Genomic DNA, 112495 nt, shown 5'->3' on the forward strand with positions numbered 1-112495 from the left:
TGATCGTTCAGGCAGCAGCGCCGCACACAAGGCGAGGCAACCGCCTCAGAGCTCGTCGAACTCGATGTGCTCACCGGCCTGCTCCAGGGTTACGCGAGCCAGCAGTTCGCCCAGCGGCTCGTCGCTGGTGTCACAGATCCACAGCCCCTCATTCTCGTCGTAGTCGAAGTGGAAGCCGCCCGAGCGCGCCGCGACCCAGAGCTGGCGCAGCGGCTCCTGGCGACTGAGGATCAACTGGCTGCCGTTGTCGAAGCGTACGGTCAGCACGCCCGCCGAGTTTTCCAGATCGATGTCCAGCCCGCTTTCATCGAAGATGTCCTCGACGGCTTCCTGCACGCTATCGAGCAGGTCGTGGAATCGGGCTTCAGTCAAACTCATACACACCTCGGCAAACGGATCGCTGATTATCGAGCCGGGCAGACCCGGCGAATGGCGCAAGGATAACCCGGACACGGACAAAGGGCGCGCCACGGGCTGAATATTGCCACGCAACGCCCGTCTGGCGGGACGTGCGTGCATAGGCAAGGCGGCGGGGCGTGGGTATACTCCGGGCCATTCTCGATTTTGTAAGGAAGTCATCATGAAGCGCCTGCTGCTGCCCTTCATCGCGCTAGCCGTCCTCAGCGTCTCCCTCGCCGGCTGTGGCCAGAAAGGCCCGCTGTACCACCCGGACGATGAAAAGACCTCGGAAAAACGCGACAGAGACGTCTTCCTCTAAGGGGGTTCCATGCAAGCCTTTACCCACCGCGACGGCCAGCTGTTCGCGGAAGGCGTGGCGCTGTCCGCCATTGCCGAGCGCTTCGGTACGCCTACCTACGTGTATTCCCGCGCCCACATCGAGGCCCAGTACCGCGCCTATGCCGATGCCCTGGCCGGCATGCCGCACCTGGTGTGCTTCGCCGTCAAGGCCAACTCCAACCTCGGCGTGCTCAACGTCCTGGCGCGCCTTGGCGCCGGCTTCGATATCGTTTCCCGTGGCGAACTGGAGCGCGCCCTGGCTGCCGGCGGCGACGCCAGCAGGATCGTCTTCTCCGGCGTCGGCAAGACCCGCGACGACATGCGCCGTGCCCTGGAGGTCGGCGTGCACTGCTTCAACGTCGAATCCACCGACGAACTGGAACGCCTGCAGAGCGTCGCCGCCGAACTGGGCAAGGTCGCCGCGATCTCCCTGCGCGTGAACCCGGACGTCGATGCCGGCACCCACCCGTACATTTCCACCGGTCTCAAGGAAAACAAGTTCGGTATCGCCATCGCCGATGCGCCGGCGGTCTACGCCCGTGCCGCCGGATTGCCCAACCTGCGGATCGTCGGTGTTGATTGCCATATCGGTTCGCAACTGACCAGCCTGCCACCGTTCCTCGATGCCCTGGATCGCCTGCTGGCGCTGGTGGACAAGCTGGCCACAGCGGGCATCACCATCCGCCACCTCGACCTCGGCGGTGGCCTGGGCGTGCAGTACCGCGACGAGCAGCCACCGCTGGCCGGCGACTACATCGCCGCCGTGCGTGAGCGCATCAAAGGCCGCGACCTGGCCCTGGTGTTCGAGCCGGGCCGCTCCATCGTCGCCAACGCTGGAGTGCTGCTGACTCGCGTGGAATACCTCAAGCACACCGAACACAAGGATTTCGCCATCGTCGACGCGGCGATGAACGACCTGATCCGCCCGGCGCTGTACCAGGCCTGGATGGACGTCACCCCGGTCCGGCCACGTGACGGCCAGGCTCGCAACTACGACCTGGTCGGGCCGATCTGCGAGACCGGCGACTTCCTCGCCAAGAACCGCGAACTGGTGCTCGCCGAAGGCGACCTGCTGGCCGTGCGCTCCGCCGGCGCCTATGGTTTCGTCATGAGCTCGAACTACAACACCCGTGGCCGCGCCGCCGAAATCCTGGTCGATGGCGACCAGGCCCACGAAGTGCGCCGCCGCGAAACCCTGGAAGAACTCTACGCTGGCGAAAGCCTGCTGCCGACGTGAGGGCGCGATCATGCTATTGCGCTTCACCAAGATGCACGGCATCGGCAATGACTTCATGGTCCTCGACCTGATCAGCCAGCACGCGCATATCCAGCCCAAGCACGCCAAGGCGTGGGGTGATCGCAACACGGGCGTCGGCTTCGACCAGTTGCTGCTGGTCGAGGCGCCGAGCAGCCCGGACGTCGACTTCCGCTACCGCATCTTCAACGCCGACGGTTCGGAAGTGGAGCAATGCGGCAACGGCGCGCGCTGCTTCGCCCGTTTCGTGGTGGACAAGCGCCTGACCGTGAAGAAGAAGATCCGCGTGGAAACCAAGAGCGGCGTGATCGAGCTGAACCTGCGCGCCGACGGCCAGGTCACGGTGGACATGGGCGCGCCACGCCTGGTGCCGGCGGACATTCCGTTCCAGGCCGACCGCGAAGCCCTGAGCTATCAGGTCGAGGTCGATGGGCAGACGCTCGAACTGGCGGCAGTCTCCATGGGCAACCCACACGCCGTGCTGCGCGTCGAGGATGCCGATAGCGCGCCGGTGCATGAGCTCGGCCCGAAAATGGAACACCACCCGCGCTTTCCCAACCGGGTCAACGTCGGCTTCCTGCAAGTCCAGGATCGCCATCACGGGCGCCTGCGCGTCTGGGAGCGCGGTGCCGGGGAAACCCAGGCCTGCGGCACCGGCGCCTGCGCCGCCGCGGTCGCGGCCATCCGTCACGGCTGGATGGATTCGCCCGTGCAACTCGAACTGCCAGGCGGCAAGCTGACCATCGAGTGGGCAGGCCCGGGCCAGCCCGTTATGATGACCGGCCCCGCCGTTCGCGTGTACGAAGGACAAGTCCGGCTATGACCGATACGTCGCCCCCGCTCGATGCCGAAGCCGTCGCCGCCTACCTGCGCCAGCACCCGGAGTTCTTCGTCGACCACGACGAGCTGATCACCGAGTTGCGCATCCCTCATCAGCCCGGGGCCGCGGTGTCGCTGGTCGAGCGCCAGGTCAGGCTGTTGCGCGAGCGTAATCTGGAGCTGCGCCAGCGCCTGACCCATCTGATGGAAGTGGCCCGCGACAATGACCGGCTGTTCGAGAAGACGCGCCGCCTGATCCTCGCCATGCTCGATGCGGGCAGCCTGGAGGAAGTGGTCAGCGTGGTCGAAGACAGCCTGCGCCATGAATTCAAGGTGCCCTTCGTCAGCCTCGTGCTGTTCAGCGAAGAGGCCAATGGCGTCGGCCGTAGCGTAGCGGCCGGCGAGGCGCACAAGGTCATCGGCGGGCTGCTCGCCGATGGCAAGACCACCTGCGGCGCGCTACGCCCGCGCGAACTGGAGTTCCTGTTCAACGAGGCCGAGAGCGGCCAGGTCGGTTCTGCCGCCGTGGTTTCGCTCAGCCACCAGGGCCTGCACGGCATCCTCGCCATCGGCAGCCCCGACCCACAGCACTACAAGAGTTCGCTCGGCACCCTGTTCCTCGGCTACGTAGCCGATGTACTGTCACGGGTACTCGCACGCCTCGCCGCACAGCGCTCGCCTCAGTAACCGCCTGGGCAGCGCCTGATGCTCCGAGGCATTCACCTGGAGCCTGGAGGGGACAGCCATCCGTCTTGCAACCGATCTGGATGCCTATCTCGAACACCTGCGCAGCGAACGCCAGGTGTCGACACATACCCTCGACGGCTACCGGCGCGATCTGGGCAAGCTCGTAGGGCTGTGCGAGAAGGCCGGCATCGAATCCTGGAAGAATCTCGACGTACGCAGCCTGCGCAGCTTCATCGCCCGCCTGCATGCCCAGGGCCTGTCCAGTCGTTCCCTGGCGCGCCTGTTATCGGCGACGCGCGGCCTCTACCAATACCTGCACCGCGAAGGCGTCTGTCGCCACGATCCAGCCAACGGCCTGCGCCCGCCAAAGGGTGAACGGCGACTGCCGCGCACGCTGGATGCCGACCGCGCTCAACAGTTGCTCGATGGCGCCCAGGACGACGACTTCATCGCCCGCCGCGACCAGGCTTTGCTGGAGCTGTTCTATTCCTCGGGGCTGCGCCTGTCCGAACTGGTCGGCCTGAACCTCGATGGCCTGGACTTGCACGACGGCCTGGTCCGGGTGCTCGGCAAAGGCAACAAGACCCGCGAACTGCCGGTCGGCAGCAAGGCTCGCGCAGCATTGGAGCAGTGGCTGCCATTGCGCGCCCTGAGCAATCCGGCGGACGGCGCGCTGTTCGTCAGCCAGCAGGGCCGCCGCCTGTCACCGCGCGCCGTGCAACTGCGCGTGCGCCAGGCCGGTGTGCGCGAACTCGGCCAACACCTGCACCCACACATGTTGCGCCACAGCTTCGCCAGCCACCTGCTGGAATCGTCGCAGGACCTGCGCGCCGTGCAGGAGCTGCTCGGCCATGCCGACATCGCCACCACGCAGATCTACACCCACCTGGATTTCCAGCACCTGGCGACGGTCTATGACCAGGCCCATCCACGCGCCAAACGCAGCAAGGGAGACGCGTCATGAGCCTGCGCCTGATCACCTTCGACCTCGACGACACCCTGTGGGATAACAAACCGGTCATCGCCGGCGCCGAGACGGCCATGCGCGACTGGCTGGCCGAGCATGCGCCGCGCCTGGCCGAGTTGCCGGTCGAGCATCTGTGGGAGGTTCGCGCCGCCGTGCTCGCCGACGATCCCGGCCTGCGCCACCGGCTGAGCGAGCTGCGCCGCCGAACCCTGCGCCATGCGCTGAATGGCGTGGGCTATTCGCCCGAACAGGCCGCCGAAATGGCCGAGGGCGCATTCCAGACCATGCTGCACGCCCGCCATCGCATCACCTTCTTCAACGACACCGTACCGACCCTGGAACGCCTCGCGCTGCACTACACCCTGGGCGTGATCACCAACGGCAACGCCGACGTGCGCCGCCTGGGCCTGGCCGACTACTTTCGCTTCGCCCTGTCCGCCGAGGAGCTGGGCGTCGGCAAGCCCGACCCGCATCCGTTCCAGCGCGCCCTGCATGAAGCGGGCGTGGAGGCGTCCCAGGCGGTCCACATCGGCGACCACCCCGGCGATGACATCGCCGGGGCCCAGGCCGCTGGCCTGCGGGCCATCTGGTTCAACCCGTTGCGCCAGGAATGGCAGGGCGAACGGCATCCCGATGCACAAATCACCAGTCTTTCCGAACTGCCCGCCGTGCTGGAGCGCTGGTAACAATTCAGGCCCTGACACTTGCTGGATAGTTGTATCGAGGCAGGAGCGGACGTAGGGTGGACAACGCTCTTTTTGTCCACCATTAGCAGAGCGGTGGACAAGCTTCGCGTTGTCCACCCTACGAGGGTCTGCAATTACCTCGAAGCAGCCGTTCAAATCGCCCCCCTTCCAGGCCGCCTCACTTGAATGCATCGCCCCAAAAGAAAAACCCGCCGGATAGGCGGGCTCTTCATCGCAGCAGCTAATCGTCAGATAGGACGACTGCCGTATTTGCTGTCTGGCTTCTTGGGCGGATCAGCAACTACGTTGGGCTCGACTTCCTGCACCTTGCCACCGCGCGCCAGGAAGTCTTCCATGGCCTTGGCCAGGGCGTCACGCTCCTTCTGCTTGGCTTCGATGCTGGGTATCTCTTCGGGCTCGACGGCGGCCTTTTTCTTGCCTGGCTTGCCACTGGAAGACTCGCCGGCGTCGCCGCCATCGTCATCCTCCGCTACATCGCCATCAGCGGCAGACAGCTCCTCGCCGTCATCCTCGTCACCCGCTTCCAGTTCGTCCTGTTCCAGTTCTTCGTCACTCATGCTCAACCTCATACCATGCGCAAAGCAGGTTAGTTATAGACCAGCGGCGCGTATTGCAAGGCGCTACCGGGAAAAATCCGCTTCATTCATCGAGCTTTTTCACCATGGAGCGTCGCGATCAGTCGACGCGCGCCGCCATGATCCCGGTGCTCACCGAGATAGATTCCCTGCCACGTCCCCAACTCCAGCTTTCCAGCCCTCACAGGCAGGCTCAACTGGCAGCCGAGCAGGCTGGACTTGAAGTGCGCCGGCAGGTCGTCCGGCCCTTCATCGTCATGCTCGTAACCGGTTTCGTCCTGCGGCACCAAGCGGTTGAAGAACCGCTCGAAGTCACGCCGCACCGCACCATCGGCATTCTCGTTGATGGTCAGCGAGGCCGACGTGTGCTGCAGCCAGAGGTGCAGCACACCCACTTGATAATCGCGAAGCTCGGGTAGCGCAGCGACGATCTCATCATCGACAAGATGGAATCCGCGAGCCCTCGAACGCAGGGTGATGGTCCGTTGCAGCCACATGGTCGCCACCGGCTCTATCCGATTTTGGGGCGCATTCTAGCGCGCTCGGCAAAAAAGCAAAGGGTCAAAGAACAGGGTCCTGGCTGTCACCGAAAAGATACAAAAACGCCCGGCAGAAGCCGGGCGTTTTTCATTGCACGAGCGGTTACAGGTTGTAGCCGCGCTCGTTGTGTTCCGCAAGGTCGAGACCAACGGCCTCGGCTTCTTCGTTGACCCGCAGGCCCATCACGATATCCAGCACCTTGAGGATGATGAAGGTGACGATGGCGGTGTAGATCACGGTGAAGGCGACGCCCTTGAACTGGATGAACACTTGCTCGGCGATGTTTTCCACGGTGCCGAAGCCACCCATTGCCGGAGCGGCGAACACACCGGTCAGCAGGGCGCCGACGATACCGCCGATACCGTGTACGCCGAAGGCGTCCAGGGAATCGTCGTAGCCCAGCTTGCGCTTGAGGCTGGTGGCGCAGAAGAAGCAGATCACGCCAGCGGCCAGGCCAATCACCAGGGCGCCCATCGGGCCGACGGTGCCAGCGGCCGGAGTGATGGCGACCAGGCCGGCAACCACGCCGGAGGCGATGCCCAGGGCGCTCGGCTTACCGTGGGTGACCCACTCGGCGAACATCCAGGCCAGGGCGGCGGCGGCGGTGGCGATCTGGGTAACCAGCATGGCCATGCCAGCGGTGCCGTTGGCGGCTGCCGCGGAACCGGCGTTGAAGCCGAACCAGCCGATCCACAGCATGGCGGCACCGACCAGGGTGTAGCCCAGGTTGTGCGGCGCCATCGGCGTGGTCGGGTAACCCTTGCGCTTGCCCAGCACGATGCAGGCGATCAGGCCAGCGACACCGGCGTTGATGTGCACCACGGTGCCGCCCGCGAAGTCCAGTACGCCCCAGTCCCACATCAGGCCGCCGTTACCGGACCAGACCATGTGCGCGATCGGTGCATAGACCAGGGTGAACCACAAGCCCATGAAGATCAGCATGGCGGAGAACTTCATGCGCTCGGCGAACGCGCCGACGATCAGCGCCGGGGTAATGATCGCGAAGGTCATCTGGAAGGTGACGAACACCGGCTCGGGGAAGGCCGCGGTCAGGCTCTCCGGGGTGATGCCGGCGAGGAACGCCTTCGACAGGCCACCGACGAAGGAGTTGAAGTTGACCACGCCCTGTTCCATACCGGTGGTATCGAAGGCCAGGCTGTAGCCGTAGAGCGTCCAGAGGATGCTCATCAGGCCGGTGATGGCGAAGCACTGCATCATCACCGAAAGGATGTTCTTGGAACGCACCATGCCGCCGTAGAACAGCGCCAGGCCGGGGATGGTCATGAACAGGACCAGCGCGGTGGCGGTCAGCATCCACGCGGTATCGCCGGAGTTGAGGGTAACCTCGTCAGCCATGGCCAGGCCGGGGGTAACGAGGGACAAGAGGGCTCCTAGCCCTGCGAGCTTACGCAGAGTCATGTGTTTTCTCCTGGGGCGGGTTGGGTTCGGAGGCTTAAACTGCGTCGGTGCCGGTTTCGCCGGTACGGATGCGGATCGCCTGTTCCAGGTTGACTACGAAGATCTTGCCGTCACCGATCTTGCCGGTGTTGGCGGCCTTGGTGATCGCTTCGATGACCCGGTCCAGCTGGTCGTCGGCGATGGCGACGTCGATCTTCACCTTGGGCAGAAAATCGACCACGTACTCCGCGCCGCGATACAGCTCGGTGTGGCCCTTCTGCCGGCCGAAGCCCTTGACCTCGGTGACGGTGATGCCCTGCACGCCGATTTCCGACAGCGACTCGCGCACGTCGTCCAGCTTGAACGGCTTGATGATGGCAGTGACTAGCTTCATGAAACTCTCTCCCGTATTGGTGACTTGCCCCAGGAAAAACGAACCCGACTCAAGTCTAAGCGCAGTACCTGGCTTTGTAACGCGTCGGCCGCCGTGAATCCGGCAGGCCGACATGAGCAACCGCACATGCCGAGGTTCTCCCCAACCTCGGCCCGCGCACCGGAACTGCATCGGTGCACGTGTTGCTGGCAACTAAGCAGAAACCTTGCCAGCTCTGACAAATGCCCATTTTTCAGCCCATTAGCCACCCGTCCAGGTGTTCGCCGAGCATGCCGGCGACAATCGCGCACAATCTTGGTGCGCCACGTTCACCCCGAATGATCGAAAACCGTGCGCACACCACGGCAACGCGCAAAAGCCGGCATGCTAGACTGCCCGCCGTTTGCCACCGGAACCTCGCCATGCTGCCGCCCAAAGCCCTTCTCGATGTCCTCTCCAGCCAAGCATCCCGCCTATTCAGCAGTGAGGGCAGTACCCCACGCAGCGAAGTCGAGGCGCAGTTGAAGGTGCTGCTGCAGGGCGCCTTCAACAAACTCGACCTGGTCAGTCGCGAGGAATTCGACAGCCAGATGGTCGTGCTGGCGCGCACCCGCGCGCGCCTGGAGGCGCTCGAGGCCAAGGTCGCCGAACTGGAAGCCAAGCAGAACCCGCCCGCCGACTGAATTCATTCGAGAGGGTGCAACAACGTCGCGTGAGAACCGGGCGAGCCTGGCTTCACGCGTACCGTGATCAAAGGAGTGATCATGTCCCTAGCTATCGTCCACAGCCGCGCCCAGGTGGGCGTGGAAGCGCCTGCCGTGACCGTCGAGGCGCACCTGGCCAACGGCCTGCCAAGCATGGCCCTGGTCGGCCTGCCGGAAACCGCCGTCAAGGAAAGCAAGGATCGCGTGCGCAGCGCGATTCTCAACGCCGGCTTCGAGTTTCCGACTCGACGCATCACCCTCAACCTGGCACCGGCCGACCTGCCCAAGGATGGTGGCCGCTTCGACCTGGCCATAGCCCTCGGTGTGCTTGCAGCCAGCGGACAGGTCCCGGCCGATAGCCTCGACACCCTCGAATGCCTCGGCGAACTGGCCTTGTCCGGCAGCGTGCGCCCGGTACAGGGCGTGCTGCCGGCAGCCCTCGCCGCGCGTGCCTGCGGGCGCACCCTGATCGTCCCCAAGGCCAACGCCGAAGAGGCCTGCCTGGCCTCAGGCCTGGAGGTGCTGGCAATCGACCACCTGCTGGAAATCGCCGCCCATCTCAACGGGCATGCGCCACTGGCGCCCTACCAGGCCAGCGGCCTGTTGCGCGAGCCACGCCCCTACCCGGATCTTCGCGAGGTGCAAGGCCAACTGGCGGCCAAGCGCGCCCTGCTGATCGCCGCCAGCGGCTCGCACAATCTGCTGTTCACAGGCCCGCCCGGCACCGGCAAGACCCTGTTGGCCAGCCGCCTGCCAGGGCTGCTGCCGGCCCTCGACGAGCAGGAGGCCCTGGAGGTCGCGGCGATCCAGTCGGTGGCCAGCCACACACCGCTGAGCAGTTGGCCGCAAAGGCCTTTTCGTCAACCGCACCACAGCGCATCCGGGCCAGCGCTGGTCGGCGGCGGTAGCCGTCCGCAACCTGGCGAGATCACCCTAGCCCATCAGGGCGTGCTGTTTCTCGATGAATTGCCGGAGTTCGACCGCAAGGTGCTGGAAGTCCTGCGCGAGCCCCTGGAGTCAGGCACCATCGTGATCGCCCGGGCGCGGGACAAAGTGCGTTTTCCCGCGCGCTTCCAACTGGTCGCGGCGATGAACCCGTGTCCGTGCGGGTATCTTGGCGATCCGGGTGGGCGCTGCCGTTGCAGCAGCGAGCAGGTACAGCGTTATCGCGCCAAGCTGTCCGGGCCGTTGCTGGACCGCATCGACCTGCACCTGACCGTCGCCCGCGAAAGCACCGTGCTCAATGCACCGGTGGAAGCCGGACAGGACAGCGCCAGCGTCGCGGCCCAGGTGGCCGAGGCGCGCACCGTGCAGATGCGCCGCCAGGGCTGTGCCAATGCCTTTCTCGACCTGACCGGCCTACGCCAGCACTGCGCCCTGGCCGAGCCGGACAGGCTCTGGCTGGAACAGGCCTGCGAACGCCTCAACCTGTCGCTGCGCGCGGCGCATCGGCTGCTCAAGGTGGCCCGTACCCTCGCCGATCTGGAACAGGCGAACGGCATCTCCCGCGCGCATCTGGCCGAAGCGCTGCAGTATCGACCGGGGATGGCTTGATAGCCGGCAAACAAGCGGCCTAGAGCCAGAGGCGGCAGCGGCAGCGGCAGCGGCAGCGGTTCGCAGCGTGGAGCATCCGTCATTCCCGCGAAGGCGGGAATCCAATTGTTTAGAGTCTTTTGGATTCCCGCCTTCGCGGGAATGACGGTGGACCGGAGTCGCCCTTGCTGCCTTGCCGTCGCGATCAGGCCGGCGCTTTCTCCGACCAGGTTTCGCTGGTGGTCGCTTCCATCGCTTCCTGGATCGCGCGCTTGCGTTTCTCTTCCGCACGGCGCGAGAAGTACCAGGCGAAGAAGGTGAAGATCGACACCACCAGCAGGATCAGGCTGGCCACCGCGTTGATCTCCGGCTTCACGCCCAGGCGCACGGCGGAGAACACTTCCATCGGCAGCGTGGTCGAACCCGGCCCGGAGACGAAGCTGGCCAGCACCAGGTCGTCCAGCGACAGGGCGAAGGACATCATGCCGCCCGCCGCCAGCGACGGCGCGATCATCGGGATGGTGATCAGGAAGAACACCTTCCACGGCCGCGCGCCGAGGTCCATGGCCGCCTCTTCGATGGACAGGTCCAGCTCGCGCAGGCGCGCCGAGACCACGATCGCCACGTAGGACGAGCAGAAGGTGGTGTGGGCGATCCAGATGGTGACGATGCCACGTTCCTGGGGCCAGCCGATCAACTGGGCCATGGCCACGAACAGCAGCAGCAGCGACAGGCCGGTGATCACCTCGGGCATGACCAGCGGTGCGGTGACCAGGCCACCGAACATGGTGCGCCCGCGAAAGCGCGGGATGCGCGTCAACACGAAGGCGGCCATGGTGCCCAGCGCCACCGCGGCCACCGCGGTGTAGCAGGCGATTTCCAGGGAACGCAGCACCGAGCCGATCAACTGGCGGTTGTCGAGCAGACCGACATACCACTTCACCGACCAGCCGCCCCAGACCGTCACCAGCTTGGAGGCGTTGAACGAGTAGATGACCAGGATGAACATCGGGGCGTAGATGAACAGCAACCCGAGCCACAGCATCACGGTGGAAAAGCGCAAGTTTTTCATGCCTTGCCCTCCAGTTCCTTGGCTTGGTTCTTGTTGAACAGGATGATCGGCACGATCAGGATCGCCAGCATCACCACCGCCAGGGCGGACGCCACCGGCCAGTCGCGGTTGTTGAAGAACTCCTGCCACAGCACCTTGCCGATCATCAGCGTCTCCGGCCCGCCAAGCAGTTCGGGGATGACGAACTCGCCGACCACCGGGATGAACACCAGCATGCTGCCGGCGATGATGCCGTTCTTCGACAGCGGCACGGTGATCTTCCAGAAGTTGTTGAGGTTGCTCGAGCCCAGGTCGGACGCCGCCTCCAGCAAGCTGTTGTCGTGCTTCACTAGGTTGGCGAACAGCGGCAGGATCATGAACGGCAGGTACGAATAGACGATGCCGATGTACACCGCCAGGTTGGTGTTGAGAATCTGCAACGGCGCATCGATCAGGCCGATCTGCTGCAGGAAGCCATTGAGCAGGCCGTTGTTACTGAGAATGCCCATCCACGCATAGACGCGGATCAGGATCGCGGTCCAGGTCGGCATCATGATCAGCAGCAGCAAGGTGGTCTGCGCTTCCTTGCTCGCGCGGGCCATAGCATAGGCCATCGGATAGCCGATCAGCAGGCACAGCACGGTACTGATGAGGGCGATCTTCAGCGAACCCAGGTAAGCCGACAGGTACAGTTCGTCTTCGCTGAGAAAGGTGTAGTTGCCGAAGTTGAGGACGATCTGCAGCTTCTGCTCGGCGTAGTTGTAGATTTCCGTGTAGGGCGGAATGGCCACGTCGGCTTCGGCGAAGCTGATCTTCATGACGATGAAGAACGGCAGCAGGAAGAACAGGAACAGCCACAGGAACGGCGCGCTGACCACCGCGGCACGGCCAGGACGCAACGCGCTGAAGCGGCTGAACAGCAGGGTCACCACGGCGTAGACGATGAGGATCAGCGCCACCACCGCGATGAACTCGCAGATCTGGTTGATCGACAGCCCCAGGGCGGCCCAGAAGCTCTGTGCGCCGATCAGGTTGTAGAGGGTCAGCACGACGAGGGCGAGCAACAGCGCGCCGACGACTTGCACGCCCTTGTCGCGGGCTTGAGCGAGGACTTTGTTCATGACTGCAGTACCACGCCGCTGTCGTCTTCCCAGTACACCACCACCTGGTCGTCCCAGGTCGGCCGCTTGCCACGCCGTTCGGCGTTGGCGATGAAGGCCTGGACGATCTGCCCGGAGCTGAGCTTGACGTGGTACACCGAGTGGCCGCCGAGGTAGGCGATGTCGTGCACGCTGCCGCGCGACCAGTTGTACTCGGGATGCTCGTGATCGGCCGGCAGCTCGCTGGCCATCAGCAGTTTTTCCGGGCGCAGGGCGTAGGTAACCTGGGTTTCCTGGGCGCGGGTGCTGATGCCGTGGCCGATGTAGATCGGCTTGTCCAGTTGCGCGCAGTTGATCACCGCGTGGTCGGCGTCGTCGGTGACGATCTGCCCCTCGAACATGTTCACGCTGCCGATGAACTCGCAGACCAGGCGGCTGGCCGGGGTCTCGTAGATGTCCACCGGCGAGCCGATCTGGGCGATCCAGCCCAGGTGCATGATGGCGATGCGCTGGGCCATGGTCATGGCCTCTTCCTGGTCGTGGGTGACCATCACGCAGGTCACGCCGACGCGCTCGATGATTTCCACCAGCTCAAGCTGCATCTGCGAGCGCAGCTTCTTGTCCAGCGCGCCCATCGGTTCGTCGAGCAACAGCAGCTTCGGACGCTTGGCCAGCGAACGGGCCAGGGCCACGCGCTGACGCTGGCCGCCGGACAACTGGTGCGGCTTGCGCTTGGCGTACTGGCTCATGTGCACCAGCTTGAGCATCTCGGCCACGCGCTCGTCGATCTCGTCCTGGGGCAGCTTGTCCTGCTTGAGACCGAAGGCGATGTTCTGCGCCACGGTCATGTGCGGGAACAGGGCGTAGGACTGGAACATCATGTTGATAGGCCGCTCGTAGGGCGGCATATCGGTAATGTCCACGCCATCGAGGAGGATGCGCCCCTCGGTCGGCTTCTCGAAGCCGGCGAGCATGCGCAGCAGGGTCGACTTGCCGGAGCCGGAGCCACCGAGCAGGGCGAAGATCTCGCCCTTGTTGATGGTCAGCGAGACATCGTCGACGGCCACGGTTTCGTCGAACTTCTTCGTCACGCGGTCGATTTTTACCAGCACCTCTTTCGGTTGCTGGCTGCCCTCGAGGGCTTTTTTGTAGGCGCTGGAGGCGACGGCCATTTAATCAAACTCCCGAAAATATCAATCGTGTCCGGCCATGCGGCCGGGCAGTGGAACTCATTTACCCGTTTTGACCTTGGTCCAGCTGCGGGTCATCAGCCGCAGGATCTTCGGCGGCAGCTCGGCACTGACATAAAGTTTGTCCAGCACCGCCTGCCCTGGGTAGACCGATGGATCGTTGCGTACGTCCTGGTCCATCAATGCGCTGGCCTCGAGATTGGGGTTGGCGTAGCCGACATAGTCGCTGACCTTGGCGATTACCGCCGGATCGAGCAGGTAGTTGATGAAGGCGTGGGCCTCCTTGACGTTACCGGCATCGACTGGCACGGCCAGCATGTCGAACCACAGGTTGGCGCCTTCCTTGGGAATCGCGTAGGCGATTTCGACGCCCTTTCCGGCCTCCTCGGCACGCGCCTTGGCCTGGAAAACATCGCCGGAATAGCCGAAGGCCACGCAGATGTCGCCATTGGCCAGGTCGGAGATGTACTTCGAGGAGTGGAAATAGGTCACGTAGGGCCGCACCGCCAGCAGCTTGGCCTCGGCCTTCTTGTAGTCCTCGAGGTTGGTGCTGTCCGGGTTCAGGCCCAGGTAGTTGAGCATCGCCGGGAACACTTCGTCCGGCGAATCCATGAACGACACACCGCAACTGGTGAGCTTCTTGATGTTCTCCGGTTCGAACAGGATTGCCCAGGAATCGATCTTGTCGACGCCCAGCGCGGCCTTGACCTTCTCGACGTTGTAGCCGATGCCGTTGGTGCCCCACAGGTAGGGCACCGCGTACTGATTGCCCGGGTCATTGACCTCGAGTTGCCTGAGCAGCGCCGGGTCGAGGTTCTTCCAGTTCGGCAACTGAGCCTTGTCCAGTTTCTGGAAGGCGCCCGCCTTGATCTGCTTGCCAAGGAAATGGTTGGACGGCACCACCACGTCAAAGCCGGTGTGCCCGGCCAGCAACTTGCCCTCGAGGGTTTCGTTGGAGTCGAAGACGTCATAGACCGGCTTGATCCCCGTGGCCTTCTGGAAATCGGCCAGGGTGGTTTCGCCGATGTAGTCCGACCAGTTGTAAATATGCACCGAGGGCTCGGCCTGGGCTGCAGCGGCGACGCCCAACGTCAGCGCTGCACAGAACAGGGTATTGCGTACGTCGATCTTCACAGGTCACCTCTTGTCATCATGGCCGGCCGCCGGTCTGGCGGTACGAGCATTGGCAATTTGAAGGTACATGCCTTATCCAGCCGTCCGCTCACGCGCCTGGAAAGCGCAGGCGTGGCGAAGGTAGCAATCGGGATAAGGCATGTGCCCTCCTGGCGAGTCTCCGGCGGGAGCACCCGCCGGAGGGTGTCGCTGCTTACTTGCCGGACTTGATCTTGGTCCAGCTGCGGGTCATGGTCCGCTGCACGTTCGCCGGCAGGTCCGGGAAGGCGTACAGTTTTTCCAGGGTTTCCTTGGTCGGGTAGACGCCCGGGTCGGTACGGATCGCCTCGTTCACCAGCGGGGTCGCGGCGGCGTTGCCGTTGGGGAACTGAACTTCGTTGGTGATTTCCGCCATGATTTCCGGCTTCATCAGGAAGTTCATGAAGGCGTAGGCCCCTGCCGGGTTCTCGGCGTCGGCCGGGATCGCGACCATGTCGAAGAAGGTACCGGCGCCTTCCTTCGGAATGTTGTAGCCGACCTTGATCTTGCCGCCGGCCTCTTCGGCACGCGACTTGGCCTGGTACACGTCGCCCGAGTAGCCGACCGCTACGCAGATGTTGCCGTTGGCCAGGTCACCGATGTACTTCGAGGAGTGGAAGTAGGTGATATACGGACGGATCTTGAGGAACAGCGCCTCGGCTTCCTTCAGCTCCTTGGCATCCTGGCTGGTCGGGTTGTAGCCCAGGTACTTGAGGGCGATCGGCAGGATTTCGGTCGGCGAATCGAGGAAGGAAACGCCGCAGCCTTTCAGCTTCTCGATGTTCTCCGGCTTGAACAGCAGGTCCCAGGAGTCGATTGGCGCGCCGTCGCCCAATGCGGCCTTGACCTTGTCCGGGTTGTAGCCGATGCCGATCGAGCCCCACATGTAGGGGAACGCGTACTGGTTGCCCGGGTCGCTGACTTCGACGGTCTTCAGCAGGTCGGTGTCGAGGTTCTTCCAGTTCGGCAGCTTGGACTTGTCCAGCGGCTGGTAGACCTTGGCCTTGATCTGCTTGGCCAGGAAGTTGTTCGAGGGCACGACGATGTCGTAGCCGGATTTGCCGGCCAGCAGCTTGGCCTCCAGGGTCTCGTTGGAATCGAAGACGTCGTAGACGACCTTGATTCCGGTTTCCTTGGTGAACTTGTCGACCGTGTCCGGAGCGATGTAGTCCGACCAGTTGTAGACGTGCAACACCTTGTCGTCGGCCTGGGCCATACCGGCAACGGCGCCCGCCAGGGTCATGGCGAGCAGCGTCTTACCGAAGGTCTTGATCATGCGGGTTAGCTCCCTTGTCGTTTGAAGTATCCGGGCTGGCGTCGCCTGGGCGACGCACCTCCCGGTGAGCCTGGCCAACGCACGGGGCGAAGTCTGGCAAGGTATGGCACGCCGCTCAAGCTGTCGCGCCATCGCCTTTGGCATCGCCGCCATGCCGATAACGCGGCGACTTACGCCAGTACGTCCCGAGCGGTGAGATCCAGGCACTTGCGTGCCTTGTCGACCAACTCGTCGATTTCACTTTCGCTGATCACCAGCGGTGGCGCGATGATCATGGTGTCGCCCACGGCGCGCATGATCAGCCCGTTGTCGAAGCAATGGCCGCGGCAGATCATGCCCACGCCCAGGTCGCTCGGAAAACGCTCGCGGGTCTGCTTGTTCTTCGCCAGTTCGATGGCGCCCAGCATGCCGACTCCACGGACCTCGCCCACCAGCGGATGATCCGCCAGTTCACGCAAACGCTTCTGCAAATACGGTGCCGTTTCGCTTTTTACCCGCTCGACGATTTTTTCCTCGCGCAGGATGCGCAGGTTCTCCAGGCCGACCGCTGCCGCCACCGGATGGCCCGAATACGTGAAACCGTGGTTGAAGTCGCCGCCGTCGTTGATCACCTGGAACACCTTGTCGCTGACGATCAGGCCGCCCATGGGCACGTAGCCCGAGGTCAGGCCCTTGGCGATGGTCATCAGGTCCGGCGCGTTGCCGTACAGATCGCTGCCGAACCACTCGCCGGTACGGCCGAAACCGCAAATCACTTCGTCGGCGACGAACAGGATGTCGTACTTGGCGAGAATCTCGCGGATACGCGGCCAGTACGTGTCTGGCGGGATGATCACGCCACCGGCGCCCTGGATCGGCTCGGCGATGAACGCGGCGACCTTGTCCTCGCCGACGTCGAGAATCTTCTTCTCCAGCTGGTCGGCGGCCCAGATGCCGAACTCATCCGGGCTCATGTCGCCACCCTCGCCGTACCAGTAGGGCTGTGCGATGTGCTCGATGCCGGGGATCGGCAGGTCGCCCTGTTCGTGCATGTACCTCATGCCGCCCAGGCTGGCGCCGGCCACGGTGGAACCGTGGTAGCCATTGAGGCGGCTGATGATCACCTTCTTCTGCGGCTGGCCCTTGAGCGCCCAATAATGGCGCACCAGGCGCAGCATGGTGTCGTTGCCCTCGGAGCCGGAGCCGGTGAAGAACACATGGTTCATGCCGGCCGGCGCCACGTCGGCGATGGCCTTGGCCAGCTCCAGCACCGGCGGGTGGGCGGTCTGGAAGAAGGTGTTGTAGAACGGCAACTCGCGCATCTGCTTCGCCGCGGCCTCGACCAGTTCCTCGCGGCCATAACCGACCGCCACGCACCACAGGCCGGCCATGCCATCGAGGATCTTGTTGCCCTCGCTGTCCCACAGGTACACGCCATCGGCCCTGGTCACGATGCGCGGGCCTTTCTCGTGCAACTGCTGGTAATCGCTGAACGGCGCAAGATGGTGTTCGCGGCTCAAGGCCTGCCATTCGCGGGTTTTGGCGTTGTTCGACATCACTTTTCTCCATTGCGTCGCAGCGCCGGACGAGTCCCGGCCGGCGCCACGCGGGTCAAACGGACAACAACAGGAATTCGCGCTCCCAGGAGCTGATCACCCGCTTGTAGTTTTCGTGCTCGGCGCGCTTCACCGCGACGTAGCCGCGAATGAATTTCTCGCCCAGGTACTTCTCGGCATCGCGGCAGGCCTCCATGCGCTCCAGTGCGCTCTCGATGGTCACCGGCAGGCGCAGGTTGCGGCGCTCGTAGCCCCGACCCTTGACCGGCGCGCCCGGCTTGACCTCGTCGACCATGCCCATGTAGCCGCACAGCAGGGTCGCAGCCAGGACCAGATACGGGTTGGCGTCGGCACCGGCCAGGCGGTTCTCCACCCGGCGGTTCTGCGGCGTCGCCTCAGGCACGCGCAGGCCCACGGTACGGTTCTCCTCGCCCCACTCGACGTTCACCGGCGCCGAGGTATCCGGCAGGAAGCGGCGGAACGAGTTGACGTTGGGGGCGAACAGCGGCAGCAGTTCGGGGATGTATTTCTGCAGGCCACCGATGTAGTGCAGGAACAGCTCGCTCATGCTGCCATCTTCGTTGGAGAAGATGTTCTTGCCGGTCTTGATGTCGATCACGCTCTGGTGGATGTGCATGGCGCTGCCCGGCTCGTCGGTGATCGGCTTGGCCATGAAGGTCGCCGCCACGTCGTGCTTGAGCGAAGCCTCGCGCATGGTGCGCTTGAACACCAGGATCTGGTCGGCCAGGTGCAGCGCGTCGCCGTGACGGAAGTTGATCTCCATCTGCGCCGGGCCTTCCTCGTGGATCAGCGTGTCGAGGTCCAGGCCCTGCAGTTCGCACCAGTCGTACATGTCTTCGAACAACGGATCGAATTCGTTGGCAGCGTCGATGGAGAACGACTGGCGACCGGTTTCCGGGCGCCCGGAGCGGCCGACCGGCGCCTCCAGCGGGAAGTCCGGGTCGCTGTTGCGCTTGGTCAGGTAGAACTCCATCTCGGGGGCGACGATGGCCTGCCAGCCGTGGTCGGCGTACATCTTCAGGACTTTCTTGAGGATGTTGCGCGGCGACAGCTCGATGGGGTTGCCCTGCTTGTCGAAGGTGTCGTGGATCACCATCGCGGTCGGCTCGACGGCCCAGGGCACGACGAATACGGCGTTCTCGTCCGGGCGGCAGAACATGTCGATGTCCGCCTCGTCCAGCAGTTCGTAATAGATGTCGTCCTCGACGTAGTCGCCGGTCACGGTCTGCAACAGCACGCTTTCCGGCAGGCGCATGCCTTTCTCGTCGAGAAACTTGTTGGTCGGCGAGATCTTGCCGCGAGCGATACCGGTCAGGTCGCTGATCAGGCATTCGACTTCGGTGATCTTGCGTTCTTTCAGCCAACTGGTCAGTTGGTCGAGCTTGTTAGCCATAAAGACCTCAGGGTTGTAGAGCCATCGCTCAACGTTGCCCCGCCCGCTTCCTGCACGCCTCGCCGAAGGCACGGAAGATGGCGAGATAATTCGGGTTGTCACGCACTTGCCATTCGGGATGCCACTGTACGCCAAGGGCGAAGGCCGGCGCCTGCTCGACCGAGAACGCCTCGATCAGGCCATCGGGCGCCAGCGCTTCGACACGCAAGCCCGGGGCCAGGTGCTGGACGCCCTGGCCGTGGATCGAGTTGACCGCGAACTCGCCCGGCAAGCCGAGCCCGGCCAGCACGCCGCCTGGCTGCACCCGCATGGAGTGGGCGGGGCCGTATTGGACCTCCAGCGGCTGATCCTGGGGCTCGCGATGATCGAGCATGCCTTCGACCTCGTGAACCTTCTGGTGCAGGCTGCCACCGAAGGCCACGTTCATCTCCTGGAAACCACGGCAGATACCGAGCACCGGCACGCCCGCCTCGACCGCCTTGCGGATCAATGGCAGGGTGGTACGGTCGCGTTCAGGATCATGAGGCGTGCCAGGTTCGCTGGCGGGCCCGCTATAGTGATGGGGTTCGACATTGGACGGCGAACCGGTGAACAGCAGGCCGTCAAGATTTTCCAACAGGCTCGACGGGTCGATCAGGTCACCCAGCGCCGGGATCACCAGCGGCATGCCTGCCGCCGCAACGACCACCGCGCGAAGGTACTTGTCGCCCACGATATGGTAGGGATGCAGACCGATCTGCTTGGTGCAGGCGGTAACGCCGATCAACGGCATGCGCGACATGAATCACCCGTTTTATAGCTGTTATGAAAGGTGAACCCGAGATTAGCCTTGTTCATTTTTTTAGACAATAGCACTGTAAAAAATTGAACACGGCCGAATTCGTCACTGATAGTAAACTGGCAAAAACAGTGTGGCAGTGCCCATAAATGCCGCAAAAATGGCTTCAAAGCCCCATCATGGGGCAAAAACAGGAGCTATTGACAGCGTATGGGCTTTCGGATTGACTCACGATCATGCTCTTGGATGATTGAAATTTTTAACAACAAAGGTGTTGCATCATGTCGGTACCCCCGCGTGCCGTTCAGCTTAACGAAGCGAACGCGTTCCTTAAGGAACATCCTGAGGTCCTGTTCGTCGACCTTCTCATTGCAGACATGAATGGCGTGGTGCGCGGCAAACGCATCGAACGCAACAGCCTGCATAAAGTGTATGAAAAAGGCATCAACCTGCCCGCCTCGCTCTTCGCCCTGGACATCAACGGCTCCACCGTGGAAAGCACCGGCCTCGGCCTGGACATCGGCGACGCCGACCGCATCTGCTTCCCCATTCCCAATACCCTGAGCAACGAACCCTGGCAGAAGCGCCCCACCGCGCAATTGCTGATGACCATGCACGAGCTCGACGGCAAGCCGTTCTTCGCCGACCCGCGCGAAGTGCTGCGCCAGGTGGTGGCCAGGTTCGACGAGATGAACCTGCGCATCTGCGCCGCCTTCGAGCTGGAGTTCTACCTGATCGACCAGGAAAACGTGAACGGCCGGCCGCAACCGCCACGCTCGCCGATCTCTGGCAAGCGCCCGCAGTCGACCCAGGTCTACCTGATCGACGACCTCGACGAATACGTCGATTGCCTGCAAGACATGCTCGAAGCCGCCAAGGAGCAAGGCATTCCCGCCGACGCCATCGTCAAGGAAAGCGCCCCGGCGCAGTTCGAGGTCAACCTGCACCACGTCGAAGACGCTCTGAAAGCCTGCGACTACGCCGTGCTGCTCAAGCGCCTGATCAAGAACATCGCCTACGACCACGAGATGGACTCGACCTTCATGGCCAAGCCCTATCCCGGCCAGGCTGGCAACGGCCTGCACGTGCACATCTCGCTGCTCGACAAAACCACCGGCCGCAACATCTTCAGTGCCGATGATCCCCAGGAGAACGCCGCATTGCGCCACGCGATCGGCGGTGTCCTGGAGACCATGCCCGCGTCGATGGCGTTCCTCTGCCCGAACGTCAACTCCTACCGCCGCTTCGGCGCCCAGTTCTACGTGCCGAACGCGCCGAGCTGGGGCCTGGACAACCGTACCGTGGCCGTTCGCGTACCGACTGGCAGCGCCGACTCGGTGCGTATCGAACACCGCGTGGCCGGTGCCGATGCCAACCCGTACCTGATGATGGCGGCGATCCTGGCCGGCATTCACCACGGCCTGACCAACCAGATCGAGCCCGGCGTGCCGATCGAGGGCAACTCCTACGAGCAGCTCGAGCAAAGCCTGCCGAACAACCTGCGCGACGCCCTGCGCGAGCTGGACGACAGCGAAGTGCTGAACAAGTACATCAGCCCGGACTACATCGATATATTCGTGGCCTGCAAAGAGAGCGAGCTGGAGGAGTTCGAACACTCCATCTCCGACCTTGAATACAACTGGTACCTGCATACCGTTTGATTGCCGGTAACCTTCGATGAACAACGCTGGAGGCTGGAAAGCCGAACGTTCGCGCGTTCAGCCGTCCAGCCTCCAGCGCTGTTTTCGAATACCGCCCGCCCTCGACACCCTGAGGAAAACCCCATGCCCACCCTGACCAGCACCCCGCGCGCCGACGGTTTCCACATGCCTGCCGAATGGGCAGCCCACAGCCAGACCTGGATGGTCTGGCCCGAGCGCCCGGACAACTGGCGCCTCGGCGGCAAGCCCGCGCAACAGGCCTTCGCCACGGTGGCCAGGGCCATCGCCGAGTTCGAGCCGGTGACCGTCTGCGTCTCGGCGAGCCAGTACGAAAATGCCCGCGCGCGCCTGGATCATCCGGCCATCCGCCTGGTGGAAGTCAGCACCGATGACGCCTGGGTACGTGACACCGGCCCGACCTTCGTCATCGACGACGCGGGCGAGGTGCGCGGCGTGGACTGGAGCTTCAACGCCTGGGGCGGTTTCGATGGCGGCCTCTATGCGCCGTGGAACCGTGACGACCAGGTGGCGAGCAAGATCCTCGAAATCGAACGCTGCGCGCGCTATCGCACCGAAGGTTTCGTGCTGGAAGGCGGCTCGTTCCACGTCGATGGCGAAGGCACCCTGATCACCACCGAGGAGTGCCTGCTCAATCGCAACCGCAACCCGCACCTGTCGCGCGAAGAGATCGAGAATGTGCTGCGCGAACACCTGGCCATCGACACGGTGATCTGGCTGCCGGACGGCCTGTACAACGATGAGACCAATGGCCATGTGGATAACTTCTGCTGCTATGTGCGCCCTGGCGAGGTACTGCTGGCCTGGACCGACGATCGGAACGATCCGAACTATCCACGCTGCCAGGCCGCCATGAAGGTGCTGGCGAACGCCCGCGACGCCAAGGGTCGGCAACTGACCGTGCACAAGATCCCGATCCCGGGGCCACTGCACGCCAGCGCCGAAGAATGCGCCGGTGTCGATATCGTCGCCGGCAGCCAGGAGCGTGACCCCGAGGTGCGCCTGGCCGGCTCCTACGTCAACTTCCTGATCGTCAACGGCGGCATCGTCGCGCCCCGCTTCGACGACCCGCGGGACGACGAAGCGCTGGCCATCCTGCAGCGGACCTTCCCCGCTCATCGCGTGGTGATGGTGCCCGGCCGGGAAATCCTCCTCGGCGGCGGCAACATCCACTGCATCACCCAGCAGCAACCGGCGCCACGCTGAACGATCTATGAGGCATGCGCGCCTACGGAACCCTCTCCAGCAGCGCCAATGCCTCGGCCGCCTCATCGAGCTGCTGCTCGTTGAACACCATCACGCCCTCGCGCCGCAGCAGCGCGGCCGTCACGCCTTCGCCAGCGACCAGGGTGCCGCTGAAACTGCCGTCGTAGGTACGCTGGTTACCGCACGACGGGCTGCGCGACTTGAGCACGGCGATACGCACGTCATGCTCGCGGGCCAGGCCCAGGGCGATCCGCGCGCCGGCGACGAATTCGGCGGTGACGTCCTCGTCGAGGTTGTTCACCACCAGGCGCCGCCCATCGAGCACCTGCTGGCCCTGGCCACCGGGAATCTCGGCCGGCGCTCGCGGCGTCGGCAAGCCTCCGGCGACTTCCGGGCAGACCGGCACGATGCGCCCTTCCAGTTGCCAGCGTTGCAGGTGATCGAAGGGCCCGTGGCAACCGCCGTCGTAGCGCACCGGCTGGCCGAGCAGGCAGCGACTGACCAGGATCCTGTGCATGTTCAGCGACGACGGAACCAGCCGGTCAACGACAGGCGGTCGCGGCTCGCCGGCAAGACCTCGTGGGGCATCTCCGCCGACATGAACAGCGCCAGGCTGCCGGCCTGGGGCGGCACGTCGAACGGTTCGCCGCCATCGGGATAGAGACGCAGGGCGCCGCCCTCTTCAGGCGCCCAATCCTGGTTGAGATAGAACACCGCCGAGACGGTACGCCGGTCATCGTCGCGGAAACGGTCCAGGTGGCGGCTGTAGAACGCACCCGGCGGATAGAAGGCGAAGTGGCACTCGTAATCGGCCAGGCCGATGAACAGCGCCCTGTTGAGGGCTTCGCGCAGGGCATCCATCACCGCCAGGTACCGGTCGCAGGCCGGATGCTCGCCGTTTTCCAGCCACTGGATGCGGTCGCTGCGCACATTCTCGCGCACCGCCTGGCCACCGCCGCGCCCCACCGAGGCAGGCGCCAGCGCACCGAGTCGCGCGCGCTTGCGGCACTCATCGGCGAGTTGCAGGGTCAGAGCCTCTGGCAGGCAGCGTTCCTGCCAGGACCAGCCACGCGTGGCGAGGTCATCGATGATCCGTGGCAGGTTCAGGTTGTTCAGGTCGTCGTGCATGCCGCGATTCTACCAGTGCCGTCGCTGCCCTCGACAAGCGCGATGGCGCCCCGGAAAATGCCAAGGGTCTGTTGCCGTTTCGACACGGCCGCGACGGCAACAGACCCCAGGCCCAACAGGAGTTATCCATGCGTGTCGTGTTCGCTTTCCTGATGCTGCTGTGCAGCGCCCTGCCCGCCCTTGCCGACGATCATGATCGCCTTTACCAGGCCGCTGGCTGGCCCGAGCAGCGCAGCCATTTCAGCGATGCCCTGAGCGCCGCCCAGCAGCGCTACAGCAAAAGCCTGCCACCCGCCGTGTACCAGGCGCTGGTCGACAACAGCAACCGCCGCTTCGCGCCGCGCGCCGTGGAGCAACGCGCCCAGGCCATGCTGCGGACTCAGTTGCCGAATCCCACGGCCGCCCTGCAATTCTTCCAGTCGCCGCTGGGCCGCAAGATCGTCGCGGCGGAAGTGCTCGCCACCCGTAGCGACCAGTTGGCCAAGAATTCCAAGGGCCTGCCCCAGGTCGAGGCCAGCGCGACCCGCCGCCTGCTGGTGCGCCACCTCGCCGAGGCCCTGCCGATCCAGGAAGGCGCCACCGAAGTGAGCATGGCCCTGGCCGGCGTCGCCGCCGACAGCCTGAGCCAGATGGTGCCCGGCCTGCTTGGCGGCGGCCAGGCCCAGGCGCTGCTCAACACCCAGCGCGAACAACTGCGCCAGCAGATCGGCAACGACCTCGACAACACCCTGCTGCACGTTTACCGCGAATTGTCGGATATCGACCTCGACGAATTCGTCACCTTCGCCCAGTCGCCCGATGGCCAGGCCTATTACCAGGCCGCCCTGGCCGCGATCCGCGCCGGGCTGGCCGCCGATGGAGCCGGTAGTGGCGCGACCTCGGCGAGCAATGGCTACTGATTGTCGCGGGGGAGCGTGATCGGCGCCGTCAGCGCTCCAGCCGCTCGCCCAGGAACTCGAAATACTGCCGGCGCAACGCCACATCTTCGTTGACCAGGTGATGCCGCGCGGTCGGCATCTGCAGGATTTCCGGCCGGTCGAACTTGCTTTGCAGCACCCGCAGGTTGTGCCGCCACTCCACGGTCATGTCCGCCTCGCCCTGCACGATCAACGGCCGCAAGGCACTGCGCGGCGCCTTCTCGATGCGCGGAATCCAGCGTGCCAGGGCACCGACCCAGGCCGTCGGCAACTGGCGCGGCTGCAGGGGGTCGCGGTTCTGCACGAAGTCGAGGAACTCCAGGTCGGTGGAGTTCTCGGTGAAACGTCGCGCAATCGACGACTTGAACGGGCGCAGCAGGTGATAGGTCACCCGCGAACGGCCCCAGGCCCGTGGCCTGACCAGCGGCGAGAGCAGCACGATGCGGCCCATTTCCTCGCGCGGCTCGCCATTGAGCAGGTGGTCGACGAGGATGCCCGCGCCGGTGCTCTGCCCCGCCAGGTGCCACGGGCGCGGCAGATCGAGGGCCGCCGCCTGGGCGAACAACCCGTCGAGCGTCGCCTGGTAACGAGAAAAATCGTCGATGCTCGCCCGTGGCCCGTCGGACAGGCCATGACCCGGCAGATCACAGCCGATCACCGCGAAATTCATCGCCAACGCCCAGTCGACCAAGTGCCGGTACAAGCCCATGTGATCGTAATAGCCATGCAGCATCACCAGGGTCGCGCGCGGACGTTCGGGCGTCCACAGTTGCACGGCGATACGCAGGCCATCGAGATCGAAACCACCCAATCGAGTACGCACCCCCTGCCGTTGTGCATCCAGGTCGAGGCCATAGTGGCGCTGGTAGGCCTGGCTGTCCGCGCAGGGCACGGCAACGGCATCCAGGGGGCACAGGCACTGGCGCAGGCGGTCCGGCTGAAAGGGTTCGAGGGTTGGGCTGGAGATGATCGTCATCGAATTGACCGGAAGCAAAGGTGCGGTCGTTCGATATTCTGCTGCGCAGCGCGGCATGGCAAGCTACGACTCCGTATACCTGCCGGACCGGTCATGCTCGCGCCACGCCAGAAAAACCTGCTGTTCGTCTGCCTCGCCCTGCTCTGGGTCGCGATCATGCTGGCGGCCTTCTGGTGGTTCGAGATGCGCTATATCCGCCCGTTCGATGGGCGTACCCAGTTGTTTTCCGGGCAGACGCTGAGATTGCCGCCTGATCTGGCAGGTCAGGACACGATCCGCGTCGTGCATTTCTGGGACCCTGGCTGCCCCTGCAATGTCGGTAACCAACAGCACCTGGCGCAATTGCTCGAACGCTTCGCGCCACGCGGCGTACAGTTCTACGCCCTGCGCAAGGCCGGCAGCCACGGCCAGTTGCCGCAGAACCTGGCCGGACTTCAAAACATCGACGAGTTGCCCGGCAGCCAGGACCTGCCTGCCAGCCCCGCAGTGGCGATCTGGGGACGCGACGGCCAGCTCGCCTATTTCGGCCCCTACAGCGAGGGCGCGCTGTGCAGCTCGGACAACAGCTTCATCGAGCCCATCCTCGAAGCGTTGGTCGACGGCCGCCCGGTCAAGGCGGACAGCACCCTGGCGGTGGGCTGCTTCTGCGACTGGCCGGCAAGCGGCCAAGAAAGCCATTGACCGTAACGCCCGCGAGATTTGCGGGACTGACGACGTTCTCGACTCATAAACGCAGTTGCGTTTCCCCGAGTATCTCGCCGCACGAACCGAAGCGGCGCTCGGTGATGTCACAAGAACGGCCCGAAACAAGCAGCACCGTGCTGGCCCGCGTGCCATAGCGCTCACTGCGGATGAACGGACTGGAGAGCAGGCGCTCCCACTCCAAGCCGATGCCGGTGTCGGGCAACTCGGCGTCGGGGGCGCGGCGCTCGTCGGCCAACAGGTCGAGCAAGGCCTCGGGGCGCGGATCGCCCAGGCGCTCTGCCAGCCCGGCGCGCGTGCGCAGCAGCTTGGGCCAGGGCGAATCGAGGCTGGCGTTGGACAAACCATACAGCCCTTCGCTCAACGCGCGCGGGCGCCCCTCGGCGGAGTTGAGGAACCAGAGCTGCTCGCGACTGCCGAGCAGCAGGTTGTAGCCGCTGTAGTCACGCCTGCGCGCAGCGACCTCGTGCAAGTAACGCTCTGCCGAGAGATCGCCGGCCAGGAAGCCGACCGGCAGTTCGCCACGGGATCGCTCTCCCTGCGCCAGGCCAGGATCACGAATGTTGGTCAGCGCGGCAAAGCGCCCATCGGCGCTCACACCCAGCCAGGTACCACCCGCCTGCAGGTCGCGCCCGGCGAACAGCCCAGGCGTTTCGGTCCACTCGGCCAGCGCCAGGGAGGGACGGGCATGGAACTCATCGCGATTGGCCGCCAGCACCAGCGGCAAGGCCTGGCCAGGGCGCCAGGCGAAAACGATCAGGCACATAAAACCTCGGGCAGGAGCGCATGCTGAAGGACGCAGGCTACAACAACGCAGGCTCCACGACTGCCACAACCTGTACGGCGGGCGGCTGCTTGGCTACCATGCCGCTTCGATTTTCGAGGCTTGCCGATGGAATATCTGCTGTACATGGTCCTTGGCGCCTGCGCGGGTATCCTCGCCGGGCTGTTCGGCGTCGGCGGCGGATTGATCATCGTGCCAGTGCTGGTCTACAGCTTCGCCGCCCACGGTTTCTCGCCGGAGGTACTGACCCAACTGGCGGTCGGCACCTCGCTGGCGACCATCATCTTCACCTCGATCAACGCCATCCGCGAGCACCATCGCCGTGGCGCGGTGAACTGGCAGGTGTTTGCCTGGATGTCGCTGGGCATCCTGTTCGGCTGCGGCGTCGGAGCACTGACCGCGGCGCGGATCCACGGCGAAATCCTGCAGAAGATCATCGGTGTGTTCGCCATCCTCGTCGCCATCCAGATGGCTCTGGACCTCAAGCCCAAGGCCAGCCACGGCCTGCCCGGCAAACCGGGACTGGCCGCTGCCGGCGGGGTGATCGGCTGGGCCTCGGCGATCTTCGGCATTGGTGGCGGCTCGCTGACCGTGCCCTTCCTGTCCTGGCGCAGCCTGCCGATGCAGCAGGCGGTGGCGACCTCATCGGCTTGTGGCCTGCCCATCGCCATTTCTGGCGCACTCTCGTTCATCTGGGTCGGCTGGGGCGACACCCGCCTACCCGAATGGAGTTTAGGTTTCGTCTACCTGCCGGCCCTGGTGGGAATCGCGCTGACCAGCGTGTTCTTCTCCCGGTTCGGCGCACGCCTGGCCCATCGTTTGCCGCCACGCGTGCTCAAACGCCTGTTCGCCGTGCTGCTGGCCGGCGTGGGCACCAGCTTTCTCATTTAAGAATCAGCGCCTGGCGCGCGGACATGCCTGCAGGAGTCACCATGCTGCCCTACCCCAACATCGACCCCGTCGCCCTCGACCTCGGGCCACTGAAGATCCACTGGTACGGCCTGATGTACCTGGTCGGCATCGGCGGCGCCTGGCTGCTCGCCTCGCGCCGCCTGGCCAGCTTCGAGCCGAGCTGGACCCGCGAGAAACTTTCCGATCTGGTGTTCTGGACCGCCATGGGCGTGATCCTCGGCGGCCGCCTGGGCTACGTGCTGTTCTATGACCTGCCGGTGTACCTGGCCAATCCCCTGCTGATCTTCGAAGTCTGGAAAGGCGGCATGTCGTTCCACGGCGGGCTGATCGGCGTGATGCTCGCCACCTGGCTGTTCGGCAAGCGCAACAACAAAAGCTTCTTCGAGCTGATGGACTTCATCGCGCCGCTGGTGCCGATCGGCCTCGGTGCCGGGCGCATCGGCAACTTCATCAACGCCGAGCTGTGGGGCAAGGTCACCGACGTGCCCTGGGCGATGATTTTCCCCAATGGCGGCCCGCAGCCGCGCCATCCGTCGCAGCTCTACCAGTTCGCCCTGGAAGGCGTGGCGCTGTTCGTCATCCTCTGGTTCTACTCGCGCAAACCGCGCCCGACCATGGCGGTATCCGGCCTGTTCGCCATCTGCTACGGCATCTTCCGCTTCATCGTCGAATTCGTCCGCGTGCCAGATGCCCAGCTCGGCTACCTGGCCTGGGGCTGGCTGACCATGGGCCAGGTGCTGTGCGTACCGATGGTGCTCGGCGGCGCGGCGCTGATGGTCCATGCCTATCGTCGCCAGGCGGCGAAGGCCTGAGCATGACCGGCGGCGCAACCGCCGGTTCGGCAAATTCGGTAGACTGGCGCGCCTCTCGCCGTATCAGGCGTAGCGTTTTTCTGGAGTAGCAATGAAACAGTATCTCGACCTGATGCGCCTGGTGCGCGAGACCGGCACCTTCAAGGCCGACCGCACCGGCACCGGCACCTACTCCGTGTTCGGCCATCAGATGCGCTTCAACCTGGCCGACGGCTTCCCGCTGGTCACCACCAAGAAGTGCCACCTCAAGTCGATCATCCACGAGCTGCTGTGGTTCCTCCAGGGCGACACCAACATCCGCTACCTGAAGGAAAACGGCGTGCGCATCTGGGACGAGTGGGCCGACGAGAACGGCGACCTCGGCCCGGTCTACGGCTACCAGTGGCGCTCCTGGCCGGCACCGAACGGCGAATCCATCGACCAGATCGGCAAGCTGATCGAGATGATCAAAAAGAACCCGGACTCGCGCCGGCTGATCGTCTCCGCCTGGAACCCGGCCCTGGTCGAGCAGATGGCCCTGCCGCCCTGCCACGCCCTGTTCCAGTTCTACGTCGCCGAAGGCCGCCTGAGCTGCCAGTTGTACCAGCGCTCGGCGGACATCTTCCTCGGCGTGCCCTTCAACATCGCCAGCTATGCCCTGCTGACCCTGATGATCGCCCAGGTCTGCGGCCTGCAGCCCGGCGACTTCATCTGGACCGGCGGCGACTGCCACCTGTACGCCAACCATATCGAGCAGACCGACCTGCAGTTGACCCGCCAGCCGCTGGCGTTGCCGACCATGCAGCTCAACCCCGCGGTGAAGGACCTGTTCGCCTTCCGCTTCGAGGACTTCGAACTGCTCGGCTACCAGGCGCACCCGCACATTCCGGCGCCGGTCGCGGTCTGAGAACCACGCCTTTCAGAACCTTCCTTGCAACCAGTGCCGCCGTGGTGGCTTTGCTCAATGCAGGATCACGGCTGGTCACCAAGCAGGTGAGTCACGTCAGTCCAGACGGCCTCGATCACGCCACGACTGCGACAATCTGGTCCAGGCTGTATCGTGCAAATTGCAGGATCGAACCGCCGACGAGAATGCACATCATGGCAAGTCCTTTATAATGGCCGCCTGTCAATCCATCAGATCGCCTTGATGAAACTACCACGCAGCCCGTTGTCGCTAACCTTGCTCTATGCGGCGGCCGCACTTACCTGGATCATCGGTGGCGACTCGCTGCTCCTGTATCTCGGTCTGGATCGCGAGGCGACGATCGACATGGGGATGAGCAAAGGCATCGCCTTCGTTGTCATCACCAGCCTGGCCATGCTCGCCATCCTCAGTCAGTTGCAACGCGAGCAGCGCACTATCCGCGCAACCATACGCCGCAGCGAAGAACGCCTGGCCATGGCCATGGATGCGGCCCAGGAAGGCCTGTGGGACTGGGAGGTCAAATCGGAACAGGTGTTCTTCTCCCAGCGTTATTGCGAACTGCTCGGCTACGACCGCGAGACCTTCGGCAACACGATCGAGTCATGGGAAAAACGCCTGCATCCCCAGGATCGCGAGAAAGTCCTGCACGTGATCGATAGATTGCTCGACCATGGCGAAACCAGCTATTCCAACGAGTTTCGCCTACAGCACCGCGACGGCAGCTACCGCTGGCTCCAGGTCAGCGGCCGGCTCTACCTGGACGAGCACGGCAAGCCGCAACGTTTCCTCGGCACCTCCGTCGACATCACCCAGCGGCGCGCCGACGAAGAAAGCCTGCGCCAGGCCGCGGCGGTTTTCGACAGCACCCAGGAAGGCGTACTGGTCACTGACCGTGAACTGCTCATCGTCCACGTCAACCCGGCCTTCAGCCGCATTACCGGCTACAGCGCGGAAGAAGTGCTGGGGCAGAGCCCTTCGCTGTTCAAGTCGGGCCGCCACGACCGGCTTTTCTATCGGCGCCTGTGGAATGCGCTCGACGAGCGCGGTACCTGGAGCGGTGAAATCTGGAACCGCCGCAAGGATGCCGAGGTGTTCCCGATGTGGCAGTGCATCCGGGCGATCAAGGATGGCAGTGGCGCGGTCAGCCACTATGTGGCGGTGTTTTCCGACATCAGCTCGATCAAGAACTCGCAACATGAACTGGACTACCTGGCCCACTACGATCCGCTTACCTGCCTGCCCAACCGCCTGCTGTTCAGCGAGCGCATCGAGCATGCGGTACAGCGCGCCAGTCGCGACAAGGAACGTGGCGCGGTACTGCTGATCGACCTCGATCACTTCAAGATCGTCAACGAAAGCCTCGGCCACAACACCGGAGACCAGTTGCTCAAACTGATCGGCGAGCGTTTAGAGGAAAGCCTTTCGCCCGCCACCCTGGGGCGCCTGGGCGGCGACGAATTCGGCCTGCTCGATGAAACCTGCCAGCACGCGGAACAGGCCTCGCAACTGGCCCAGCGCGTGGTCGACAGCCTGACCAAACCCTTCGAGGTCGACGGGGAAACCTTATTCATCAGCGCCAGCATCGGCATCAGCCTGTACCCCGACGACGGCAATAGCGTCGAAGAACTGATGCGCAACGCCGACTCGGCGCTGTACCGGGCCAAGAGCAGCGGCCGCCAGAACTTCAGCTTCTATAGCCAGGACATGACCACCCGGGCGCAGAAACGCATCCGCCTGGAGGCCGAACTGCGCCAGGGGATCGAGCAGGAACAATTGCGTGTCTACTACCAGCCAATCCACAACCTCAACGACCGGCGCATGATCGGCGTCGAGGCCCTGGTGCGCTGGCAACATCCGGAGCGCGGCCTGGTGCCGCCGGACCAGTTCATCCCGATTGCCGAAGACACCGGCCTGATCACAGCCATCGACATCTGGGTGCTGCGCCAGGCCTGCCTGCAGATGCAGGTCTGGCTGGCCCGGGGCATCGAGCTGGAGTTCGTCGCGGTCAACGTCTCCAGCCGCCTGTTCGGCAATGGCGACCTGGGCGTCGAGGTCAAGCGGGTACTCGATGAAACCGGCATGGACCCGAGACGCCTGGAACTGGAAGTCACCGAAAGCGCGGTGATGGAAAACCCCGACCGCGCCCTGCAACTGCTGACCAGCCTGCGCGCCCTCGGCCTGCGCCTGGCCATCGACGATTTCGGCACCGGCTATTCCTCGCTTGCCCGTCTCAAGCGCCTGCCGGTGGACAAGCTCAAGCTCGACCAAAGCTTCGTTCGCGGCCTGCCCCAGGACAACGACGATGCGGCCATTGCCAGGGCGGTGGTCACCCTCGGCCAGAGCCTGGGCTTGCGTGTGCTGGCCGAAGGCATCGAGGAGGAAGAGCAGGTGGTATTCCTGCGTCAATTGGGTTGCACGCTTGGCCAGGGCTACCGCTTCGGCCGGCCACAGCCGCCGGAGCAACTGATGGCTGGCCTTTAGGCAAGGGCTCGAGCTGGATCAGGAGCCAGCCAACAGCGTCCCATCCCAAAACGCAAAAGGGCCGAACAGCGCAGCACGCTTCGACCCTTTTTCGATACCGCATTCACATCACAGTTTGGCGATGGATACCTCGGTGGATTTGACGAAGGCGATCACTTCGCTGCCCACGCCCAGCTCCAGCTCGCGCACGGAACGGGTGGTGATCACCGAGGTGACGATGCCGGCGGCGGTCTGCACGTCGATTTCCGACAGCACGTCGCCTTCGACGATTTCCTTGATGGTGCCTTTGAATTGGTTACGGACGTTGATTGCTTTGATGGTCATGGCATTTCTCCTAGGGTCGAAATGAGCCTTGAGCTGAAAGCCTGAAGCTGGAAGCAGAACGGACTCGCTTTACTTCCAGCTTTCAGCTTCGAGCTTCCAGCTACGTTTAAAGCGCCCAACGCAGTTGCGTGGGCAGGGGTGAAACGGGATCGGGTTGCGGCGGCAGCTCAGGGAGTTGCAGCACGCGGTTGAGTACTTCGGCTTCCAGCGAGGCAAGCCGTGCCGAGCCACGGTTACGTGGACGCGGCAGGTCGACGGTGAGATCCAGGCCGACCTGGCCATCCTCGATCAGGATCACCCGATCGGCGACAGCGACGGCTTCGCTGACGTCGTGGGTCACCAGCAGCACGGTGAAACCATGCTGCTGCCACAGGCGTTCGATCAGTTGCTGCATCTCGATGCGGGTCAAGGCATCCAGCGCGCCCAGCGGCTCGTCGAGCAGCAGCAGGCGCGGTTCGTGAATCAGTGCGCGGGCCAGGGCCACACGCTGCTTCTGCCCGCCAGACAAGGCCGCCGGCCACTCGTTGGCACGATCCGCCAGGCCGACCGCCTCCAGCACGTGCTGGGCCTTGGGCTTCCAGTTGCCGGTCAGGCCAAGCCCGACGTTGTCGATCACCCGCTTCCACGGCAGCAGGCGCGCCTCCTGGAACATCAGCCGGGTATCTTCGCGGGTCGCCTCCAGTGGCCCGTTACCGGCCAGCAGCTCGCCAGCGCTGGGCTTGTCGAGGCCGGCGAGCAGACGCAGCAGGGTGCTCTTGCCGCAACCGCTGCGACCGACCACGGCGACGAACTGACCGGCGGGAATGCGCAGGTCGATGTCCTTGAGTACCTGCCGCTCACCGAACGACTTCTGGATGCCACGGATCGCCAGCGGCGTGCCGCGCTTGAGGTTATGCAGGGCGTTCATTTCGCACCTGCCTTGGCCTGGTAGGCCGGATGCCAGCGCAACCACGCACGCTCAAGCCCACGGGCGGCGACGTCGGCCAGCTTGCCGAGTACCGCGTAAAGCAGGATCGCCAGCACCACCACGTCGGTCTGCAGGAACTCGCGGGCGTTCATCGCCAGGTAACCGATGCCGCTACTGGCGGAAATGGTCTCGGCGACGATCAGGGTCAGCCACATGAAGCCCAGGGCAAAACGCACGCCGACCAGGATCGACGGCAGCGCACCGGGCAGGATCACCTGGCGGAACAGGGCGAAGCCGGACAGGCCATAGCTGCGCGACATTTCCACCAGCGCCGGGTCGACGTTACGGATGCCGTGGTAGGTGTTGAGGTAGATCGGGAACAGCGTGCCAAGGGCGACCAGGAAGATCTTCGCGCTCTCGTCGATGCCGAACCACAGGATCACCAGCGGGATCAGCGCCAGGTGCGGCACGTTGCGGATCATCTGCACCGAGCTGTCGAGCAGGCGTTCGCCCCAGTTCGACAGGCCGGTGATGAAACCCAGGACCAGACCGATACCGCCGCCGATAGCGAAGCCGATACCCGCGCGCCAGCCGCTGATGGCCAGGTGGGTCCAGATTTCACCGCTCGACAGCAGCGCCCAGCCAGCCTCCAGCACGGCGCTGGGCGCCGGCAGGATGCGCGTGGACAACCAGCCAGCCGCCACCGCGCCCTGCCAGATGACCAGCAAGGCCACCGGCAGCGCCCAGGGTGCCAGGCGATGCACCACGTTGTTCAATGTTTGCGTCGACATGCGCAACGCTCCTTCTGCGAATTCATTCTTCAATCACCCCTCGCCTGGCGAGGGGACGCACAGTTGTCAGCTCGCCGCTGCCGCCTTGGGCAGGATGTCGTTGGCCACCATCTCGCCGAACGGGCTGACGTAGCCAGCGCCCTCGGGCAAGGCCGGACGGTTCACATCCAGATGGGGGAACAGCAACTCGGCGACGCGGTACGACTCTTCAAGGTGCGGGTAGCCGGAGAAGATGAAGGTGTCGATGCCCAGCGCGGCGTACTCCTTGACCCGCTCGGCGACGGTCGGGCCATCGCCGACCAGCGCGGTACCGGCGCCGCCACGCACCAGGCCGACCCCGGCCCAGAGGTTGGGCGAAACCTCCAGGTTGTCCTTGCTGCCACCGTGCAGGGCGGCCATGCGTTGCTGGCCAACCGAGTCGAAGCGCGCCAGGGAGGCCTGGGCGCGGGCGATGGTGTCGTCATCGACATGGGCGATGAGCTTGTCGGCGGCCTTCCAGGCCTCCTCGTTGGTCTCGCGCACGATCACGTGCAGGCGAATGCCGAAACGCACTTCACGGCCCTGGGCCTTGGCTTTCTCGCGTACCGCGGCGATCTTCTCGGCCACCGCCGCTGGCGGCTCGCCCCAGGTCAGGTACAGCTCGACCTGCTCGGCGGCGAGGTCTTGCGCGGCCTCGGAAGAACCACCGAAATACAGCGGCGGACGCGGTTGCTGGATCGGCGGGTAGAGCAGCTTGGCGCCCTTCACCTGGATGTGCTTGCCGGCGTAGTCGACCACCTCGCCTTCCAGCACGCGGCGCCAGATGCGGGTGAACTCGACCGAGGCTTCGTAGCGTTCGGCGTGGGACAGGTTCAGGCCATCACCAGCCAGTTCGTCCGGGTCGCCACCGGTGACCAGGTTGAACAGCGCGCGACCGCCGGACAGACGATCCAGGGTCGCCGCCTGGCGCGCGGCCACGGTCGGCGAGATGATGCCGGGGCGCAGGGCGACGAGGAATTTCAGGCGCTGGGTCACCGGGATCAGCGACGCCGCGACCAGCCAGGAGTCCTCGCAGGAGCGGCCGGTAGGGATCAGTACGCCGCCGAAACCGAGACGGTCGGCAGCCTGGGCGATCTGTTGCAGGTAGCCGTGGTCGACGGCGCGGGCCCCTTGCGAGGTACCGAGGTAGTGGCCGTCGCCATGGGTAGGCAGGAACCAGAAAATGTTGAGGCTCATGGAGTTGTCTCCTTGGGAATGCGAGAGCCCTCTCCCGCGGGAGAGGGCCGGGGGGTTCACTGCTGGGCGACCTTGGCCGGCGCTTCTGGCTGGGTCCAGATCACGTCCTTGATGCTCAGCTTCTTCGGAATCAGCTTGAGCGCGGTGAAGGTGTCGGCGATCTTCTGCTGCGCGACGACCACGTCCGGGGTCAGCGGCGCGGCACCGTAGCCCTGACGCTTCACCGCCAGCGAGGTGATGTCATTGGACAGGCCGAGCAACGGCGCGACCTGCTCGGTGACCTTGTCCGGATCGGCCTTGGAGTCCTCGCCAACGGCGCGGATCTCGTCGATCAGCACATTGAGCACGGCCGGGTTCTTCTCGGCGTAGGGCTTGGTCGCCAGGTAGAACTGGTGGTTGTCGACCAGGCCTTCGCCATCACGCAGGATGCGCGCCTGCAGTTGTTTCTCGGCGGCAGCCTGGAAGGGGTCCCAGATCACCCAGGCGTCGACGCTGCCCCGCTCGAAGGCGGCGCGGGCATCGGCTGGCGGCAGGTACACCGGCTGGATGTCGCTGTATTTCAGGCCGGCATCCTCCAGGGCGCGAACCAGCAGGTAGTGCACGTTGGAACCTTTGTTCAGGGCGACTTTCTTGCCCTTCAGCTCAGCCACCGACTTGAGCGACGAATCCTTCGGCACCAGGATCGCTTCGCTGTGCGGCGCTGGTGGCTCGTAGGCGACATAGAGCAGGTCGGCACCGGCGGCCTGGGCGAATACCGGCGGGGTTTCGCCGGTCACGCCGAAGTCGACGGAGCCGACGTTGAGGCCTTCCAGCAGTTGCGGACCACCGGGGAACTCGGTCCATTTCACGTCCACGCCCTGCTCGGCCAGGCGCTTCTCCAGGGTGCCCTTGGCCTTGAGCAGCACCAGGGTGCCGTACTTCTGGTAACCGATCCGCAATGTCTCGGCCTGGACTTGGGTGATGGCGCCGAAAGAGATGGCCGCGGCAAACAGGGCGACCAGACTCCGACGCAAAGTAATAGTACGCATGACGCTTTCCTCTGCATTGAGTGTTTGGCCACCTGCTGCCTCGTTGACGGGCGGGTAAGGCGGTTCGTGTTCGTTACCGTCCATCTCGCTGGCGGCTGCCGTTGTTCGGCTCGTCGCCCGCGATTGCAGCGTTGCGTTCAGATGCTCCAGCGAGCATTCACCAGGCGCTCGTTCAGCACGTGCGGTTCGATTGGCCTGGGGCGACGCACCAGCGCCGCATGAAATTGTTCCAGTGCGTCATGCAGACGCTGTTGCAGCACCGGCACCAGTCGGCTCGGCTGATCGCCATCCGCGTAGGCAATCTGGCTGTCGTCGGCGAACACGCCCTGCAACAGGTCCTGGGCCTTGAGCGCACCGAGTACCGGTTTCAACGCGTAGTCCACCGCCAGCATGTGGGCGATGCTGCCGCCGGTCGCCAGGGGCAGTACCACCTTGTGTTGCAGGCCGCGCTCGGGCAACAGGTCCAGCAGGGTCTTCAACGCGCCGGAAAACGACGCCTTGTAGATCGGCGTGGCGACGATCAGGCCGTCGGCCTCGGCCACCTGCTGGTTCAGCAACTGCACCTGCGGGCTGTCGAAACGCGCATGCAGCAGGTCTTCGGCGGGAAAGTCCCGCACCTGGTGGCTCACCACCTCGACGCCGTGCTGCTGCAGCCAGCGCCGCGCATGTTCGAGCAGCACACCGGAGCGTGAACGCTCGCTCGGGCTGCCACCCAGGGTCACCACCAGCATGATCGGTCCTTATTTGTTCGGTTGCGGAGTCAGGCGCAGGTAGGGTTTCACCGCGCGGTAACCTTTGGGGAAACGCTGTTTGATCTCGTCCTCGTCCTTCAACGACGGCACGATCACCACCTCGTCACCGTCCTGCCAGTTGGCCGGGGTGGCGACCTTGTGGTTGTCGGTGAGCTGCAGCGAGTCGATCACCCGCAGGATTTCGTTGAAGTTGCGCCCGGTGCTCGCCGGGTAGGTGATGGTCAGGCGCACCTTCTTGTTCGGGTCGATGATGAACAGCGAGCGCACGGTCAGGGTGTCGCTGGCGTTCGGGTGGATCAGGTCGTACAAACCGGAAACCTTGCGGTCGGCATCGGCGATGATCGGGAAGTTGACCGCAGTGTTCTGCGTCTCGTTGATGTCCTCGATCCAGCGATGGTGCGAATCGACCGGGTCGACCGAAAGCGCGATGGCCTTGACACCACGCTTGGCGAAGTCATCCTTCAGCTTCGCGGTAAACCCCAGCTCGGTGGTGCACACCGGGGTGAAGTCGGCCGGGTGGGAGAACAGCACGCCCCAGCTATTGCCCAACCATTCGTGGAAACGAATGAGGCCTTCGCTGGAGTCCTGCTCGAAGTCGGGGGCGATGTCGCCAAGTCGAATGCTCATGCTGTTGCTCCTGTGCAGTGTTCGGTCGTGGCACACACTATCGCGCAGGAATGCATAAGATTAAAAAGAATAAATAATGATTTATTTATTCCATAAAAAGCTATGAGAGGCGGATGAGAGCTCTATTTTCTGAATAAGCAGAAAACCAAGCATTCCTTCAAAGCATATGGTCGGCTCATCTATAGTCGCCGCACCCACACCAACAAGGACGCACGATGAAACGCACGCTCTCCCTATCAGCCCTGGCCGCCGGCCTGGTGCTGGCAACCACCACCCAGGCGGCCACCCTGCTCAACGTCTCCTATGACGTGATGCGCGACTTCTACAAGGACTACAACGCCGCCTTCCAGAAGCATTGGCAAGCCGAGGGCAATAGCCCGCTGACCATCCAGATGTCCCACGGCGGCTCGAGCAAGCAGGCGCGCGCCGTGATCGATGGCCTGCCAGCCGATGTGATCACCATGAACCAGGCCACCGACATCAACGCCCTGGCCGACAACGGCGGCCTGGTGCCGAAGGACTGGGCCACCCGTCTGCCGAACGGCAGCGCGCCCTTCACCTCGGCCACCGTGTTCATCGTGCGCAAGGGCAACCCCAAGGGTCTGAAGGACTGGCCGGACCTGCTCAAGGATGACGTCCAGGCCATCGTGCCCAACCCGAAGACCTCGGGTAACGGCCGCTACACCTACCTGTCGGCCTGGGGCTACGTGCTGCAGAACGGCGGTGACGAGAAGGCGGCCAAGGACTTCGTCGGCAAACTGTTCCAGCACGTGCCGATCCTCGATACCGGCGGTCGTGCCGCCACCACCACCTTCATGCAGAACCAGATCGGCGACGTACTGGTGACCTTCGAGAACGAGGCCGAGATGATCGCCCGTGAATTCGGCCGTGGCGGCTTCGAAGTGGTCTACCCGAGCGTATCGGCCGAAGCCGAGCCGCCGGTCGCGGTGGTCGACAAGGTCGTGGATCGCAAAGGCACACGCAAGGAAGCCGAGGCCTACCTCAAGTACCTGTGGTCCGAGGAAGGCCAGCGCATCGCCGCCGACAACTACCTGCGCCCGCGCGATCCGAAGACCCTCGCCCAGTTCGCCGACCGCTTCCCCAAGGTCACCTTCCTCAACGTGGTGAAGACCTTCGGCGAATGGCCGGCTATCCAGGATCGCCACTTCAAGGATGGCGGCGTGTTCGACGAGATCTATACGCTCAAGTAAGCACTGCGGCAGGCTGCGCGCAGCAGCCTGAAGCCAGACATGAAAAAGCCCGGTGCACAGTGTGCACCGGGCTTTTTCGTTTCGGCGGCTAACCCGATGCGCTTACAGCAGCGGCAGGGTGTAGCTGACGATCAGGCGGTTCTCGTCGCTGTCGGTGGCCGTGGTATTGCCACGCAGCGAGGCATTGCGCCAGGAGAAGCCCAGGCCTTTCAGCGCGCCGTCCTGCAGGGTGTAGTCCAGGCGGAAGTCGCGTTCCCATTCCTTGCGGTCGGCACCCACGGCGCGGATATTGTCGCCCGACAGGTAGGTCAGGTAGGCCTTCAGGCCCGGCACGCCGACTTGGCCGAAGTCGTAGGTGTACTCGGCCAGCCAGGTGCGCTCGCCGGCACTGAGGAACTTGCCGATCTGGCGGTCGGTGATCAGGTAGGCCGTGGAACCATCGCCCTGGTTGAGGAAGGGGAAGGCACTGCTGCCCTCGACCTGCTGGTAGCCCAGGCCGAAGGTGTGGCCGGACAGCGCGTAGGTGAACATCGCGCTCCAGGTGTCGTTGTCCACTTCGGTGGCGGTAACAGCATTGGCCGCATTGATGCCGCCCTGGGCGCGATAGCCTTCGGCGCGACCGGCAACGCTGCCGTTCTTGCCATCGGAATCGCTGTGGAAGTAGCGCAGGTCGCTTTTCAAGGTGCCCGGACCGATTGCCCAGTTATGGGCCAGGCCGAGGAAGTGCTGCTTGTAGAAGTCTTCCAGGTTACCGTAGTAGTACTGGACCAGCAGGTCCTTGTTGACCTTGTAATCCGCACCACCGTAGTAGAACTTGTTGGTATCCGCCTGAACGCCATTGACGACGGAAGCCCCCGCGATACGCAGGCCTATATCGTTGCTCGAAGCACGCGTCTTGGTGTGTTCCAGTTGACCAGCGGTCAGGGTCAGGTTGTCGATTTCGTTGGAGGTGACCTGGCCACCCTCGAACAGTTGCGGCAACAGGCGGCCATCGTTGAACGTCACGACCGGCAGCTTCGGCTGCAGGATACCCAGGCGACCCTCGGTCTTGGAGATACGCACCTTGGCAGTGGCACCGCCCTTGGCGAAGTCATTCACAGCACTGCCGTCGGTTTCCAGCGGGAACAGTTGGCCCGGGGTACGATCGCGGCCGGTCTTGCTGCTGCGGCCACCCCCATCGAGACGCACACCGTACAGGGCGGTCACATCAACGCCCACGCCCACGGTGCCTTCGGTGAAGCCCGAGGTGTAGTTGAAAATGAAGCCTTGGCCCCACTCGTTGGCTTCGCCATTGTTATTGGCGGTGTTCTTGGTATTCAGGTCGTAATAAAAATTACGCAGGCCCAAGGTAGCCTTGCTGTCTTCGATGAATCCGGCAGCGCCCGATTGCTGGGCCACGGCGCCGACGGCGATGGCCAGCGCGAGAGTGGATTTCTTCATGCTCGTTGCTCCATAAAACGTTTCTTTTTGGTTTTCGCCCATGAAAAGTAGCGTTGAAGCTCAAAAACGCCACCTTTGAACCTGGCAAAGAGTGCCCAGGTCGGCTTGAGGGTCAATCTAGTGACTTTCCTTAAGTTCTAAAAAGAATTATTTCTCACTTTATAGTAACCAAAAAGAATAATTCGTTATATGCGGAAATAGAAACACCAAAAAAACGTCATAATTTTATTCTAAAAAATTATTTATTTTTATTTTTTTATATCGTTTAGCTTGGCTTCATCGCTGGCATCGCCAGCCGCTTCCTGCCCCTATTCGCCAGCGAGGTCGCCATGTCCCTGTCCTTCAAACGCCGAACACTCCAGGGCGCCCTGCTGGCGCTCGGCCTCATCGGCACACTGTCCGCCTACGCGCAGAGCGAACTGCGCATCGGCTACCAGAAGTCCTCGACGCTGATCAGCCTGCTCAAGGCCCAGGGCACCCTGGAGAAAAGCCTCGCGCCTCAAGGCATCAACGTCAGTTGGCACGAATTCGCCAGCGGCCAACCACTGCTGGAGGCGCTGAATGTCGGCAACGTCGACCTCTCCGCAGATGTGGCCGATACCGTACCGATCTTCGCCCAGGCCGCCGGTGCCGACCTGACCTATTTCGCCCGTGAGACCCCCTCGCCCAGCGCCCAGGCCATCGTTGTCCACGACAACTCGAACCTGCGCAGCCTGGTCGACCTGAAGGGCAAGAAAGTCGCGGTGACCAAGGCCGCCGGCTCCCACTATCTGCTGATCGCGGCGCTGACCAAGGCCGGCCTGAAATTCAGCGATATCCAACCGGCCTATCTCACCCCCGCCGACGGCCGGGCCGCCTTCGAGAACAACCGGGTCGACGCCTGGGTCACCTGGGAACCCTTCCTCACCGCCGCCCAGCAACAGTTGAAGACCCGCACCCTAGCCGACGGCAAGGACCTGGCCAGCTATCAGCGCTATTACCTGACCAGCACCTCTTATGCGAAACAGAATCCCCAGGTACTGGCCAGCGTGTTCGCCGAACTGGTCAAGGCCGGCAACTGGCTGCGCGCCAACCCAACCCAGGCGGCAAAGACTCTTGGCCCGCTGTGGGGCAACCTGGCGCCGCAACTGGTCGAACAGGCCAACGCACGGCGTAGCTATCAGGTCGAGACCGTCTCTCCAGGCGACCTTGGCGAACAGCAGAAGATAGCCGACGCCTTCTTCGCTGCCGGCCTGCTGCCGAAAAAGGTCAACGCTACCGATGTGCACACCTGGCAGCCCGAGGCCCGCACCGCCAGCAACTGAATCTCCATTTTCAAGGGGTCGTCCTCAGGCGGGCGGCCCCTCTTTTTTTCTGCCGCGCTTGACGGCCATGGGCGCTTCACCAGGAAAGCCGGTCCATACCGGCGACCTGGGCACACGTTGACGACGACCGCTGACACCCATCAGCATCCGGGCTAGGATCACTCCACACCGCCAGCCTGGAGAATGCCCATGCCCAGTCGCCGTATCGAGTTCTACCATGCGCCGCGCTCTCGCTCCGCCGGTACCCTGGCGCTGCTCGAAGAGCTCAAGGCCAGCTATCAGCCCCATGTGATGAGCCTGCAGGCCAACGAACAGCGCCAGCCGGCGTATCTGGCGATCAACCCCATGGGCAAGGTGCCAGCCATCGTTCACCACAAGGTGGTGGTTACCGAACAGGGGGCGATCTTCATCTATCTATCCGACCTGTATCCGGAACATGGCCTGAGCCCCATCCTTGGTGATCCATGGCGGGGGGCCTGGTTGCGCTGGCTGGTGTTCTATGGCTCGAGCTTCGAACCGGCCGTCATCGACCGTGCGCGCAAGGCACCACCGGCGTCGGCGTCGAGCAGCCCCTACGGCGATTTCGACACCATGTTCGCCACCCTGGAAGGGCAGTTGCAACAAGGTCCCTACCTGCTCGGCGAGCGCTTCACCACGGCAGATATCCTCTGGGGTTCGGCGCTGAAGTGGACCACCCAGTTCGACCTGGTGCCGGCAACGCCGACCATTCAGGCTTACATAGAAAGGGTCACGTCACGTCCGTCATTCATTCGCGCAGCGGAAATCGACGCCCAGTGGCTGGCGGTCCAGAACGAGTAAGCGGCGTCTGCCGACAGGCCCGCGCCGTGCTCCAAAGCACTTAACGCCCAGAACGGGCGAGGGTTCCGCTCAACTCAGGCGCTCACGCAAACGGGCCCGCTCGTCAGCGCTCAGCAGTGCCAGTTGCTGCTCGATCAATGCCAGCGGCGTTGGCAGGTTGAGGTGTTGCGGGAGAATCTCTTCGCCGGCCGATACCAACAGGGCGAAGTGCACCACGTTTTCCAGCTCGCGCGTATTCCCCGGCCAGGCATGGCGTTCCAGCGCAACCTGGGACTCGGCACTGATCAGCGGGAGTGGTAGAGACAAGCGCTGGCTGTAGATGCCGAGAAAATATTCGGCCAGCGCCAGGATGTCCCCCGGCCGCTCGCGTAGCGCTGGCAGCAGCAGGCTACCCTCGTCGAGATAGTGATAGAGCCGCTCGCTGAACTTGCCTGCGGCAACCGCCTGGGCCAGGTCGATGCTGCTGGCGACCACCAGACGGACATCGACCGGACTCGCCTGGCTGGCGCCAACGCGCAGCACTTCACGGTTCTCCAGGGCCGCCAGCAACTTGTCCTGCAGGTGCAGCGGCAGGTCACCTATTTCGTCGAGGTACAGGGTGCCGCCATTGGCCGAACCGAACCAGCCCGCGCGGCTGCTGGGTGAACCGGCGTGCACGCCCGGGGCATGGCCGAACAGTTCGGCCTCTCCCCAATTGGGGCTCAAGGCCCCGCAACTGACCGCCACGAACAGGCCACCGCGCTCACTCTCTCGATGCAGGTGACGGGCCAGCAATTCCTTGCCAGTACCGGTCTCGCCGCGGATTAGCACCGGCAACCCCGAAGGCCCGAGCCGATCGACCTCCTCGCGCAATTGCCGCGAACGCGGATCGACGAACACCAGCGCCTTGGCGCGAATACTCAGCGGGCTCTTGTCAGCATCGGGAAAAGTCAGCAGGGACTGACCGGGATAGCTTGTACGACTCATGAAAATCTCCTGGCCCTGCTGTTCGAGCCGATGTCCTTTATATGGATGAAAATGTTTGGGCCATGGCGAAAGGGGAATGACAGCCAAGAGGCAGGAACGGGCGTTCGCAGGATGGCGCGCGGCGCGTAGCCTTGAACGAAGCGATAGCCGTCAGAAGGCCCGCATGGCACCGGTGATGGGTATCGTCGCAAGCGCCTCGATCCATCCTGCGATGTGTCCGTTTCGCCTCAAGCCCGGCGCTTGGCCTGCTGCTCGATACGGCTCTGCAAACGGTACAGGTAGGCGAAGCCCTGCTCCCAACGCTCATGCCCGGACTTGACGTTGATATGCCCAGCCCCCGGCAGGATGGCAGCGTGCGCCCCCCAGTCCCGGGCCAGCTCCAAGGCTCTTACCGGGCTGGCAGCGGCGTCGTTGTCCGAACCGATCAATTGAGTCGGGAAGGGCAGCGCACTACGGGATATCGGAGCGAAGCCCTTGAGCGCCTCCGGGCAGGCAGGCCGTTCGACATCCGCCGGCGCCACCAGCAATGCGCCGAGGACCTTACCCAGCGAAGCCGCAGGAGCCCGTTGCGCCCAATTGGCCACGGTAATGCAGCCCAGGCTATGGGCGATCAGGATCACCGGTGTCGTGTCGGCATTCACCTGGCGCTCGAGCGCTACGATCCAGTCGCCCTGGTCCGGCAGGTTCCAGTCGCGCTGCTCCACTCGCGTACAGTTGGGCAGGCTGCGTTGCCAATGGCTTTGCCAGTGCTGCTCGGGCGAACCCTGCCAGCCGGGCAGGATCAGGTAACGGGTGGTAGGGCTGCTCATGGCGGGCCTCCGTAAACGGGTACGAAGGCCAGTCTAGGCAGAGGATTTATATATGTTAAGGAATAAGAAATTATTTGTTTATAACAAACACAATCAACCCAGCACGATACAGTCCTTGCCGCTGCGCTTGGCCTCGTACATCGCCTCATCCGCCCGCGAATAGAGGTCGTCGAGATCATCGTCAGGGCCCAGGCAGGCAAGCCCCTGGCTGATGGTCACATGGAACGGCTCCTGACCGTCCATCGGGAAGCTCAGACGCTGCACCTCACGCTGCAGGCGCTCAGCCACCATGCGCGCCTGCTCGGCACCGCAGTTTGGGAAAATCGCGGCGAACTCCTCGCCGCCAATGCGACCGAACAGATCATCGCGGCGCAGCACATAAGAGCCGCAGTGGGCAATACGCTGCAGCACCCGGTCACCGATCTGGTGGCCGTAGCGGTCGTTGATCTTCTTGAAGTCGTCGACGTCGAGCAGCAGGAATGTCAGTGGCTTGCCGCTGCTGCGGGCATGCTCGAACTCCGCGTTCGCACCGTCGAAGAAATGCCTGCGGTTGCTCACCCCGGTCATAACATCAGTGGTCGCCAGGCGATGCAACTCGCCCTGCATCTGTTTCTTCTCGGTAATGTCTTCGCCAATGCCGACGATCAGGATCTGGCCATCATTCATCGGTCGCGGGCTGATGAAACACTTGTCGCTAAGCCAGCGGATCTGCCCGTCGCCACGGATGATGCGGTACTCGCGCTGCTCGACCGAGCCCAGTTCGATCACCGAGGCCATGCTCTTGGCGGCATAGTCCATGTCATCGGGGTAGATACTGTTGGTCCACTCGTTGTAATCGGCCATCAGCAATGCGGCGGAACGACCGAAGACCGTTTCATATGCCGGACTGACATAGACCACGCGCTTCTGATTCCAGTCGAAAGCCCAGAGCACGACATTGACGCTGCCGAGCAGGCTGCTGACCAATTGCTCGCGCTCGCGCAAGCGCTCGACCTCGCCGCGGCTGTGCAACAGTCCCAGCGTCAGGGTCTCAATCTCGCTCGGAGACTGATCATATTCATCCATGTAAAAAACCCCTTGCGTATACCTGACCACTATAGGTGTCTAGCACGCGCTATATAGCGATTGAGAAGTAGGCGGCTCGCAAAGGTAAACCAAAGCGTACCGCCATATGACCGGCCACCCATCGGCAAGTTGCAGGGACCACGCAGGATGAGCAGCGGTTATCACTCCTGACCTGCACGACAGTAAATTTGGAATATGAAAATGAATAAATATTCTTTTTAAGAATAAAATTTCAAACCTACTATCTGCTCCATCGCCCCGCCAGTGGGCCACCCTCATAGGAGCAGAGTCATGAGCGCCACCCTAAGAAGCGTCGAAGGCCAGGACGAAGCCGGCATCCTGCGCGAAATCCAGGCCGCCCTGCAGGGGCTGCGTTTCGGTTCGGTAGAGATCACCGTGCATAACGCCCAGGTCGTGCAGATCGAACGCAAAGAAAAATTCCGCCTGCAGAACCAGAACTCGAAACAATCCTGACGTAACACCCGACTGGACAACCGGAGGGCCTCCCCCGTACCGCCTGCTCAGGCCGGTCGCACGATGCCTCCCTATAAAAAGCCAACACTCGCAAATTTGCCCAACAAGCAGGAGCTTCAGCATGACCATTCGTCGTTTCGCTCTGGCCGCACTGGCCTCCGCCCTCATCGCTGGCCCGGTATCGGCTGCCACCGAACTGCTCAACGTGTCCTACGACCCGACCCGTGAGCTGTATGTCGAATACAACAAGGCCTTTGCCAAGCACTACGAAGCAGAGACCGGCGAGAAGGTCACTATCAAGCAGTCCCACGGTGGCTCGGGCAAACAAGCCCGCGCGGTGATCGACGGCCTGCAGGCCGATGTGGTGACCCTGGCCCTGTCCGGCGACATCGACGCGCTGAACCTGCTGCAACCGCTGATCGAGAAGGACTGGCAGAAGCGCCTGGCCGACAACAGCACACCGTACACCTCGACCATCGTGTTCCTGGTGCGCAAGGGCAACCCGAAAGGCATCAAGGACTGGGACGATCTGGTCAAGAAAGGCGTCGAAGTCATCACCCCGAACCCGAAAACCTCCGGTGGCGCACGCTGGAACTTCCTCGCCGCATGGGCCTTCGCCAAGCAGAAGTACGGCAACGACGACAAGGCGCTGGAGTTCGTGACCGAACTGTACCGCCACGCCCCGGTCCTGGACACTGGCGCTCGCGGCTCGACCATCAGCTTCGTCCAGCGTGGCCTGGGCGACGTACTGCTGGCCTGGGAAAACGAAGCCTACCTGTCGCTGAAAGAAGAAGGCGGCGACCAACTGGAAATCGTCACCCCATCGCTGTCGATCCTGGCCGAACCGCCAGTGGCCGTGGTCGACAAGAACGTCGACAAGAAAGGCACGCGCAAGGTCGCCGAAGCCTACCTGCAGTACCTGTACAGCGAAGAAGGCCAGCGCATCGCCGGCAAGAACTTCTACCGCCCGCGCGACGCCAAGGTCGCAGCCGAGTTCAAGGACCAATTCAAGGACCTGAAACTGGTAACCATCGACAAAGACTTCGGCGGCTGGAAAACTGCGCAGCCCAAGTTCTTCGACGACGGTGGCGTGTTCGACGACATCTTCAAGAAGATCAACCAGTAAGACCTTCCGAAAGCTGAAGCCCCCACACGGGGGCTTCAACGTATGCGGGCCTGAACCAAAGGACTCTCCATGTCTCGTCGAACCTCCCCGGTCATACCCGGCTTCGGGCTGACACTGGGTTACACGATCGCCTACCTGGCACTGATCGTGTTGATCCCGCTGGGTGCCATGTTCATCTACTCCCTGCAGTTGACGCTGGATCAGTGGTGGAATCTGATCACCAGCAAGCAGGTCCTGTTTTCCCTGAAGCTGTCCTTCGGCACCGCGCTGTTCGCCGCCCTGCTCAACGGCGTGCTGGGCACCGTGCTGGCCTGGGTGCTGGTGCGCTACAACTTCCCCGGCAAGCGCATCATCGACGCCATGGTCGACATGCCCTTCGCCCTGCCCACGGCCGTGGCCGGTATCGCCCTGACCGCGCTGTACGCGCCCAACGGCATGATCGGCTCGCTGTTCCCGTTCAAGATCGCCTACACCCCGCTGGGCATCACCCTGGCGCTGGTGTTCGTCACCCTGCCGTTCGTGGTGCGTACGCTGCAGCCGGTACTCGCCGACATCCCCAAGGAAGTCGAGGAAGCCGCCTCCTGCCTGGGCGCCAAGCCGTTGCAGGTGTTTCGCTACATTCTGGTGCCTGCGCTGCTGCCCGCCTGGATCACCGGTTTCGCCCTGGCCTTCGCCCGTGGCGTGGGCGAGTACGGTTCGGTGGTGTTCATCGCCGGCAACATTCCGCTGAAGACCGAGATCCTGCCGCTGCTGATCGTCTCCAAGCTCGACCAGTACGACTACAAGGGCGCGACCGGCATCGGCGTGCTGATGCTGGTGGTCTCGTTCATTCTGCTGCTGCTGATCAACATCCTGCAGCGCCGCATCCAGCCGAAGATCTGAGGAGCCCGCCATGAGTCTTGCAAGCACGAGCAAGGACAGCGCCCTGCGCCCCGCGGCTCAACGCACACCCGGCGCGATCGTCCTGATCGCCCTGGCCTGGGTGATCTTCGCGGTGGTGCTGGTACTGCCGCTGTACATCGTCATCACCCAGGGCCTGCAACGCGGCCTGGGTGTGTTCTGGGAAGCGATCAGCGAACCGGACGCCATCTCCGCCCTGAAACTGACCCTGATCGCCACGGCGATTTCGGTGCCACTTAACCTGGTATTCGGCCTGGCAGCGGCCTGGTCGGTGACCAAGTTCGAGTTTCGTGGCAAGAGCATTCTGATCACCCTGATCGACATGCCGTTCTCGGTCTCGCCGGTGGTCGCTGGCCTGATCTACGTGCTGCTGTTCGGCGCCCAGAGCAAACTGGCGCCGTTCCTTCAGGATCACGATCTGCAAATCGTCTACGCCGTCCCCGGCATCGTTCTGGCGACCATCTTCGTCACCTTCCCCTTCGTCGCCCGTGAGCTGATTCCGCTGATGGAAGAACAGGGCACCCAGGAAGAAGAGGCCGCGCGCCTGCTCGGCGCCAACGGCTGGCAGATGTTCTGGCACGTGACCCTGCCCAACGTGAAGTGGGCGCTGGTCTATGGCGTGGTGCTGTGCACGGCGCGGGCAATGGGCGAGTTCGGCGCGGTGTCGGTGGTCTCGGGGCACATCCGTGGCTACACCAACACCCTGCCGCTGCACATCGAGATTCTCTACAACGAATACAACATGGTCGCCGCCTTCAGCGTCGCGATCCTGCTGCTGGCGATGGCGCTGGTGGTGCTGCTGTTGCGGCAGTGGAGCGAAGCGCGTCTGGCCCGCGCGCTCGAGTCGCAACATGACGAGTGATTTCGCCAGCTCCGGCTGCGCCATAAAGAATTGCAGAGGGTAACGACCCATGAGTATCGAAGTTAAAGGCATCAACAAACATTTCGGCAATTTCCAGGCGCTGAAAGAGATCAACGTACACATCCAGAGCGGCGAACTGGTCGCCCTGCTCGGCCCGTCCGGCTGTGGCAAGACCTCGCTGCTGCGGATCATCGCCGGCCTGGAGTCACCGGATAGCGGCAGCATCGTGTTCCACGGCGAGGACGTCAGCCGCCACGACGTGCGTGATCGCAAGGTCGGCTTCGTATTCCAGCACTACGCCCTGTTCCGCCACATGACCGTGTTCGACAACGTCGCCTTCGGCCTGCGCATGAAGGACAAGCGCGAGCGCCCGAGCGAAAAGGTGATCGCCCAGAAGGTCCATGAACTGCTCAACCTGGTGCAACTCGACTGGCTGGCCGATCGCTACCCGGAACAACTCTCAGGCGGCCAGCGCCAGCGTATCGCCCTGGCCCGCGCCCTGGCGGTGGAGCCCAAGGTGCTGCTGCTCGACGAACCGTTCGGCGCCCTCGACGCCAAGGTGCGCAAGGAGTTGCGCCGCTGGCTGGCGCGCCTGCACGAGGAAGTGCACCTGACCAGCGTATTCGTCACCCACGACCAGGAAGAAGCCATGGAAGTGGCCGACCGCATCGTGGTCATGAACAAAGGCGTGATCGAGCAGATCGGCTCGCCGGCCGAGGTCTACGAGAACCCGGCCAGCGACTTCGTCTACCACTTCCTCGGTGACTCCAACCGCCTGCGCGTGGGCGAGGAACACCTGATGTTCCGCCCTCACGAAGTGTCGCTGTCGCGTAGCGCCATCGAGGAACACCGTGCCGCCGAAGTCCGCGACATTCGCCCGCTGGGCGCGATCACGCGGGTGACGCTGAAAGTGGAAGGCCAGGACGAGCTGATCGAGGCCGAAGTAGTCAAGGACCACGACAGCCTGGAAGGCCTGGCCCGTGGCGAAATCCTCTACTTCAAACCGAAGGTCTGGCAGGCCCAACGCGCGCTTTGACAGAGGCCGCGACAGCCCCAGGCCTTCGCGTTCGCACGCGACCTGCAGGAGCCGCCAGACCTGTATCGCCGCGCCTCAAGCCGCCCTGCGCACCCGCAGGCGCTGCGGCCCGGCGCGCTGCTCGATGGCCTGGCGGACCTCGTCACGCCAACCGCAGATGAAGGCCAGCTCGGCGACCACGAACAACGGGCCGACCATCAGGCCCATGATGTCGTCGATGAACGCCGGCTTGCGTCCTTCGAAGTAATGGCCGACAAACTGGATCAGCCAGCCGACCAGGAACAGACCGAGGCCGGCGCCCAGCCAGACGGCGGTGGATTGCCATGCCAGCCAGGCCCCCAGCCCCAGGCAAAGCGACAGCAAAGCCGCCATGGCCAGGCCGAAGCGCATATCCAGGCGCAGATAGAAGGCGGCACTGGCCAGCGCCGCCAGTAGCGCGGGCGATAACCAGAGACCAGAAACCTCGGTGCCGGGACGGGACAGCAGCACGGTGACGGCCAGCAGGATCAGCGGAATGCCGATGAAGTGGCTGGCGATGTTACGGGGATCGCGGTGGTACTCGGCGTATTGCCCGAGGTGATCGACCAGAGTCTTCATCCTGAAACGCCTCCCGAAAAGGGTGATGAGGCACAGGATGCCTCGCCACTGCTCTCAAGGCAGCAACAGTCGACCGGCGGCATTGGCCAAAAAACGGACGATTAAGGCGATGACCTGCTAGCCCGCCAGGTCGTGGGCACGGCTTTCGCTCACTGCGCCTCGCTCACCAGCTCGGCCGCGGGCGGTGGCACCAGGCTCTGGGGAATTTCCTCGAGCAGGCCCGTAGGCAGCCGCAGCATCCGTGCCGGACGAGACTCGGCCACGCTCTCGAGGGGCTCTCCCCGCAACAGTTCGGCTGACAGGTTGAGCACCAGTGCTTCGCGCGAGAACACCCCGCTGCCCTTGCCATAGAACGCCGCAACCAGCTCGCGCAGGCCGAACGGCAGGCGCCAGCGAATGCGCAGGGCGGAGCCGAACTTGGCAGAATGACTCTTTTGCGCAGCAGCGATCTGCTCGTCACTCAGGACACCGCCGGCGTCCTGCCAATCCTGCAAGCTGCGCAGTACGGCAAGATCGCCAATGTTATGCAGCAGCCCGGCGGTGAAGCACAACTCCGCATCCAGGCCCAGGCGCCGGGCCAACCAGGCCGCCAGGGAAGCGCCACGCATGGCGGCCTCGGCCAGAGGAGCCGACAAGGCCATCAGGCGCTCATCACTCAGGCGGGCATTACGCTGCACCGCCAGGCCGAGGACCAGATTCAGGCAACGCCCGATACCGAGGCGCTGCAGGGCCTGGCCGACGGTCTGGCAAGGCGCGCCAACGTGCTCGGCGGCACTGTTGGCAGCGGCAATCAGGCGCGCGGTGATCTGCGGGTCGCGGATGAAGGTCTTTTCCAGTTCGCCCAGGTCCGCATCATGGGCCTGCAGGCTGGTCGCCACGGCGTTGCGCACATCGTCGAGCAAGGGCGCGCCCTGGCCCTGCTCACGCACGCTGTCCAGGTATTCGTAGAGATCGTTGATCAGCAGCGCCGGACGCTTGTACTCCGGCTCCTTTTCACTACTGCCACGCAGGAGAACCTTCAAGCGCTGGCGCAGCAACTCGGCATTGAACGGCTTGGCCAGATAGGCGGTGGGTGCCAGCGGCATCGCCTCGCGCACGCTGCGAGCGTCGGTGCGACGGCTGATGAGAATGAAGGGGAGCGCTGGCGTACGTGGGTGACGGCGCACCTGACGCAGCAGCTCGACACCATCCAGTCCGTCAAGCTCGCCGTCGGCGATCAGCAGGTCCGGCAGCTTGCGCCGACAGCGGGCAAGCGCTGCATGCCCGTCGGTCACGGTATTGACCACCGCATCACCGCGTACATCGAGTACCAGTTGGACGAGCAGATCGGCAGTCCAGGGGTTGGCTTCGGCAATCAGGACTTCCGGGCGGGCGGGCGACGCGGGCATGCGAACCTCATAAAATGGATCCTTCCGTATGTCTAGGATTCCAGCACAGTACAGATAAGCCGAAACCGACATCAGGTTACTCTTGGTGACATATTCCTGGCGACCGGAAAGTGCTGTAACAGGACGATGGTATAGCCACGCTCCCCGCAGAAATACCCGCTGGCAGCGGCCCGTAGCAGATCGCGCCTGTTCGGCAAGCGACCCACTGCGCTCATTTGTCACACAGCCATGCATTGCGAACGATTGGGCCTAATCGAGTAACCCCATGCGGGCAGGCCTCACACCACGGGCTTCGGATACGCCTCGCACAGCGACAGCGGGGTAAGTGCCCGGCCGCGCCAGTCGAACGGTGCCGGCCACAAGCGTTGGTCGATATTCGCCCCATCCCACAGGGCAGAAAACGACCGGCCCTCGCCAGGGTGGAGATGCTCGGGAGCAAGCACAGCCAGAGGCCAGAGCACGAAGGCATTCTTGAGGATTTCCGCGCGCGGCAGTACGAGTCCATCGAAATTGCCCACTTCCCCGGCATACAGCAACACATCGATATCCAGCGGCAACCCCTTGCGATTGGGCGCGTAGCGACCATTGTCGGCCTCGATGAACTTCAGTCGGCGATCCAGTTCCATGAGCGGCAGATCGGTCTCTCCGCAGACCACCAGGTTGAAGAACGGGCCACTCTTGATCCCTACGGGGTCGCTCTCGAACACCGGCGAACAACGCATATCGCGCAGCAATCCAGCCAGCGCATCCAGCCCGGCACGGAGATGCTCTTCACGTTCGAAATTACTGCCCAGCCCCAGAAATACCTGGCTCATGTTCGGCTTCGCTCGATTTCCACGCCCACGGCCTGCGCGGCAGCATTCGCTCCTGGCTTGGTCACCCGCAGACGCAGCGTCGGCATGCCAAACGCTTCAAGCAGGCTAGCGGCCAGGCGCTCGGCGAAGGTTTCGACCAACTCGAATTTCGCGACAACGGCAAAAGCCTGGACGTGCTGGTAGACAGCAGCGTAATCCAGTGCCTTGCTCAGGTCGTCGCCAGCAGCCGCAGGTCGGATATCCCAGGAAAACGTCAGGTCCAGTCGCAGGCACTGACGAATACCCCGCTCCCAATCGTAGGCGCCGATCAAGGTGTCGACCTCCAGGCCTTCGATAAAGACTTTGTCCAAACGCTTCACTCCGCTGCACGACAAGGACCGGCTCACGCCGTTAGAATCGAGGCCTCATTCGCCCCGGATGGACATCATGTTCTGGCTGCTGGTCCTGCTCGCCTACCTGCTTGGCTCGCTGTCCTTCGCCATCTTGCTCAGCCACCTTAGCGGCGGACCAGACCCGCGCGCCACCGGCTCGGGCAATCCTGGCGCTACCAATATGTTGCGCGTCGCTGGCAGGAAGCTGGCAATACTCACCTTGCTCGGCGATCTACTCAAGGGCTTGTTGCCGGTCCTGATCGCTCGCGGCGTTGGCTACGACATCCAGCACCAGGCCTGGATCGGCATCGCCGCCGTGATCGGCCACCTCTTCCCACTCTATTTCCATTTTCGCGGCGGCAAGGGCGTGGCCACCGCCGCCGGCATGCTGCTCGGGCTCTACCCTCCCGCGGCACTATTGGCCATCGCGGCCTGGGCCCTGACCTTCCACCTCACCCGCACCAGCTCGCTGGCCGCCCTGATCGCCACACCCTTGACCCTACCGCTGCTCGCCTGGCAGCAGCCCTTGGCGCTGCTGCCAATGTGCGTGCTGACCCTGCTGATCGTCTGGCGCCACCGCGGCAATCTACGCGACCTGTTCGCCGGGCGCGAACGGCATTTCTGAATCGACACGCTGAGCGCGGCTCATAGCGTCGGCAGTTGCTCCATCGGCCAGCGCGCCTGCACGGATATTTCCGGCCCGTCCTGCTGGCCCGCCAACAGGCGCTGGCAACCGGCGTAGGCGATCATCGCGCCGTTATCGGTGCAGAAGCGCGGGCGGGCGTAGAAAACCTGACCCTTGAGCGAAGCCAGCATCGACTCCAGCGAACGGCGCAGCGACTGGTTGGCGCTGACCCCGCCGGCGATCACCAGGTTGTTCAAGCCCGTCTGCTTCAGGGCCCGACGGCACTTGATGGTCAGCGTATCCACCACCGCCTGCTCGAAAGCCAGGGCGATGTCGGCCTTGGTCTGCTCGCTGTCATCACCGGCCGCGCGGCATTGCTGCCAGGTATTGAGGGTGAATGTCTTCAGGCCGCTGAAACTGAGGTCCAGGCCAGGACGATCAGTCATCGGGCGCGGAAAGGTGAAACGACCCGGCATGCCACTCTGCGCCAGGCGGGAGATTTCCGGGCCGCCCGGATAAGGCAAGCCAATGAGCTTGGCGGTCTTGTCGAACGCTTCGCCCGCCGCATCGTCCAGCGACTCACCAAGCAGTTCGTAGCGCCCGATACCGTCGACCCGCACCAGTTGGGTATGGCCACCGGAAACCAGCAGGGCAACGAACGGAAAGGCTGGCGGCTGCTCTTCCAGCATCGGCGCCAACAGATGGCCTTCCATATGGTGCACACCCAGCGCCGGAATGCCCCAGGCGAATGCCAGCGCCTGCGCACAGGAGGCGCCCACCAGCAATGCGCCGACCAGGCCGGGCCCGGCGGTATAAGTGATGGCGTCGATCTGCGAACGCTCGATGCCGGCGGCATCCATCACCTCGCGGATCAGCGGCAACATGCGCTTGACGTGATCACGCGAGGCCAGTTCGGGGACCACGCCACCGAACACCCGGTGCTGCTCGATCTGGCTGAACAGGGCATCGGCCAGCAAGCCGCGCTCGCTGTCATAGAGCGCAACGCCGGTTTCGTCGCAGGAGGTTTCCAATCCCAGCACCAGCATGGGTTCGCGCCTTAAATACAGGTGAATTTCGAAGGCGCGCATGATAATCGGCGCCTCAAGGCCCAGACCAGCGCTTTTCGATCAGAGGCTTTGCATTCTGTAGCGTCAGGCGTTAATATCCGCAGCCCTTGAAAACCGACGTACTCCCGTGCCCTTGCCGGATCGCGTCGTCCATTCGGTAACACAGTGAAGGTACGACCTGGATGCCAGCCGTCAAAGTTAAAGAGAACGAACCCTTCGACGTAGCCCTGCGTCGTTTCAAGCGCTCCTGCGAAAAAGCAGGTGTTCTGGCCGAAGTTCGCAGCCGCGAATTCTACGAAAAGCCGACCACCGAGCGTAAGCGCAAGGCAGCCGCCGCCGTTAAGCGTCACGCCAAGAAAGTGCAGCGCGAACAACGCCGCCGCGAGCGCCTGTACTGAGTTACCGGCCGCGCCGCTGAGGTTTCGCCAAGCCCGGTTAATACCGGGCTTTGCTTTTCCGGCTTGAGAAACTCCGCTTCCGCCCACGGGCAAAATAAGCGGAGTTTTTTCGTTTATGCTCTCCCGCTTCCTTAACCGCTCGCTGATGCGCAGATGGCCAGCCTGATCCCACAATCCTTCATCGATGACCTGCTCAACCGCACCGATATCGTCGATGTGGTGACCTCGCGCATCCAGATGAAAAAGGCCGGCAAGAACTACACGGCCTGCTGTCCATTCCACAAGGAAAAGACACCATCCTTCAGCGTCAGCCCGGACAAGCAGTTCTACTACTGCTTCGGCTGTGGCGCCGGCGGCAACGCCCTCGGCTTCATCATGGACCACGACAACCTGGACTTCCCCCAGGCCGTCGAGGAACTGGCCAAGCGTGCCGGCATGGAAATCCCCCGGGAAGAGAGCGGTCGCGCGCGCAGCCCCAGGCAGCCGACCGACTCGCCGCTCTACCCACTGCTGACCGCCGCCAGCGACTACTACCGCCAGGCCCTGAAGAGCCACCCGACGCGCAAGGCGGCGGTCGAGTACCTGAAAGGCCGCGGCCTGTCCGGCGAGATCGCCCGCGACTTCGGCCTCGGCTTCGCCCCACCCGGCTGGGATAACCTGTTCAAGCACCTGGGCGGCGACACCCTGCAGCAAAAGGCGATGATCGACGCCGGCCTGTTGATCGAGAACGCCGACACCGGCAAACGCTACGACCGCTTCCGCGACCGCGTGATGTTCCCCATCCGCGACAGCCGCGGCCGGGTCATCGCCTTCGGCGGCCGCGTGCTCGGCGACGACAAGCCCAAGTACCTGAACTCGCCGGAAACCCCGGTATTCCACAAGGGCCAGGAACTCTACGGCCTGTGGGAGGCGCGCAAGAACAATCGCGACCTCGACGAAATCATGGTGGTCGAAGGCTACATGGACGTGATCGCCCTGGCCCAGCAAGGCCTGCGCAATGCCGTCGCCACCCTGGGCACGGCAACCAGCGAGGAACACCTCAAGCGCCTGTTCCGCCTGGTGCCCAGCGTGCTGTTCTGCTTCGACGGCGATGCCGCCGGGCGCAAAGCCGCCTGGCGCGCCCTGGAGTCGACCCTGCCCAGCCTGCAGGACGGTCGCCGCGCGCGCTTCCTGTTCCTGCCCGAGGGCGAAGACCCGGACAGCCTGGTCCGCGCCGAAGGTACCGACGCCTTCCGCGCGCGCATCAACCAGCATGCCCAGCCGCTGGCCGACTACTTCTTCCAGCAACTGAGCGAAGAAGCCGACCCGCGCTCACTGGAAGGCAAGGCGCACCTGGTGACCCTGGCCACGCCGCTGCTGGACAAGATCCCCGGCAGCAACCTGCGCGCCCTGATGCGCCAGCGCCTCAGCGAGATCACCGGCCTCAGCGGCGAAATGCTTCAGCAGGTGCAACAGAGCCAGCCGCCCAGCCAACCGCAGATTGCCAGCCATGAGCCGCCCGCCGACTACGACCATTACTACGAAGTCCAGCCGGAACACATGGATGTCGCGGACTACGCCAATCACATCGAGCCGCCCGCAGAGGCCTACGAGCCCAGGCCCAAGCGCGACGGCAAGCCATGGAAGAAGGACGGCGAGTGGAAAAAGGGCGGCGACTGGCGCAAAGGCTCGCGGGACAACACACCCGCGCGCAAACCGGTAAATGTAGAGTCACCGACACTGACCGCCCTGCGCACACTGCTGCACCACCCCTCTCTCGCGTGCAAGGTCGAGGAAGTCAGCCACTTCGCCGCCGAGGACGACACCTACGCGCAACTGCTCGTCGCCCTGGTCGGGGCCCTGCAGAAAAATCCGAAACTGCGCTCCCTGCAACTCATCGCCCGCTGGCACGGCACCGAACAAGGCCGCCTGCTGCGCGCACTGGCGGAGAAGGAGTGGCTCATTTCGGCGGACAACCTTGAACAACAGTTTTTCGACACTATAACTAGCCTTGTAGCCCGCCAACATGAGCGCAGCCTGGAACAACTGCTGCGCAAAGCTCGTCAGAGTGAACTGAGCCCAGAGGAAAAAGAGCAGCTGAGAACGCTGCTCACTCGCAAAAAATAGCTGGATTTTCTAGCCTCATCTGGCATATGAGACCGAAATTCGGGTATAATCCTCGGCTTGTTTTTTGCCCGCCAAGACCTTCAGTGGATAGGGTGTTATGTCCGGAAAAGCGCAACAGCAATCTCGTTTGAAAGAGTTGATCGCCCGTGGTCGTGAGCAGGGTTACCTGACTTACGCGGAGGTCAACGACCACCTGCCGGAGGATATTTCAGATCCGGAACAGGTAGAAGACATCATCCGCATGATCAACGACATGGGGATCAACGTATTCGAGAGTGCTCCGGATGCGGATGCCCTGCTCCTGGCCGAAGCGGATACCGACGAAGCCGCAGCGGAAGAAGCCGCAGCAGCCCTCGCCGCCGTTGAGACCGATATCGGCCGCACCACCGATCCGGTGCGCATGTACATGCGCGAAATGGGTACCGTCGAACTGCTGACCCGCGAAGGCGAGATCGAAATCGCCAAACGCATCGAGGAAGGCATTCGCGAAGTGATGGGCGCCATCGCCCACTTTCCCGGCACCGTCGACAGCATCATCGCCGACTACCAGCGCATCGTCGCCGAGGGCGGTCGCCTGTCCGACGTGCTCAGCGGCTATATCGACCCGGACGACGGCAGCTTGCCGGCCGAAGAAGTTCCGGTCGAGATCAAGACCGCAGCCGCGCCAGCCGCCGACGCCAAGGACGATGACGACGAAGAAAGCGACGGCGACAGCGAGGAAGAAGAAGGCGAGAGCGGTCCGGACCCGGAAGAAGCCGCACGTCGCTTTGGCGCCGTCGCGGAGCAGTTGGAAAAGGCCCGCAAGGCGCTGAAGAAAAACGGCCGCGACAACAAGCAAGTCATCGCCGAACTGGCCGCACTGGCCGAATTGTTCATGCCGATCAAGCTGGTGCCGAAGCAGTTCGATGCCCTGGTCGAACGTGTACGCGGCGCCCTGGATCAGGTGCGCACCCAGGAACGCGCCATCATGCAGCTTTGCGTGCGTGATGCACGCATGCCTCGCGCCGACTTCCTACGCCTGTTCCCCGGCAACGAAGTCGACATGGACTGGGCCGCCGGCCTGGCCAAGGGCAAGGCCAAGTACGCCGAAGCCATCAGCAACCTGCTGCCCGATATCCAGCGCAACCAGCAGAAACTGGCCGACCTGCAGACCGAGACCAGCCTCACCGTCGCCGAGATCAAGGACATCAACCGGCGCATGTCGATCGGTGAAGCCAAGGCTCGTCGCGCCAAGAAGGAAATGGTCGAGGCCAACCTGCGCCTGGTGATTTCCATCGCCAAGAAGTACACCAACCGCGGCCTGCAATTCCTCGACCTGATCCAGGAAGGCAACATCGGCCTGATGAAGGCGGTGGACAAGTTCGAATACCGCCGCGGCTACAAGTTCTCGACCTATGCCACCTGGTGGATTCGCCAGGCGATCACCCGCTCGATCGCCGACCAGGCACGCACCATCCGCATCCCGGTGCACATGATCGAGACGATCAACAAGCTCAACCGCATCTCCCGCCAGATGCTCCAGGAAATGGGCCGCGAGCCGACTCCCGAAGAGCTGGGCGAGCGCATGGAAATGCCTGAGGACAAGATCCGCAAGGTATTGAAGATCGCCAAAGAGCCGATCTCCATGGAGACCCCGATCGGTGACGACGAAGATTCGCACCTGGGCGACTTCATCGAGGACTCCGCCATGCAATCGCCGATCGACGTGGCGACCGTGGAGAGCCTGAAGGAAGCCACCCGCGAAGTCCTCGCCGGCCTGACCGCCCGCGAAGCCAAGGTGCTGCGCATGCGCTTCGGTATCGACATGAACACCGACCACACCCTCGAGGAAGTGGGCAAGCAGTTCGATGTCACCCGCGAGCGTATCCGCCAGATCGAGGCCAAGGCCCTGCGCAAGCTACGTCACCCGACCCGCAGCGAGCACTTGCGCTCCTTCCTCGACGAGTGATGCAAAACCACAACCCCCGGCCCGCCCGGGGGTTTGTTCATATGCCATTGCACAATGATCGGAAGCAGGCTCCTGCGCATGAGTTGCGCTAACATGCCGTTACTCACTGCACTCCGGAATTGTGCTCATGCGGCGTTTGCTGGTCGTTCTCCTGTCCTGCCTGGCCACCCTGTCCCAGCCGTGCGCCGCGCTCGAACTGACACCCGAGGAACAAGCCTGGCTCGACGCTCATCCGGTCCTGAGGCTGGGGGTCGACACCTCCTGGCCCCCCTTCGAATTCAGGAACGCTGAAGGCCACCACAGCGGACTGGTTCCCGCCTACACCGAGCTGATCAGGAAGCGACTGAACATCAAGCTGGACCCCGTCGAGCCCGGCGCCTGGAGCGACCTGCTCGACCTCGCGCGCCAGGGCAAGGTCGATCTGCTGCCGGGCGCCATGGCCACATCGCAACGCCTGGGTTCACTCGACTTCACCCGCCCATTCCTCGACCTGCCCATCGTCATCATCTCCCGCCATGACGGCCCCCAGCCACACAACCTCGACGAGCTCTACGGCCGCAAGATCGCCGTGATCCAGGACTACGCCCCTCACGAACTGCTGCGCAGCCAGCACCCCGATCTCAATCTGCAACCGCAACCGACCCTCGATGCGGCGATGCAGTCGCTGGCCAGCGGCAAGGCCGACGTACTGATCAACGACCTCGCTTCCAGCGCCTGGAACATCCGTGAGCACCAACGCCAGGGGCTTTACGTCAGCGGCCAGACGCCCTACCGCTACCAACTGGCCATGGCCGCTCCCCACGGCGCCGGCCCGCTGATCGGCATCCTCGACAAACTATTCGCCGACCTCAGTGCCGAGGAACGCGAAAACCTGCAGGCGCCCTGGCTCAACACCCTGCTCGATGCCCGCCAGGACTGGCGCAACATCGTGCTCTACGTCCTCGGCACGCTGGCGGCGGTCATCCTGATTCTGTTCGCCGTCCTGCTCATCAACCGACGTCTCTCGCGGGAAATCCAGCAGCGTCAACGCCTGGAAGAACAGTTGCGCAGCAGCGAACAGCATTATCGAGGGCTGGTCGAAAGCCTCAACGCCATTGCCTGGGAAATGCGCCTGGAAGACTACTGCTTCACCTACGTCTCGCCCCATGCCGAACGTCTTCTCGGCTATCCGCTGGAAGAGTGGCTGCGACCAGGTTTCTGGCAACGTACCTTGCACCCGGACGACGCCGAGCGGACCTTCGTCCTCTGCCAGAAAGAGACCCAGGCAGGGCGCGACCATAGCTTCGACTACCGGATGCTGGCCGCCGATGGCCGAGTGGTCTGGCTACACGATATCGTCACCCTGACAGACCTGGGCCACGGCCCATTGCTGCGCGGCCTGATGATCGACATCAGCGAAACCCGGCGCACCCAGGAAAAGCTGGCCGCTTCGGAAGAGAAATTTGCCAAGGCCTTCAATGCCTCGCCGGATGGCCTGCTGATAACCCGCCAGGACACCGGCGAGCTACTGGCCGCCAACGAGGGCTTCACTCGCCTGACGGGTTTTTCGCTGGACGAAACCCTGGGCCGTACCACCCGAGAAATCGGCCTGTGGTTCAATCTACAGGACCGCGACAACCTGGTGCAGCAGATACGCCAGAACGGAGCCGTCTTCGACTTCAACACCTGGGTCAACATCAGAGGGCAACTGCGCTACTGCGAGCTATCGGCCCAGGCCATGGAAATCGACGGCCAACCCTGCATGCTCACCATCGCCCGTGACGTGACCGAGCGCCAGCAGACCCAGGAACGCCTGCGCCTGGCAGCCACCGTGTTCGAAAACACAGCCGAAGGCGTCATGGTCACCGACCCGCAACAACGCATCACCGCCGTCAACCGTGCGTTCACCCGCATTACCGGCTACAGCGAAGAAGACATCCTCGGCGAGTCTCCGCGCATGCTCGCATCGGACCGGCATGATCATTTGTTCTACACCCGCCTGCTCGACGAACTGCAGGACACCGGGCACTGGCAAGGGGAAATCTGGAACCGGCGTAAAAATGGTGAAAGCTACCCGCAATGGCTGACCATCAGCGCGGTGCACAACCAGGGCAACCTGACCCATTTCGTCTCTGTATTCGCCGATATCAGCTCGCTGAAAGCAGCCGAATCACAACTCGACCACCAGGCCCATCACGATCCACTGACAGGCTTGCCAAATCGTCCACTGTTCGAGAAAAGACTCAACGAGTCCCTCGAAAACAAACAGTCCGGCGCCGTACTGTTCCTCGACCTGGACCGCTTCAAGCACATCAACGACAGCCTCGGCCATCCAGTCGGCGATTGCCTGCTACAAGGCATTGCCCAGCGCCTGCTCCAGCAACTGGGCGCGAACGACACCGTTGCCCGGCAAGGCGGCGACGAATTCATCGTCCTGCTCCCCGAGATTTCATCGGCACAAGAGGCGGAAGGCATCGCACAGAGACTCCTGGCCTGCTTCGAAGCCCCCTTCCAGGCGAACGTCCATGAATTCTTCATCAGTGCCAGCATCGGCATCTGCCTCTACCCCACGGATGGCGACGATGTCGCAACCCTGGTGAAAAACGCCGATGCGGCGATGTACCGTTCCAAAGCCAAAGGCCGCAACCGCGCCGAGTTCTACACCCGCGACCTGACCCTCCAGGCCACCGAGCGCATGACACTCGAGCACGAACTGCGCCGCGCCGTGGAACGCCAGGAACTGAGCCTGCACTACCAACCCAAACGCTGCCTGGCGAGCGGCGAACTCATCGGTGCCGAAGCCTTGCTGCGCTGGACCCACCCGCAACTTGGCCAGGTACCGCCAGATCGCTTCATCACCCTTGCCGAAGACAGCGGCCTGATCGTCCCCATAGGCGACTGGGTGCTGCAGGAAGCCTGCCGGCAATTGCAGGAATGGCAGGCTATCCATGGCGCTTTCGGCGTCATCTCGGTAAACCTCTCCGGCAAGCAACTGAGCCACCCGCAACTGGCCAACCGAATCGACGAGTTGCTCACCCACTACGGCCTGCGCGCCGAGCACCTGCAACTCGAAATTACCGAAAGCTTCATCATGAACCAGGCCGAAGAAGCCCTGGACATCCTCCACAGCCTCAAAGCCCTTGGCGTGCAACTGGCCATCGACGACTTCGGCACCGGCTACTCCTCGCTCAGCTACCTCAAGCGCATGCCGCTGGACATCCTCAAGATCGACAAATCCTTCATCGCCGGCCTACCCGACGCCAGCGACGATGCCGCGATCACCCGCTCCATCATCGCCCTCGCCCGCAGCCTGCAACTGACCGTCATCGCCGAAGGCGTGGAAACAGAAGCCCAGCAAGACTTCCTCACCCGCGAAGGCTGCCAGCAGATCCAGGGCTACCTGATCAGCAAACCGCTCTGCGCCAAGGACTTCGCCGATGAAATTCTTTCGCAATTGCGGATTGGCAGCGAAGAAAAGGCATCGCTATAATCGCCGCCTCCTACTGAGGGCCTATAGCTCAGTTGGTTAGAGCAGAGGACTCATAATCCTTTGGTCCACGGTTCGAGTCCGTGTGGGCCCACCACCTTGAAAGCCGCGTACTGCGCGGCTTTCGTCATTCAGGGGAGAGCTTTTTCCCGACCCCAAGGCGGCACTGTCCACAACGTGTCCACGCCACGTATTCACTGACAAGTGAAAGCCGCGCCTGAACGGGCTGCCCCTGGCTTCTGGCGAAGCCCAGCCGTGCGCTACAGCTTCATGTTCAGCGACACATAGGCCGAGCGGCCCGGTGCCGGGGAGAACATGGCCTGGTCGTTGCCACCCCAGAAGAAGTTGTCGTACCAAACGTATTCGTACTCGCGGTCGGTCAGGTTCTTCATTTGCAGGTCGATGCTGGTGGAACTGGAGACCTGGTAGCGCACATTGGCGTCGAGCACGGCGAAACCGCCGTATTTGCCCTGGGTGTTTTCCGAGTCGATGTAGTAGTCGCCCTGGGCGCGGGCCTGGACGCCGAAGCGCCAGTCATCGTTGAGTTGATAGTCCATGCCCAGGTTGCTGATGTAGCGCGGGGTGGAGAAGACTTCCTTGCCGGCCAGGGATTCGCCGCTGGCGGTGAAGGCCTTGACCACCTTGGCTTCCTGGATCGCATGGGACGCCCAGACTGTCCACTGATCGTTCAGGCGTGCGCTGATCTGCATGTCCACGCCGCGCCGGCGGGTTTCGCCAAGGCCGACGGTGGTCTCAGTGGCCGGCATGTTGGCCACTTCATCGGTGGCATCCTGCTGCCACACGGCAACACGCGCCTCGGTGCCGTCGAACGGGCGGAATTTCACCCCCACTTCCTTGCCGGTGTTGATCGATGGATCGTACTTGCCTTGGCCGGCAGTCATGTAGGCCGGCCCGGTGCTGCCGGTGAGAATCTGGAAGGTGCGCCCCCAGTTGGCGTAGAGGTCGACTTCCTCGGTAAGGCTGTAGACCACGCTCAGTTTCGGTTGGCGAATCCAGCCGTAATCCTGCAACGAGGCTTTCTCGCCGCTGAGCAGCGTGGTGTTGCCATCGAATTTGTCGACGCGCATGGCCGGGATGATCTTCAGTGACTCGGTCGGCTGAATGATCGCCTGCACGTAGCCACCCAGGTTACGCAGGCTGTAGTGATCGTCGTTCTGGATGCGCGTGGGAGCGACGTCGAAGTCGGTCGGCACGCCATAGGGATAGCGTTGCCGACGGTAGGCGTTGTCCTGCTCTTCGAAGTTGATGCCGCCGTCGAGGGTGATCAGGTCGTTGACACGCCAGGTCAGGTTGCTCAACACACCGGTCTGTTGCTCGTCCCACAGGCGGCGCTGGCGAGGCGCATCGCCCGTGGGGTAGCTGGTGAAGGTGATGGTGCGGTCGTCTTCATAGCTGTTGTAGTAGAGCTTGTTGCTCAGGTTCAGGTCGTCGTTGAGCTGCCAGTCCATGTGCAGGCTCAGGTGTTTCATGTCACGGTCGTCGCTGTCGTTGGCGTTCTTCTCCGGCGACTGGGTGCGGCTGGCGTGCATCTCCTCGCGGGTGAGGAAGCCCCCCTCCTCGGCCTGGTGATGGTACAGGCGCGCGATGAGACCGATGCGGAAGGTCTGTGCGTCGTCGCTGAGGAACCACTTGCCACCCAGCGAATATTTGTTGGAGTTGCCGTTGTCACGGAAGCCTTCCGCATCCTGTTTGGCCAATAGGTAGTTCTGGGCGAAGTTGCCTTCCTCGTGGCCGATCGCCAGTTGCACCTCGCGGGTGTCGAAGCTGCCGTAGGTCAGGCGGCTGTCGATGTAGTTGCCGCCCTGGCGGGTCACGTAGTTGATGTTGCCGCCGATGTTGTGCAGGCCATAGCGCGGATCGTTGGTGCCACGAACCACTTCGATGAAGTCGATGTCGAGCGGGAAGACCATGTCGATGAATCGCTGGTTGCCGCTGTTGACGTTGCTCGGGATGCCGTCGATCAACACCTTGATGCCGTTGATGTAGCCCTCGCCATTGAAGGCCCTGAAGGTGGCCTTGCCGGACTCGGCACCCTGGCCGGTTTCGGTGAGCTGGATGCCGGGCATCTGGCCAAGCAGTTGCCAACTGTTCATCACGTTCTTGTCCTCGACCTGATCGCCGCCCATTACGTCGACGGAGGTCAGCACGTTCTCGGTGCGCAGGGCGACGCCTGCCTGGTTCGACACGCGAACCTCGCCCAGGGTCAGGGTCGAGTTACCGGATTGCGCGGCATAAAGATCGGGGGCACCCAGCACTGCCAGCACGGCGAAAGAGGCCGAGGCGGTTTTCATATGAAGCTCCTGAACCACGGCTCGCGATGGCGGGCTGTAGTGTTTATCCGTGAGAAGAAAGTAGAAGTCGACGCGGCCCCAATCGACAGCGCTGTCGATTGGGCCCATACGAGCGAAGCACATTCTAAATTCGTTATAACGTAACACCACATAATAAAATGTAACTCTATTTCATTTTCCTCATGAGGCCACGGCGCAACGCCTCGCTCAGCCTCCAGCCTGGCATCCCTGATAGTTTTCGCCCGAAACGTAATATCAAGCGAAATACCCGCCGCGTATGCTCCATCCTTGGTGTGAAGCAAAGCCCTGATGAGGAGCATCGATGAAAGGCTACTGGATCATCCTGGGTAGCGAGGTAAGAGACCCGCAAGCTCAGCAGGAGTATGGCCGGCTGTGGAAGCCGATCGCGGAGAAATACGCTGCCACCCTCAAGGTTCTGGATGCCGGGGCCCTGCAAGAATCGAATCAGAGCAGCCGCGTCCTGGCCGTCGAGTTCGCATCTTATGCCGATGCCAAGGCCTGCTACGACGACCCGGCCTATGCGCAAGCGAGGGCATTCGCCCTGCGGGCGGCGAGTCGTGAGCTGATCATCATCGAGGCCGATCTGGCCTGACCGGCTGGCGCGTTTCAGGGCGACTGTCACAGCGCAATCGTACTGTCGCGGGGTCCACCTGCATGTGGAATTGCGCGATCAGTTCCTGGGCCGCCGAACGCCAGGGCCTGGCGATGGCACGTGCCAGGCAACATACGCCCTCCTTTCGATCAGCACTGGTCGAAAGGAGGGCTGGCAACACCGCCTATCGCTCACCTGGCGGTTTTAGCCGAACGCCTTGCCCAGGTCGATCACCAAGGCGCGGTAGCCGACGTTGCCCGGCTGCTGGCTGGTCACCCGGTATTCGGCGAGGACCTCCTGGGTGCCGTATCTAACTTCGCTGAGCACCGGACGGGTCAGGCGTTCGCGGGTCAGGTACTCGATGGAAGCCGAGTAGATCAGTTGAGTGTCGCTGTCGGCGCGGTATTCGACCACCGAGGTGATCGGGCTGTACCAGGCGTCGCCACGTTCCTTGCCGAATTCCCAGAGCTGCTGCACGGTGCCCTCGGTTTCGTCGATGCGGTACTCCACGGCGCGGCTGTAGTTCCCCTCCAGACGAGTCGGAGCGAAGCGACGGCCCCAGCCATTGTCGAACACGGTGAGCGTGCCTTTGCCGCTGAGCCAGGCGGTGTGCTGGGTCCAGGACCAGTCGAAGTCGTCCGGGTAGCTGCCGTCTTCACGCTGCGGCAGAACATTGCCAGCAGCATCGACCGGTCGCAGCACCTTCTCGCGCAACGCTGGCGACCAGCCCTTGGGGTCGGCCAGCAGCCATTTCACCTGCTTGTCGCGACCGATCTTGGCGATGCCCTGGTGACGGGCGGAGATGATGATGCTGTCGTCGTTCGGGTCATAGGCAATCGAATTGACGTGCGCCCAGTTGCGGCCGATGCCGACGCCAGGGGTATCGCCGAAGGGCAGCGCGTCGCCTTCGCTACGTTCGTTCTGCGCCAGTTCGTCGCTCTTCTCCACGCCCTCGGGCAGGAATACTGCCGCCTTACCCAGGGTGTGCAGCAGGTCGGCGCGGTAGGGATCGAGAATGCGCCCCAGGTCCCAGAAGTCGACCACCTCGCCGGACTCGTTGACCTCGATGATCTGGTCGCGCACCGAGCGCACTTGCTGACCATCGTCGCGGCGGTAATCGCTGCTGCCTACGCGCAGCACATAGGTGCCCTTGCCGGTCTCGCGAATCTCGTGGGAGAAGTCGGCGAACTTGCCAGGCAGACGCCGTTCCCACACCGGCCGCCCCAGCAGGTCGTGCTTGAAGTAACGCTGACCCTGGCCCCAGATCAGCTTGCCGTCGGCGGTCTGCTGGAAGCCCATGCTCGCGCCCAGGCCATCGATGCGCGTGGAGTCGTGCAGGCGCTCGATATCCAGGTACCAGCGCACTTCGCCGTTACTATCGGCGATCCAGTTGATGCCCACCGAATCCCACTCGGCGGCACCGCCCTGGGCGTTCCAGCGGAGCTGGCGGTTGGTGCCAGCCACGTCGGTCAGCAGGTGGTTGAACAGGTACAGGCGCTTTTTCAGGCTCGGGTCGACCTTCAACGGCTCGACCTTCGGCAACGCGCCATCCTGGCTGGCGATGCTCGGCAGGCGCACCGCAGGCGCGTAAATGGTGTAGCGCTCGCGCACCCGTTCACCCTTGAGGGTGTAGGCCACTTCGACCTCGTTGCGGTGGTCCGGATAGAGGCCGAAAACCGGGATACCGCCATGGGTCCACAGCACCGAGTCGCTGACCGGGTAATCGATATCGATGCCGCGTTCGCCCCGCCCCAATACACGCACGCGCGCGTTGTTGAGGGTCTGGCCACCATCGCGGATCAATGCAGTCAGCGGGGCGATGCCATACGGGTTGATGACGATGGCGCCGAGGCGGCTGACCGTGGTGTCGGGGATACCGGCAGTAATGCAGGCGCCTTCGGGCAGTTCTTCGGTCGGCGAATGGGTAGCTTGATTGCTCATTGGAACTCCAATGCGAGGGGGCGAAGCAGCAACTTCGCCCGGAAAGGATTAGTGAGGTACGCGGAAGTCGCTGACGGCGGGCGGCACCACGGCCTGCTCGCTGCGCGGCGTGCCGGCGGGCACCCAGTCGTAGGGCACGGGTGTGGCGCGGTACAGCGAGTTGTTGGCGGGGCGTTGCTCGGTGGCCTTGGAGAAGTACGGACTGACGTATTCCCAGACCACTTCGCCCTTGTTGGTCACCTGGAACACTCGGCCGCTCTGGCCTTCGGTGATCAAGGTGTTGCCGTTAGGCAGGCGTCGCGCATTGCTGGTGAAGGCGCTGAAGAACGCGTTGCCCGGGCGGTATTCCCAAACGATCTGCTTGCTGCTCGGCTCGATCTCCAGCACCCGCGAAGCACCGGTGGATATCTGATAGGCCACAGCCGGATAACCCGAACCGCCCTGGTTATCGAACAGCAGGATATTGCCGGCACCAGGCAAACCTTGCGGGATGATCTTGGCGTCGTGCTGACCGCTCAACTGGTCCACCGGGCGCGGCAGCTTGTCCTTGTCAGTGAACGGGTTGAGCAGCTCTGAATTGGCGTAGTTCGGCCCGAGGTTCCACACCACCTTGCCGGTCTTCTTGTCGATGATGGCGACGAAGTTGGCCTGGCGTGAGTCGACGATGATGTTGTCCGGAGCGAAGCGCTTGTCGCCCTGCTCGAACCACTTGTTCGGCCCCAACGTGCGCGCATTGTTGAAGTGCAGGTAGTCGGCCAGCTTGGTGTTGCGCACCAGCGTCAGTTGCTCGGCGCTAAAGCCGAACTCGTCCAGGTGATCGGACGCCAGCCAGCTCCACACCACCTTGCCCTTGGCATCGACTTCATAGATCACATCGTCGATCAGCTCATCGAGTTTGAAGCCGCGCACCTTGTGCAGCGTGTTGGCCAGCACTAGCGTGTTGCCATTGGCCAAACGCTCCTGCTCGTGGTGCTGATGGGCATGACCGCCGGCCTTGTCGCCGGCCCAGCTCCAGACCTGCTTGCCGTCCCAATCCAGCTCGGCGATCGAGTGGTTGTTCACGCCATTGCCGAACGAGCGCTGGTTGCCGTCCTTGCGCTCCTCGAGCTGCAACAGAACGTGGCCTTTGCGACCACCATTCACCGCCGGGTCGATGACCTCGGTAGGGAAGCCTTTGTACGGCCAACTGCGCACCACGTTGCCATTCATGTCGATCAGGTAGCTGGTGCGATCCGCGCCGCTGAACACGGTGTATTGCCCCCAGGCCTTGGCCGGGTCGTACAGGGTGACGCCGGTGGGGTAAACGGTCGGCGCAGCGAGGGCGTTACCGCAGACCAGCAGGGCCGCGGCGAGCTTGAGCATTTTCATGATGAGGTTCCTTTGCGGATCAGAAGTCGTAACGGACGTTGAGACTCAGGGTGCGCGGCGCACCGACGACCAGGGCGTTGCTCGATGCCAGCCAGTATTCCTCGTCGAACAGGTTGTCCAGTTCGGCGCGGTAGGTGACCTGGCCCTGGCCGAGCGGCACGCGATAACTGGCGCCGACGCTGACCACTTCATAGGCCGGCACTTCGCGGGAGTTGAGGGCGTTGATGTACTGCTTGCCACTGTGATTGAGCGAGCCATGCACGCGCAGGTTGGGGATCGACTCGAAGCTCTTTTCCAGCCCCAGGTTGCCCTGCACACGGGCGACGGCTTCGACCTTGTTGCCCTTGATCGCCTCGGCCGCTTCCAGGTACTTGGCGCGCAATAACGTGCCGCCGGCCGATACGGTCAGGGTCGGTAATACACGGTACTGACCATTGATCTCGATGCCGTCGTAACGCACGGTGCCGTCGGAGATGTATACGTTGCTCGCATTCGCGTAACCGGCGCCGCGGTCGATGCGGAACAGCGCCGCGGACAGCGCCCAGTCTTCACGGTTGCTCTTGAAACCGAGCTCGTATTGCTTGCTCTCGATAGGCGCGATCGACTCGCCGGAGTTGGCGTAAGTCGTACCCACCGAACCGCCGTCTTCCAGCGCCTCGACATAGCTCGCGTAGAAGGTCGTGTCCGCTCGCGGCGAATACAGCAGCGCCACGGTCGGCGTGGTCGGCTGTTCCTCGTAGACACTGCGCCGGCGCCCGGAGACGTAGTAGTTTTCGTTGCGGTAATCGAACTTGCGCAACCCCAGCAGCAGCGACCAATGATCACCGAAGCCCAGGGTGTCGCTGAAGAACACCGAGTTCTCGCGGGTGGTGGATATCTCGAAGAATTTGCGCGGTGAATAGCCGTTGTAGGCCAGATCCAGCGAGGAGCCGTTGAGGTTTCCGGTCGGCAGCGTGCCGTTGGGATAGACGTGGTTCTGGCCGCCAGTGCTGGTGTCCGGATTGAGCGACGGGTCACCCTGGTTGAGGTCGCGGGTATGCCACTGCAGGCCGAGGCCGGTCACCACCTGGTGGCGAATCCAGCCGGTCTGGAATTCACCGTCCAGGCGCAATTGGGTGGAGTCGTACTGCAGCGTCGGCTGGTAGAACTGGCGTAGCGCCAGGTCGTAGTCGCCCGCAGCGTTGCGCAGGTGCAGGGTCTCGTCGCGCGAGTTGATGCGCTTGTAGGTGTGCGAATAGCTGGCGTCCAGGGTCCAGGTATCGTTCAACGACCATTCCAGCCCCGTGCTGGCGGCCCAGGCCCTGGAGTTGTAGTAAGACGAGTCGTAACCAGTCAGGTCCTTACGCCCGCTGATGGCGTCGGGCAGCTTGGTGCCGCTGTAGGCACGGGCGCCGGCATCGGCCACGCTGATCGCAGTGATGCCGCCTTCCAGGTTGCGCTCCTGGAACAACACATTGCCGCGCCAGGTCAGCGCCGGGTTGATGCGCGCATCCAGGTACAGCGACTCGACATGCCGTTCGACATGGGTGCCGTTGTATGACTCGCCCCGCTCCTGCACGGCGTTGAGGCGATAGCCGAACCGGTCTTCATCACCGAAACGCCCGCCGGCATCGACGTGCTGGCTGAAAATGCTGTCCTGGGTGTAACCGACGTCCACCGACAGGGTCGGCGTATCGGTGGGCTTCTTCGAAATGTAATTGACGATGCCGCCCGGCGAACCGATGCCATACAGGAAGCCCGTGGCACCCTTGAGTAGCTGCACGGTCTCGAAGGCCTCCAGCGGCAGCTCGACGCCATACATCTGGAACGGATGGCCGTCGATCTTGTAGCCATTGGTGAAGTCCAGGCGCAGGCCGCGCACGTTCAAGGAGAACGGCTGGATCGAGTAGGTATTGCCCTTGGCTTCGACGCCCGCCTCGCCCTCGAACAGCTTGCCGATGGTCTTGGCCTGGCGCTCCTCGATCTTCTCGCTGTTGACGCTGACGGTGGAGAACGGCGTCTGCAGATCGCTACGCGGCCCCAGCGCGCCACCCCGGACCGGGACTTTCTTGACGATGGCCTTTTCGCCGGTGACCAGAACCCGCCCCAGCACCGGCGTATCGCCCTGCTCGTTCTCGTATTCCTCTGCGTCCCCGTCCGTCTGGGCATATGCACTGGGCATGCTCAGTCCAGCCCACGCCGCCAACAGCGCCACATAAAGCGGGGTCAGTCGGGCAGCCGATTGCGGCCCGCAGCTCTCACCTTGTCGATACACGGAGTGCTCCTTTGAAAACGCGGCGAGCGCTGCCGAATAGCGGAGGCGAGTCGAGCGTGATTATTCGATATAGGTATGTATTTATGCTTAATTCGAACTTTTAGAAATAAGCAAGGACATTTATAAAAGCGCCATGCCCTTGCAGCAATTGCATTTCACCGAAACTTTCGATGTAGATCATGCATATCGACCTTCGCCAACTGCGCCACTTCGTCGCCCTTGCCGAGCAGCGCAGCTTCGTCGCCGCCGCCGCCGCGGTGAACCTGTCGCAGTCGGCCTTCAGCCGCAGCATCCAGGCGCTGGAGCACAATGCCGGCTTCCAGTTGGTCGACCGCGCCAGCAAGGACCTGCCGCCAACCAAACAGGGCCTGGTACTGCTCGAACATGCCCGCCGCCTGTTGCGCCAGGCCCAGGACCTGAACAGCGAGATCGGTCGCCTCAACGGCGCGGAAATCGGCACCCTGCGTTTCGGCTGCGGCCCGGCGCCGGCCGGGCAACTGGTGCCACGGGCGGTGGCGGCATTCATCGCCGACTACCCCAAGGCGCGGGTGCATTTCCAGGTGGATAACTGGCAGGACCTGAACCAGCGCCTGATCAACGAGGACATCGAGTTCTTCGTCGCCGACACCCGGCGTTTCGAGGCCGATCCGGATTACCGGATCATTCGCCTGCGCCCACAGCGCATGACCTTCTGCTGCCGCCCGGATCACCCACTGGCCGGACGGGAATCCCTCACCTGCAGCGACCTGTTCAGCTACCCGCTGGCCACCACCTTCCGCCCGCCGAACATCCGCAAGCTGCTCACCGAATACAGCGGGCGCCGCGACTTCATGCCCAGCGTGGAATGCGAGCACACCTATGCCTTGCTCAATGTGGTGATGCATTCCGATGCCATCGCCATCGGCAACGCCCTGAACCTGGAACCGTATTTCCTCAAGGGTGGGCTGAGCCGCCTGCAACCGCTGGATATGCCCGAACACCTGGAGGAACTGCACACCCGCTACGGGGTGGTCCATCGCCAGGGCCGCGCGTTGTCATCGCTGGCCAAGGCCATGATCGAGCGCATCGAACAGATCGACGAAGGCCTCGCCGATCACCTCGCCGGCCTTCCCGCAGAGCATGTGGGCGTATGAACGGGACTTGCACGCCATGCATATGAAATATGCCCGCAATGCGATTGCCGCATTGCCCGGCAGGCCAATGAAATGCAGCGAGCCCCCCTCTCGCGCAACAGGAAAGCATCCATGATTCGCCTGCCAACCTTTCTCATCGCTATTCTGCTGGCCTGCTCCAGCCTGTTCGCCCAGGCTGCCGAGCAACCGGCGACCCTGCGCATCGGCGCGCCCGACCAGAGTGCCGGAAGCAAGCCTTTCACCGCCGGCCCGTTGGGTATCGCCCACGTGCGCCAGCAGTTGGAAGAGGCTTTCGCCGCCGACGGCGTGAAGGTCGAGTGGCACTTCTTCAAGGGGGCCGGTCCGGCGGTGAACGAGGCCTTCGCCAACGGCCAGCTGGACTTCGCCGCCCTCGGCGACCTGGCCGCCATCATCGGCCGCGCCAATGGTCTCGACACCCGCCTGATCCTCGGCGGGCGCGGCTCGAACATGTACCTCGCCAGCACGCCGGAAGCAGCCATCACTTCACTGCAAGACCTGCGCGGCAAGCGCATCTCGGTCTATCGCGGCACGGCGGACCAGCTATCGTTCGCCCGCGCCCTCGATCAGGCCGGCTTGAAGGAGCGCGACCTGAGTATCGTCAGCCTCGACTGGAGCGCGGCCCGTGCGGCCCTGGCGGCACGCCAGATCGATGCCACCTGGTCGGGCATGGGCATCCTCGCGTTGCGCAAGCAGGGCATCGCGTTCCCGGTCGATACCAAACAACTGCCGCTGACGGCCACCACCCAGACCGGCCTGGTGGCCAGCGCCACGTTCCTCCAGCGTTATCCCGAAGCGACGCAGAAGCTGGTGGATGTGCTGGTAAAAAATGCGGCCTGGGCGTCGAGCCCGGCGAATTTCGACGAATACATCGACGTACTCGCGACACAGAGCGCGATTCCCGCCGAGATTTTCCGGGCTGAATACCAGGGCACCGACCTGCTGTTTCGCCATTCGCCGCGCCTGGATGAGTTCCTGCGCGCCAGCTACCAGGACAGCATCCAGCGCGCCGCCGAACTGCGCTTGATCCGCCGCCCTTTCAAGGTCGATGACTGGTTCGAGAGCCGTTTCGTCGATGCCGCCTTGCAGCAACAGAATCTGACCGATTTCTGGCCTGTCTATGACGCCAGCGGCAAGGCGCGATGAATGCGCCGCCAGCATGGGGAATATTCCCCAAATGCATTGGCCGCGAAGGAACGAGGCCTTTTAAATAGACCTTTCTTATTCCTCAAACGACTTAAAAAACTAAACAACTAATAGATTCAGGAGCCATTTCAGTTTGAATGGCTGTTAAGAGGTCAAAGCGGACGTAGGGTGGACAACGCTCTTTTTGTCCACCATTGGCCATGCAGAGCGGTGGACAAGCTTCGCGTTAACTGCGCGTCCCGGTCCACCCTACGTGCTGCATAGAGGCAGGAGCGGACATTCATGTGATGACCGTTCTTACGCGGTGTATTTCACCGTCATTCCCGCGAAGGCGGGAATCCAGAAGCGCTTTTTTGGGTTCCCGCCTTCGCGGGAATGACGAGGATATAAACCGATCATCGGACGAACGTCCGCTCCTGCCTCAACGCTACCGCCCCGAAATGCTGAGAGCGCAACGAAACAGCCCCCTGATCATTTCAATTAAAAACCCCAACCGAGCGTGCCGATGTCCCACACAGCCACTTCCAAAAGCTTCGCCGCTACGGCATCGCCGTACCATCACGCCAGGCACCTGCTGCCCTGGTTGCTGCCGGCCGCGCTGTTCGTGTTGTGGAGCCTGGCCAGTCGTTTCGACTGGATGAGCGAGCAAGTGCTGCCCTCGCCCGCGCTGGTCTGGCAAAGCCTGCTGGAATTCGGCGCCGGCGAGCTGTGGCAGCACCTGGGCATCAGCTTGCAACGCCTGGCCCTCGGCCTGCTGGGTGGGGTGGCGATCGGTACTCTGCTAGGGGCGATCCTCGGTGGCAGCGCCCGCGCCGAACGCCTGATCTACCCGACCTTCGCCAGCCTGGCGCAGATCCCGACCCTGGCCTGGATTCCGCTGTTCATGCTGTTCTTCGGTATCGGCGAAGCACTCAAGCTGGTGGTGTTGATCAAGGCCGTGGTGGTGCCGATTACCCTGCACACCCTGGTCGGCGTGCGCGATGCCCAGCCCCGCCTGCGCGAGGCTGCCCAAGTGCTGCGCCTGCCTGCGCACCTGCACCTGTGGCGCCTGACCATCCCGGCCGCGCTGCCGTCCTTCATGGCCGGCCTGCGCATCGCCTTGAGCACGGCCTGGTCGTCGCTGCTGGCGGTCGAACTGCTCGCCTCCAGCGAAGGCATCGGCTACCTGATGGTCTGGGGTCGCCAACTGTTCATGCTGGATATCGTGTTCGTCTGCATCCTGGTCATTGGCGTGATCGGCGTGACCATGGACAAGGGCATCGCCTGGCTCGACCGCCGCCTGCTCTATTGGCCGCACCCGGCGACCGCGGAGTTCCGCCGCACACGCGCTCATGGTTGGCACCGCGTCGAGCCGTGGCTGCTGCCCATCGCACTGCTTGCGTTGTGGCAGCTTGCCGGCACGCTGCAGTGGGTCGATGCGAACATCCTCGCGACACCAGCGGCAGTCTGGGAGGCCCTGCGCGGCGGCCTGCTCGACGGCAGCCTGATCGACGCCATGGCACGCAGCCTTGGCCGCGCGCTTGGCGGCCTGCTGGTCGGCGGCGGGCTGGGCCTGCTGGTTGGCCTCTTGCTGGGGCTGTGGCGGCGTGGCGAGCCGCTGTTCGGCCCGACGCTCGGCGTGCTGCGCCATGTGGCGATCTTCGCCTGGGTGCCGCTGATCACCGCCTGGTTCGGCCTGGGTGAGCCAGCCAAGATCGTCTTCGTCGCCCTGGCGACGTTCTTCCCGCTGTTCATCGCCACCCAGCGCGGCGTGGCCAACCTGTCGCCACAGCTCGATGAAGCCGCGCGCGTGCTGCGCCTGAACAAACGACTGCGCCTCACCCGCCTGGTCCTGCCCGGTGCGGCGCCAGCGATCTTCGCCGGCCTGCGCCTGTCGCTGATCTACGCCTGGCTGGGCACCATCGGCGCGGAATACTTCATGCCCTCCAATGGCGGTATCGGCAGCCTGATGATTTCCGCCCAACAACTGTTCCGCATGGACCTGATCATGGCCGCCATGCTGCTGATCGGCCTCACCGGCGCCCTGATCAACACGCTCGGCCAACTCATCGAAGCACGCGCCACCCGCTGGAGAACCGCATGAACGCTCAAGCCCCGATCCTCCCTACCGTGCGCTTCGACAAGGTCGGCAAACGTTTCCCCGTGCAGGACGGCGAGTTGCTGGCGATCAGTGAATTCAGTCTCGACGTGAAGGAAGGCGAATCCATCGCCATCCTCGGCTCCAGCGGCTGCGGCAAGTCCACCCTGCTGCGCTTGCTGATCGGCCTCGACGAGCACTTCGACGGCCAGATCCTGATCGACGGCCAGCCGCTGCGCGGCATCGGCAGCGAGCGCGGCATCGTGTTCCAGGAACACCGCCTGTTCCCCTGGCTGAGTGTCGAGCAGAACATCGACCTGGGCCTGGTCAACGAGCAATTGAGCGCCGAAGAGCGCAAACGCCGGGTCGCGGACTTCATCCAACTGGTCGGCCTCGACGGCTTCCAGCATGCCTACCCACACCAACTCTCCGGTGGCATGGCACAGCGCGTGGCCATCGCCCGTGGCCTGGTGGCGAGCCCGCGCATCCTGCTACTCGACGAACCCTTCGGCGCCCTCGATGCCTTGACCCGCCAGCAGATGCAGGAAGAGCTGCTGGCCATCCGCAAACGTGCCGGTATCACCAGCCTGCTGGTCACCCACGATGTCGAAGAAGCGATCTTCGTCGCCGACCGCGTGGTGGTCATGGCGCCACGTCCGGGGCGGATCAAGCGGGTGGTCGAGATCGACCTGCCGCACCCACGCGACCGTGCCGGCTTCGCCTTCCACCGCCTGCGCCAGGAACTGCTGTTCGAGTTGACCGGCGACGGCGACTACCAGGCGCCACCGCCGCGCATCGCCGACCTGCCGCTTACGGCGTTGGCGTATTGAAGCGGGCCTTGGCGCTCGGCTCATCAGCCGCATTGCGGGCACTCTGGTCTTCTCGGGGAGAGCGGCCAAAAAAAGCTTTATAGGCGCGACTGAATGCCGCCTCGGATTCATAGCCAACCGCAAAACCCACGTCGCCGACACGGCTGGTGTGGGTGGCCAGCATGGTTTTGGCCAACGTCAGCCGCCATTCGTTCTGATAGCGCAGGGGCGAACGCCCCACCAGTGCGCTGAACCGCTCACAGAAACTGGAGCGCGACATGCCCGCCAGCTTCGCCAGCGCATCGATGCGCCACTGCTGCCTGGGCTGCTCATGAATGGCCCTGAGCACGCGAGCGATGCGGGCGTCGGACAAACCACCCAGCCAGCCGGACGCGGCACCTTGCTGAACCCAGGTGCGCAGCACGCGGATGACCGTAAGGTCGATCAGCCGGGAAACCATCAGCGCACCGCCCGGCTGCACGTCATTGGCTTCCAGCAGCATGAAATGCAGCAGGCCTTCGGACCACGGCGCCGCTTCGGTCCGTTTGATATGAATCAGCCAGGGCAGGGCGAACAACATGGCCCGAAAGCTTCCGGCATCGAACCAGAAGCGGCAGACGGCGAGCGTTGTCGGGCCGTCGCAGGCGGTGAGCTTCAGCTTCTCCAGGGTGTGGGGCAGCAGGAAGATATCGCCGGGCTCCAGCAGCACGGCGGGCTCGTCGTCGCGCTGAATCTGCAAGCGTCCTGTTTGTAGCAGGCACACGTGGGCGCTGTTGCGGTCCAGCTCCAGGCGATCGCCCTGTTCGAGCGTGGCGGAATAAACGCGGTCACCGGTCAGGCGCATTTGCGCGAGCACCTGGGACAGCAGGTCCCCCGTGGCGAATCCCTCCAGTTGCATTTCCGGAAGAATGATCAAGTGTTCCGGTGAATCGATCATGTCGGGCTGGCCGCGCTTTGACTAACGTAAGACCGCAAGCATAGCCCACCGCTGCGTTTGGCCAGAAGCTATCCGGCGCCGATGTGGTGGAGGCGAACCATGCCGATCATCCAACCAGAAGGAAGTGCTCAATGTTCGGAATCTCTGCCCTTGGCTGGTTACATACGCTGGGTAGCCTGCCCGCCATTCCGCTGGCCGCTTATATGTTCGTTCGCCACGGCCGTATCGTTCCCCGCTCCACGCCCGGCCTGGCCTATCTGGTATTCATGCTGGTGGGAGCCAGCTCGGTGTTTCTGATTGCCAAGCAGACGGTCAGCAATGCCATCGCCGTGCTAACCCTGGTACTGCTGCTGGTCGGCTATGGCGTCGGGCGCATCCGTGCGTTTGGGCGGGCCGGGGTGTACCTGGAAACCATTCTGCTCAGTGTGACGGCGTTCCTTCTGATGCTGCCCACGGTCTCTGAAGTTCTGCGCCGGGTGCCGGATGGCCACCCCATCGCTACGGACCTGCATTCACCGGTGTTGATCGGCGCCCAGGCCAGCCTGTTGCTTGCCCTTGTCGTTGGCGTGGCGGCGCAGGTGATCTACTTGCGCAGGCAAGCGGCGCCGTCGCGCGCCGACTACCGTTGATAGGATTGGGCAAGACTCACATCCGATCCGGCATAGTGCCCCAACGTCCTTCGCCCTAGCATGGCCGCACCCTACCCGTTCAGGAGCGCATGCCATGAGTGCGAGCAAAACCCTCTTCATCACCGGTGTCAGCAGCGGCTTTGGCCAGGCCCTGGCCAAGGAGGCGCTCGCCCAGGGCCATCGGGTGATCGGCAGCGTACGCAGCGAATCCGCTCGGGCAACCTTCGAGGCGCTGTCGCCGGAGCGGGCCCATGCGGTGCTGCTGGACGTGACCCATTTCGATGCCATCGATGCAGTGGTCGCCACAGTCGAGGCCCAGTATGGCCCGGTGGATGTGCTGGTCAATAACGCCGGCTATGGCCACGAGGGCGTGTTCGAGGAGTCGTCGCTGGCAGAAATGCGCCAGCAGTTCGATGTGAACCTGTTCGGCGCGGTGGCGGTGACCAAGGCCTTTGTCCCGTATTTTCGCCAGCGGCGGGCCGGGCATATCCTCAATATCACATCCATGGGCGGCCATATCACCATGCCGGGCATCGCCTATTACTGCGCCAGCAAATTTGCCCTGGAAGGTATCTCCGACACCCTGAGCAAGGAGCTGGCGCCCTTCGCCATCTTTGTCACCGCCGTGGCGCCAGGCTCGTTCCGTACGGACTGGGCGGGCCGCTCGATGCAGCGCACACCGCGTCGTATCAGTGACTATGACGCGAGCTTCAACCCGGTGCGCAAAGCCCGCGAGGAGAAAAATGGCCATCAGTTGGGCGACCCGCAGAAAGCCGCGCGCGCCATGCTGGCGATTATCGCCAGCCCGAACCCGCCTGCTCACCTGCTGCTAGGCAGCGATGCCCTGGCCCTGGTGCGTGACAAGCTGCAGCGTACGCTAGAGAGTATTGAGCAATGGGAGACGCTAAGCCGTTCTACCGATGGCTGAGCCTTGATGGAGAGAGCATGACCAAGCCCAGGGACCCGTGCACCGCGCGCATGGTGCAGTTGATGAGCCAGCTTGCACCCCAGGAGGGGTACAACCTGACGCCCCTGGATGATGTGCGTTTCTTGCGCGCCAACCGACCGCTGACGCGCACGCCGGTGCTCTATGAGCCCGGCATCGTCATCCTCTGCCAGGGCCAGAAACGTGGCTACCTGGGGGATGCTGTCTACGTCTACGACGCCCAGCATTATCTGGTGGTGTCGGTGCCGGTGCCCTTCACCATGGAGACCGACGCCAGCGAGACGGAGCCGATGCTGGCGGTGTATCTGCGCCTGGACTTCGCCCTGGCGGGTGAGTTGATCCAGCAGGTGGATGCAGTGCGCGGCGTCAGTACGGCGCAGCCGATGGGCATGTACGCCTCGCCGATGGACGCGGCGCTGCGCCAGTCGACCCTGCGTTTTCTACAGGTGATGACCGACAGCAGCGACGCGCGAATCCTCGGCCCGGCCATGCTGCGAGAACTCTACTACCGCATCCTCACTGGCGAACAAGGCGGCACCCTGCGCGCGGCCATCGTTCAGCAGGGCCAGTTCGGCAAGGTCACGCGGGCCATTCACAAAATCCACAGTTGCTACCATGAGCACCTGGATGTCGAGGCCCTGGCCCAGGAAGCGCGGATGAGCGTGCCCAGCTTCCACCTGCATTTTCGCAAGGTGACCGATTCGTCACCGATGCAATACCTCAAGTCGGCACGCCTGCATCAGGCGCGGTTACTGATGCTGCGCAACGACCTGACGGCCGCCAAGTCAGCGTTTCTGGTGGGCTACGAAAGCGCCTCGCAATTCAGTCGCGACTTCAAACGCCTCTTCGGCCGCACGCCGTTGGCGGAGGTGGCGTGGATGAAAAAAGCCTATGCGTTGCCCGCACCGACGAGCCCGTCGCCTTTTGTATCGTCGCACTGAGCAGGGCCGTCCCCATGGAGAGGCGCCGAGGCAAGCCGCACCACTTTCGCCGCGCCCAAAAAAACGCCCCGAGAACGGGGCGGCTGCATAGCGCATAAGGTCTCTAACGAGACGGTAGAAATCGTCAGGTAAGGCTGGCCAACGGGCCACTGAGGTAATCGAGCAGGCGCTGCAGTGTCGGCGCCATCGAGCTGCATTGAGACAGGCCATCGCGGATGGTCTGGGCATCCTGGACCGCGCCGGCGCGCTTGAGATCGTCCGGGCAGGCCGCCAGCAACGCCTCGATACTGTCCGGCGTGCTTTCCAGGTGGCATTGCAGCGCCACCGCGCGTTCGCGCCAGACGAAGCCCTGGTTGGCACAGGCTGCCGAGCCGTACAGGGCGATGCTCTCGGCGGGCAGGTCGAAGGTCTCGCCATGCCAATGCATGGCCATCAACCGCTGCGGCAGCATGCGCCCCAGCGGCGAGCGCTTGGCCTGGGCCTGCTTCTCCAGAGGCCACCAGCCGATCTCGGCCTGCTCGCCTGGACGCACCCCGGCACCGAGCGCTTCGGCGATCAATTGCCCGCCCAGGCATACGCCCAGCACACGCTTGCCCCCTTCCAACGCCGCGCGAATCAAGTGTTTTTCAGCGACCAGCCAGGGATGTTCGGCGACGTCGTGGACACTCATCGGCCCGCCCATCACCACCAGCAGATCGAGGGCAGCGAGTTCCGGTAACGCATCGCCGGCATACGGGTGAAACGTCTGGCTGGAAAAGCCACGGGCGTCGATCCAGTCGGCGATACGCCCTGGTCCTTCGAATGCCACGTGCTGAATGATCGCAACCCGCATCAAGCTACCTCCACATCGTTTTTACGTTGCCGTGCATGGGTCATCGCCCGCCCCAGGCGCCGGATCATTTCATCGACATTGCCATGGCTGACCGTCAGCGCCGGCGAGAAACGCAGGCAATCCGGCTGCGGCGCGTTGATCAACAGACCCTCGACCATCGCTTCGCGCACCACTGCGGCGGCCGGTAGCTCATTCAGGGCAAGACCGAGCAACAACCCGTGCCCGCGCACCCCACCGAGCCCCTGGCGCTTGGCCAGGCGCTCCAGGGCATCGCGCAGGTGATCGCCGATATCGCGTACCTGCTCGAGAAAACCGGGCTCCAGCACCGTGTCGACCACCGCCAGGCCGGCGCTGGTCATCAGCGCATTGCCGTGGTAGGTGCCGCCCTGCTCGCCGGGCTCGAAGCAACAGGCGTTGCCCCGCGCCAGCAAGGCGGCGAGCGGCACGCCGCCGCCCAGCCCCTTGCCCAGGGTGACGACATCGGCGCGGATGCCGTACAGCTCTTCGGCGAGCAAGGTGCCGCAACGACCGACGCCGGTCTGCACCTCATCGAGCATCAGCAAGGCGCCGCGCTCACGGCACAGGCGCTCGGCCCCCTGCAAATACTCAAGGGTGGCGGGGATCACGCCCGCCTCCCCCTGCAAGGGTTCGAGCAGCACCGCCACCACGTCATCGCCCAGCGCCGCATCGAGCGCGTCCAGGTCGTTGTACGGCACCTTGTCGAACCCCGGCACCTTGGGCTCGAACAACGCCTCGAACGCTGGCTTGCCGGATGCGGACATGGTCGCCAGGGTGCGGCCATGAAACGAATGCTGCGCGGTGACGATGCGGAACGCGCCATCGCGGTGACGCGCGCCCCACTTGCGCGCCAGCTTGATCGCGCCCTCGTTGGCCTCGGCGCCGCTATTGAGGAAGTAGGCCTGGTCGCTGCCGGTCGCCTGGCACAAGCGGCCGGCCAGATCGAGCATGCCACGGTTGTAGAAGGCCGGTCCCGGATTGATCAACTGCTCGGCCTGGCGCGACAAGGCCTGCACCACGGCACGCGGGCTGTGCCCCAGGCTGTTGACCGCCCAGCCCTGGGTGAAGTCCAGGTAGGAGCGCCCTTCGCTGTCCCACAGCCATGAACCCTGACCGCGCACGAAGATCTGCGGCGGACGTGCCACCGTGTTCATCAGCCGGTCACTGGCCCATTCGTCACGCATGTTGCTCGACCTCCTCGTAGCGATATTCGACCCGGGCCGATGGATGCCCGCGGCGCCCTGCTCGACGATGCTCATGGCACTGCGCTGGCGAAGTCGGCATCTTCGACTTTACCTATGAAAACGCCTTGGAACCTGGGTGAGCGCATGGATGCCTCCGGGCGCACGATATCGGCTTGCTTGGCGGGTAGATTAGGGGTTGCAAGGGCAACGGGACATTTCGATTTGCCTGCTTCATTGATAAGCTAAGCTTATCGAACAAGCCAGGTACGACCTCATGGACTTTCGCCAGTTGCGCTACTTCGTCGCCCTCTACGAGGAAGGCCATGTCGGCCGCGCCGCCGAACGCCTGTGCCTGTCGCAACCCGCACTGTCGCAACAGATTCGCCAACTGGAACAGAATCTCGACGTCGCGCTGTTCCAGCGCAGCGGCAAACGCCTGCTGCCAACGCTTGCCGCTCACACGCTCTATAACCACGCGCTACCGCTGCTCGACGGCCTGGAGCGGGCACGCGAAGCCCTGCGCAGTTTCAAGGGCCGCTCGCCGCGCAGCCTGGCCATCGGCGTGCTGCAGACGGTCAACGCCAGCCTGGTACCGCAGTTGCTCGAACGCCTGCGCGAAAGCCAGCCTCATCTGGTGGTGCAGATCTACGAATTGTCCGGCCTGGATGTCGAGCGGCGCCTGCTCTCCGGCAGCCTGGACATCGGCATCGGCTTCCTGCCACCACGCCAGCCCGGGCTGCATAGCCTGGAGCTGTATCAGGATGAGCTGCAACTGGTGATCCCCGAGGAACATCCCCTGCGCGAATTCAAGAAAGTCTCGCTGGCCCAAGCCGCGGAACAGCAGATGCTGCTGCTTGGCGAAGAGTTTCGCGTGCGGCAGATCTGGCAGGAGCAACTGGCGCTGCTCGGTCGCCGCGCCCAGGTCCAGGCCGAGCTGAATCACATGAGCGGCATTCTCGACAGCCTGCCGAATACGACCCTGGCCACCGTCCTGCCGGGTCGAGCAAGGCAGTTGCATGCCAACCAGGGGTTGCTGTGGAAACCGATCAGCGAACCGCGCATCCCATTGCAAGTCGGCCTGGTGTTTCGCGACGCGCAGCGCCAGCAGGCCACGCTGGACCTGCTGCGCACGCTGCTGGAAGGGCTGACAGCCACCAGTTTCATGCCTCAAGCCACAAGCAGGAGCCCGGAGCCCTTCGAGCCGCTCTGACTTGCGCTTGGGGTTTGCCGCTGTTTTTTTCCGCGCAAAAGAAAAACCCCGCTTGCGCGGGGTTTTGCAGACTGGTTCCCTGACATCCTGTCGGCTCGCCATCCTGGCGGCACTCCTACGAATCCGTGTTTTCCTTGGCGCTTCCTGCGCGTCGTCCATGGAAAGCAAGGTTAAAGATCCGACCTGTATGGCGCTAGCCGTAAAAGCTGGCAGAACGTGTAAGCCATTGCCTACAAATCCTGGCCGACGAGAAGGGATTCACAAATTCGTGGCGCCCGTTATCATCGCGCGCCTTTTCCCTTCCTTTCGCCGGTGCCCCCGATGAAACCGCAATTGATCGCCGCCGCCGAAATCGACCGCCTGGAAACCTGGAGTCGCTACACCAAGGACATGTGCAGCAGTTGCCATTCCACCTGCTGCACCCTGCCGGTCGAGGTGCGCATCGGCGACCTGATCCGCATCGGCCTGGTCGACGAATTCGAGCGCGGCGAACCGCCGAGGAACATCGCCAAGCGCTTGCAGAAGGACGGCGTCATCGAGCGCTTCAACCAGAAGTCCGGCATCTTCACCCTGGCGCGCATGAGCAACGACGACTGCATGTACCTGGACCGCAAGTCGCGCCTGTGCACGATCTACGAGAAGCGCCCGGACACTTGCCGCAACCACCCGCGCGTAGGACCACGCCCTGGCTACTGCGCCTGGAAACCCAAGCAGCAGGCGGCTCGCTAAGAACCTGTTCACGATCTTTTCGAGCGCGTTCGAATGGCTGCTTCGAGGCAGAAGCGGACGTCATTACTCGGTGTGTTTAGCCGTCACTCCCGCGAAGGCGGGAGCCCAAAAAAGGCGCCTCTGGATTCCCGCCTTCGCGGGAATGACGGAGGAATAACGAATGCCCGCTCCTGCCTCAACGCTACCCAAGGAGCCGATCTGAGACCGTGAACAGGCTCTAAGGGACGTCTACCCGAGCTACAGTGCCTTGGCCGGCTTGCCCGCAGCGTCCTGCTGCGCCAACTGCGCACCCGCTGCCTTCGGCTTGATCAGGCTGAAGTCGATCAGCCCGCGGGGCATGTCCGGATTGCCGATCAGCAGTGGGCGCGGCGTGTAGCTCGCACTGATCAGGCTGCGGCTCTTGTCCAGTTCATCGAAACTCAGGCCGGCCAAGTCCGCCCAGGTATGCACCAGGCTGGAGCTGATGAACGGGCGCGACAACAGCGGCCGGAAGTCCACCGGGTGCTGCGCCCGCCACTTCGGCGCCGTCCAGACGATGAACGGGATGGTGTACATCGGGCTCACCGGAGCGCCTTCGTTGCGTCCCAGCACCTTCGGCGCGACCGGGTCGAACACCGCCTCGCCGTGGTCCGACAGATACAGCAGGAAACCATTGGGGTCGGTCGCCGAGAAGCGCCGGATCAGCCCCGACACCACATAGTCGTTGAACAGCACCGCATTGTCGTAGGCGTTATAGGTGGGCAACTGATCGTCGCTGATGCCATCCGGTGCCCCGGTACGACTGGTGAAACGTTCGAACTGCGGTGGATAGCGATACTGGTAGCTCATGTGCGTGCCCAGCAGGTGGACGACGATGAACTTGCGCGGCGTGCTGTCGGCCAGCACCTTGGCGAAGGGGGCGAAGACGTCGTCATCGTACTGACGGGCGTTCTGCTCGCGGTTGTTGTTCAGGTAGACCTGCTCATCCGCCTGCTCGGAAAAGGTCGTGAGCAGGGTGTTGCGTTTGGTCATGGTCTGCTGGTTGGTGATCCAGTAGGTCTTGTAGCCGGCCTGCTTCATCACGCTGACCAGCGACGGCGTGTCGAGGTAGCGCAGCGGATGCTCCTGGTCGGCGAAGGTCAGCACCTGCTGCAACGCCTCGATGGTGTAGGGGCGCGGGGTGATGACGTTATCGAAGACCTGCAGTTGGTCGCGGATTTCGTCGAGGTTCGGTGTGGTCTTGCGGTTGTAGCCGTACAAGCTCATGCGCTGGCGATTGGTCGACTCGCCGATGACCAGCACCAGGGTCGATGGCCGTCCGGCCTGGGCATCCTTCAGGTTGCCGAGCGGCGCGACGCTGGAGACCTGGGAAAGCAGGCCCTGCATGCCGTCGAGTTGCTGGCGATACTGGTGATAGCCGACCAGCAACTGCCAGGGCGTGGCCGTCTCGATGCGCTGCTCGACGTTCTCCAGGGCCAGCTCCACATCGCGGAACTTCAGGTACTGGCGTACGCCCGGATAACCCAAGGTCACGGCCACCAGTGCCACGCTGGCGAGCAGCGCGGCGCCACGCGACACATGCACCGGCCGCAGCCGTCGCCACAACCACCAGGCACCGAGACCATAGGCCAGGAAGGCCGGGACCATCCACCAGGCAAAATACTGGCTCAGGTATTCCGAGGCTTCGGCGAGGTTGGACTCGAACAGGACAAAGATGACGCTCTGGGAGAACTCCTGGCCATAGATCAGGAAATAACCGAAGCCGGCCAACGAGCAAAGCCACAGGGGCACACCGATGAACGCCGCCAGCAGCCGGGTGCGTGCGGGAAACAGCAACAGCGGGGCCATCCACAACGCACTGAGAATCGTAGCCTGACGCAACCCGGCGAAGCCCGCGGTCCCGGTGCACTGGATCAGCACCTGGGTCACGCCGGAGAAATACCAGAAGAACGCGAACATCCAGGCCAGCCCAGGCCAATCGATCGATTTTTTACCGTACTGCACCGCTGACATGGCCACCCCGAACTGCCCAATCGAAAGTAGGCGCAGTTTCGGGATGGAACGGTGAAAAGATCGTCAAGACTTCGGTAAAAATCCGTGCCCTCGACAACCGGCGCGAGCTGCTGCTCAAGGGCCCCCGCAAGGCGACGGTTCGCCCTCAATCAGCGGGACGCATGATCTCCAGGAAGGCCTTCTGCCGGCGCACGCTCATGCTGCGAAAGCGTTGCAGAAGGTCGAACTCGCGCGGGTCATGAGCGTAGCGCGGGTCGAGGTAGCTGCCGGATGCCCCGTTGGCATCGCTCGACGGCTCATCGGGCAAACCATCGACCAGCAGATCCAGGGATACCTTGAGCACGTCGCGCAGGCGGATGAGCGCGGAGAAGCTGGGCATCTCGCGATCATTCTCCCAGGCCGAGATGGAAGCCTTGGTGACACCTATCTCAAAACCCAGTTGCTCCTGGGTCAGGCCGGCGGCCAAACGAGATCTACGCAAGGATTTGCCGAATGCAGTCATGGGATCATATGCCGTCGCTGGTGCGCAGCAGTCTAGGGAGACAGTTATCGGCTGTCGTACGGCATTACTTGACCCGCAAAGTCATGAGATTCCATACTTCAGAAAACTTATTTTCCCTGTGACAATGGACGTCATGTCAACGATCACTCTGCTCCCCATCACCGTTCCTTCCAGCGCCATTGTCCGCAGCATGGCCAAGAGCCTGGCCGTAGGCCTGCTCGCCATTGCGCTCTACCTGGTCGGCGGTTGGCTCGAATACCTGGCACTGCTCATGGGCCTGTATTCCCTGGTCGGCCTGGTCTGGTACCCCTGGATGGAGCGACGCCTGCGCCATGCCCGGATCGTCTTCGACGAGCGCCAGATCCGCTGGGAAGACGGCAGCACCACCGAATACCGCGATGTCCTCGCACTGCGCTATCGCGACAACGGCCGACGCCTGGTCCTGCGTGCCCAGGATGGTGATCGCCAGATTGCGCTGCTGCATTACCGCCTAGATGGGGCTGCCAACGAATACGATTTCCTGGTGAGCCTGTCGAAGCGGGTTACGCGTCACAATCCAGGGGCCGAAATCGACATTCCCCTCACCTGATCCACACGCGCGCCAAAAGAAAAAGCCCCGCCAGATCACTCTGGCGGGGCTTTTTCATGGCTGACTCGGATCAGACCTTGGAGCGCTCGTAGCGCTTGCGGTCGTTCTCGTTCAGCAGTTTCTTGCGCAGGCGGATCGACTTCGGCGTCACTTCCACCAACTCGTCTTCGGCGATGAATTCCAGCGCCTGCTCCAGAGTGAAGCGGATCGGCGGAACCAGGGCGATGACCTCGTCTTTACCCGAAGCACGCATGTTGTCGAGCTTCTTGCCCTTGGTGGGGTTGAGCACCAGGTCGTTGTCGCGGCTGTTGATGCCGCACAGCTGGCCTTCGTAGATTTCGTCGCCAGGGCCGAGGAACAGCTTGCCGCGGCTCTGCAGAGTCTCCAGCGAGTAGGTCAGGGCAGTGCCGGTGGCCATCGAGACCAGTACGCCGTTCTGGCGGTTGGTGACTTCGCCGGCCTTGATCGGGCCGTAGTGGCTGAAGGTCGAGGTCAGGATGCCGGTACCCGAGGTCAGGGTCAGGAAGTTGTTACGGAAGCCGATCAGGCCACGCGCCGGGATGGTGTATTCCAGGCGGATACGGCCTTTGCCGTCGGGGATCATGTTGGTCAGATCGCCTTTGCGCAGGCCCATCTGCTCCATCACCGAGCCCTGGTTCTGCTCTTCGATGTCGATGGTCACGCTTTCGTACGGCTCCTGCTTCTCGCCGTCTTTCTCGATGATCACCACTTCCGGACGGCCGACGGCCAGTTCGAAGCCTTCGCGGCGCATGTTCTCGATCAGTACCGACAGGTGCAGCTCGCCACGGCCGGAGACCTTGAACTTCTCGGGCGAGTCGCCTTGCTCGACGCGCAGGGCCACGTTGTGCAGCAGCTCTTTGTCCAGACGGTCCTTGATGTTGCGGCTGGTGACGAACTTGCCTTCTTTACCGGCGAACGGCGAGTCGTTGACCTGGAAGGTCATGCTCACGGTCGGCTGGTCGACGGTCAGGGCCGGCAGGGCCTCGACGTTCTGCGGATCGCACAGGGTGTCGGAGATGAACAGCTCTTCCATGCCGCTGACGCAGACGATGTCGCCGGCCTGGGCTTCCTGCACTTCGACGCGCTGCAGGCCGGAGTGGCCCATGATCTTGAGGATACGGCCGTTGCGCTTCTTGCCTTCGTCGTCGATCGCGGTGACCGGGCTGTTCGCCTTGATCTTGCCACGGGCGATACGGCCGATGCCGATCACGCCGAGGAAGCTGTTGTAGTCCAGCTGCGAGATCTGCATCTGGAACGGGCCTTCGGCATCGACTTTCGGCACCGGCACGTGGTCGACGATGGCCTGGAACAGGGCATCCATGTTGTCGTCCATCTTCTCGTGGTCCATGCCGGCGATGCCGTTCAGGGCGCTGGCGTAGACGATCGGGAAGTCGAGTTGCTCGTCGGTGGCGCCGAGGTTGTCGAACAGGTCGAAGATCTGGTCGATGACCCAGTCAGGGCGTGCGCCCGGACGGTCGATCTTGTTGACCACGACGATCGGACGCAGGCCGGCCTTGAACGCCTTCTGGGTCACGAAACGGGTTTGCGGCATCGGGCCGTCCTGGGCGTCGACGACCAGCAGCACGGAGTCGACCATCGACATCACGCGCTCGACTTCACCGCCGAAGTCGGCGTGGCCGGGGGTGTCGACGATGTTGATGTCGTAGCCGTTCCATTTCAGCGCGGTGTTCTTCGCCAGGATGGTGATGCCGCGCTCTTTTTCCTGGTCGTTGCTGTCCATCACACGCTCGTTTTCGAGCTCTTTGCGATCCAGGGTGCCGGACAGGCGCAGCAGTTTGTCGACGAGGGTGGTCTTGCCATGGTCGACGTGGGCGATGATGGCGATGTTGCGGAGATTTTCGATCACGGAGGTGGTCTCGATTAATGATTCTGAAGTCGTTGGCAGCGCACGTTACGCAGCCAGGATGAACAAGGGGTTAATCCGCCGGTCAGTCGGGAGGCCGCCTGCGTCGGACTTCGGCGAGAAGCCGCGTGGTTCTAGCTCGGGCGATAGACGCGCACATTGGCATGCCCCTCGCTCAGCAGATGGTGCGCATGCAGGCGGCTCATCACGCCCTTGTCGCAATACAGCAGGTACTGGCGGTTGCCATCCAGGTCCTTGAAACGGCTGTTGATCGCATAGAACGGCAAGGCCTGCACGTCGATGCCGTCGAGCTGCAACGGCTCGTCTTCGCTGGCATCGGGATGGCGGATGTCGATGACGATCTGCCCCGGCAGCGCTTCGTTGACTTCCTCGACTTGCAGGTCCTTGCCCAGCTCGTCGATCACCCGGTCCACGGTCATCCGCGTGGCGCGCGCCAGGGCGCGTTCGAGGATGGCCATGTCGAACTGCGTTTCTTCGTATTCGATGCGCGAGCGCTTGGCCCGGGTCGTCGGGTTCACCGAGATCACGCCGCAATACTCGGGCATGTGCTTGGCGTACTCGGCGGTGCCGATTTCGTAGGCGGTGTCGATGATGTCCTGCTTGTGGCTGGCCACCAGCGGGCGCAGCACCAGCATGTCGGTAGCCGAGTCGATCACCGACAAATTCGGCAGGGTCTGGCTCGACACCTGGGAAATCGCCTCGCCGGTCACCAGCGCGTCGATGCGCAGCTCCTCGGCGATACGCGTGGCGGCACGCAGCATCATGCGCTTGAGCACCACGCCCATCTGGCTGTTGTCGACCTTGCCGAGAATCTCGCCGACCACTTCCTCGAACGGCACGCTGATGAACAGCACGCGGTGCGAGCTGCCGAATTTCTGCCACAGGTGATGGGCCACTTCCATCACGCCCAGCTCGTGGGCTCGGCCACCGAGGTTGAAGAAGCAGAAATGGGTGAGCAGGCCGCGACGCATCATCTGGTAGGCGGCGACGGTGGAGTCGAAACCGCCGGACATCAGCACCAGGGTCTGCTCCAGCGAGCCCAGCGGATACCCGCCGATGCCGTCGTGCTGGTGATGGATGACGAACAGGCGCTCATGGCGGATTTCCATGCGCACTTCGACTTGCGGCTGCTTCAGGTCGATACCGGCGGCGCCACATTGCTGGCGCAGTTGGCTGCCGACATAACGCTCGATTTCCATCGAGGTGAAACTGTGGGTCCCGGCACGCTTGCAGCGTACGGCGAAGACCTTGCCCGGCAGTTGCTCGGCGTAGTGCAGCTTGCACTTCTCCAGCACGTCGTCGAAATCGCCCAGCGGGTATTCGTTGATCTCCAGGAAATGGGCGATGCCCGGCGTACAGACCAGACGGTCGATCATCTGCTGCAACGCTTTCGGGTCCTCGATCGCGGTCTCCACTTCAAGGTTGTCCCACACGCCATCGACCCGCAGCGCAGGATCGAGATCGCGCAGGACGGTGCGGATGTTCTTCCCGAGCTGACGGATGAAGTGCTTGCGCACCGGCCGGCTCTTGATGGTGATTTCCGGGAAGACTTTGACGATCAGTTTCATGGAGAACAGTGCCCACACGAGGCGTCGAAAAACAGGGGCGCGGAGTATAGCGGAAATTGTTCAAGCTTTGACCAAAAACAATGATCACCTACCAGAGCGCAACAAAATGGTGCGAAGCATCGATAACAAGCACCAAAATGAATCACCCACCATCCAGCCAGCATGGCAATGCCCCCTGCAAAGCCTGTCTTTGAGGCCTTGCGCCCATTCCAGGGCACTGGCATGCAATTTGCTCCCTTGTGAGGCAGTGAGCTCTGGCGGACCATCCGCCCGGCTTGACCCGTATCCAGGGAGCATCCGTCAAACGCTCCCATATTTCCGGAGGACACCATGTCGAAGACGCAACAACTGATCAAAGAACACGACGTGAAGTGGATTGACCTGCGCTTCACCGACACCAAGGGCAAACAACAGCACGTGACCATGCCAGCCCGTGACGCCCTCGAAGACGATTTCTTCGAAGTCGGCAAAATGTTCGACGGTTCCTCCATCGCCGGTTGGAAAGGCATCGAAGCCTCCGACATGATCCTGCTGCCTGACGACAGCACCGCGGTTCTCGACCCGTTCACCGAAGAACCGACCGTCATCCTGGTTTGCGACATCATCGAGCCGAGCACCATGCAAGGCTACGACCGCGACCCGCGCTCCATCGCCAAGCGCGCCGAGGAATACCTCAAGTCCACCGGTATCGGCGACACCGTATTCGTCGGTCCGGAGCCCGAGTTCTTCGTCTTCGACGAAGTGAAATTCAAGTCCGACATCTCCGGCTCGATGTTCAAGATCTTCTCCGAGCAGGCTTCCTGGAACACCGACGCTGACTTCGAGACCGGCAACAAAGGCCACCGTCCGGGCGTCAAAGGTGGCTACTTCCCGGTTCCGCCAGTCGATCACGACCACGAAATCCGCACCGCCATGTGCAACGCCCTGGAAGAAATGGGCCTGACCGTCGAAGTTCACCACCACGAAGTGGCGACCGCCGGCCAGAACGAGATCGGCGTGAAGTTCAACACCCTGGTCGCCAAGGCTGACGAAACCCAGACCCTGAAGTACTGCGTACACAACGTGGCCGATGCCTACGGCAAGACCGCGACCTTCATGCCGAAGCCGCTGTACGGCGACAACGGCTCGGGCATGCACGTACACATGTCCATCTCCAAAGAAGGCAAGAACACCTTCGCGGGCGAAGGCTATGCCGGCCTGTCGGAAACCGCGCTGTACTTCATCGGCGGCATCATCAAGCACGGCAAGGCCCTGAACGGCTTCACCAACCCGTCGACCAACTCCTACAAGCGCCTGGTTCCGGGCTTCGAAGCACCAGTGATGCTGGCCTACTCGGCGCGCAACCGCTCCGCCTCGATCCGTATCCCGTACGTGTCGAGCCCGAAAGCCCGCCGCATCGAAGCGCGCTTCCCGGACCCGGCCGCCAACCCCTACCTGGCCTTCGCCGCCCTGCTGATGGCCGGCCTGGACGGCATCCAGAACAAGATCCACCCTGGCGATGCCGCCGACAAGAACCTGTACGACCTGCCGCCGGAAGAAGCTGCCAACATCCCGCAAGTGTGCGGCAGCCTGAAAGAAGCGCTGGAAGAACTGGACAAGGGCCGCGCGTTCCTGACCAAGGGCGGCGTGTTCTCCGACGACTTCATCGATGCCTTCATCGCCCTGAAGTCCGAAGAAGAAATCAAGGTGCGCACCTTCGTGCACCCGCTGGAATACGACCTGTACTACAGCGTCTGATCCCGGCCACGCGCCATTGAGAGAGGCCTCCTTCGGGAGGCCTTTTCCGTTTTGGGTATCGACGTTGAGGCAGGAACGGATATTCGTCCAATACCTGTTCTTACGCGGTGTGTTCAGACGTCATTCCCGCGAAGGCGGGAACCCAGATAAAAGACGCTTCTGGATCATTCCCCTTCGGGCCAGCGCAAGCGCTGTTCAGCGATGGAGCCGCTGTCCCGCCTTCGCGGGAATGACGGGGGATGACGAACGTCCGCTCCTACCTCAAAGCAATCGCCCAATCCTTTGCACGAACGCACGCTGCAAGGGCTACCTGCTTGCCAGTCCTGCGTGCAGATGCAAGGCTTAGCGGCATTCACCAGGAGAGTGCTCCCATGCGCGTGCTGACCGCTTGTCTGCTGTGCCTGATTTCACTGTCGGCAACCGCCGAGATTTACAAGTACACCGACGCCAAGGGCAATACGGTGTTCACCAACCAGCCTCCGGAAGGCAAGAACGTCGAGACCGTCAAGTTGCCACCGACCAATACCGTGCAGCCTCCCAGCTCCGCCAGCCATGCCACCGGCAGCGGCAGCGAGAGCAGCGGGATGATCCCGGCCCAGGCCTACAGGGTCTTGCAACTGAGCAATATCCCCAACGATGAAGCACTGCGGGTCAACAATGGCACCTTCGTGGTGCAGGTGGACATCCAGCCCGACCTGCAGCCCGGCCACAGCCTGCAACTGCTGCTCGACGGCAAACCTTACGGCGCGCCCAGCGCCAGCACGCAACTGCAGGTTTCCACGGCGGACCGGGGCGAGCACAGCCTGGCGGTGGAAGTGCGCCAGGGCAGCCAGCCCGTGCAGCAAAGCCCGACCGTGACCTTCACCCTGCAACGCACCAGCGTCAACGCTCCCGCCCGCCGCGCCAACTGACCCGCGAGACCCTATGCACCGTCTGCTGTTCGCCTGCCTGTTCTGCCTGGCCTGTTCCGTACAGGCCGGCGTCTATACCTACATCGACGCCGACGGCAATCGCGTCTTCACCGACCAGCCCCCATCCGGCAATGCCAAGCGCCTGGAAATGGCACCGTCGAACGCCATGCCACCTCCCGGCCCTTCGCCTTACAGCACACCGGACACACCCCAGCCACCGGCGATCCAGATACAGGTCTACCAGTTGTTGCGCATACTGATCCCCGAACCAGACGCCACCCTGCGCATCGACGACGGCAAACTGATCGTCACCCTGATCAGCGAGCCGAGCCTGCTGCCGGAACATCGCTATCGCCTGCTGCTCGACGGCACGCCGGTCAACGAGGGCAGCCGCAGCCCGGTGTTCCCGCTGGAGAATGTCGAGCGCGGCACCCATCAACTGTCGGCCGAGATCATCGACGCCAATGGCCGGATCATCGAGCGCACGCCCAGCCAGCCATTCCATATCCGCCAGACCACCCTGAGCGACAAACGCCGCAACAACCCCTGCCAACTTGACGACTACGGCGTACGCCCCGAATGCCCGCTGAAGGACAAGCCGGAACCGCCCAGCGACATCCCCTTCGTACCGTTCATATAAAGGCCGGCCACCAGCCGTCGAGCCCCGCAATCGCCCGCGCGCACCAAAAATGTGCAAAATGGCGCACCACTTTCGTTTATCGCCCCCGTTCTGGTTCGCACCGTTATGCGCTCACTGCGCCTGAAAGCAGCGAATACGGGAACATCACGCGTCTTTTCGGGGCTTTGGTTTGCTTTTTGCATTTTCCCATCCATTCCTGGATGCCCTGCCCATGACCATAAACGACGCACTGCACCGGCTGCTGCTGGACAACCTGACCACTGCCACGATTCTGCTCAATGGCGACCTGCGCCTGGAGTACATGAACCCGGCGGCGGAAATGCTCCTGGCCGTCAGCGGCCAGCGCAGCCATGGCCAGTTCATCAGCGAGCTGTTCACCGAATCCCCCGAAGCGTTGACCTCGCTACGCCAGGCGGTAGACCAAGGCCACCCGTTCACCAAGCGCGAGGCGCAGGTGACCTCGTTGAGCGGCAACACCCTGACCGTCGACTACGCGGTGACGCCGATTCTCAACCAGGGCATGACCTACCTGCTGCTGGAGGTCCACCCGCGCGACCGTCTGCTGCGGATCACCAAGGAAGAGGCGCAACTGTCCAAGCAGGAAACCACCAAACTGCTGGTGCGCGGCCTCGCCCACGAGATCAAGAACCCGCTCGGTGGCATTCGCGGCGCCGCGCAGCTGCTTTCGCGGGAGCTGCCGGAAGAAGGCCTGAAGGACTACACCAACGTCATCATCGAAGAAGCCGACCGCCTGCGTAACCTGGTCGACCGCATGCTCGGTTCGAACAAGCTGCCGTCGTTGGCGATGACCAACATCCACGAAGTGCTGGAACGCGTCGGCAGCCTGATCGAGGCGGAAAGCCAGGGCAGCGTGACCCTGATACGCGACTACGACCCCAGCATTCCCGACCTGCTGATCGACCGCGAGCAGATGATCCAGGCCGTGCTCAACATCGTGCGCAACGCCATGCAGGCCCTGGCCGGGCAAAGCGACCTGCGCATGGGCCGCATCAGCCTGCGTACCCGCACCCTGCGCCAGTTCACCATCGGCCACACGCGCCATCGCCTGGTGGCGAAGATGGAAATCATCGACAACGGCCCGGGCATCCCGCTGGAACTGCAGGAAACCATCTTCTACCCCATGGTCAGCGGCCGCGCTGACGGCACCGGCCTCGGCCTGGCCATCACCCAGAACATCATCAGCCAGCATCAGGGTCTGATCGAATGCGAGAGCCATCCCGGCCACACCGTGTTCTCGATCTTCCTACCCCTGGAACAAGGAGCCCTGTAACCATGAGCCGTACCGAAACCGTCTGGATTGTCGATGACGACCGCTCCATCCGCTGGGTCCTGGAAAAAGCCCTGCAACAGGAAAACCTGGCCACCCAGAGCTTCGACAGTGCCGACAGCGTGCTGGCCAAGCTGAGCCGCCAGCAACCGGACGTGATCATCTCCGACATCCGCATGCCCGGCGCCAGCGGCCTCGACCTGCTGGCACGCATCCGCGAAATGCACCCGCGCCTGCCGGTGATCATCATGACCGCCCATTCCGACCTGGAAAGCGCGGTGGCGTCCTACCAGGGCGGTGCCTTCGAATACCTGCCCAAGCCGTTCGACGTCGACGAAGCGGTGTCGCTGGTCAAGCGCGGCCTGCAACACGCCCAGGAACAGCAAGGCCTGGAAGCACCGGCACAACAGGCACGCACGCCGGAAATCATCGGCGAAGCGCCGGCGATGCAGGAGGTGTTCCGCGCCATCGGCCGCCTGTCGCACTCCAACATCACCGTGCTGATCAATGGTGAATCCGGCACCGGCAAGGAACTGGTTGCCCACGCCCTGCATCGCCACAGCCCGCGCGCGACCTCGCCGTTCATCGCGCTGAACATGGCGGCGATTCCCAAGGACCTGATGGAGTCGGAACTGTTCGGCCATGAGAAAGGCGCCTTCACCGGCGCGGCCAACCAGCGCCGTGGGCGCTTCGAACAGGCCGATGGCGGCACCCTGTTCCTCGACGAAATCGGCGACATGCCGGCCGACACCCAGACCCGCCTGCTGCGCGTGCTGGCCGACGGCGAGTTCTATCGGGTCGGCGGGCACACACCGGTAAAGGTCGACGTGCGCATCATCGCCGCCACCCACCAGAACCTGGAAACCCTGGTCCATGCCGGCAAGTTCCGCGAAGACCTGTTCCATCGCCTCAACGTCATTCGCATCCACATTCCGCGCCTGTCGGATCGCCGCGAAGACGTGCCGACCCTCGCTCGCCACTTCCTCGGCCGCGCCGCCCAGGAACTGGCGGTCGAACCCAAGCTGCTGAAAAGCGAGACCGAGGACTACCTCAAGCACCTGTCATGGCCGGGCAACGTGCGCCAGTTGGAGAACACCTGCCGCTGGATCACGGTCATGGCCTCCGGTCGCGAGGTGCATATCGATGACCTGCCGCCGGAACTGCTGACCCAGCCCCAGGAAAGCGCGCCAGCGGCCAACTGGGAACAGGCGTTGCGCCAGTGGGCGGACCAGTCCCTGGGACGCGGCCAGTCCAGCCTGCTCGACATCGCCGTGCCGGCCTTCGAGCGGATCATGATCGAGACCGCGCTCAAGCACACCGCCGGCCGCCGCCGCGATGCCGCCCTGCTGCTCGGCTGGGGTCGCAACACCCTGACGCGCAAGATCAAGGAGTTGGGGATGAATATCGATGGCGGCGACGACGACGGGGATGACGAGGCCTGAGCGCACCCCGCGGCGCACAATAAACACGCCGTTTCTCCCGCAAGGAAGAAACGGCGTTCTTGTATCGACCGAGCCTCACGACCCGTTCACGATCTCAGGCGTCAGCGTTATTGAAGCGGTCGAGGGCTGGACATTCGTGCGATAACCGCTCCTACGCGGTGTGTTTAGCCGTCACTCCCGCGAAGGCGGGAGCCCAGATGCTTTGAGTCTTCTGGTTTCAAGCGCTGTTCAGCGCTGGAGCCGCTGTCCCGCCTTCGAGGCTCCCAACCGGCTGCGACGTGTATTCACAATTGCCTTGATGCAGTCATTTAGCAGGCCGTTGAAAAACTACCTACGTTGGCTGGCCTTCGTTAAAAACCGCCTCAAAATGCTCATTTACAATACGTAAACTGCGCTTTTTCGGTGGTTTTTGCCTCGGCCATCCTGCCTCGCCTACGTTTTTCAACGGCCTGTTAGACAATCTCGCGAACAGGCTCTCAGTCGCGCTTGAGTGTTTTCACGCCTTGCGCCGTACCCAGCAACAGCAGATCGGCCGGACGCGCGGCGAACAGGCCGTTGGTGACCACGCCGACGATGGCGTTGATCTCGCGCTCCAGCGTCACCGGGTCGGTGATCTGCATATTGAACACGTCGAGGATGATGTTGCCGTTGTCGGTCTTCACGCCCTCGCGGTAGACCGGATCGCCGCCCAGTTTCACCAGTTGCCGGGCCACGTGGCTGCGCGCCATGGGAATCACCTCCACCGGCAGCGGGAAGGCGCCGAGCACCGGCACCAGCTTGCTGGCGTCGGCGATGCAGATGAACTGCTTGGCCACCGCCGCGACGATCTTCTCGCGGGTCAGTGCGGCGCCGCCGCCCTTGATCAGGTTCAGGTGCCCGTCGCTCTCGTCGGCACCGTCGACATAGAACTCCAGCTCACTGACGGTATTCAGGTCGTACACCGGAATGCCATGTTTCTTCAGGCGCTCGGCGGTCGCCTCGGAGCTGGCGACCGCGCCGTCGAAGACCATCTTGTGCTGGGCCAATGCATCGATGAAGAAGTTGGCGGTGGAGCCTGTGCCGACGCCAACCACGCTCTTGCTGTCGAGGAACGGGAGAATGTGGTCGACAGCGGCCTGGGCCACGGCCTGCTTGAGCTGATCCTGGGTCATCGCGAACTCTGCGCCTCAAGGAGAAACGGAAAGGCGCGGATTATAGCCAGGCGTGCGCGGCAACGGCTGCGTTTCATCGAAAAGCCCCACTGTTTCACTGTCTTTCGTGCCGACTGTCGGTGGCCGCGTCCGGGAGCGCTGGGGTAGACTCGACGGCCTACCGTGAACCGCCTGCGATGCCTGCCATGCTCGAACAGTACGTGAAGAAGATCCTCACCTCGCGCGTCTATGACGTCGCCGTGGAAACCCCGCTGCAACCCGCCCGCCAGCTCTCCGAGCGTTTGGGCAACCAGATCCTGCTCAAGCGCGAGGATCTGCAGCCGGTGTACTCGTTCAAGATTCGCGGCGCCTACAACAAGCTGGCGCAACTGAGCGACGAAGAGCGCGCCCGTGGCGTGGTCACCGCCTCCGCCGGCAACCATGCCCAGGGCCTGGCCCTGGCCGCCAAGCACATGGGCGTGAAAGCGACCATCGTCATGCCACGTACCACCCCGGAACTGAAGGTCCAGGGCGTGCGCTCGCGTGGCGGCAAAGTCGTGTTGCATGGCGATGCCTTCCCCGAGGCACTGGCCCATTCATTGAAGCTGGTCGAGGAAAAGGGCCTGGCCTATATCCACCCCTACGACGACCCGCACGTGATCGCCGGCCAGGGCACCGTGGCCATGGAAATCCTGCGCCAGCACCAGGGCCCGCTGCACGCGGTATTCGTGCCGGTCGGCGGCGGCGGCCTGATCGCCGGCATCGCCGCCTACGTCAAGTACCTGTACCCGCAGACCAAGGTCATCGGCGTCGAACCGGACGACTCCAATTGCCTGCAGCAGGCATTGGCCGCCGGCGAGCGCGTGGTCTTGCCGCAGGTCGGCCTCTTCGCCGACGGCGTGGCGGTGGCACAGATCGGCCAGCACACCTTCGACATCTGCAAGGAACACGTCGACGAAGTGATCACCGTCAGCACCGACGAAATCTGCGCGGCGATCAAGGACATCTACGACGACACCCGCTCGATCACCGAACCGGCCGGCGCCCTGGCCGTGGCCGGGATCAAGAAGTACGTCGAGCGCGAAGGTATCCAGGACCAGGCCCTGGTGGCCATCGACTCCGGCGCCAACATCAACTTCGACCGCCTGCGCCACGTCGCCGAACGCGCCGAACTGGGCGAGAAGCGCGAAGCGATCATCGCCGTGACCATCCCGGAGCAACCGGGCAGCTTCAAGGCCTTCTGCGAGGCCATCGGCAAGCGCCAGATCACCGAGTTCAACTACCGTTACCACACCAACAGCGAAGCGCATATCTTCGTCGGCGTGCAGACCCATCCGGAGAACGATCCGCGCGAGGCGCTGGTGGATAACCTGCGCAGCCAGGGCTTCCCGGTGCTCGACCTGACTGACAACGAACTGGCCAAGCTGCACATCCGCCACACGGTCGGCGGGCATGCGGCAGCGGTGCCCAACGAGCGCGTGTTCCGCTTCGAATTCCCCGAGCGCCCGGGCGCGCTGTTCAACTTCCTGACCAAGCTTGGCGGGCGCTGGAACATCACCCTGTTCCACTACCGCAACCATGGTGCGGCGGACGGTCGCGTACTCGCCGCGCTGCAAGTGCCGGAAGATGAGCGTCATCTGATCCCGGCCGCCCTCGATAGCATCGGCTATCCCTATTGGGACGAAAGCGACAACCCGGCCTATCGCCTGTTCCTGGGCTGATAGACCGCAATCCGGAGGCACGAATGGAACACTACACACTGATCAAGGTTCTGCACTGGCTACCGGCCGTGCTCCTGCTACTGGGCCTGCCAGCGCACACCTTCATGATCTGGAAGGCCCGGCGCAACGCCGACCCCGCCGTACTCGCGCGCAAGCTGCGTGTCACCCGACGCTACAGCCTGCCGGCCATGGGCGCGGTGGCGCTGAGCCTGCCGGTCAGCGGCTGGTGGCTGGTACACATCGCCGGCTGGCCGTTGAGCCAACTGTGGCTGCTGCTCGGCAGCGCCCTGTTCGCCTTGCTGATACTGTTCGGCTTTCTCCTGCATGGGCGCCTGGGCGACTGGCAGGCCCTGGCCGGGCAAGCCGCCTCGCCGCGCCTGCTGCGCTTCACCCTGGCCTATGCCGGGGTGATCCTGGCCCTGCTGCTGGCACTGTTCGCCGTGATGGGTGCCAAACCCGTCTGATGCGCATCCTGCTGATCGGCGCCTGCGGTTTCATCGGGCACCACCTGCTGTCAGCCCTGAGCGCAACAGGTCACGAGATCATCGCCACCTACAACGACAGCGCGCCCTGCGAACGGCCAGGGGTGCGCTGGCAGCGCCGGCGTATGACAAGGCACGTCGATGAGTTACCTGTTCCTGAAAATGCTGCACATCCTTTCCTCGACCCTGCTATTCGGCACCGGCCTGGGCTCGGCCTACTATGCCTGGCGCGCCTGGCGCAGCCGCAACCTGGAGGTCATTGCGGCGACCTTCCGCCATTTGGTCACCGCCGACTGGCTGTTCATCGCCACCACGGCGATCTTCCAGCCCCTGAGTGGTTTGTGGCTGGCGCACATGGCCGGCTGGCCGCTCAACCAGTTCTGGTTGCTGGCCAGCGTGGTGCTGTACGTCTTCGCCGGCGCCTGCTGGTTGCCAGTGGTGTGGTTGCAGATTCGCGTGCGCGACCTGGCCGAACAGGCAAGGCAGAACGCCCAGCCACTCGATGCCCGTGCCTACTTCTATATGAAATGGTGGTTCGCCCTTGGCTGGCCGGCATTCATCGCCTTCATGGTGATTTTCTGGATGATGGTCGGCAAGCCGCTCTAGGCGTGCTCCCGCTCAGCTTGAATGACGGCTTCGAGGCAGGAGCGGACGTTCACGCGATTATCGTTCTTGCACGGTGTGTTTAGCCGTCATTCCCGCGAAGGCGGGAACCCAGAAGCGCTTTTTTATTTGGGCTCCCGCCTTCGCGGGAGTGACGGTTAATGATCTTGAACGTCCGCTTCGGCCTCAATGCAGTCACACACCCATTGGATCAGTCGCGCGAACACTGACTTAACGCAGCGAAATCACCGGCCAACCGCGCTTGAGCGCCTCGGCATTCAGTTTCGGATCCGGGTCGACCGCCACCGGGCGGCTGACCTGCTCCAGCAGCGGCAGGTCGTTCATCGAATCGCTGTAGAAACTGGCGCCTTCCAGGCTCAGGCCCTGTTCGGCGAGCCAGCGGTTCAGGCGGGTGACCTTGCCTTCACGGAAGCACGGCACGTCGGTGGTGCGCCCGGTGTAGCGACCGCCGGCCATTTCGCATTCGGTCGCCAGCAGGTGCTCGACGCCCAGGCGCGCGGCAATCGGCGCGGTGACGAAACGGTTGGTGGCGGTGATGATCACCAGGGTATCGCCGGCCTGGCGGTGCTCATCGAGCAAGGCCTGGCCCTTGGCCAGGATGATCGGCTCGATGCATTCGCTCATGAACTGGGCATGCCAGGCTTCGAGCTGGCTCATCTCGGTACGGCCGAGAATCTCCAGGGTGAAATTGAGGTACTCGGCGATATCCAGGCGCCCGGCCAGGTAATCCTGATAGAAGGCATCGTTGCGCGCCTTGTAGGTGACGCCGTCGAGAATGCCGCGCTCGCACAGCCAGTCGCCCCAGGCATGATCGCTGTCGCCGCCAAGCAGGGTATTGTCGAGATCGAATAGAGCCAGAGCCACGTAGCCTTCCTCTTTTTGCCAGACATCGGAGCCGGGCAGGATAACGGCTTTGACCGGTCTTTCCCATTCCGCATGAGCCTGCGTTGCCGCTATCGCGAGCTTTGTGGAACAATGCCGGAACTCGCGTTGCCGGGGGCTGTTGGCCTTTTGCCAGAGTCATCGATGCTTCGACGAATCGCATGTTTCGTCAAAATCCCGATGCCCCCGCAACGTCAATGAACTCTAGGTGGTGGCCCGTGATCGATTCCGATGGTTTTCGCCCCAATGTCGGCATCATCCTGACCAACGATTTCGGCCAGGTCCTGTGGGCGCGCCGGATCAACCAGGATGCCTGGCAGTTCCCGCAAGGCGGGATCAACCCGCAGGAGTCCCCGGAGCAGGCGTTGTACCGGGAACTGAATGAAGAGGTGGGCCTCGAGCAGCAGGACGTGAAGATTCTCGCCTGCACCCGTGGCTGGTTGCGTTACCGTCTGCCCCAGCGCCTGGTGCGCACGCACAGCCAGCCGCTGTGCATCGGGCAGAAGCAGAAATGGTTTCTCCTGCGCCTGACCGGCTCCGAAGAGCGGGTGCGCATGGACCTGACCGGCAAGCCGGAGTTCGACGGCTGGCGCTGGGTCAGCTACTGGTACCCGCTGGGCCAGGTTGTGACATTCAAGCGCGAGGTTTACCGGCGCGCACTCAAGGAACTCGCACCGCGCCTGTTGGCGCGCGACTGACGGAAACGAGCATGCTCAACACGCTGCGCAAGATCGTCCAGGAAGTGAACGCCGCCAAGGATCTGAGGGCGGCGCTGACGATCATCGTGCAGCGGGTCAAGGAGGCCATGGGCAGCCATGTCTGCTCGGTCTACCTGCTCGACCCGGAGTCCAATCGCTTCGTGCTGATGGCCACCGACGGCCTCAACAAGCGCTCGATCGGCAAGGTCAGCATGGCGCCGAACGAAGGCCTGGTCGGCCTGGTCGGCACCCGTGAAGAGCCGCTGAACCTCGAACACGCCGCCAACCACCCGCGCTACCGCTACTTCGCCGAGACCGGCGAGGAGCGTTATGCCTCGTTCCTCGGCGCGCCGATCATCCACCATCGCCGGGTGATGGGGGTCCTGGTCATCCAGCAGAAGGACCGCCGCCAGTTCGACGAAGGCGAAGAAGCCTTCCTGGTGACCATGAGCGCTCAGCTCGCCGGCGTCATTGCCCACGCCGAGGCGACCGGTTCGATCCGTGGCCTGGGCAAACTCGGCAAGGGCATCCAGGAAACGCGCTTCGTCGGCGTGCCCGGTGCGCCGGGCGCGGCGGTCGGCACCGCGGTGGTGGTGCTGCCGCCTGCGGACCTGGAAGTGGTGCCGGACCGCACCATCGACGATGTCGCCGCCGAACTGCAATTGTTCAAGAACGCCCTGGAAGGCGTGCGTGCCGACATGCACCAGTTGTCGGCCAAGCTGGCCAGCCAGTTGCGCCCGGAAGAACGCGCGCTGTTCGATGTCTACCAGATGATGCTCGACGACGCCTCCCTGGGCAGCGAAGTGACCACCATCATCAAGACCGGCCAGTGGGCCCAGGGTGCCTTGCGCCAGGTGGTCAACGACCACGTCAAGCGTTTCGAGCTGATGGACGACGCCTACCTGCGCGAACGCGCCTCGGACATCAAGGACCTCGGCCGGCGCCTGCTCGCCTACCTGCAGGAAGAACGCAAGCAGAACCTCATCTACCAGGACAACACCATCCTGGTCAGCGAAGAGCTGTCGCCGGCGATGCTCGGCGAAGTGCCCGAGGGCAAGCTGGTCGGCCTGGTCTCGGTGCAGGGCTCGGGCAACTCCCACGTGGCGATCCTCGCCCGCGCCATGGGCATCCCCACGGTGATGGGCGTGGTCGACCTGCCCTACTCCAAGGTCGACGGCATCCAGTTGATCGTCGACGGCTACCACGGCGAGGTCTTCACCAACCCCAGCGAATTGCTGCGCAAGCAGTACGCCGAGGTGGTCGAGGAAGAGCGCCAGCTTTCCCAAGGGCTCAGCGCCTTGCGCGAACTGCCCTGCGAGACCCTGGACGGCCACCGCATGCCGCTGTGGGTCAACACCGGCCTGCTGGCCGACGTGATGCGCGCCCAGGAGCGCGGTGCCGAAGGCGTAGGCCTGTATCGCAGCGAAGTGCCGTTCATGAATGGCGAGCGCTTCCCCAGCGAGAAGGAACAACTGGCGATCTACCGCGAACAACTGGAGGCCTTCCATCCGTTGCCGGTGACCATGCGTACCCTGGACATCGGTGGCGACAAGGCGCTGTCCTATTTCCCGATCAAGGAAGACAACCCCTTCCTCGGCTGGCGCGGTATCCGCATCACCCTCGATCATCCGGAAATCTTCCTGGTCCAGGTACGCGCCATGCTCAAGGCCAGCGAAGGCCTGAACAACCTGCGCATCCTGCTGCCGATGATTTCCGGCATCCAGGAACTGGAAGAAGCGCTGCACCTTATCCACAGGGCCTGGGGCGAAGTGCGCGACGAAGGCGTCGACGTACCATTGCCGCCTATCGGCCTGATGATCGAGATTCCCGCCGCCGTGTACCAGGTGCGCGACCTGGCCCACCAGGTCGATTTCCTCTCGGTCGGCTCCAACGACCTGACCCAGTACCTGCTGGCGGTCGACCGCAACAACCCGCGCGTCGCCGACCTCTATGACTTCCTGCACCCGGCCGTGCTGCATGCGCTGCAACTGGTCATCGAGGGCGCGCGCGTGGAAGGCAAGCCGGTGAGCATCTGCGGCGAGATGGCCGGCGATCCCGCCGCAGCGGTACTGCTGCTGGCCATGGGCTTCGACAGCCTGTCGATGAACGCCACCAACCTGCCCAAGGTGAAATGGCTGCTGCGCCAGATCAGCATGAGCAAGGCGAAGGAGCTGCTGGCGCAGATCATGCGGATGGACAACCCACAGGTTATCCACAGCACCCTGCACCTCGCCTTGCGCAACCTGGGCCTGGGCCGGGTGATCAACCCGGCGGCGACCATCCAGTCCTGATGAAACGGCTCGCCAGCCTCCTCGCCTTCTCGCTGCTGGCAACCAACGCACACGCCTCGACCCTGCGCTGCGGCACCGGGCTCGTCAACGAAGGCGACTCGACCCACGAGGTGCAACGCATATGCGGCGAGCCGCTGGAGCGGCACGTGGAAGAGCCCGTGCTCAACCACGATAAAGGCAAGCTGCGCGGCAATCCGGTCAAGGTCGAGAACTGGATCTACGACCGCGGCAACGGCAGCCGCGCCTACCTGCGCTTCACCAACGACAGCCTGAGCACGATCGAAACACGGCGTTGAGTGGTCAGTTTTAAAGGCTGAAATGAGGCAGGAGCGGGCGTTTCGGTTTGCCGTCACTCCCGCGAAGGCGGGAGCCCAGATGCTTCGAGTCTTTTGGATTCCCGCCTTCGCGGGAATGACGAGTATTTCAACCGGCTGTGGTTTGTGGCCGCTCCTGCCCCTAACTCGCCTACGGTGGCGTCAGCACTTCACCGTTGTCGATGAACGCCCGGATGTTGTCGAACACCAGGTTTTCCATGGCCAGGCGGGTTTCCTCGGTGGCGCTGCCAATATGCGGCATCAGCGCGACGTTGGGCATGGCGAACAGCGCTTCGGGCACCTTCGGTTCGGCCTCGAACACGTCCAGGCCGGCGCCGCCCAGGGCGCCGCTCTGCAAGGCAGCGACCAACGCCGCCTCGTCGATCACCGTGCCCCGGGAAATGTTCACCACGATGCCCTGCGGCCCCAGCGCGGCCAGCACCTCGGCGTCGATCAGGTGGCGCGTCGCCGGGCCGCCCGGACAGGCCAGCACCAGGAAGTCGGCCCAACGCGCCAGCGCCAGCAGGTCGGCTTCATAGCCGTAGGCGCTCTCCGGGTCCTGGCGGCGGTTGTGATAGCGGATGCTCATATCGAAGCCAGCGGCACGCTTGGCGATGTCCTTGCCGATGCGACCGAGCCCGACGATGCCCAGGTTCTTGCCGCTGACCTTGCGCGTCAGCGGGTAGTTGCCCGACAGCCACTTGCCTTCGCGCAGGAAGCGGTCGGACGCCGGCAGTTGGCGTGCCGTGTCGATCAGCAGGCCGATGGCCAGGTCGGCGACGCAATCGTTCAGCACGTCGGGGGTGACGCTGACCTGGATGCCACGCTGCCGCGCCTCGGCTACGGCGATGGAGTCAGCGCCGACGCCGAAGCTGCAGATCGCCTTGAGGTTGGGCAATGCATCGATCAGCTCGACCTTGCAGCCGGCACGGGCAGACGTGGCGACGACCTCGAACGAGGCGCCCTGCTCGGCGAGGAACGCAGGAATATCGGCCTGCTGCCACAGCGGCGTGACGTCATGCTCGCGGGCGATGCGTTGGTTGAAGCGTTCGGTCAGCGGTCCGACCTGCAAGATACGGGTTTTGCTCATGAAGCCTCCTGTCGGGCGAGGGACGGCAAGCTGGAGCAGCCGCCCAGCGCAAGGGTCGCCTGCATTGTGCCGCACTTGGCTCGTCAGGTCCTGCCCCATGGCCCGCGCGATGGTTGGAACTCCAAACACTGCGGCTCAATCATATGTTCAGGCTACCAACGATGAGGAACATGCCATGCGCCGTTCACTGACCTGCCTCGCTTTCGCGGCCCTGTGCCTGCCGCTCGGATCGGCCATGGCCGACAACACCGTGCGCAACATCCTGTCTTCCGGCGCGACCACTGCCTCGACCTACGTCACCTTCAAGGACCACAAGCTGATCGTCGCCGCCCAGGACGACGCCGGGGCCTTCGTCGCCAGCGATGGCAAGGTTCGTGGCGCTTACCTCGAGGCCGCGCTGGATCGTGTACGCAGTGACAACCCCGGCCTGCAGGCCAGCGATGCCGAGTTGGCGCAGGCGATCCTGATCGCGGAGCCAGCCGCACAGTGATCTCACCCAGCGGCGCTTCGACGATGCGAGGCGCCCTTCAGCTCTGCAGCAGCCTGACCAGCTGTGCCCGCTCCAGCGCCGTACGACTCTCTTCATACCAGGTCGGGATACGCTCCTTCAGCCGATCCTTGATCGCGTCGAGCTTGAACGGCTGGGTGTAGCGCTTCTTGCGATAGGCGTAGATGTAGTACATGCCGTCGCGATAGAGGATGCGGTCGAAGGTGTAGAAACCGATGTTCGAACCGTTGCAACGTGCGGTCAGCACCACGTCGCCTTCCTCATAAGGCAACGCGCCCTCGGCGCACTCGTAGGTGAAGAACTCCCGGACCTCGTCCCAGCCTTCGCCGTCGCCACTGCTGGCCAGGTAGCGCTGGGCCTGGACCTCCGACTGGCGGGCATGGTCGCTGTACCAGATGAACAACGGCAGGCTCTGGTTCGACTCGTCGCCCAGCCAGCTCTCGCCATCGGCGTATTCCGAGGTCCGCGCCAGGCCGGCCTGCATGCGCCGGTGGGTCAGGGTGTAGTCTTCCAGCGCGGCCTCGAAAGCCGGCGCGTCACTGCACACCAGCACGCCGGGCGCGGCGTTGAGGACGGCGATTTTCTGCAGATACTGCGCATAGAGCGCGGCATCTTCGATCACCACGCAGGTATCGCGGCTCAGGCCCATGCCGATATCGGTGAAATTGGCGCTGCCCAGCAGGACCTGGTTCGGCTCGATCAGGCACAGGTTCCAGTGGATGCTGGCCTGATAGCGGAAATCCACCGCCAGCCGCAGGGCCGTGCCGCCATGCAGCAAGCAATGCTCGATGAACGCGGGCGAGGTGAAGGAGTTGCTGGTGCCGACCAGCAGGTCCAGGCGGTTGCCGTTGGCCAGCAGGGTATCGAGCAGGGCCTCGGTGTCACTGGCGAAGGCCGATACCAGGGTGATTCGCCGATCGCGCACCTCGCTCAGATACTGCTTGAGGCTGCGCTGTTCATCGAGGATCTGCATGGGGGCTCCGGATTATCGGGGTGATCGGCGAAGAACCGAGGATACGCCCGGCGGCCAATGGCATCCAGCCCGAGACCATGGATGCTCGGAGCGAGGCAATTACGATGGCCGTGCCAACCGCAACACAACCGCGCAGGACGAGCCGGGCAAAACGGCACTATAGTTGCCCGCTCCGGTCCCATTCCTGTTCCGTTTCCTATCCCAACCTGGCAAGGAGTCACCATGAGCAAGGTCCATCACGTCGCCGTTATCGTCGGCAGCCTGCGCAAGGCGTCGATCAACCGCAAGCTGGCCTTGGCGCTGGCAGAGCTGGCGCCGCCCTCGCTGAAGCTGGAAATCGTCGAGATCGGCGACCTGCCGCTGTACAACGAAGACATCGATGTCAGCCCGCCACCCGCTGCCTACACCGCCTTTCGCGAGAAGTTGAAGGATGCCGACGCGGTGCTGTTCGTCACCCCCGAGTACAACCGCTCGGTGCCGGCGCCGCTGAAGAACGCCATCGACGTCGGCTCGCGCCCCTACGGCCAGAGCGCCTACAGCGGCAAGCCAGCGGCAGTGGTCAGTGCCTCGCCCGGCGCCATTGGCGGTTTCGGTGCCAACCATCACCTGCGCCAGTCCCTGGTGTTCCTCGACATGCCGGTGCTGCAACAGCCGGAATCCTACCTGGGCGGCGCCGGCAATTTCTTCGATGAGAGCGGCAAGCCCAACGACAGCATCAAGGGTTTCCTGCAGAAGTTCATCGACACCTTTGCGCGCTGGGTCGAGACCAACGCCAAGCCGTAACGTCGGCAGGCGGCTGGACGAGCAACGTCGTCCAGCCGGCGGCATTCCGTGCCTGCCGTATGCCCCGCCCGAAGCCCGTCGCACGCTTCATCCACATGTGGCGTCCTTCGGTGCGGAGACTTCACCACTGCGGGCGATCTCGATCGACTTGCCGAGCGTTCTGGTCGAAGCCCTATGGCACAGGGTGATGACCGTGCTGCCGTTGCTGCCGCCGTTGGAGTAGAAGCTGAGTGTGCTCACTGCCTGGCCGGTAGCGCGAGCCTGGATGTGCGCGTTACCCAGACCATCGCGATGGCGCAAGACACTCCCGTCGCGAGTCTCGACCTCCAGCGTGCCGGCCCAGGCATCGCTGGCCGAAGCACTGACCGTGATGCGCTGCCCCCGGCTGATCGCCTGTTCACGTGCGTACTGCAGCAGGCCATACAGCTCGTTGCTCGAGGCATGGATGGCATTGCGTCGTAGCCGCTCGCCCATGCCAGGTATGGCGATGGCCACAATAATCGCCAGCAAGGCGACCACGACCCTCGTTTCCCCGGCCAGTGTCCTGCCCGTGCTCACATCGATACCACTCGGATTCGAAGACTGGCGCCGATGATAGACGGGGCGTTCCCTTAAGAATGATTCCGACCGGTAACGATACCGATACAGGCCGACATGAAGTTGCTTCGTTACACACCTGCGCGGGTTAGGGCACGCGCCTCAAGCGGCGAGCAAAGGCGGCATGGGGCAACCGATGGTATCGGCGACGGCACGCACCAGCTCGGCTTCGGCGGCACCGATGCGGCCGTCATGCGTCACACACACAGCCATGGCCTGGAGCAATTGCGGCTTCTGCAACGGCTGTAGCCCTGCCAGGCGATCGAGGGCCAGGTCGAGGCCTTTTACCCCCTCCCCCTGGCGCAGCGGCAGCGACTCGAACGGCAATTGCGCACTGGCGGCAATGAACGCCTCACGGCACTGTTGCGTATCGCCATGGCCGGCGCGGGCCAGTGCGCCGAGCAGCAGCGCCACGTCGTCGGCCAGTTCCAGCAGGTGATACTTGGCGGTATGCCGGCGCGGTGGCTCGATATTACGCTCGACGATGCGCAGCAGCGTCCACTCCAGCAGCTCGACCTGGCCATCGGCCCTGATCAGCAGGAGCAGATTGGCCTTCAGGCGGGCGACTTCCGCAGCCGGCAATTGCTTGAGGGCCGGAATCGCCAGGTCCAGCAGAGGCAAACGCTGACCAGGCTCAAGCCTGAGCAGTTCGCCACGCAAGCTGCCAAGGACGCCAAACAGCGCCGGCTCGATTTCCGGACGCAGCAATTCGAGCTGTGTGGCCAGCAACTCGGGCTCGCGCTGCAGCAGCAGGCCGAGGACCAGCGCCTGGGCGCCGATGGTACTGTGGGCGGCGCTCTTCAGCGACGCGGGCAGGCTATCGAGGGCCTGCCGGGCGTATTGCAAGTGAGTGGCCTGCGGATCGCCGATCGCACTGATCGAGCGATCCATCGCAACCGGGTTGTAGACCGCCGCGCTCATCGCCACGGCGACACCGAGCGCCTGTTGCATCCGCGTGTCGGCAGCGGCGTTCTCGGGCGCCAGGTGCGCTGCGCGGAACGCTGGAAAAGTGCCGTCCCAGCCCGGCTCGATGCGCCGGATACGTTCCTCCAGCGGCGGATGGGTCGCCATCATGCCGCTCAGGGACTGGCGGGTACCGGCGCCGAAGAACAGGTGGCTGAACTCGGCCGCGTGACGGTCCCGCAACTGCGAGCCCGCGACCGTGGCGCCGATCTTCTTCAGCGCGCCGGCAATGCTGTCCGGGTTACGGGTGAACTGCACCGCCGACGCATCGGCGAGAAACTCGCGCTGGCGGCTGACCGCCGCCTTGATCAGGTTGCCGAAGAACGTACCTGCGTAGCCCAGCACCACCAGGGCGACACCGGCCAGTACAAGGGCCAGGCCGGCATTGCCATTGCGCTCCGAGGAGCGATTCGAGCGGCTGGAGGATGAATGGCCCAGGCTGCGCACGATGGCCTCGCCGATCAGGCCGATCAGCAGGATGCCGTGCAGGATCGCCACCAGTCGGATATTCAGGCGCATGTCGCCGTTGAAGATATGGCTGAACTCATGGGCGATCACGCCCTGCAACTCTTCGCGGCTCAGCGCCTGCACGGCGCCACGGGTGATGCCGATCACCGCGTTCTGCGGCGTGAGGCCGGCGGCGAAGGCATTGATCGCGTCGTCGTCGAGGAGGTACACCGGTGGCACCGGCGTGCCCGAGGCAATGGCCATTTCCTCGACCACATTGAGCAAACGCCGCTCCTCGGGGCTTTTCGCCTCCAGGTTGACCAGCCGCCCACCCAGGCGCTCGGCGACCCTGGCGCCGCCACCGCCAAGCTGGGCCTGCTTGTACAGGCCGCCGAGCAGCACCACGCCAATCACCACAGCCGCCACATACATGACCAGTTCGGGGCCTGGCCGGACGTGCATGTCGGCGAATTGCAGGGCAACGATCAGGGCAATGGTGGCCAGCGCGACCAGGCTGACCACCGCCAGGGTCATGAGCAACACCAGCCGGCCGGTATTACGCCTGGCGCGGTCCTGTTGTTCGAAGAAGTTCATAGCGATCCCAGAACCGGATGGGCCCTACCTGCCGCCGTTAAAACGAAACCTTCGGCGCGGCCTGGATCGCCGCGCTGTCCTCGAACTCCAGCAGGGCGGCGTCCTTGCTGTGGCCGAAGAAGTTGGCCAGGACCACCGGCGGGAAACTCTGCTTGTAGGTGTTGTACTCGGTGACCGCGTCGTTGAATGCCTGGCGCGAGAAGGCGACCTTGTTCTCGGTGCTCGCCAGTTCCTCGCTGAGCTGCTGCATGTTCTGCGAAGCCTTGAGGTCCGGGTAGGCCTCCATGGTCACGTTCAGGCGCCCGAGTGCGCTGCCCAGCTGGCCTTCGGCAGCGCCAAGGCGGGCCATGCTCTGCGCATCGCCAGGTTGGGCCGAGGCGGCTTTCAGGCCAGAGGCGGCGGCATTGCGGGCAGCGATCACGGCTTCCAGGGTATCGCGCTCGTGGGCCATGTAGGCCTTGGCGGTTTCCACCAGGTTGGGAATCAGGTCGTAGCGGCGCTTGAGCTGCACCTCGATCTGGGCGAAGGCGTTCTGATAGCGGTTGCGCAACGCGACCAGGCGGTTGTAGATACTGATCAGCCCGAAGACCAGGACCGCCAGGATAACCAGAATGACAATGCTCGAAATCGACACGGCGATCTCCCTATCCGATACGCAAGAGCCGCGATCTTAGCTCAAAGCCCATGCCGGGCATAACGACCCTGTCGTCAACGTCAGCTCACACGCCCAACCGTCCATCGCTTCCCCGATGATTCCTGCTGAACCTTTGCTTATTCCTCCCAGTCGGTTTCCGTAGGCCCACGACATTTCTCCGCGAGCAGCCAATCATCACCGCACAGCGATCAACAACACAGGACCCAGGTGCGCCGCCGTCTCGGCGGCGGCGCACCTGCGAGAGCAGGAGCGAGGCGTATGCCGCACGCCCACCCCCAATCGCATTCTCCTGAAGACCGCACTCGCAGTTCCTACCGTAACCGCTACCCCACCATGCGCTGGCATTTCGCCGGGCTGCGCCTGACCAAGGAGTCCTGACATGGCATTGGCCATCTGCTACCACGAGCATTACCGGCAGCACGACACGGACGCGTTGCGCGAAGCCGTGCTGCTGGGTTTGGCCGGCGCGCCCAAGTCGGTCCCGCCAAGATTCTTCTATGACCGGCGCGGACTTGAGCTTTACGACAAGATCTGCCGACTGCCGGAGTACTACCAGAGCCGTACGGAAGAAATGATCCTGCGCCTGGCGGCCAACCAGATCGCCCACATCGTCGGCCCCGGCAGCAGCCTGGTCGAGCTGGGCTGTGGGACCGGCCGCATGGCGCGCTTCCTGCTCGATGCGCTGCGCCCGGCCCGCTACCTGGGCATCGATATCTCCCACGACGACCTGCTTGCCGGCACCCATCGACTGGCCGCCGACTATCCCTGGCTCGAAGTCCACGCGTCCTGCGCCGACTTCAGCCAGCCGCTGGACCTGCCTACGGCCATCCTCGGGCGGCCGGTACTGGCCTTCTTCCCGGGCTCGGGCATCGGCAACTACGACCTGGAAGAGGCCAGTGCCCTGCTCCGCAACCTGCATCAGGCGCTGCCGGAAGGGGCCGGCTTGCTGATCGGCGTGGACCTGGTGAAGGACAAGGCAACGCTGGAAACCGCCTACAACGACAAGGCCGGCGTCACCGCCGCGTTCAACCTGAACATGTTGCAGCGCATCCGCAACGAACTGGACAGCGACATCGATCCACGCCGTTTCGAACACCTGGCCTTCTATAACCAGGGGGAGTCACGCATCGAAATGCACCTGCGCAGCAAGCAGGCCCAACAGGTGTGGATCGAAGGCCAGCGCTTCGACTTCGCCACGGGCGAAACCCTGCACACCGAAAACGCCTACAAATACACGCCAGCCACCTTCCGTGAACTGGCCGCGCAATCGGCTTTCCACTCCGAGGCAATGTGGGTCGACCCGTGGAAGCTGTTCAGCGTGCATTACCTGCGCCGCGA

General features: G+C 63.4%; 106 protein-coding genes and 1 tRNA gene (2 of these 107 only partly in view). 55 read left to right on the forward strand and 52 right to left on the reverse strand.

Annotated features, from left to right (window positions below):
- Both ACSZPK_RS00820 and cyaY read right to left on the reverse strand, forming a co-directional pair.
- Positions 1–74, reverse strand: partial view of a DUF1289 domain-containing protein gene (locus ACSZPK_RS00820; RefSeq protein WP_437879505.1) — the beginning only. Its footprint begins 133 nt before the window's first position; only the first 74 of its 207 coding nucleotides appear in the window; its start codon is at positions 72–74; its stop codon lies off the left edge, out of view.
- Positions 46–378: an iron donor protein CyaY gene (gene cyaY, locus ACSZPK_RS00825; protein WP_437879506.1), complete on the reverse strand. Its 333-nt coding sequence runs from the start codon at positions 376–378 to the stop codon at positions 46–48. The genes ACSZPK_RS00820 and cyaY overlap by 29 nt, the downstream gene beginning before the upstream one ends.
- 202 nt (positions 379–580) lie before the next feature.
- Here cyaY and lptM point away from each other — a divergent pair, with 202 nt between their 5' ends.
- Genes lptM through ACSZPK_RS00855 form a run of 6 tightly spaced genes read left to right on the forward strand, consistent with a single transcriptional unit; the run spans position 581 to position 5152 of the window.
- Positions 581–718 carry an LPS translocon maturation chaperone LptM gene (lptM, locus tag ACSZPK_RS00830; protein ID WP_437879507.1) on the forward strand — a complete coding sequence of 46 codons (138 nt, stop codon included), beginning with the start codon at positions 581–583 and terminating at the stop codon, positions 716–718.
- A gap of 9 nt (positions 719–727) precedes the next feature.
- Entirely contained in the window at positions 728–1975 is a 1248-nt protein-coding gene (gene lysA, locus ACSZPK_RS00835) for a diaminopimelate decarboxylase (protein WP_437879508.1), read from the forward strand.
- A 10-nt stretch (positions 1976–1985) separates the two neighbouring features.
- Positions 1986–2816 carry a diaminopimelate epimerase gene (dapF, locus tag ACSZPK_RS00840; protein ID WP_437879509.1) on the forward strand — a complete coding sequence of 277 codons (831 nt, stop codon included), beginning with the start codon at positions 1986–1988 and terminating at the stop codon, positions 2814–2816.
- Positions 2813–3499: a DUF484 family protein gene (locus ACSZPK_RS00845; protein ID WP_437879510.1), complete on the forward strand. Its 687-nt coding sequence runs from the start codon at positions 2813–2815 to the stop codon at positions 3497–3499. The genes dapF and ACSZPK_RS00845 overlap by 4 nt, the downstream gene beginning before the upstream one ends.
- 58 nt (positions 3500–3557) lie before the next feature.
- A complete protein-coding gene (gene xerC, locus ACSZPK_RS00850; protein ID WP_437880252.1) occupies positions 3558–4463 on the forward strand; it encodes a tyrosine recombinase XerC in 906 nt (301 codons plus the stop codon).
- The gene (locus tag ACSZPK_RS00855) at positions 4460–5152 is read left to right on the forward strand and encodes an HAD family hydrolase (protein ID WP_437879511.1); all 693 of its coding nucleotides are present in this window, start codon (positions 4460–4462) and stop codon (positions 5150–5152) included. The genes xerC and ACSZPK_RS00855 overlap by 4 nt, the downstream gene beginning before the upstream one ends.
- A gap of 248 nt (positions 5153–5400) precedes the next feature.
- Here the strand turns inward: ACSZPK_RS00855 and sutA are convergent, their stop codons facing one another.
- From sutA to glnK, 4 genes are all read right to left on the reverse strand, one after another.
- Positions 5401–5730 (reverse strand): transcriptional regulator SutA, encoded by a 330-nt coding sequence (gene sutA, locus ACSZPK_RS00860; RefSeq protein ID WP_437879512.1) that lies wholly within the window; start codon positions 5728–5730, stop codon positions 5401–5403.
- Positions 5731–5816: 86 nt separating this feature from the next.
- Entirely contained in the window at positions 5817–6245 is a 429-nt protein-coding gene (locus ACSZPK_RS00865) for a secondary thiamine-phosphate synthase enzyme YjbQ (protein ID WP_437879513.1), read from the reverse strand.
- Between the two features lie 145 nt (positions 6246–6390).
- A complete protein-coding gene (locus tag ACSZPK_RS00870; protein WP_437879514.1) occupies positions 6391–7707 on the reverse strand; it encodes an ammonium transporter in 1317 nt (438 codons plus the stop codon).
- Positions 7708–7741: 34 nt separating this feature from the next.
- Positions 7742–8080 carry a P-II family nitrogen regulator gene (gene glnK, locus ACSZPK_RS00875; RefSeq protein ID WP_021700071.1) on the reverse strand — a complete coding sequence of 113 codons (339 nt, stop codon included), beginning with the start codon at positions 8078–8080 and terminating at the stop codon, positions 7742–7744.
- 401 nt (positions 8081–8481) lie between these two features.
- On the opposite strand from glnK, the gene ACSZPK_RS00880 reads away from it, so the two are divergent.
- Positions 8482–8742, forward strand: coding sequence for an accessory factor UbiK family protein (locus tag ACSZPK_RS00880; RefSeq protein ID WP_437879515.1), 261 nt, complete (start codon positions 8482–8484; stop codon positions 8740–8742).
- Positions 8743–8823: 81 nt separating this feature from the next.
- On the forward strand, positions 8824–10317 hold the full coding sequence (locus ACSZPK_RS00885) for a YifB family Mg chelatase-like AAA ATPase (RefSeq protein WP_437879516.1): 1494 nt from the start codon (positions 8824–8826) through the stop codon (positions 10315–10317).
- Between the two features lie 184 nt (positions 10318–10501).
- Here ACSZPK_RS00885 and ACSZPK_RS00890 read toward each other — a convergent pair whose 3' ends face one another.
- From ACSZPK_RS00890 to ACSZPK_RS00925, 8 genes are all read right to left on the reverse strand, one after another.
- Positions 10502–11368 carry an ABC transporter permease subunit gene (locus tag ACSZPK_RS00890; protein WP_437879517.1) on the reverse strand — a complete coding sequence of 289 codons (867 nt, stop codon included), beginning with the start codon at positions 11366–11368 and terminating at the stop codon, positions 10502–10504.
- Positions 11365–12246: an ABC transporter permease subunit gene (locus tag ACSZPK_RS00895; RefSeq protein WP_437880253.1), complete on the reverse strand. Its 882-nt coding sequence runs from the start codon at positions 12244–12246 to the stop codon at positions 11365–11367. The genes ACSZPK_RS00890 and ACSZPK_RS00895 overlap by 4 nt, the downstream gene beginning before the upstream one ends.
- 218 nt (positions 12247–12464) lie before the next feature.
- Entirely contained in the window at positions 12465–13619 is a 1155-nt protein-coding gene (gene potA / locus ACSZPK_RS00900; RefSeq protein ID WP_437879518.1) for a polyamine ABC transporter ATP-binding protein, read from the reverse strand.
- A gap of 57 nt (positions 13620–13676) precedes the next feature.
- Positions 13677–14771 (reverse strand): polyamine ABC transporter substrate-binding protein, encoded by a 1095-nt coding sequence (locus tag ACSZPK_RS00905; protein ID WP_437879519.1) that lies wholly within the window; start codon positions 14769–14771, stop codon positions 13677–13679.
- Positions 14772–14964: 193 nt separating this feature from the next.
- Entirely contained in the window at positions 14965–16065 is a 1101-nt protein-coding gene (locus tag ACSZPK_RS00910; RefSeq protein WP_437879520.1) for a polyamine ABC transporter substrate-binding protein, read from the reverse strand.
- A gap of 170 nt (positions 16066–16235) precedes the next feature.
- Positions 16236–17600, reverse strand: a complete 1365-nt coding sequence (locus ACSZPK_RS00915) for an aspartate aminotransferase family protein (protein WP_437879521.1) — start codon at positions 17598–17600, stop codon at positions 16236–16238.
- Between the two features lie 55 nt (positions 17601–17655).
- Positions 17656–19014, reverse strand: coding sequence for a glutamine synthetase family protein (locus ACSZPK_RS00920; protein WP_437879522.1), 1359 nt, complete (start codon positions 19012–19014; stop codon positions 17656–17658).
- Positions 19015–19042: 28 nt separating this feature from the next.
- Complete coding sequence (locus tag ACSZPK_RS00925; RefSeq protein WP_437879523.1) at positions 19043–19795, reverse strand: gamma-glutamyl-gamma-aminobutyrate hydrolase family protein; 753 nt, start codon at positions 19793–19795, stop codon at positions 19043–19045.
- Positions 19796–20073: 278 nt separating this feature from the next.
- Between ACSZPK_RS00925 and ACSZPK_RS00930 the strand changes: the two genes are divergently transcribed.
- Positions 20074–21453 carry a glutamine synthetase family protein gene (locus ACSZPK_RS00930; RefSeq protein ID WP_437879524.1) on the forward strand — a complete coding sequence of 460 codons (1380 nt, stop codon included), beginning with the start codon at positions 20074–20076 and terminating at the stop codon, positions 21451–21453.
- Positions 21454–21576: 123 nt separating this feature from the next.
- On the forward strand, positions 21577–22677 hold the full coding sequence (gene aguA / locus ACSZPK_RS00935; protein ID WP_437879525.1) for an agmatine deiminase: 1101 nt from the start codon (positions 21577–21579) through the stop codon (positions 22675–22677).
- 22 nt (positions 22678–22699) lie between these two features.
- Here the strand turns inward: aguA and ACSZPK_RS00940 are convergent, their stop codons facing one another.
- Together ACSZPK_RS00940 and ACSZPK_RS00945 are read right to left on the reverse strand one after the other, a co-directional pair.
- On the reverse strand, positions 22700–23194 hold the full coding sequence (locus ACSZPK_RS00940; protein ID WP_437879526.1) for a DUF523 domain-containing protein: 495 nt from the start codon (positions 23192–23194) through the stop codon (positions 22700–22702).
- Between the two features lie 2 nt (positions 23195–23196).
- Positions 23197–23805: a 2OG-Fe(II) oxygenase gene (locus ACSZPK_RS00945; protein WP_437879527.1), complete on the reverse strand. Its 609-nt coding sequence runs from the start codon at positions 23803–23805 to the stop codon at positions 23197–23199.
- Between the two features lie 128 nt (positions 23806–23933).
- Between ACSZPK_RS00945 and ACSZPK_RS00950 the strand changes: the two genes are divergently transcribed.
- Entirely contained in the window at positions 23934–24704 is a 771-nt protein-coding gene (locus ACSZPK_RS00950) for a hypothetical protein (RefSeq protein WP_437879528.1), read from the forward strand.
- A gap of 28 nt (positions 24705–24732) precedes the next feature.
- Here the strand turns inward: ACSZPK_RS00950 and ACSZPK_RS00955 are convergent, their stop codons facing one another.
- Positions 24733–25698, reverse strand: coding sequence for an alpha/beta hydrolase (locus tag ACSZPK_RS00955; RefSeq protein WP_437879529.1), 966 nt, complete (start codon positions 25696–25698; stop codon positions 24733–24735).
- 93 nt (positions 25699–25791) lie between these two features.
- Here ACSZPK_RS00955 and ACSZPK_RS00960 point away from each other — a divergent pair, with 93 nt between their 5' ends.
- Positions 25792–26379: a DUF6436 domain-containing protein gene (locus tag ACSZPK_RS00960; protein ID WP_437879530.1), complete on the forward strand. Its 588-nt coding sequence runs from the start codon at positions 25792–25794 to the stop codon at positions 26377–26379.
- Between the two features lie 43 nt (positions 26380–26422).
- Here ACSZPK_RS00960 and ACSZPK_RS00965 read toward each other — a convergent pair whose 3' ends face one another.
- Complete coding sequence (locus ACSZPK_RS00965; RefSeq protein ID WP_437879531.1) at positions 26423–27166, reverse strand: NRDE family protein; 744 nt, start codon at positions 27164–27166, stop codon at positions 26423–26425.
- A gap of 126 nt (positions 27167–27292) precedes the next feature.
- Here ACSZPK_RS00965 and ACSZPK_RS00970 point away from each other — a divergent pair, with 126 nt between their 5' ends.
- The 4 genes from ACSZPK_RS00970 (at position 27293) to ACSZPK_RS00985 (ending at position 32296) form a co-directional block, all read left to right on the forward strand.
- On the forward strand, positions 27293–28075 hold the full coding sequence (locus ACSZPK_RS00970; RefSeq protein ID WP_437879532.1) for a sulfite exporter TauE/SafE family protein: 783 nt from the start codon (positions 27293–27295) through the stop codon (positions 28073–28075).
- Between the two features lie 41 nt (positions 28076–28116).
- Positions 28117–28908 carry a prolipoprotein diacylglyceryl transferase gene (gene lgt, locus ACSZPK_RS00975; protein ID WP_437879533.1) on the forward strand — a complete coding sequence of 264 codons (792 nt, stop codon included), beginning with the start codon at positions 28117–28119 and terminating at the stop codon, positions 28906–28908.
- A gap of 91 nt (positions 28909–28999) precedes the next feature.
- The gene (locus tag ACSZPK_RS00980; RefSeq protein ID WP_437879534.1) at positions 29000–29794 is read left to right on the forward strand and encodes a thymidylate synthase; all 795 of its coding nucleotides are present in this window, start codon (positions 29000–29002) and stop codon (positions 29792–29794) included.
- Between the two features lie 243 nt (positions 29795–30037).
- On the forward strand, positions 30038–32296 hold the full coding sequence (locus tag ACSZPK_RS00985) for a putative bifunctional diguanylate cyclase/phosphodiesterase (protein WP_437879535.1): 2259 nt from the start codon (positions 30038–30040) through the stop codon (positions 32294–32296).
- Positions 32297–32404: 108 nt separating this feature from the next.
- Here ACSZPK_RS00985 and ACSZPK_RS00990 read toward each other — a convergent pair whose 3' ends face one another.
- The 7 genes from ACSZPK_RS00990 to ACSZPK_RS01020 form a co-directional block, all read right to left on the reverse strand.
- Complete coding sequence (locus ACSZPK_RS00990) at positions 32405–32620, reverse strand: TOBE domain-containing protein (RefSeq protein WP_013793202.1); 216 nt, start codon at positions 32618–32620, stop codon at positions 32405–32407.
- A gap of 106 nt (positions 32621–32726) precedes the next feature.
- The gene (ssuB, locus tag ACSZPK_RS00995) at positions 32727–33527 is read right to left on the reverse strand and encodes an aliphatic sulfonates ABC transporter ATP-binding protein (protein ID WP_437879536.1); all 801 of its coding nucleotides are present in this window, start codon (positions 33525–33527) and stop codon (positions 32727–32729) included.
- Positions 33524–34318 carry an aliphatic sulfonate ABC transporter permease SsuC gene (ssuC, locus tag ACSZPK_RS01000; RefSeq protein ID WP_437879537.1) on the reverse strand — a complete coding sequence of 265 codons (795 nt, stop codon included), beginning with the start codon at positions 34316–34318 and terminating at the stop codon, positions 33524–33526. Before ssuC ends, ssuB begins: the two co-directional genes overlap by 4 nt.
- 66 nt (positions 34319–34384) lie before the next feature.
- The gene (ssuD, locus tag ACSZPK_RS01005) at positions 34385–35533 is read right to left on the reverse strand and encodes an FMNH2-dependent alkanesulfonate monooxygenase (RefSeq protein ID WP_437879538.1); all 1149 of its coding nucleotides are present in this window, start codon (positions 35531–35533) and stop codon (positions 34385–34387) included.
- A gap of 56 nt (positions 35534–35589) precedes the next feature.
- Positions 35590–36561, reverse strand: coding sequence for a sulfonate ABC transporter substrate-binding protein (locus tag ACSZPK_RS01010; RefSeq protein ID WP_437879539.1), 972 nt, complete (start codon positions 36559–36561; stop codon positions 35590–35592).
- Between the two features lie 137 nt (positions 36562–36698).
- Positions 36699–37292 (reverse strand): NADPH-dependent FMN reductase, encoded by a 594-nt coding sequence (gene ssuE / locus ACSZPK_RS01015; protein ID WP_437879540.1) that lies wholly within the window; start codon positions 37290–37292, stop codon positions 36699–36701.
- 9 nt (positions 37293–37301) lie between these two features.
- A complete protein-coding gene (locus ACSZPK_RS01020) occupies positions 37302–37940 on the reverse strand; it encodes a peroxiredoxin (protein WP_437879541.1) in 639 nt (212 codons plus the stop codon).
- A gap of 215 nt (positions 37941–38155) precedes the next feature.
- Between ACSZPK_RS01020 and ACSZPK_RS01025 the strand changes: the two genes are divergently transcribed.
- A complete protein-coding gene (locus tag ACSZPK_RS01025; RefSeq protein WP_437879542.1) occupies positions 38156–39151 on the forward strand; it encodes a sulfate ABC transporter substrate-binding protein in 996 nt (331 codons plus the stop codon).
- A 102-nt stretch (positions 39152–39253) separates the two neighbouring features.
- On the opposite strand, the gene ACSZPK_RS01030 is transcribed toward ACSZPK_RS01025, so the two are convergent.
- A complete protein-coding gene (locus tag ACSZPK_RS01030) occupies positions 39254–40591 on the reverse strand; it encodes an OprD family porin (protein WP_437879543.1) in 1338 nt (445 codons plus the stop codon).
- 329 nt (positions 40592–40920) lie between these two features.
- On the opposite strand from ACSZPK_RS01030, the gene ACSZPK_RS01035 reads away from it, so the two are divergent.
- A complete protein-coding gene (locus tag ACSZPK_RS01035) occupies positions 40921–41895 on the forward strand; it encodes an aliphatic sulfonate ABC transporter substrate-binding protein (protein ID WP_437879544.1) in 975 nt (324 codons plus the stop codon).
- A gap of 189 nt (positions 41896–42084) precedes the next feature.
- A complete protein-coding gene (locus ACSZPK_RS01040; protein WP_437879545.1) occupies positions 42085–42714 on the forward strand; it encodes a glutathione S-transferase family protein in 630 nt (209 codons plus the stop codon).
- Positions 42715–42783: 69 nt separating this feature from the next.
- Here ACSZPK_RS01040 and ACSZPK_RS01045 read toward each other — a convergent pair whose 3' ends face one another.
- The 3 genes from ACSZPK_RS01045 to ACSZPK_RS01055 form a co-directional block, all read right to left on the reverse strand.
- Entirely contained in the window at positions 42784–43680 is an 897-nt protein-coding gene (locus ACSZPK_RS01045) for a sigma 54-interacting transcriptional regulator (protein ID WP_437879546.1), read from the reverse strand.
- A gap of 227 nt (positions 43681–43907) precedes the next feature.
- The gene (locus tag ACSZPK_RS01050; protein WP_437879547.1) at positions 43908–44489 is read right to left on the reverse strand and encodes an RBBP9/YdeN family alpha/beta hydrolase; all 582 of its coding nucleotides are present in this window, start codon (positions 44487–44489) and stop codon (positions 43908–43910) included.
- A 93-nt stretch (positions 44490–44582) separates the two neighbouring features.
- A complete protein-coding gene (locus ACSZPK_RS01055; RefSeq protein WP_437879548.1) occupies positions 44583–45554 on the reverse strand; it encodes a GGDEF domain-containing protein in 972 nt (323 codons plus the stop codon).
- A 291-nt stretch (positions 45555–45845) separates the two neighbouring features.
- On the opposite strand from ACSZPK_RS01055, the gene oscA reads away from it, so the two are divergent.
- From oscA to ACSZPK_RS01080, 5 genes are all read left to right on the forward strand, one after another.
- The gene (gene oscA / locus ACSZPK_RS01060; RefSeq protein WP_437879549.1) at positions 45846–46028 is read left to right on the forward strand and encodes a sulfur starvation response protein OscA; all 183 of its coding nucleotides are present in this window, start codon (positions 45846–45848) and stop codon (positions 46026–46028) included.
- Between the two features lie 121 nt (positions 46029–46149).
- Complete coding sequence (locus ACSZPK_RS01065; RefSeq protein ID WP_437879550.1) at positions 46150–47154, forward strand: sulfate ABC transporter substrate-binding protein; 1005 nt, start codon at positions 46150–46152, stop codon at positions 47152–47154.
- A gap of 69 nt (positions 47155–47223) precedes the next feature.
- Positions 47224–48036 (forward strand): sulfate ABC transporter permease subunit CysT, encoded by an 813-nt coding sequence (gene cysT / locus ACSZPK_RS01070; protein ID WP_437879551.1) that lies wholly within the window; start codon positions 47224–47226, stop codon positions 48034–48036.
- A 10-nt stretch (positions 48037–48046) separates the two neighbouring features.
- Positions 48047–48916, forward strand: a complete 870-nt coding sequence (gene cysW, locus ACSZPK_RS01075) for a sulfate ABC transporter permease subunit CysW (RefSeq protein WP_437879552.1) — start codon at positions 48047–48049, stop codon at positions 48914–48916.
- A 49-nt stretch (positions 48917–48965) separates the two neighbouring features.
- Entirely contained in the window at positions 48966–49952 is a 987-nt protein-coding gene (locus ACSZPK_RS01080) for a sulfate/molybdate ABC transporter ATP-binding protein (protein ID WP_437879553.1), read from the forward strand.
- Positions 49953–50027: 75 nt separating this feature from the next.
- On the opposite strand, the gene ACSZPK_RS01085 is transcribed toward ACSZPK_RS01080, so the two are convergent.
- The 4 genes from ACSZPK_RS01085 to folB form a co-directional block, all read right to left on the reverse strand.
- Positions 50028–50549: a DUF962 domain-containing protein gene (locus tag ACSZPK_RS01085; RefSeq protein ID WP_437879554.1), complete on the reverse strand. Its 522-nt coding sequence runs from the start codon at positions 50547–50549 to the stop codon at positions 50028–50030.
- 149 nt (positions 50550–50698) lie between these two features.
- Complete coding sequence (locus ACSZPK_RS01090) at positions 50699–51937, reverse strand: HDOD domain-containing protein (RefSeq protein WP_437879555.1); 1239 nt, start codon at positions 51935–51937, stop codon at positions 50699–50701.
- A 278-nt stretch (positions 51938–52215) separates the two neighbouring features.
- Positions 52216–52752 carry a 2-amino-4-hydroxy-6-hydroxymethyldihydropteridine diphosphokinase gene (folK, locus tag ACSZPK_RS01095; protein WP_437879556.1) on the reverse strand — a complete coding sequence of 179 codons (537 nt, stop codon included), beginning with the start codon at positions 52750–52752 and terminating at the stop codon, positions 52216–52218.
- Positions 52749–53102 (reverse strand): dihydroneopterin aldolase, encoded by a 354-nt coding sequence (folB, locus tag ACSZPK_RS01100; protein ID WP_437879557.1) that lies wholly within the window; start codon positions 53100–53102, stop codon positions 52749–52751. Before folB ends, folK begins: the two co-directional genes overlap by 4 nt.
- A 76-nt stretch (positions 53103–53178) precedes the next feature.
- On the opposite strand from folB, the gene plsY reads away from it, so the two are divergent.
- The gene (gene plsY, locus ACSZPK_RS01105; protein WP_437879558.1) at positions 53179–53748 is read left to right on the forward strand and encodes a glycerol-3-phosphate 1-O-acyltransferase PlsY; all 570 of its coding nucleotides are present in this window, start codon (positions 53179–53181) and stop codon (positions 53746–53748) included.
- A gap of 20 nt (positions 53749–53768) precedes the next feature.
- Here plsY and tsaD read toward each other — a convergent pair whose 3' ends face one another.
- On the reverse strand, positions 53769–54794 hold the full coding sequence (tsaD, locus tag ACSZPK_RS01110; protein ID WP_437880254.1) for a tRNA (adenosine(37)-N6)-threonylcarbamoyltransferase complex transferase subunit TsaD: 1026 nt from the start codon (positions 54792–54794) through the stop codon (positions 53769–53771).
- 203 nt (positions 54795–54997) lie between these two features.
- Here tsaD and rpsU point away from each other — a divergent pair, with 203 nt between their 5' ends.
- The 5 genes from rpsU (at position 54998) to ACSZPK_RS01135 (ending at position 62830) form a co-directional block, all read left to right on the forward strand.
- On the forward strand, positions 54998–55213 hold the full coding sequence (rpsU, locus tag ACSZPK_RS01115; RefSeq protein WP_021702507.1) for a 30S ribosomal protein S21: 216 nt from the start codon (positions 54998–55000) through the stop codon (positions 55211–55213).
- A 153-nt stretch (positions 55214–55366) separates the two neighbouring features.
- A complete protein-coding gene (gene dnaG / locus ACSZPK_RS01120) occupies positions 55367–57319 on the forward strand; it encodes a DNA primase (RefSeq protein WP_437879559.1) in 1953 nt (650 codons plus the stop codon).
- A 97-nt stretch (positions 57320–57416) separates the two neighbouring features.
- Complete coding sequence (gene rpoD, locus ACSZPK_RS01125) at positions 57417–59267, forward strand: RNA polymerase sigma factor RpoD (RefSeq protein WP_437879560.1); 1851 nt, start codon at positions 57417–57419, stop codon at positions 59265–59267.
- A 127-nt stretch (positions 59268–59394) separates the two neighbouring features.
- Positions 59395–62736, forward strand: coding sequence for a bifunctional diguanylate cyclase/phosphodiesterase (locus tag ACSZPK_RS01130; protein WP_437879561.1), 3342 nt, complete (start codon positions 59395–59397; stop codon positions 62734–62736).
- Between the two features lie 17 nt (positions 62737–62753).
- Positions 62754–62830, forward strand: a tRNA-Ile gene (locus tag ACSZPK_RS01135).
- Positions 62831–62993: 163 nt separating this feature from the next.
- Here ACSZPK_RS01135 and ACSZPK_RS01140 read toward each other — a convergent pair.
- Positions 62994–65045, reverse strand: coding sequence for a TonB-dependent receptor (locus ACSZPK_RS01140; RefSeq protein ID WP_437879562.1), 2052 nt, complete (start codon positions 65043–65045; stop codon positions 62994–62996).
- A gap of 322 nt (positions 65046–65367) precedes the next feature.
- On the opposite strand from ACSZPK_RS01140, the gene ACSZPK_RS01145 reads away from it, so the two are divergent.
- Positions 65368–65658, forward strand: coding sequence for a DUF1330 domain-containing protein (locus tag ACSZPK_RS01145; protein ID WP_437879563.1), 291 nt, complete (start codon positions 65368–65370; stop codon positions 65656–65658).
- 204 nt (positions 65659–65862) lie between these two features.
- On the opposite strand, the gene ACSZPK_RS01150 is transcribed toward ACSZPK_RS01145, so the two are convergent.
- Genes ACSZPK_RS01150 through ACSZPK_RS01160 form a run of 3 tightly spaced genes read right to left on the reverse strand, consistent with a single transcriptional unit; the run spans position 65863 to position 71221 of the window.
- The gene (locus ACSZPK_RS01150; protein ID WP_437879564.1) at positions 65863–67599 is read right to left on the reverse strand and encodes an aryl-sulfate sulfotransferase; all 1737 of its coding nucleotides are present in this window, start codon (positions 67597–67599) and stop codon (positions 65863–65865) included.
- A 48-nt stretch (positions 67600–67647) separates the two neighbouring features.
- A complete protein-coding gene (locus ACSZPK_RS01155; protein WP_437880255.1) occupies positions 67648–68961 on the reverse strand; it encodes an aryl-sulfate sulfotransferase in 1314 nt (437 codons plus the stop codon).
- A gap of 25 nt (positions 68962–68986) precedes the next feature.
- Positions 68987–71221: a TonB-dependent siderophore receptor gene (locus ACSZPK_RS01160; RefSeq protein ID WP_437879565.1), complete on the reverse strand. Its 2235-nt coding sequence runs from the start codon at positions 71219–71221 to the stop codon at positions 68987–68989.
- Between the two features lie 179 nt (positions 71222–71400).
- On the opposite strand from ACSZPK_RS01160, the gene ACSZPK_RS01165 reads away from it, so the two are divergent.
- The 4 genes from ACSZPK_RS01165 (at position 71401) to ACSZPK_RS01180 (ending at position 76425) form a co-directional block, all read left to right on the forward strand.
- Positions 71401–72354, forward strand: a complete 954-nt coding sequence (locus ACSZPK_RS01165; protein ID WP_437879566.1) for a LysR family transcriptional regulator — start codon at positions 71401–71403, stop codon at positions 72352–72354.
- 111 nt (positions 72355–72465) lie between these two features.
- The gene (locus ACSZPK_RS01170) at positions 72466–73518 is read left to right on the forward strand and encodes an ABC transporter substrate-binding protein (RefSeq protein WP_437879567.1); all 1053 of its coding nucleotides are present in this window, start codon (positions 72466–72468) and stop codon (positions 73516–73518) included.
- Positions 73519–74023: 505 nt separating this feature from the next.
- Entirely contained in the window at positions 74024–75601 is a 1578-nt protein-coding gene (locus ACSZPK_RS01175; protein ID WP_437879568.1) for an ABC transporter permease, read from the forward strand.
- Positions 75598–76425 carry an ABC transporter ATP-binding protein gene (locus ACSZPK_RS01180; RefSeq protein ID WP_437879569.1) on the forward strand — a complete coding sequence of 276 codons (828 nt, stop codon included), beginning with the start codon at positions 75598–75600 and terminating at the stop codon, positions 76423–76425. Before ACSZPK_RS01175 ends, ACSZPK_RS01180 begins: the two co-directional genes overlap by 4 nt.
- Here the strand turns inward: ACSZPK_RS01180 and ACSZPK_RS01185 are convergent.
- Positions 76406–77341: an AraC family transcriptional regulator gene (locus ACSZPK_RS01185; protein WP_437879570.1), complete on the reverse strand. Its 936-nt coding sequence runs from the start codon at positions 77339–77341 to the stop codon at positions 76406–76408. The two genes, ACSZPK_RS01180 and ACSZPK_RS01185, sit on opposite strands and share 20 nt — an antisense overlap.
- Before the next feature lie 131 nt (positions 77342–77472).
- Between ACSZPK_RS01185 and ACSZPK_RS01190 the strand changes: the two genes are divergently transcribed.
- The 3 genes from ACSZPK_RS01190 to ACSZPK_RS01200 all read left to right on the forward strand — a co-directional run bounded on the left by ACSZPK_RS01190 (position 77473) and on the right by ACSZPK_RS01200 (position 79857).
- Complete coding sequence (locus ACSZPK_RS01190; protein WP_437879571.1) at positions 77473–77970, forward strand: hypothetical protein; 498 nt, start codon at positions 77473–77475, stop codon at positions 77968–77970.
- A 94-nt stretch (positions 77971–78064) separates the two neighbouring features.
- The gene (locus ACSZPK_RS01195; RefSeq protein ID WP_437879572.1) at positions 78065–78898 is read left to right on the forward strand and encodes an oxidoreductase; all 834 of its coding nucleotides are present in this window, start codon (positions 78065–78067) and stop codon (positions 78896–78898) included.
- Between the two features lie 17 nt (positions 78899–78915).
- Entirely contained in the window at positions 78916–79857 is a 942-nt protein-coding gene (locus tag ACSZPK_RS01200; protein ID WP_437879573.1) for an AraC family transcriptional regulator, read from the forward strand.
- A 124-nt stretch (positions 79858–79981) separates the two neighbouring features.
- Here ACSZPK_RS01200 and ACSZPK_RS01205 read toward each other — a convergent pair whose 3' ends face one another.
- Positions 79982–80689, reverse strand: a complete 708-nt coding sequence (locus tag ACSZPK_RS01205) for a type 1 glutamine amidotransferase (protein WP_437879574.1) — start codon at positions 80687–80689, stop codon at positions 79982–79984.
- A complete protein-coding gene (locus ACSZPK_RS01210; protein ID WP_437879575.1) occupies positions 80689–81891 on the reverse strand; it encodes an aminotransferase class III-fold pyridoxal phosphate-dependent enzyme in 1203 nt (400 codons plus the stop codon). The genes ACSZPK_RS01205 and ACSZPK_RS01210 overlap by 1 nt, the downstream gene beginning before the upstream one ends.
- Before the next feature lie 274 nt (positions 81892–82165).
- Between ACSZPK_RS01210 and ACSZPK_RS01215 the strand changes: the two genes are divergently transcribed.
- Both ACSZPK_RS01215 and ACSZPK_RS01220 read left to right on the forward strand, forming a co-directional pair.
- Positions 82166–83101, forward strand: a complete 936-nt coding sequence (locus tag ACSZPK_RS01215; protein WP_437879576.1) for a LysR family transcriptional regulator — start codon at positions 82166–82168, stop codon at positions 83099–83101.
- A 321-nt stretch (positions 83102–83422) separates the two neighbouring features.
- On the forward strand, positions 83423–83830 hold the full coding sequence (locus ACSZPK_RS01220; protein WP_437879577.1) for a YkgJ family cysteine cluster protein: 408 nt from the start codon (positions 83423–83425) through the stop codon (positions 83828–83830).
- 237 nt (positions 83831–84067) lie between these two features.
- Here ACSZPK_RS01220 and cptA read toward each other — a convergent pair whose 3' ends face one another.
- Together cptA and ACSZPK_RS01230 are read right to left on the reverse strand one after the other, a co-directional pair.
- Positions 84068–85822: a phosphoethanolamine transferase CptA gene (gene cptA, locus ACSZPK_RS01225; protein ID WP_437879578.1), complete on the reverse strand. Its 1755-nt coding sequence runs from the start codon at positions 85820–85822 to the stop codon at positions 84068–84070.
- A 145-nt stretch (positions 85823–85967) separates the two neighbouring features.
- The gene (locus ACSZPK_RS01230; RefSeq protein WP_437879579.1) at positions 85968–86324 is read right to left on the reverse strand and encodes a helix-turn-helix domain-containing protein; all 357 of its coding nucleotides are present in this window, start codon (positions 86322–86324) and stop codon (positions 85968–85970) included.
- Between the two features lie 133 nt (positions 86325–86457).
- Here ACSZPK_RS01230 and ACSZPK_RS01235 point away from each other — a divergent pair, with 133 nt between their 5' ends.
- Positions 86458–86913, forward strand: coding sequence for a hypothetical protein (locus tag ACSZPK_RS01235; protein WP_437879580.1), 456 nt, complete (start codon positions 86458–86460; stop codon positions 86911–86913).
- A gap of 70 nt (positions 86914–86983) precedes the next feature.
- Here ACSZPK_RS01235 and typA read toward each other — a convergent pair whose 3' ends face one another.
- Positions 86984–88801: a translational GTPase TypA gene (gene typA / locus ACSZPK_RS01240; RefSeq protein WP_437879581.1), complete on the reverse strand. Its 1818-nt coding sequence runs from the start codon at positions 88799–88801 to the stop codon at positions 86984–86986.
- A 131-nt stretch (positions 88802–88932) separates the two neighbouring features.
- Entirely contained in the window at positions 88933–90387 is a 1455-nt protein-coding gene (gene thiI, locus ACSZPK_RS01245; protein WP_437879582.1) for a tRNA uracil 4-sulfurtransferase ThiI, read from the reverse strand.
- Positions 90388–90717: 330 nt separating this feature from the next.
- Between thiI and glnA the strand changes: the two genes are divergently transcribed.
- From glnA to ntrC, 5 genes are all read left to right on the forward strand, one after another.
- The gene (gene glnA / locus ACSZPK_RS01250; RefSeq protein ID WP_437879583.1) at positions 90718–92124 is read left to right on the forward strand and encodes a glutamate--ammonia ligase; all 1407 of its coding nucleotides are present in this window, start codon (positions 90718–90720) and stop codon (positions 92122–92124) included.
- Positions 92125–92495: 371 nt separating this feature from the next.
- Positions 92496–93035 (forward strand): DUF4124 domain-containing protein, encoded by a 540-nt coding sequence (locus ACSZPK_RS01255; RefSeq protein WP_437879584.1) that lies wholly within the window; start codon positions 92496–92498, stop codon positions 93033–93035.
- A gap of 13 nt (positions 93036–93048) precedes the next feature.
- Positions 93049–93675 (forward strand): DUF4124 domain-containing protein, encoded by a 627-nt coding sequence (locus ACSZPK_RS01260; RefSeq protein ID WP_437879585.1) that lies wholly within the window; start codon positions 93049–93051, stop codon positions 93673–93675.
- 211 nt (positions 93676–93886) lie between these two features.
- Positions 93887–94966 carry a nitrogen regulation protein NR(II) gene (glnL, locus tag ACSZPK_RS01265; RefSeq protein ID WP_437879586.1) on the forward strand — a complete coding sequence of 360 codons (1080 nt, stop codon included), beginning with the start codon at positions 93887–93889 and terminating at the stop codon, positions 94964–94966.
- Positions 94967–94968: 2 nt separating this feature from the next.
- Complete coding sequence (gene ntrC / locus ACSZPK_RS01270) at positions 94969–96405, forward strand: nitrogen regulation protein NR(I) (RefSeq protein WP_437879587.1); 1437 nt, start codon at positions 94969–94971, stop codon at positions 96403–96405.
- A gap of 476 nt (positions 96406–96881) precedes the next feature.
- Here the strand turns inward: ntrC and rpiA are convergent, their stop codons facing one another.
- Positions 96882–97556: a ribose-5-phosphate isomerase RpiA gene (gene rpiA / locus ACSZPK_RS01275; protein WP_437879588.1), complete on the reverse strand. Its 675-nt coding sequence runs from the start codon at positions 97554–97556 to the stop codon at positions 96882–96884.
- 185 nt (positions 97557–97741) lie between these two features.
- Between rpiA and ilvA the strand changes: the two genes are divergently transcribed.
- The 3 genes from ilvA (at position 97742) to ACSZPK_RS01290 (ending at position 100344) form a co-directional block, all read left to right on the forward strand.
- Complete coding sequence (ilvA, locus tag ACSZPK_RS01280; protein WP_437879589.1) at positions 97742–99256, forward strand: threonine ammonia-lyase, biosynthetic; 1515 nt, start codon at positions 97742–97744, stop codon at positions 99254–99256.
- Positions 99257–99279: 23 nt separating this feature from the next.
- The gene (locus ACSZPK_RS01285) at positions 99280–99720 is read left to right on the forward strand and encodes a DUF2269 family protein (protein WP_437879590.1); all 441 of its coding nucleotides are present in this window, start codon (positions 99280–99282) and stop codon (positions 99718–99720) included.
- Positions 99721–99879: 159 nt separating this feature from the next.
- Entirely contained in the window at positions 99880–100344 is a 465-nt protein-coding gene (locus ACSZPK_RS01290) for a DUF2269 family protein (RefSeq protein ID WP_437879591.1), read from the forward strand.
- A 228-nt stretch (positions 100345–100572) separates the two neighbouring features.
- On the opposite strand, the gene ACSZPK_RS01295 is transcribed toward ACSZPK_RS01290, so the two are convergent.
- The gene (locus tag ACSZPK_RS01295; protein WP_437879592.1) at positions 100573–101226 is read right to left on the reverse strand and encodes an HAD family hydrolase; all 654 of its coding nucleotides are present in this window, start codon (positions 101224–101226) and stop codon (positions 100573–100575) included.
- Positions 101227–101462: 236 nt separating this feature from the next.
- On the opposite strand from ACSZPK_RS01295, the gene ACSZPK_RS01300 reads away from it, so the two are divergent.
- Genes ACSZPK_RS01300 through ACSZPK_RS01310 form a run of 3 tightly spaced genes read left to right on the forward strand, consistent with a single transcriptional unit; the run spans position 101463 to position 104529 of the window.
- Positions 101463–101942: an RNA pyrophosphohydrolase gene (locus ACSZPK_RS01300; RefSeq protein WP_437879593.1), complete on the forward strand. Its 480-nt coding sequence runs from the start codon at positions 101463–101465 to the stop codon at positions 101940–101942.
- Positions 101943–101953: 11 nt separating this feature from the next.
- Positions 101954–104233 (forward strand): phosphoenolpyruvate--protein phosphotransferase, encoded by a 2280-nt coding sequence (ptsP, locus tag ACSZPK_RS01305; RefSeq protein WP_437879594.1) that lies wholly within the window; start codon positions 101954–101956, stop codon positions 104231–104233.
- Positions 104233–104529: a DUF2845 domain-containing protein gene (locus ACSZPK_RS01310; protein ID WP_437879595.1), complete on the forward strand. Its 297-nt coding sequence runs from the start codon at positions 104233–104235 to the stop codon at positions 104527–104529. The genes ptsP and ACSZPK_RS01310 overlap by 1 nt, the downstream gene beginning before the upstream one ends.
- Before the next feature lie 169 nt (positions 104530–104698).
- Here ACSZPK_RS01310 and ACSZPK_RS01315 read toward each other — a convergent pair whose 3' ends face one another.
- Positions 104699–105637 (reverse strand): 2-hydroxyacid dehydrogenase, encoded by a 939-nt coding sequence (locus ACSZPK_RS01315; protein ID WP_437879596.1) that lies wholly within the window; start codon positions 105635–105637, stop codon positions 104699–104701.
- A gap of 175 nt (positions 105638–105812) precedes the next feature.
- Here ACSZPK_RS01315 and ACSZPK_RS01320 point away from each other — a divergent pair, with 175 nt between their 5' ends.
- Positions 105813–106127, forward strand: a complete 315-nt coding sequence (locus tag ACSZPK_RS01320; RefSeq protein ID WP_437879597.1) for a DUF2388 domain-containing protein — start codon at positions 105813–105815, stop codon at positions 106125–106127.
- A 37-nt stretch (positions 106128–106164) separates the two neighbouring features.
- Here the strand turns inward: ACSZPK_RS01320 and ACSZPK_RS01325 are convergent, their stop codons facing one another.
- Positions 106165–107118, reverse strand: coding sequence for a phospholipase D family protein (locus tag ACSZPK_RS01325; RefSeq protein WP_437879598.1), 954 nt, complete (start codon positions 107116–107118; stop codon positions 106165–106167).
- 222 nt (positions 107119–107340) lie between these two features.
- Here ACSZPK_RS01325 and ACSZPK_RS01330 point away from each other — a divergent pair, with 222 nt between their 5' ends.
- Positions 107341–107901 carry an NADPH-dependent FMN reductase gene (locus ACSZPK_RS01330; protein WP_437879599.1) on the forward strand — a complete coding sequence of 187 codons (561 nt, stop codon included), beginning with the start codon at positions 107341–107343 and terminating at the stop codon, positions 107899–107901.
- Between the two features lie 87 nt (positions 107902–107988).
- Here the strand turns inward: ACSZPK_RS01330 and ACSZPK_RS01335 are convergent, their stop codons facing one another.
- The 3 genes from ACSZPK_RS01335 to ACSZPK_RS01345 all read right to left on the reverse strand — a co-directional run bounded on the left by ACSZPK_RS01335 (position 107989) and on the right by ACSZPK_RS01345 (position 111136).
- The gene (locus ACSZPK_RS01335; RefSeq protein WP_437879600.1) at positions 107989–108420 is read right to left on the reverse strand and encodes a GspH/FimT family pseudopilin; all 432 of its coding nucleotides are present in this window, start codon (positions 108418–108420) and stop codon (positions 107989–107991) included.
- Between the two features lie 180 nt (positions 108421–108600).
- Positions 108601–110502 carry a M48 family metallopeptidase gene (locus tag ACSZPK_RS01340; protein WP_437879601.1) on the reverse strand — a complete coding sequence of 634 codons (1902 nt, stop codon included), beginning with the start codon at positions 110500–110502 and terminating at the stop codon, positions 108601–108603.
- Positions 110503–110539: 37 nt separating this feature from the next.
- Positions 110540–111136, reverse strand: a complete 597-nt coding sequence (locus tag ACSZPK_RS01345) for a LemA family protein (RefSeq protein WP_437879602.1) — start codon at positions 111134–111136, stop codon at positions 110540–110542.
- 400 nt (positions 111137–111536) lie between these two features.
- Between ACSZPK_RS01345 and egtD the strand changes: the two genes are divergently transcribed.
- Positions 111537–112495, forward strand: partial view of an L-histidine N(alpha)-methyltransferase gene (gene egtD, locus ACSZPK_RS01350; RefSeq protein WP_437879603.1) — the 5' portion only. The gene runs 4 nt beyond the window's last position; only the first 959 of its 963 coding nucleotides appear in the window; the start codon lies at positions 111537–111539; the stop codon falls past the right edge of the window.

This window comes from Pseudomonas sp. LRF_L74 (genome assembly GCF_965644255.1).
GTDB lineage: Bacteria > Pseudomonadota > Gammaproteobacteria > Pseudomonadales > Pseudomonadaceae > Aquipseudomonas.

Coding starts and splice junctions, on each gene's coding strand:
- ACSZPK_RS00925 (WP_437879523.1), bottom strand. CDS start 19,795: ATGTCGCGCATGCCGTTGATCGGCGTTACCGCCTGCACCAAGCAGATC.
- ACSZPK_RS00870 (WP_437879514.1), bottom strand. CDS start 7,707: ATGACTCTGCGTAAGCTCGCAGGGCTAGGAGCCCTCTTGTCCCTCGTT.
- ACSZPK_RS00945 (WP_437879527.1), bottom strand. CDS start 23,805: ATGCACGACGACCTGAACAACCTGAACCTGCCACGGATCATCGATGAC.
- tsaD (WP_437880254.1), bottom strand. CDS start 54,794: ATGCTGGTGCTGGGATTGGAAACCTCCTGCGACGAAACCGGCGTTGCG.
- ACSZPK_RS01215 (WP_437879576.1), top strand. CDS start 82,166: ATGGACTTTCGCCAGTTGCGCTACTTCGTCGCCCTCTACGAGGAAGGC.
- ACSZPK_RS01285 (WP_437879590.1), top strand. CDS start 99,280: ATGGAACACTACACACTGATCAAGGTTCTGCACTGGCTACCGGCCGTG.
- ACSZPK_RS01085 (WP_437879554.1), bottom strand. CDS start 50,549: ATGAAGACTCTGGTCGATCACCTCGGGCAATACGCCGAGTACCACCGC.
- ACSZPK_RS01025 (WP_437879542.1), top strand. CDS start 38,156: ATGAAACGCACGCTCTCCCTATCAGCCCTGGCCGCCGGCCTGGTGCTG.
- cptA (WP_437879578.1), bottom strand. CDS start 85,822: ATGTCAGCGGTGCAGTACGGTAAAAAATCGATCGATTGGCCTGGGCTG.
- ACSZPK_RS00920 (WP_437879522.1), bottom strand. CDS start 19,014: ATGGCTAACAAGCTCGACCAACTGACCAGTTGGCTGAAAGAACGCAAG.
- ACSZPK_RS01195 (WP_437879572.1), top strand. CDS start 78,065: ATGAGTGCGAGCAAAACCCTCTTCATCACCGGTGTCAGCAGCGGCTTT.
- lysA (WP_437879508.1), top strand. CDS start 728: ATGCAAGCCTTTACCCACCGCGACGGCCAGCTGTTCGCGGAAGGCGTG.
- potA (WP_437879518.1), bottom strand. CDS start 13,619: ATGGCCGTCGCCTCCAGCGCCTACAAAAAAGCCCTCGAGGGCAGCCAG.
- ACSZPK_RS01180 (WP_437879569.1), top strand. CDS start 75,598: ATGAACGCTCAAGCCCCGATCCTCCCTACCGTGCGCTTCGACAAGGTC.
- thiI (WP_437879582.1), bottom strand. CDS start 90,387: ATGAAACTGATCGTCAAAGTCTTCCCGGAAATCACCATCAAGAGCCGG.
- rpoD (WP_437879560.1), top strand. CDS start 57,417: ATGTCCGGAAAAGCGCAACAGCAATCTCGTTTGAAAGAGTTGATCGCC.
- ACSZPK_RS01320 (WP_437879597.1), top strand. CDS start 105,813: ATGCGCCGTTCACTGACCTGCCTCGCTTTCGCGGCCCTGTGCCTGCCG.
- ACSZPK_RS01340 (WP_437879601.1), bottom strand. CDS start 110,502: ATGAACTTCTTCGAACAACAGGACCGCGCCAGGCGTAATACCGGCCGG.
- ACSZPK_RS00885 (WP_437879516.1), top strand. CDS start 8,824: ATGTCCCTAGCTATCGTCCACAGCCGCGCCCAGGTGGGCGTGGAAGCG.
- ACSZPK_RS01220 (WP_437879577.1), top strand. CDS start 83,423: ATGAAACCGCAATTGATCGCCGCCGCCGAAATCGACCGCCTGGAAACC.
- ACSZPK_RS01260 (WP_437879585.1), top strand. CDS start 93,049: ATGCACCGTCTGCTGTTCGCCTGCCTGTTCTGCCTGGCCTGTTCCGTA.
- ACSZPK_RS01020 (WP_437879541.1), bottom strand. CDS start 37,940: ATGAGCATTCGACTTGGCGACATCGCCCCCGACTTCGAGCAGGACTCC.
- ssuE (WP_437879540.1), bottom strand. CDS start 37,292: ATGCTGGTGGTGACCCTGGGTGGCAGCCCGAGCGAGCGTTCACGCTCC.
- ssuB (WP_437879536.1), bottom strand. CDS start 33,527: ATGAACGCCCTGCATAACCTCAAGCGCGGCACGCCGCTGGCGATCCGT.
- ACSZPK_RS01210 (WP_437879575.1), bottom strand. CDS start 81,891: ATGCGTGACGAATGGGCCAGTGACCGGCTGATGAACACGGTGGCACGT.
- ACSZPK_RS01080 (WP_437879553.1), top strand. CDS start 48,966: ATGAGTATCGAAGTTAAAGGCATCAACAAACATTTCGGCAATTTCCAG.
- ACSZPK_RS01200 (WP_437879573.1), top strand. CDS start 78,916: ATGACCAAGCCCAGGGACCCGTGCACCGCGCGCATGGTGCAGTTGATG.
- ACSZPK_RS00865 (WP_437879513.1), bottom strand. CDS start 6,245: ATGTGGCTGCAACGGACCATCACCCTGCGTTCGAGGGCTCGCGGATTC.
- folK (WP_437879556.1), bottom strand. CDS start 52,752: ATGAGCCAGGTATTTCTGGGGCTGGGCAGTAATTTCGAACGTGAAGAG.
- glnL (WP_437879586.1), top strand. CDS start 93,887: ATGACCATAAACGACGCACTGCACCGGCTGCTGCTGGACAACCTGACC.
- ACSZPK_RS01255 (WP_437879584.1), top strand. CDS start 92,496: ATGCGCGTGCTGACCGCTTGTCTGCTGTGCCTGATTTCACTGTCGGCA.
- ssuC (WP_437879537.1), bottom strand. CDS start 34,318: ATGTCGACGCAAACATTGAACAACGTGGTGCATCGCCTGGCACCCTGG.
- ACSZPK_RS00950 (WP_437879528.1), top strand. CDS start 23,934: ATGCGTGTCGTGTTCGCTTTCCTGATGCTGCTGTGCAGCGCCCTGCCC.
- ACSZPK_RS01165 (WP_437879566.1), top strand. CDS start 71,401: ATGCATATCGACCTTCGCCAACTGCGCCACTTCGTCGCCCTTGCCGAG.
- ACSZPK_RS01310 (WP_437879595.1), top strand. CDS start 104,233: ATGAAACGGCTCGCCAGCCTCCTCGCCTTCTCGCTGCTGGCAACCAAC.
- ACSZPK_RS01040 (WP_437879545.1), top strand. CDS start 42,085: ATGCCCAGTCGCCGTATCGAGTTCTACCATGCGCCGCGCTCTCGCTCC.
- lptM (WP_437879507.1), top strand. CDS start 581: ATGAAGCGCCTGCTGCTGCCCTTCATCGCGCTAGCCGTCCTCAGCGTC.
- ACSZPK_RS01150 (WP_437879564.1), bottom strand. CDS start 67,599: ATGAGCAATCAAGCTACCCATTCGCCGACCGAAGAACTGCCCGAAGGC.
- rpsU (WP_021702507.1), top strand. CDS start 54,998: ATGCCAGCCGTCAAAGTTAAAGAGAACGAACCCTTCGACGTAGCCCTG.
- dapF (WP_437879509.1), top strand. CDS start 1,986: ATGCTATTGCGCTTCACCAAGATGCACGGCATCGGCAATGACTTCATG.
- ssuD (WP_437879538.1), bottom strand. CDS start 35,533: ATGAGCCTCAACATTTTCTGGTTCCTGCCTACCCATGGCGACGGCCAC.
- cysW (WP_437879552.1), top strand. CDS start 48,047: ATGAGTCTTGCAAGCACGAGCAAGGACAGCGCCCTGCGCCCCGCGGCT.
- ACSZPK_RS00930 (WP_437879524.1), top strand. CDS start 20,074: ATGTCGGTACCCCCGCGTGCCGTTCAGCTTAACGAAGCGAACGCGTTC.
- sutA (WP_437879512.1), bottom strand. CDS start 5,730: ATGAGTGACGAAGAACTGGAACAGGACGAACTGGAAGCGGGTGACGAG.
- ACSZPK_RS00980 (WP_437879534.1), top strand. CDS start 29,000: ATGAAACAGTATCTCGACCTGATGCGCCTGGTGCGCGAGACCGGCACC.
- ACSZPK_RS00940 (WP_437879526.1), bottom strand. CDS start 23,194: ATGCACAGGATCCTGGTCAGTCGCTGCCTGCTCGGCCAGCCGGTGCGC.
- cyaY (WP_437879506.1), bottom strand. CDS start 378: ATGAGTTTGACTGAAGCCCGATTCCACGACCTGCTCGATAGCGTGCAG.
- ACSZPK_RS00955 (WP_437879529.1), bottom strand. CDS start 25,698: ATGACGATCATCTCCAGCCCAACCCTCGAACCCTTTCAGCCGGACCGC.
- ACSZPK_RS00880 (WP_437879515.1), top strand. CDS start 8,482: ATGCTGCCGCCCAAAGCCCTTCTCGATGTCCTCTCCAGCCAAGCATCC.
- ACSZPK_RS01090 (WP_437879555.1), bottom strand. CDS start 51,937: ATGCCCGCGTCGCCCGCCCGCCCGGAAGTCCTGATTGCCGAAGCCAAC.
- ACSZPK_RS01140 (WP_437879562.1), bottom strand. CDS start 65,045: ATGAAAACCGCCTCGGCCTCTTTCGCCGTGCTGGCAGTGCTGGGTGCC.
- ntrC (WP_437879587.1), top strand. CDS start 94,969: ATGAGCCGTACCGAAACCGTCTGGATTGTCGATGACGACCGCTCCATC.
- ACSZPK_RS01170 (WP_437879567.1), top strand. CDS start 72,466: ATGATTCGCCTGCCAACCTTTCTCATCGCTATTCTGCTGGCCTGCTCC.
- ACSZPK_RS01330 (WP_437879599.1), top strand. CDS start 107,341: ATGAGCAAGGTCCATCACGTCGCCGTTATCGTCGGCAGCCTGCGCAAG.
- ptsP (WP_437879594.1), top strand. CDS start 101,954: ATGCTCAACACGCTGCGCAAGATCGTCCAGGAAGTGAACGCCGCCAAG.
- dnaG (WP_437879559.1), top strand. CDS start 55,367: ATGGCCAGCCTGATCCCACAATCCTTCATCGATGACCTGCTCAACCGC.
- ACSZPK_RS01175 (WP_437879568.1), top strand. CDS start 74,024: ATGTCCCACACAGCCACTTCCAAAAGCTTCGCCGCTACGGCATCGCCG.
- lgt (WP_437879533.1), top strand. CDS start 28,117: ATGCTGCCCTACCCCAACATCGACCCCGTCGCCCTCGACCTCGGGCCA.
- ACSZPK_RS01325 (WP_437879598.1), bottom strand. CDS start 107,118: ATGCAGATCCTCGATGAACAGCGCAGCCTCAAGCAGTATCTGAGCGAG.
- ACSZPK_RS01010 (WP_437879539.1), bottom strand. CDS start 36,561: ATGCGTACTATTACTTTGCGTCGGAGTCTGGTCGCCCTGTTTGCCGCG.
- ACSZPK_RS00915 (WP_437879521.1), bottom strand. CDS start 17,600: ATGTCGAACAACGCCAAAACCCGCGAATGGCAGGCCTTGAGCCGCGAA.
- ACSZPK_RS00990 (WP_013793202.1), bottom strand. CDS start 32,620: ATGACCATCAAAGCAATCAACGTCCGTAACCAATTCAAAGGCACCATC.
- glnK (WP_021700071.1), bottom strand. CDS start 8,080: ATGAAGCTAGTCACTGCCATCATCAAGCCGTTCAAGCTGGACGACGTG.
- ilvA (WP_437879589.1), top strand. CDS start 97,742: ATGCTCGAACAGTACGTGAAGAAGATCCTCACCTCGCGCGTCTATGAC.
- ACSZPK_RS01230 (WP_437879579.1), bottom strand. CDS start 86,324: ATGACTGCATTCGGCAAATCCTTGCGTAGATCTCGTTTGGCCGCCGGC.
- ACSZPK_RS00845 (WP_437879510.1), top strand. CDS start 2,813: ATGACCGATACGTCGCCCCCGCTCGATGCCGAAGCCGTCGCCGCCTAC.
- ACSZPK_RS01185 (WP_437879570.1), bottom strand. CDS start 77,341: ATGATCGATTCACCGGAACACTTGATCATTCTTCCGGAAATGCAACTG.
- ACSZPK_RS00910 (WP_437879520.1), bottom strand. CDS start 16,065: ATGATCAAGACCTTCGGTAAGACGCTGCTCGCCATGACCCTGGCGGGC.
- ACSZPK_RS01045 (WP_437879546.1), bottom strand. CDS start 43,680: ATGAGTCGTACAAGCTATCCCGGTCAGTCCCTGCTGACTTTTCCCGAT.
- ACSZPK_RS01050 (WP_437879547.1), bottom strand. CDS start 44,489: ATGAGCAGCCCTACCACCCGTTACCTGATCCTGCCCGGCTGGCAGGGT.
- ACSZPK_RS00985 (WP_437879535.1), top strand. CDS start 30,038: ATGAAACTACCACGCAGCCCGTTGTCGCTAACCTTGCTCTATGCGGCG.
- rpiA (WP_437879588.1), bottom strand. CDS start 97,556: ATGACCCAGGATCAGCTCAAGCAGGCCGTGGCCCAGGCCGCTGTCGAC.
- oscA (WP_437879549.1), top strand. CDS start 45,846: ATGAGCGCCACCCTAAGAAGCGTCGAAGGCCAGGACGAAGCCGGCATC.
- ACSZPK_RS01190 (WP_437879571.1), top strand. CDS start 77,473: ATGTTCGGAATCTCTGCCCTTGGCTGGTTACATACGCTGGGTAGCCTG.
- ACSZPK_RS01030 (WP_437879543.1), bottom strand. CDS start 40,591: ATGAAGAAATCCACTCTCGCGCTGGCCATCGCCGTCGGCGCCGTGGCC.
- aguA (WP_437879525.1), top strand. CDS start 21,577: ATGCCCACCCTGACCAGCACCCCGCGCGCCGACGGTTTCCACATGCCT.
- ACSZPK_RS01315 (WP_437879596.1), bottom strand. CDS start 105,637: ATGAGCAAAACCCGTATCTTGCAGGTCGGACCGCTGACCGAACGCTTC.
- ACSZPK_RS01145 (WP_437879563.1), top strand. CDS start 65,368: ATGAAAGGCTACTGGATCATCCTGGGTAGCGAGGTAAGAGACCCGCAA.
- ACSZPK_RS01290 (WP_437879591.1), top strand. CDS start 99,880: ATGAGTTACCTGTTCCTGAAAATGCTGCACATCCTTTCCTCGACCCTG.
- ACSZPK_RS01035 (WP_437879544.1), top strand. CDS start 40,921: ATGTCCCTGTCCTTCAAACGCCGAACACTCCAGGGCGCCCTGCTGGCG.
- ACSZPK_RS01205 (WP_437879574.1), bottom strand. CDS start 80,689: ATGCGGGTTGCGATCATTCAGCACGTGGCATTCGAAGGACCAGGGCGT.
- plsY (WP_437879558.1), top strand. CDS start 53,179: ATGTTCTGGCTGCTGGTCCTGCTCGCCTACCTGCTTGGCTCGCTGTCC.
- ACSZPK_RS01235 (WP_437879580.1), top strand. CDS start 86,458: ATGTCAACGATCACTCTGCTCCCCATCACCGTTCCTTCCAGCGCCATT.
- ACSZPK_RS00965 (WP_437879531.1), bottom strand. CDS start 27,166: ATGTGCCTGATCGTTTTCGCCTGGCGCCCTGGCCAGGCCTTGCCGCTG.
- glnA (WP_437879583.1), top strand. CDS start 90,718: ATGTCGAAGACGCAACAACTGATCAAAGAACACGACGTGAAGTGGATT.
- ACSZPK_RS01130 (WP_437879561.1), top strand. CDS start 59,395: ATGCGGCGTTTGCTGGTCGTTCTCCTGTCCTGCCTGGCCACCCTGTCC.
- ACSZPK_RS01155 (WP_437880255.1), bottom strand. CDS start 68,961: ATGCTCAAGCTCGCCGCGGCCCTGCTGGTCTGCGGTAACGCCCTCGCT.
- ACSZPK_RS00855 (WP_437879511.1), top strand. CDS start 4,460: ATGAGCCTGCGCCTGATCACCTTCGACCTCGACGACACCCTGTGGGAT.
- ACSZPK_RS01055 (WP_437879548.1), bottom strand. CDS start 45,554: ATGGATGAATATGATCAGTCTCCGAGCGAGATTGAGACCCTGACGCTG.
- ACSZPK_RS00970 (WP_437879532.1), top strand. CDS start 27,293: ATGGAATATCTGCTGTACATGGTCCTTGGCGCCTGCGCGGGTATCCTC.
- cysT (WP_437879551.1), top strand. CDS start 47,224: ATGTCTCGTCGAACCTCCCCGGTCATACCCGGCTTCGGGCTGACACTG.
- ACSZPK_RS01065 (WP_437879550.1), top strand. CDS start 46,150: ATGACCATTCGTCGTTTCGCTCTGGCCGCACTGGCCTCCGCCCTCATC.
- ACSZPK_RS00890 (WP_437879517.1), bottom strand. CDS start 11,368: ATGAAAAACTTGCGCTTTTCCACCGTGATGCTGTGGCTCGGGTTGCTG.
- ACSZPK_RS00960 (WP_437879530.1), top strand. CDS start 25,792: ATGCTCGCGCCACGCCAGAAAAACCTGCTGTTCGTCTGCCTCGCCCTG.